The following is a 114,557-nucleotide window of genomic DNA, read 5'->3' as shown; positions in this document are numbered from 1 at the left end:
ACATTGCTCTTATACTGGGAAACTCGCCACATTTCGTCATTGGTCTATACGGCGCTCTTCGCTTAGGATTAAGGGTCATTCCGATCAATCCGATTTATACGCCTGATGAAATCGGGTACATATTGCGTAACGGGGATGTGAAGGCAGTCATCACATTGGATCTCATGGTCCCTCTTATGGGGAAACTCGAGTCACTCCTTCAGACCGTTGATCACGTCATCCTCTGTGAATCAGGGGACGAGAGGGCAAAAGGGGTGGACCTCGAACGGATCGGTTTGTTGAATCCAAAAATGAAATCGTTTACAAGTGTGATCTCCTTGGGAGGAACGAACTTTGAAGGGGTAGAGGCTGAAGAAGATGATACAGCCATCATTCTTTATACATCCGGAACAACGGGAAGGCCGAAAGGAGCCATGCTTACACATAAGAATGTGTATTCAAATGCATGGGATGTCGGAACGTACCTGCAGATGAGTGAAGAAGATCGTGTCATCACGGCCCTTCCCATGTTCCATGTGTTCTGTCTTACAGTGGCACTCAATGCCCCGCTTATGATGGGTGCGACCATCCTCATCGCCCCGAAGTTCAGCCCAAAGGGGATCTACGGATTATCCAGGCTGCATAAACCGACTGTTTTTGCCGGTGTACCGACCATGTATAATTTCCTCTACCAGTACCCTGATGGAGATCCCGATGATCTCAGTTCTCTCAGGCTCTGTATATCCGGGGGAGCTTCCATGCCTGTGGCCCTCTTGAAAAACTTCGAGCAGAAGTTCAATGTCATGATTTCAGAAGGATACGGTTTATCCGAGGCCTCACCGGTGACCTGTTTCAATCCACTTGATCGTCCAAGAAAGCCCGGTTCGATCGGAACATCGATCATGAGCATCAAGAATAAAGTCGTCAATGAACTCGGAGAAGAGGTCTCTCCGGGGCAAGTGGGGGAATTGATTGTAAACGGCCCGAACGTGATGAAGGGTTATTATAACATGGAGGAAGAAACCCAAGCAGCCATCAGGGACGGTTGGCTTTACACCGGTGACCTGGCCCGCATGGATGAAGAGGGGTATTTCTATATCGTGGATCGGAAAAAAGAGCTGATCATCGTCGGTGGATTCAATGTGTATCCAAGGGAAATAGAAGAAGTGCTGTATGATCACCCGGAGATCGTGGAAGCGGCCGTCATCGGGGTCCCGCATCCCGAGAAAGGGGAAGCCGTGAGCTGTTACATCGTGAGGAAAAATGCGTCTCTGTCGGAAGAAGAGGTGATGGCGTATTGTCGTGAGCGATTGGCAAAATACAAACTGCCTTCCTCCATCGAATTTCTCGAGGAACTGCCAAAGAATACGACCGGCAAAATTCTGAGGAGGGCGTTGAAAGCACAGGTGCTGAATTCCTGATTTAGAGGTTTTTTTTGAAACATGTCGAATATACCTAGAGACATGTGGAAAGGGGGAGTGAAGGATGGAATACATTCTGTTGGAACAAAGGGATCACGTGGCGGTGGTGACGATCAACCGTCCGGATGCCATGAACGCCTTTCATTATGATTCCCTGCATGAATTGCAGCAAATCGTGGAATCTCTCAGGCTGAATCCTGATGTACGGGCGGTGATCTTCACTGGTAGCGGGGAGAAAGCATTCAGTGTAGGGGCCGACCTGAAAGAACGCAAGACCCTTACGGATCAGCAGGTGGTCCGGAACGTATACAAGATCGGAGAAGTATTCAATGAAGTGGCCATGCTGCCGCAGCCGACCATTGCAGCCATGAATGGATATGCATTCGGCGGGGGGATGGAACTTGCACTGGCATGTGATTTCCGCCTTGCGGTGGAGGGCACGTCCATGGGGCTGACCGAAACGAGTCTTGCCATCATACCGGGAGCGGGTGGCACCCAGCGTCTTCCAAGATTGATCGGGGAATCGAAAGCGCTGGAACTGATCCTTACTGCGAAGCGGCTGACTTCCGAGGAAGCGCTTGATGTGGGGTTGGTGAACCGTGTTATCGCTAAAGACCGCTTCATGGAAGAGGTATATGACTTTATTGACCCTATGCTGAATAATGGCCCTATCGCTGTGCAACAGGCAAAATATGCTGTGAAATCCGGTATGAACGTCGACCTTCAGACAGGGCTCCAGATTGAACGAAAGGCTTATGAACGACTGATCCCAACAGAAGATCGTGTGGAAGCACTGTTGGCCTTCAGCCAAAAACGCAAGGCGGAGTTCAAAGGGAAATAATGACGTTGCACATGGAAAAGGACTCGAGGGGACGAGTCCTTTTTTCATGAGGTGGTAAAGAGAGCGCGCAGCCCCTTATAAATAAGGAATAAAGAGGACAACAAGATGGTGATGATACCGATGATGTCTGTCACTGGTGAAATCCCTTCAAGGAACGTTCCGCTAAGCGGGAGCTTCAATAGCGCAAAACCGGCGAGGATGCTGGCGAGCATCAGTGGGATGAATCGATCCATAATAGTACCTCCTTTCGATGATAACACTATATGTAAGCGTTATTATTTTTGGCTGAGTGATAGTACCAGATGCAGATTTATATCAGTTTTCTGACAGTCGTGCTATAGTGTTTGGAACATATCCTGAAAGGGGAATCAGTATGTCTCATGAATGGAAAACGCTCATCGCTTCATTAGAACAGATTACCGTCACCTCGACGGATGACAATGAACCGGTGACCATCCGTGGTAACTATGAAGGGTTCACCTGCGTGGGAATCGGGACGGACGCTGCCGTATTCCGCTCCCCTGATGATCCGGAGGTTGCCTTCAAAGTGTATGCATCCACCAAAGCAGATAAAGCCGAGGCGGAAGCCCGGGTCTATGAAGCGCTTGGAGAGTCATCTTATTTTCCCCGCTGTTATGGGACCTATGGGAATATTCTCGTACTGAGTTTTGAATCGGGCATTACGCTATTCGATTGCGTCCTGCAGGGAGTCCATATTCCGAAGCGCGTAGTCGACGAAGTGGAAGAGGCGAGGGAGTATGTAAGGAGCGTCGGTCTTAACCCGAGGGACATCCACTTGAAGAATATCCTTTTGCAAGATGGCAGGGCAAAGATCGTCGATGTTTCAGAGTACATTCTGGAGGGCAATGATTATCGATGGGAGCATCTTAAGAAGGGATACGACGAATTTTATTCGCTGATCGACGGGAGAGCAATCCCCTTCTGGGTCGTTGAAACGGTCCGCAAGTGGTACCATCAATGGGTAAACAGGCCATCTACCATAGAAGACTTCATGGCCATGCTGTCCAAGTTCATTCCCTTTAATAAGCAATAGTCGGATCTTTCCTTCTGGGAAGGTCTTTTTTTATTGTTTCTATCGCTTCCTTGGGACTCCGACCTGCTGCAGGGGGAATAGTTCGTCTGGAAATGGGTAAAAGGAGAAGGGCGGATTTTTGACAAGTCGCCCAGAATCGATTAAAATCCAACCATTACAATAAGAAAAGGAGGATTAAAATGACGAAAGTTGTTCAACCAGTATCAGAGCAGAAAGGTCCGGTCCAAGAAGGGAAGGAGTTGAATCCGCCTCAAATTCCATTGGTGGTCGCAGGCAGCATCGTATCTGCCATACTGGTCATCTATCTCGCTTTCACCCAAGATGTCAGCCAGGTCGTGCTTCTGATTCTCGGTCTCTTATTAGGATTCACCCTATTTCATGCACGCTTTGGCTTCACATCTGCGTTCCGTCGGGTGATGTCGGTGGGGAACGGTCAGGCACTCAGGGCCCACATGCTCATGCTTGCCATCGCGGTCACACTCTTCGCCCCGATCCTTGCTACCGGGTTCACATTTTTCGGCGGACAGGCGACCGGGTATGTCTCTCCTGTAGGAGTGAGTCTCCTCGTCGGTGCCTTCGTGTTCGGAATCGGGATGCAACTGGGGGGCGGATGTGCTTCCGGAACCCTATATGCCGTAGGGGGAGGCCGTTCCGTTATGTTCATCACGCTTCTATTCTTTATTGTCGGTTCGACCGTGGGGGCTTATCATCTTCCTTTCTGGACAGAAGAGATGCCTTCATTCAAGCCGTTCTCCTTGGCCACCTCTACGGGTCTTGGTTACACAGGTGCCTGGATTGTATCCCTCATCTTCTTTGCCCTGGTGGCATGGGTGACGCTGAGGGTCGAGAAGGTGAAGAATCCTCCCCGCATGGCAGCCTTGCCTACTGCAAAAGGATGGAAACGGGTTGTGCGCGGTTCTTGGCCGCTTATGGCTGCGGCTGTCGTCCTCGCTGTACTCAATGCGCTGACGCTCATGACGCGCGGAACCCCTTGGGGAATTACTTCTGCATTTGCCCTGTGGGGTTCAAAAGCGGCATCATCCATGGGGATCGATGTGGCAAGCTGGGGCTACTGGACGGGTGAGAATGCAAGCGCCCTTCAGGCTTCCATCTTCAGTGATTCCACCACCGTGTTGAACTTCGGTGTGATCCTTGGGGCATTCCTCGCCTCGGCTGCAGGTGGTCTTTTCCGTTTCAATAAGATTACGGGCGGGAACGCCATGGCCTCCGTCATCGGCGGGCTGATGATGGGCTATGGTGCCCGTCTTGCCTTTGGATGCAATATCGGTGCGTATTTCGGCGGGATCGCTTCATTCAGCCTTCACGGGTATGTATGGGGGATTGTAGCCCTTTCCGGAACATTCCTTGCCCTCTATCTGAGGCCGATATTCGGATTGTCCGTACCGAAGCCTAAAGATACCTTCTGCTAAACATGCTAAAAAGAGATTGTGACAAAAGTGTCTTAGTCATAGTAAAACCCGAATTCATCTTCTTAAGATGAATTCGGGTTTTTCATTTGATTCGTGACCATTACGATTTCATTGTTGCCCAGCGGTTGATTGGAGTGCAAGACGAAGACTCCTGCGGGAAGAGTAGCTGATGTGAGACGGCTTGCCGATGAGGCTCACGGGCTACCCGCGGAAAGCGAAGTCTTGCACGGAAATTATGAGCGGTATAATGAGCCTACACTGATCGTGTTCGTCATGAAGTGGTACCTATTTGTTTTGTCCCAGTCTCTTTTTCATGAGAGTTCACCATAGTAGATGACCATATGACACTCGGCATCGTCTGAAGAGGGGTTGAGGTATTCATGTGCAACATCAGCTTCAAACCGGATCGATTCTCCTTCAGAGAGGGAGTAGGAGGCATCCCCGATCTTTAAGAAGAATGTACCTTTCAGTACGGTTAAATATTCTTCGACTCCCCGTGGGTGCCCGTCGTTACGGTAATCACAGCCGGGTTTCATCACAATGCGGTAGCTTTCCCATTTTTTAGTTGGATCGAATGGGAAGATCGGTATGACCACATACTTTCCCTCATCTTCGAGAACAGGCTCTACATCTTTGTAATCGATGATGGCAACATCGGCAGCAGGTGCTTCAAGGAGGGAAGAGAATGATACTTTCAGACCGTTCGCGATTTTCCAAAGGGTCGCAACTGTCGGATTGGAATCATCCCTCTCGATCTGACCGATCATGGCTTTGCTCACCCCTGTCCTTTCGGCAACCTGGTCAAGACTGAGTCCTCTTTCTTTTCTGATTTTCCTGATATTGTCTCCGATCTTCATCGGCATCTCATTCATCCACTACACCCCTTGTGCAATATAACGTCTATATGTATACTATAATGAATTATTAGAATATTTTCATTGTACGATAGTTTATATGATAAAGGAAGTGTATGTGTGGAAGCTACCTACTCTGTAAAAAAAACCTCTGATTTTCGTTTGGGACTGCAGGCGGGCTTAAGCATAGCAATCGGTTATATGCCCGTCGCCCTCACGTTCGGGCTCCTGGCAAGGACAACGGGCTTGACGTTTGCAGAGACGGTACTCATGAGCCTCTTTGTCTACGCGGGTGCTGCGCAGTATATTTCACTGAGTCTCATTGCTGTGGGGACCGGCGTCATGGAAATCGTCCTCACCACGCTGATCGTGAATATCCGCCATTTCCTCATGTCCGCTTCACTGACTGAGAGATTGGAAGAACATCAACTTTATAAAAAGCTGATGACGGCCTTCGGTGTGACAGATGAAACGTTTTCTGTCATCTCGACTCAGACAGGGAAGATCCGGACCGCTTTTGCAGCCGGCGTGATGGTCATCTCGTATGGAAGCTGGGTGGTATTTTCCGGAGTCGGCCATCTCATGGGTGATATCATGCCCGGCTTCCTCCAAGTAAGCATGTCCATTGCCCTTTATGCCATGTTTGTTGGACTTCTCGTTCCATCCATGAAAAAGAGTGTGAAGGTCACGTATCTTGCAGCGGTTGCGGCAGCCGTGAACAGTCTGCTCATCTTTTACACCGATCTGTCTGGAGGCTGGTCCATCGTTGCTTCGACCCTGGTCTCATCCCTAATGGTTGAATGGGTTTGGCATATGAAGAGGAGGAATCCACGTGGATAAAATGATGCTCTTGATGATTGTAGGTATGGCCTTTGTTACCTACGTTCCGAGAATGCTTCCATTTGTGATGTTTTCCGGGAAGGAGCTGCACCCATTTGTGAAGGGGGTACTCAATAATGTTCCTTATGCCGTCTTAGGGGCCCTCATTTTCCCGAGTATCTTCCTGATCAAAGAAGGAGACGTGCTGTTCGGCGTCGTCGGAGCCGTAGCCGCCTTTGCCCTCGCGTTTTGCGGAGCCAATGTCATCATGGTCGTACTTGGTGCCATCGCGATTTTATCAGCCTATACCTTCTTGGTTTGATCATGGAATGGATAAAATGAAAGGAGTGGTTCATAATGAGTGATAGATGTTGCATGGACAGGAGGCAGATCCGGCAGCTTTTACTGGTTTGCGCTGCTCATTGCTCTGTACTTCCGGGTTCTAAATGAGTGGACAGGATATTACATATAGTAGTGAGGGTTGAGAAGGGAGGAAGTTGTTTGGCGAAGAAGTGGGCGTTTCGTGCGATACTTGCTTATGCGCTATTGGGCTTGATTTTATATGCTTATCTATTCTATATTGCCGGTTCTGGTGTACCTGAGAGCTTCAAGGGGAGCAGCGCCGATCCTTCAACGTTTATGAATGCCAAGGAGATTCTCCTCAGTGAGGATTTTTCCAAGATCAAGAATTTGCTTTTCTTTTTATCCACTCCGTATGAATGGCTCCTGTATTTTTTGATCATGATACTGGGCGTTTCCCGTACGTTTGAGAAGTGGGCAAAAGGAACGGTGAAGAACGGATTCCTGCAGACGGCCATTTATCTGTTTTGGTTATCGATCACGACGTTCATCGCAATCTTTCCGTTCCAGTACATCTCCTATCAAGTATCCAAGGCATACAATATTTCCACTCAGACGTTTTCGATGTGGATGAAGGACGAGACCATCGACTTTTGGGTGAATTACCTGTTGATGCTCATCATCGTTTCGGTTCTTTATGGACTGATGAAAAGGTTCAAACAGCGGTGGTGGCTTGCTGCATGGGCGCTATCGGTTCCGTTTACGATATTCATGATGTTCATCCAGCCGGTTCTCATCGATCCGCTTTATAACGAGTTTTACCCGTTAAAGAATAAGGAGCTTGAAGCGAAAATCCTTTCCCTGGCTGATCAGGCGGGGATTCCGGCCAATCACGTATTCGAGGTCGATATGTCAGAAAAGACGAATTCCCTCAATGCTTACGTGACCGGTGTGGGATCCAATTCCCGCATCGTGCTGTGGGATACGACGCTGGAGCAGCTGACCGATGACGAGATTTTATTCGTCATGGCTCATGAAATGGCCCACTATGTGGAGAAGCATATTTATATCGGGATCGGGATCTACCTGCTCTTGTCGTTCTTCGGTCTCTTCCTTGCATCGAAGCTCATGAGGGGAATCGTCGCCAACTACGGGGAGGAAATCAAGGTGGACCGTGTGGCAAGCCTGCGTTCCCTGCCTCTCTTCTTATTGATCACATCGGTGCTGCTGTTCGCCGTAAGCCCGTTCAGCAACTGGATATCCCGTTATCAGGAGACGAGAGCGGATCGATATGCCATTGAACTGACACAGGATAAAGAAGCGGCCATCACATCGTTCCAGAAGCTTTCCAAGGTCGGTTTATCTCAAGTCAATCCACCCCTTCTGGTCAAGATCTTCCGATATGGCCATCCTACCATGCTGGAGCGGCTGAACATGCTCGAGCAGTACAAAACGGATACAAAAGAAAAAGAAGATCCTGCGGAATCTTCTCCATGAGTCGTACAAATAGGACCCGGTGCGGGTCCTATTTGCGTTTATTGATCACCAGGTTTTTTGTCTTTTCCGTCACATAGGCAAATAATACATCTTTGTGATGGAGGTGTTCCCTCCGAAGGCGAGCATTGATCCATTCTGAATCCAACCCGAGGAGGCGGAGGTTATGGTGTTGCAGCCTTCCATCGACGATGACGGAGATGGGGAGGCCTTCGTCATCGATGCGGAGGTCCAGATGTTCAATCGTGACAGGCGTATTTTCCACCTTTGGTATGATGCTCACTTCGCCAATCGGCTCAAGTATGGCGTAATCGACGTCGGAAATCTTCGGGTATCCTTTAGCCCTCAGAATGGACGTAAGCTGGATGATCGAGATTTTCGACTTCTCCAGATTATCTTCGAGAATCGTGCCTTCTTTGATCAGCAGGGTGGGTTCCCCGAGGAAGAAGCGGTTCCCGAACTGACTCAATGTTAGGAACGAGAAAAGGATATGTAGGGAGACGAGGATGATCAGGGCCCAAAGCGTAGGGAAGAACGCTGTTGAAATCAACGGCTCTGAAGCAATGGTACCGACGATGATGATGGCCACCAGGTCATAGGGGGTCATTTGGACAATGGTGGACTTGCCCATGAGCCGCATGGCGGCGATGGTGATGAGATAAAGAATAAGCGTCTTGAAAAGGATGGTCATGGTATCACCCCGGGGCTCTTTTTCCTTAGGATGACCATTGGATGGAAGGAACATGCGGAACGGACATGAAAATGGCCGCCACCCGGTGGGGAAGCGGCCAAGCCATTCATCCATAATGGCAGGATAGTGAAGTCAATTCATCCGTCAATTTCATAAAGAGGGTTTCATCTTTGCAATCCAGGGCGGCATCGATGGCTTCCAGTAAGTCGGCTTTTCTTGTCGTAAGGATGCTTTCGTGTATGACCATATCAATATAGATGTCTAAGACGCTCTTTTCAGCATGCTTTTTCCTGGTCATCGCGGAAGCCTTCATCATATCAGTATAGGATTTTTTGTTTTCCATATACGATCACCCCTGAATTCTTTTTCTTAGTATATGGGCAAAGGGGTGAAAATTCAACCTGAAAATTAAATATTCTGATAATATTTAACGCGGAAAACGGTCACTCTTTTCAAATGACTGAATTTTTTAAAAATATTTAGGACAACTTAGTAAAAATGTGATAGTATTATGGGGAAAAATGTAAAAGGAGGCGGAGGAATGAGCACAAAATCCCGAATCATAGAAGAATATGAGGTGAATCCTCATACCATGGTCCTGAAACCGATCGAGTATGGGGCCAAGACGTTCACACAGATCATCGAAGTGAATGATGTTCTGATTTCACCGTTCAAGCCGCTCGAAATTCTGAAGAAAAGCTGTGAGTATTTCGGCTCTTCATACGAAGGACTGAAAGAAGGAACCAAGACATTGACTGGCATCGTCTATAAAGCTCCGATCATTGTGAATCCCCAGATGTCCCTTTTCTTCTTCCCTACAACATCTCCCGCCAAGCATGAATGCACATGGATATCCCATGCCTTTGTAAAGGAGTACGAGCCGCTGGAAGATGGTTCCACGAATGTTTACCTGCAAAACCAGCAAACTTGCATCGTGCCGATTTCGTACAGCTCCTTCAAGAATCAGATGAGGAAGACAGCGGAACTGCGCATTGCCTACTCACAGAGGATTTCAGAGATGGAAACCCGTTATGGGCTCGGTGCACCCGATCCGTCCCAGGTGAAGATGTTCTTTCTGGATCGGGATATTCCGAAACAGGATGCGTGATATTCAAGCTTCCTTCGTCGAATCCTTTCCAGGACTGAGGAAGCGCTGGAATAAGTAGTGGCGCAGGAGTTCTTCCACCCTGTTCCTCAGCCTCGGGTTGAAGTAATTATGGTGTTCTTCATACCCCTTGTACAAAAACATGTACATGGTGAATGCATCATCCGTCTGGATTTTCTCCACCTTCATCTTGTTATTCCTCATATACCTCCTCACACGGGCAAGCTCTGCCTGTATCGTTTTCATCGTTTCCTCGATCAGTTCCAGGTAGGGACGTTTCAGTTTGAACGGGCTGGAGGTCACGACCTGCATATCACGATTCAGGATCGTCAGGACCATGGGCAGGTAAATCGCCAGTTCCAGAATGTTTCGATCGTCTTCAGGGATCCTTGTCATGAGTGATGACTCCTTTGATTCATGCTTTCCAACCGGGGATCGCCGGGGAAGGCATGAGTCTTTTTGATTAGAACATGTGTTCGTATCTATTGTACGGTGTATGAAGATGCTTTTCAATACTAAGTTAATGTGTTTCTATTATGAAAGTTTTTTCAATGTTTTATCCATGGCCATGCTGGATGGTAGAATGATGAATATCCGTACCTTGGTGACAGGAGGGTACACACCATCATATCAAAGGAGTGATCATACGCTCATGGATCGACAAACCGTTTCCATCAATGATCTATACCATATCAAGGCCATTTCCTCCCCGCGGTTTTCCCCGGACGGAAAGGAGGCCGTTTTTCTTCAGACGGTGATGTGTGAAGAAAAGGATGCCTACTTCACCCGGCTTTTCCATTATGACGGGGAGGGTGACCGGCTTCGGCAGTGGACGTTTCAGGAAGAAAGGATTTCATCCCCTGCATGGTCGCCGTGTGGCAGGTATGTCGCCTTTCTGTCAGATCGCACAGGCGTCACGCAAATCTATAGGATGTCACGCAGCGGGGGAGAGCCTGAAAGGATGACGGATTGCTCGTCATCGGTCAAGCAGTTTCTTTGGTCTCCCTGCTCCACCAAAATCGCGTTCAGCATGAAGCTTGGGGCGGGGGCCGACCCGCAAGGAAAGATGGAAGAAGAGAAGCGTCTCCTGCCTTATGTCACCTCTACGATGAAATATAAAGGCGACGGGGAAGGGCTGCGGGATCACCGCCATTCTCAGCTTGTCATCATGGATCTGGTCACCGGGAAGGCTGAAAGAGTGAGTGATGATCATCATGATTATACTCTCCAGGACTGGTCCCCAGATGGCAAAGAACTTTTGGTGGCAGCCGACCTCAGTGATGATGCGGATTTTTCATTTCAGCATCATTTGTATACTTGGTCCATCGATACGGGCAGCAAGGAGAGGATTACCAGAAGGCGAGGACAGTACGGAGCCGCACGGTGGTCCCCCGATGGACGGCATATCGCATACATAGGGGATGAGAGGGAGTATGTCAACGCCACGCAGCCGAAACTGTGGATCCACAACGTGGAAGCCCGGAATGCATACTGCTTGAGCGAAGGACTCGATCTTCCCATCGGTGACTATATGAACAGTGATGCCGTCCAGGCGGTCCAGGTACCGGGGATCAAATGGTCTACAGATAATGAAAGTGTATATTTCTTGGCATCCGACTCGGGGAATACGGTTTTATACTATGGTCATATCGACGGCGCGATCTTCCCTGCCTATCTGGAAGCGGAACAGCATGTATATGATTTTGACTTCCATCCTCAAGGGCAGCGGATCATCATGGCGATGAGCACGCCTTCCAAACCGGGAGAGCTTTACCTGCTCCATGTTCCGACCGGGGCCATCAGGCAGCTGACTACAAGCAATGAAGAATGGATTGAAAGTCGGTCATTGGCCGAAACTGAATCCTTTTACTTTCAAGGGGCGAAGGGTGAGATGGTACAAGGATGGCTAATGAAACCTGCAGACACAGGCGGTGAAAGGAAAATTCCCCTTGTGGTGGAAATCCACGGAGGTCCCCACACCATGTATGGGAATACATTCTTCCATGAGCTACAGGTGCTCGCCGGAGACTATGCGGTCTTGTTCATCAATCCAAGGGGGAGTCATGGCTATGGTCAGGCATTTGCCGATGATGTGCGCGGTGACTATGGCAACGGAGATTACGAAGACATCATGAAAGCCGTCGATCACGTGCTGGAACACTTCAGCTTCCTGGACGAGAACCGGTTGGGTGTGACCGGCGGGAGCTACGGGGGATTCATGACGAATTGGATCATCGGTCATACAGATCGTTTCAAAGCTGCCGTCACCCAAAGGTCCATCAGTAATTGGGTCAGCTTTTATGGAGTGAGTGATATCGGCTATTCCTTCACGGAGTGGCAGATCGGTTCAGGTCTGGAGGATATGGAGAAACTTTGGAGGCACTCGCCCCTTGCGTTTGTGAGAGAGATGGCTACCCCCCTTCTCATCATGCATAGTGAAGAAGACCTGAGATGCCCTATCGAACAGGCGGAACAACTGTACATCGCTTTGAAGCGCGAGAAGAAAGAAGCAAAGTTCGTCCGCTTCCCTCAATCAGATCATAACCTGTCCAGGAATGGTACGCCGTCACTCAGGGTTCACAGATTGAAAGAGATGACGCAGTGGTTCAAGGAACATCTGTAAGGGAAAGGGCCGCGGAGGGAGAGTGTGATCCCGAAGCGGTTTTTTTCTGGAATCCTGCCCTTTCAGGGGGGACGGATTGAAAAGGGGAGGTTTAAAGCGGCCCTTGCGAGGTTAAGGATGTATAATACAAACTGCGATATGGAAAATGAAACATGATATGATATGATGAAGAAAATATCACGAAATGAGTCTTTTTTTCATGGTCGTTTAAGGGGAAACATATACTATGGATATCCAAGCGTTCAAAGATTGGTTCACACTTGAAAACATTATGGACCTCATTCAGCAATATCGGTCATTCGGACCCGTTCCGGGAATCCTTCTACCAATGCTTGAAGCCTTCCTTCCTTTTTTGCCGCTGTTTGTATTCGTCCTAGCGAATGCGAATGCGTTCGGTTTGTGGTTCGGATTCCTGTTTTCATGGATAGGGGCTTCTGCAGGGGCTTTGTTGGTCTTTATGCTGGTAAGAAGATACGGGGAAGCAAGGTTCTTCCGTTTCTTAAAGAAGAATAAACAGGCATCCCGTCTGACCCATTGGGTGGACAGGCACGGCTTCGGTCCTTTATTCATCCTGCTCTGCTTCCCGTTTACACCCTCGGCCCTCGTAAACGTCGTGGCTGGGCTCTCCCGTATCAGTATTGCTCAATATATGCTGGCCGTTATCACGGGAAAAATGGTGATGATTTTCACCATTAGCTTTATCGGTTATGATATTGTATCATTAGTGAAACAGCCGATCCGTACCGTCATCGTGGGAGCGATCATCTTCCTCCTTTGGTTTGTCGGCAAGCGCATAGAGGCTCATCTCAATAAAAAGCTTGAAATGGACCAGCGAAACGAACGCAAGAAGCAGGAGGAATCACATTGAAAGAACAGATAAAGAAAGAGGGCCTGGAATGGATCAAGGCACTTGCGATCGGATTGATCATCTTCATCGTCATCCGCACGTTCCTCTTTTCGAATTATGTAGTGGACGGCGAATCCATGATGCCCACCCTTCAAGACGGCAATAAGCTCGTCGTGAATAAAATCGGATATCAGATCGGGGATCTTCACCGCTTTGACGTCCTCGTATTCCATGCCAATGAAAAAGAAGACTATGTAAAGCGCGTCATCGGGCTGCCGGGCGACACGGTCACCTATAAAAATGATAAACTTTATATAAACGGAAAATATTACGAAGAGCCATATCTGGATACGTATAAAGCAGAAAATTCTGGCGGGAAGCTTACTGGTGATTTCACCCTCGAAGAATTGACAGGGGATAAGAAAGTGCCAAAGGGTAAACTCTTCGTCCTTGGAGACAATCGCCGAGGCAGCGAGGACAGCCGATATTTCGGATTCATCGACCGAGAGCAGGTAGTGGGGAAAGTGAATCTCCGGTACTGGCCATTGAATGAGTGGGACGTACAATTTAAAAACTGATCCTGAAGGAACTACCCGTACAAAACATTGAAGCACCGAGCAAGGCATCCCTGCCTTGCTTGGTGCTTTTTATCATGTCCCGGGTCGAGGGGCAACACCGGGATGAGCCGAATGGAGCATTTTCCTGGAAATGATCAAAAAATCGATCTCCACGGCCCCGTTATCCTGTACGCTAAAGGTAGACCATACCTGGGAGGGAAGAGTAGTGAAACAATACATGCGGATTACAGCGGTGCTGATCATGGCGGTCCTTTTGACGGCATGTGGGCAAGTGGCAGGCGATCAACCTGCAGGAAAGGAAGATGTTTCTCATCTTCAGATTGCAAAAAGAAACGCTTCCACACCGCTGACAGTAGAGGCTGCCCTTGAGCGCCAAGACGGTTCACTTGCTGAAGTAGCGGGATTTGTCACGGGTCAGCCTGTATCTGATTCGGAAGTGCTGACAGCCGGTTTCACGAATGACTATGCCCTTGCCCTTGCGGATGAACCGGGAGAAGCAGATCCGGAGAAGATGCTGTTTGTCCAGATCCCTTCTTCCAAAAGGCTTGAAGATGGCCTGAAGACGAATCCTGGCATAATCGGTAAGAAACGAGTGATCACCGGGAAACTGACCAGTTACTTCTCCCACCCTGGAATAAAGGGAGTCACCTCCATTTCGCCGGGGGAGGAGGACGAGCCTTCGACAGATCCCGGAGGCTACTACTCAAGTGCTGAAGGGTTGAGCGGTGAAGCACTGAAATCGGCTCTTCACGACATCATCGATGATCACAGGGAGCTGTCTTATAGCGAGCTATGGGACGCGATGGCCAAAACGGATGAGGACCCCGATCATCCCGGTAATGTCATTCTGCTTTATACGGGGAGATCCCAGGCAAAGGAGTTGCACGGGGGAGATGTGGATGATTGGAACAGGGAGCATGTGTGGGCAAAGTCCCACGGGAATTTCGGAACGGCAAGAGGGCCGGGGACCGATCTACACCACCTGAGACCGGCCGATGTCACGGTCAATTCTTCCAGGGGGAATCTCGATTTCGATAACGGCGGTTCACCGCATGATGAAGCGGCTGGGAATTTTTCCGATGAAGACTCATGGGAACCGCGGGACGAGGTGAAAGGCGACGTGGCACGGATGCTCTTCTATATGGCCGTCCGCTATGAAGGGGATGCCGGGGAATTGGATCTTGAACTGAATGACCGCGTGAATAATGGAAAGGCACCGAACCACGGGCGGCTGTCGGTCCTGCTGGACTGGCATGAATCGGATCCCGTCGATGACCGTGAAAGGCGGAGGAACGAAATCATCTATGAGGAGTATCAGGGTAATCGGAACCCCTTTATCGATCATCCAGAATGGGCAGATCAAATATGGTGAAAAGGACAGTCCGGGGCATCTTCCCGGACTGTTTTGCTTTCTGTTGGAAATCAGGCGGATTAGCATATTTTATAGACAATCTATATTATAATGAACCTATCCAAAAAAACATGTTACTTACCGGATAGACTAAGAGGATAACGGGAAAGGAGTGAGGGAGATGACGGTAAGATTCATTCTTGGACGCTCTGGAACAGGGAAGACGCATCGTATATTGCGAGAAATAAAAGAGGAACTGAGGGAACGTCCGCAAGGGACCCCGATCCTTTATATCGTACCCGACCAGATGTCCTTCATATCGGAATACGAGCTTGTGAACACACCGGGGCTGAACGGTATGATCCGTGCACAGGTATTCAGTTTTACACGTCTCGCGTGGAAGATCCTCCAGGAGACGGGGGGCATGACCCGCTATCATTTATCGGACGTCGGCCTGAATATGATGATCAGGAAAATCATCGAAGAGAATAAAGGAGAATTGAGCATTTTCCGGAAGTCGTCTGAAAAACCCGGTTTCATCGGGCATGTGGAAACGATGCTCACAGAGTTCAAACGCTATTGCATCGAACCGGGCGACCTTGCCGCCTTCAAGGAAAACGGCATGGGGAAAAAGGTGCTCAGGGATAAACTTGCGGATCTTGAGCTGATTTATGAAGAATTTCAGTCTGCCCTGGCAGGGAAATACCTCGATTCGGAAGATTATTTTCAGCTGCTTTCCGATCAGATCCAGCATTCCGATCTCCTGCAGGATGCAGTCATCTACATAGATGGTTTCCATAGTTTCACCCCACAGGAATACAGGATCATCCAGCAGCTCATCCAGCGCACCCGCAAAGTGACCATCGCCCTGACGGCGGATGCCGGGGAAGTGAGACTCCCTGAGAACGAACTCAGCCTCTTCCGGATGACAAGTGAAACATATGGGATCATCCGGGAAGCCTGTATCGAGGCCGCTATACCGGTGGAAGAAGAAGTGATGGAGACGCCGATCCGCTATCAGAGCGGACCCCTCGCCCATCTGGAACAGCACTATGAGACAAGGCCGGTCATCTCTTCCGAAGCAGAAGGCAATCGGATTGAATTTATGGAAGCATCGAATCGCCGGGCGGAGATAGAGGGGGTTGCACGGAAAATCCGGGAGCTTGCCCGTGGAAGGGATCACCGGTATAAGGATATCGCCGTCCTGGTCAGAAACGGGGCGGACTACAGGGACAAAATCGAAACGATCTTCCAAGACCATGATATCCCGTACTTCCTTGATCAAAAACGGACGATGCTCAATCATCCCCTGATCGAACTGATCCGCTCCACTCTTGAAATCATCTCTTCCAATTGGAGGTATGAACCCGTATTTCGGGCTGTGAAGACCGATTTACTATTCCCCCTTCACGAGGAACCGGGGGAGCTCAGGGAGAAAATGGATCGACTTGAAAATTACGTCCTGGCCCATGGGGTGAAGGGAGACCGATGGGTGAAGAAGGACCGGTGGAAGTATCTTCGATTCAGGGGGCTTGAACACGTGGATTCTCCCCAGACCGACCAGGAAAAAGAAATTGAGCATGAAATCAACGAGCTTCGACTCTTTATCTCAGCACCAATCATCCGGTTGTCAAAACGGTTGAAAAAGCAGAAGACGGGGCAGGAATACTGCGAAACGCTCTTCGCCTATCTCGAGGAACTTGATATTCCTGCGAAGCTCGAGCGGAAGCGGGTGGAAGCGGAAGAGAACGGCGATCTGGTGGCTGCAAGGGAGCATGACCAGGCATGGGCCGCTGTCATGGACCTCCTCGATCAATACGTGGAGATCCTGGGTGGGGAAAAGACGAGCGTGAAGGCATTCGCCTCGATCCTCGATACGGGCATGGAAGCGATGAAGTTTTCCCTCGTACCGCCTGCCATCGATCAGGTCATCATTGCAGACCTTGAGAAATCAAGGCTCGCCCATATCAAAACTGCGTTCGTCATCGGCGTGAACGAAGGGGTACTCCCTGCCAAAGTGACCGAAGACGGTATCCTGTCGGATGAAGACAGGGAAACCCTGCAAATCGGAGGAGTGAAAGTTGGCCCAAGGAGCAGGACGAAGCTCCTGGATGAAGAGTTTGTAGCCTATAAAGCGTTCACGACACCGGGTGAACGATTGATCATTTCCTATCCGATAGCCGATGAGGAGGGGAAGGCTCTCCTGCCATCCCCCCTCATCAAGAGGCTCAAGGAACTGTTCCCGACAGCAGGACATTCCCTTGTCGTCAATGATCCAGCTGAGCTAGACGAACGTGGTCAGCTTGACTATGTCAGCCATCCCGGGGTTTCCATTGCCCATTTGACGACACAGCTTCAGCAGAAGAAGCGGGGATACCCGGTCTTTGATTTTTGGTGGGATGTATACGACTACTACGTCACATCCGATCAATGGAAGTGGCATGCCGGCCATGTCCTCTCGAGCTTGTTCCACCGCAATGAATCGGCCGTCTTGACCGATGAGTCGAGCAAGGACCTGTACGGGGAACATATCCTGGCCAGCGTCTCAAGGATGGAAATGTTCCACGGCTGTCCGTTCTCCCATTTTGCAAGTCACGGCTTGAAGCTGAGGGAGCGGGAGTTATTCAGACTCGAAGCACCAGACATAGGGGAGATGTTCCACTCTGCCCTCAAATGGATTTCGGAAGAAGTGGAGCGTGCCGGCCTGAGCTGGGCATCCCTCTCCAGAAATCAGTGCTTAAGACTGGCCAAGGAGGCAGTGGCGATGCTTGCGCCGAAGCTGCAGCACCAGATTCTCCTCAGTTCCAACCGCTACCACTATATTGCACAGAAGCTTGAACAGATCATCGGGCGGGCGAATTTGATCCTCAGCGAACATGCGAAGGCCAGTGGTTTCGTACCCGTCGGCGTCGAACTTGGCTTTGGACCGAAAGCGACGCTTCCCCCGTTCCAATTCAAACTGCGCAACGGTACGCAAATGGAGCTTCAGGGAAGGATCGACCGGGTGGACAAAGCAGAGGACCAGAATGGCGTATACCTCCGCATCGTCGATTACAAATCGAGCGCGAGGGACCTGGACATGACCGAGGTGTACTACGGGCTTGCCCTTCAGATGCTCACCTACCTGGATATCGTATTGAGCAATTCCAAGCAATTCGTAGGAAAAGAAGCGAAACCTGCGGGGGTCCTCTATTTCCACGTGCACAATCCCCTGATCAACAGCAAAAAGCTCCTTACCCTTGATCAAATTGAACAGGAGATTTTCAAAAGCTTCAAGATGAAAGGACTGGTGCTGGGGGACAGCGATGTGATCCGCCTGATGGACCAGACGTTGGATACCGGGAATTCAGACATCATTTCCGCGGGGATCAAAAAGGACGGCTCCCTGTCATCGAGATCGAAGGCGGCGTCGGGAGAAGACTTCCAGTACATGCGCCATCATGTAAGGAAAATGTATGAATCATCGGGAAATCGGATCGTCTCAGGTGAAACGGGCATCTCGCCATATAAACTGAAGGACCGGACACCATGTCAGTTCTGTTCTTACAAACCCGTCTGCCAGTTCGATCAGTCCCTTGAGGAAAATGAATACAGGGTACTGCCCGAGGCAAAGCCGGAAGACATCATGGCGAAGATAAGAGAGGAGGCTGATCAATGAGCAGTCATCATATACCTGTAAAACCAGACGAAGCAACGTGGACGGATGATCAGTGGAAGGCCATCTGGGCAAAAGGACAGGATGTCCTTGTGGCGGCCGCGGCCGGATCGGGAAAAACGGCGGTACTCGTGGAGCGTATCATTCAGCGTATCCTATCCGCACAAGACGGATTGGATGTGGATGAACTGCTGGTCGTCACCTTCACGAATGCTTCCGCGGCCGAGATGAGGCACAGGATCGGTCAGGCCCTTGAAAAAGCCATTGACTCTGATCCCCATTCCACCCATTTGAGGAAGCAACTGAGCTTATTGAACAAAGCATCGATTTCCACCCTCCACTCATTCTGCCTCGAAGTGATCCGCAAATATTATTATTTGATCGATATCGATCCCGGCTTCAGGATTGCCGATGCGACCGAGGGAGATCTTATGAGGGATGAAGTGGTGGAAGAGCTATTTGAGGAAGAGTACGGGAAGGAAGGGAATACCCCGTTCTATACACTGGTCGATACGTTTACGAGTGACCGGAGCGATAAAGCCCTGCAGGATATGATCCTCAAGCTTTATGATTTTTCACGTTCCCATCCCGCCCCGTCCCTGTGGCTGAACGGACTTGGTGAAATGTATGGCGTAGAAGGGGTCGGGAGTATCGATGAACTCCCGATTGCCGACCATCTCCACAGGGATATTTCCCTCCAGCTTGAAGGAGCAAAAGATTTATTTCTGCAGGCATTGAACATGAGCCGAATGCCTGGAGGTCCCGCCCCCCGGGCGGAAAATTTCCTCGACGACCTGGGTGTCGTCGAGATGCTTCAGCTCAAGCAGAAGGAGTCATGGGAGGCCCTTTACGACGGGATTCAATCCCTCCATTTCACCAAACTGAAACCATGCCGGGGAGATGACTTCAATAAAGATCTCGTCGAGCAGGCAAAGGCCCTTCGCGATCAAGGAAAGAAAATGGTGGAAAAGATCCAGGAAGATTTCTTCTCCCGCCGGCCGGATTCGTTTTTGAGAGACATGGGCGAAATGCAGGCCGTCATCGTCACGTTGGCGGAACTCGTCTCTCAATTCGCAGTACGCTTCAAAGCGGCTAAAGAAGAAAAAGGCCTCGTTGATTTTGCCGATCTCGAACATTTCTGCCTTGATATCCTCAGGGAGCCCGGAAGTACGGAATTGATTCCTTCTGCGGCAGCGATGGAGTATAAGGAGAAGTTCAAAGAGGTGCTCATCGATGAGTATCAGGATACCAATATGGTACAGGAGTCCATTTTGAGGCTCATCACCGAAGAGGATGAAGGGAAGGGCAACCGGTTCATGGTAGGGGATGTGAAGCAGTCGATCTACCGTTTCCGTCTGGCTGAGCCGAACCTTTTCCTAGATAAATACAACCGGTTCGGCAGTGGCGGAACAGGCATGAAAATCGACCTTTCCAAAAACTTCAGGAGCCGAAAGGAAGTCCTGGACGGCACCAATTTCCTGTTCAAGCAGATCATGGGCATGAATATCGGGGAAATGGAGTATAACCGCGAAGCAGAACTGGTTCCGGGTGCACCTTATCCGGCGGATCGACCGTATCCCGTGGAGCTTGCACTCATACAACAGGAGGCGGGCGGCGGTGATGATCCCCTTGACGGGGAGGATATCGAAAAGTCCGTGCTGGAAGCGAGATTCATGGCGAAGAAAGTCAAAGAGCTCATCGAAGGCCGGGCGCTCATACATGATGCCAAGAGCGGTACGGATCGTCCGATTGAATACCGGGATATCGTCATTCTTCTCCGTTCGATGCCCTGGGCGCCGGAAATCATGGAAGAATTCAAGCGACACGGGATTCCGATTTACGCCAATCTGTCCACCGGGTATTTCGATGCCGTCGAAGTGGCCATCATGCTATCGCTTCTAAAAGTGATCGATAACCCATATCAGGACATCCCCCTGGCTTCCGTCCTCCGATCACCGGTGGTCGGTCTCGATGAAGAGGGCCTTGCGAGGATCCGGATCCATTCTAAAGCCGGTACGTACTATGAAGCATTGAAATCCTTTGCGAAAAAGAGGCCTCAGGGAGAACGGGATGAACAGGTGTATGAAAAAGTCCGCGTATTCTTGTATCATTTGGAACTATGGCGTACAAAAGCGAGACAGGGGTCAGTAACGGAACTGATCTGGCAGCTCTACAGGGATACACGATTCTATGATTATGTAGGCGGAATGGCTGGCGGCAAACAGCGCCAGGCGAATCTGCGCGCTTTATATGACCGTGCAAGGCAGTACGAAGAAACATCGTTCCGGGGACTGTTCCGATTCCTTCGATTCATCGATCGCATGAGGGAGAGAGGGGATGATCTCGGGGTCGCCCGGGCATTGAGCGAGCAGGAAGACGTCGTCAGGTTGATGACGATCCATTCCAGTAAAGGCCTTGAATTCCCGGTTGTTTTCGTTGCAGGGACCACGAGGCAATTCAACCTTATGGACCTGAACGCTTCCTACCTCCTTGATAAGGATCTCGGGCTGGCGGCGAAATATACCGATCCGGTAAAGCGGATCAGCTACCCGTCCCTTCCACAGCTTGCCTTTAAACGAAAGAAGAAGCTCGAGGCGATTTCTGAAGAAATGAGGGTCCTGTATGTGGCCCTCACACGGGCAAAGGAGAAGCTGTATCTCGTCGGGACTGTCAAGAACATTGATAAAACCCTGGATAACTGGAAGCGCGGGGGCACGACGGAAGGGTGGCTGCTTTCCGACCATGAACGTTCAAAAGCCCTTTCGTATCTCGACTGGATCGGGCCTGCGGTGCTGCGCCACAGGGACGGAGATCCACTGAGGGAAGAAGTGCTTGCAGGGACGAATGAAATTGCCGATCATCCTTCCTCTTGGAAGATCAGCACATTCCAGGCAGCAGAGCTTATGGAAGAATCAAGTGATGATCAAGGGGAATCACAGGACTGGATGGACACTGTCAAGGCCTCTGAAGAGATGGGGATGGATTCACCTTTCAAAGAGGAAGTGCTCCACCGCCTTTCCTGGGCGTATCCTCATGAGAGGGCAACAAGCCTAAGGTCCAAGCAATCCGTTTCCGAACTTAAGCGGATGGTGGAAATCAAGGATGAAGCGGCAAGCAATGACATCCTGAGAAGACATCAGAAGCCGGTATATGAACGTCCGAAATTCATGCAGTCTAAGGACCTCTCCCCGGCAGAAAAAGGTACTGCCATGCATGCTGTCATGCAGCATCTTCCCCTCGGTGGAGCGGCACCCGGCGAAGCTGAAATACGCAGTCTGCTGGGAGACCTTCTCAAACGGGAGATCATGACGGAAGAACAGATTGCTTCCATCGACACCTCCCGCATCGAACAATTCTTCCACACTCCTGTCGGAAGCCGGTTATTGAAGGCAAATGAAATCCAACGGGAAATTCCGTTCAGCATGAGTGTCCCCCTGAGGGATATCGCCCTCGATGGGGAAGGCGCACCGGAAGAAACGGTCCTTGTACAGGGAGTGATCGACTGTGTGTTCCGGGATGAGGCAGGACTTATCCTTCTTGATTATAAGACGGATGGAATCCACGATCGATACGAGAATGGATTCAAGGAAGCAAGGCCGGTCCTGGAAGAGCGGTACAGGGTCCAAATCGAACTGTATACACGTGCCCTTGAATCCATCTGGAGGGAGCCTGTGAAACAGAAATTCCTCTACTTCTTCGATGGCGGGCATGTCCTCGAAATCTGACGGGCACCCTACGCGTAGGGAGGAGGGATAGCGATGGCCGAGGACCAAACATGCGAACTCTGCGGCAGGCCGGATGTGGAGACGACCACCCATCATCTTACGCCAAAAGAGGTGGGGGGGACCTTTCTCCCGACGGCGGAACTTTGCATCCCCTGTCATAAACAAATCCATTCCCTCTATACGAATGAGGAGCTGGGTATCCGTCTGAATTCCATCGAAACCTTGCGACAGGACCCGAAGATATCGGCATTCATCAGATGGATCAGGAAGCAGCCATCTTCCAAACTCGTCAGAACGCGGAAAAGCAGGGAACGGCGGAAAAAAAGATGAACACAAAAAGCCAAAGGCCCGTGAAGGGGCTTTTGGCTTTTTAATTGTTGCCGGCAATGGGCTGGTCGACTACATTGCAGTCAAAAGTCGTTGTGGCACTGAATACATTGTAGGTGAGCTGGAACGGACCGGTATTGAATCCTCCGGAGCCACCATAGGTTTTAGAGGCGTTTTTGGGTGAAATGATCCCCGTGTCTCCGAATTGGACATTCCCCCCGCCGATATTCAGGATCGAGACGGGGCCGACTAATGCTGGCATATCTACCATCTCCTGTCGCTAGTAAGGCTATCATCATTAGCCTATGTGATTGTATGAAAATTGTTAATTGGGCCCTTCGATTTCTTCTGTCTGCCCCGATCCTCCTTGGGTATCTTCCAGCTGCCGAATGTGTTTTACCCTGGCATCCATGGATACAAGGGAAACATTCCCTACATGGACGATGGAGGAGAAAGCCGTTGCTTTTACAAATAAGCGGTTAACCTTGATGGGACACAGGCTCAGCCGTGAGACCTTTACTCTTGGATCAATGGGGGCTTTTTGAATGGGGGACTGGAACACCCGATAATCGTAGCTCCCTTCGCTGGACAGGAAGAATTCCTGCTCGCGCTGGACAGCGTATGCCCACGAGACGGAATCGATGTTCCGTGTATCCCCGAGTTGATAAAAAGAGCTGAATGCCAGGGTGATGCCTTCGAGTTGGTTCACGATGGAATAACGCATGGTTAACCTTTCGGGGTCAGCGGTACAAAAGGTCCGATGATCAGGGATTCGGCAGGAGTGTCGAAGGCTGAGGTGAGCTGGATGATATCAGCGTCGCCGATCAGCACGAGGGAAGAGCTGGCAACCCCTGCAATATCGATGTTTCCAACGGATAATTCCCTATTGATTACCTGGAGGTTCATGTTGATTCATCCCTTCCATATTGTTTGGCATTTGAGACATGAAGGTGTACAGTGCGGTCTGGATATCCTGTTTGATCCGGGATAGCACTTTGGCTTCCCATTCTTCTTTCGTATGGCGGCCCTCCATGTAGGGGATCGTTTCAAGATAGAACTCGATCCTTCCCGGCATTTGATTCAGGAGGTCCTGTTGGATCATCTCATGATACTGGGGGTCCAATGAACGTTGGAATTGCATTTCATTATCCTGTATCAAGACGGGAAGTTCTTCTTTTATATACCTTCCGACTGCTTCAGCAAGCCTTGCCTTATAGGGCCCGAGATCCTGCATGGACTTGACGTTGACGTTTTGCTCCACCGCAAGATCCTCGATGGTTTCTTTCAGTGAGTTCGGGTTCAGCCCGATATTCAATGTGCCGTCAAGGGACTCCACCTTGAGCTGATCGAATTTATATTCAATCTTCTCCACGTTGATTGATGGAGAGTCCCTCATGTTCTGGAGTTCAGCGGAGAGATCATTCATCCTTTTTTCTAACGCGGCAATCTTTGAATGGAGATTTTCAATATATTGATAGAGTTGTTGTGGGGTCATATAGTAATTATTCATGGTACCACCTCTTTCAGTGCCGCGTGATTTCCTTACGATTCGCCTGGGGGTTGAAGAGGGACGAAGGGAGGAACGGATTGTGATTGTCCTCCCGTCCCCCCGTTCTTTTGTGCCTGTGGAGCAGGTTCAGTGAATCCGCCTGTATTATAAAGGTAATCGTTTGTGGCGATTTGTCCGCACGTCCCGATCTGAAGCACCGAGGAGTTTGACATTCCGCCGATTTTGATGAATTGGATTTGGATGGACTGCTGCACATAATAATTCATCTCGCCACTTCCTTATACGTTTAGGATAATCCCTTGATCCATCGTGTCGTCATCCACCGTGTACGTCAAGGAGCTTTCGTTATAGACGGATATTCCGCGTCCGGTGATGAAGGATCCAGCTCCTGCAAAGGTCTTGGCCGTTGAAATGGGGCTGATATTGAATACGTCACCTATATGGAAAACACCGCTCGAACCAATGCTGATCACTTGGGCGAAGCCTACGATCGCGGGCATAAAATACTCACACCTTTATTTATCAATAATTAGTACCAATGTATGTGAGAATTTTGCAAAAGTGACAATCGCCTAATCGGCCGTTTCGATGTACACTAGAGTAGAAGAGATTAAGAAAGGGGGACGATTCATGGCCGTATTATCGCCTGTGAGTCAATCGGAAAGAATAATCAGCCTTGATGTGATAAGAGGTTTTTCACTTCTCGGGATCTTGATCATCAACATGATTTCGTTTCATTCGCCATTTCTGTATATGGACCCGTATTCCTGGTGGAAAACGCCTGGTGATACAGCGTTGTATCCCTGGATCGATATCTTTGTCCAAGCCAGTTTTTATCCGCTGTTCGCCATGCTGTTCGGATACGGCCTGGGTATACAAAAGATCCGGGCCGATGTAAAAGGGACATCCTTTTATATGTTCGGGATCCGGAGGCTGTTGATTTTACTAATCATCGGCTGCCTGCACGCCTTTTTCATCTGGTCGGGTGACATCCTCATCAACTATGCGGTATTTGGGCTGATGCTCCTCTTGTTCATGAACTTGCCTGGAAAATGGCTAATGCTGTTGGGAGGCGCCATGCTGCTCCTGCCTCAGGTGTTTTTCAGCTCTTTGCTCGTATTGATGACATTCGTCGATCCTGAAGGCGTAAGCTTTTACTCGGATATTGCATCGCTTCAGAACTCGGTGGCTGCTTATGGAAACGGGTCATTCAGCGACATCATGAGTCAGCGTTTTTCTGACTGGTATGCTGTGAACGGTCCGGGGAATTTTATCTTCCTTGCCCTGTCGATCCTGCCCATGATGTTGCTCGGAGCAGGGGCGAGCAAACTGAGATTATTGGAGAAAGTCGCCATACATAAGAAAGCCTGGCTATGGATCGGGATCTCTACATTGGTGATCGGGACTGCCGTCAAATCACTGCCGTTTCTGATCGAGGCCAACACGGCCTATGGCTATATCCAGGATTTCCTGGGAGGTCCGTTCTTATCAGTATCTTATGCAATAATACTCTCATTATTATTGCAGAACCAAAAAATCTTGAAGTGGAGCAAGCCTATCGCTTCGATGGGGAAGATGTCGATGACCAACTACCTGCTTCAATCGATCATCGGAACCCTTATCTTCTATTCTTATGGACTCGGACTCTACGGGGAAGTCACGCTGACGACAGGGACTCTCCTCGCAATCGGGATCTATATCGTCCAGGTCATCTTCTCAGAGATCTGGCTCACGTATTTCAAGTACGGACCAGTAGAGAAAGTGTGGCGGTCACTGAGCTACGGGAAGCGGAATCTGTCTCCTGACAGGTACCACCAAACCAAGGGGGAGTAAACGATGAAATTAGTCAGTTTTGCGGAAAATGACCGCGTATCGTATGGGATCTGGACTGAAAACGGGGTAGTGGATGTATTCGCTGCCAGCACTGAGCTCGGAGAAGGACATGCGCTGCCGATGGATGTGAGGAGTGGAATCGTGGAAGGGGACGGGTTCCTGGAAAGGATTGAGGAAGCATGGGGTGCCATGGATGAGGAAGCCCGGGAAAGGCACACCTATGGTTCCGATGCCATCCGTCTTCTCCCGCCCCTCACATCACTCGGGAAAAATATCATGTGCGTCGGTAAAAACTACCGTGATCATGCGATCGAGATGGGGTCGGAGGATGCACCTGAAAACATCATGATCTTCACCAAAGCACCAACCACCCTGGCTGCTCCAGGGGAAGAGCTCCCTGTCCATGCTGAGCTTACGGAACAGCTTGATTATGAAGGAGAACTTGCCGTTGTCATCGGACAGGGCGGATGTGGCATTCCTGTGGAAAACGCCATGGACCATGTCTTTGGCTACACGATCCTCAATGACATCACGGCAAGGGACCTGCAGAAAAAGCACGGTCAATTTTTCCTTGGCAAAAGCCTCGATGCTACTTGTCCGATGGGCCCATATCTTGTGACGAAGAATGAAATTGATAACCCTCACGATCTGTCCATCACCACAAAGGTCAATGGGGAAGTCAGACAGTCCTCGAACACGAAGAACATGATGTTCAAGATCAGCGATATCATTTCGATCCTGTCAAAAGGGATGACCCTCGAGCCGGGTGATGTGATTGCGACGGGTACCCCGGCAGGAGTAGGGAAAGGCTTCAACCCTCCTAAATTCCTCAAGGGTGGCGATCTGGTTGAAATTGAAGTGGAATCAGTAGGAAAATTGACAAATCGGTTACAGTCCTAGATAAAATTTTGGAATGGTGGCGGACTATGGTAATATTATGAGCGTAAATATACTCTTTTTTAGGAGGGTTCACATGTTTTATAGAACGGATGCTCATATTACTACGTGGGTAGTCGCCATTATCCTATTCTTTGTCGCACTAGCGTTGCATCGAGCAGGTAATGCCAAAGCGATGAAGATTGTACATATGATCCTGCGATTATTCTACATCCTGATCATTGTGACAGGAGCATTATTATTCTGGAAGAACCAAGGATTCGATCCTGCACTTTATGGAGTTAAAGGGTTGGTCGGCATTTGGGTGATTGCCATGTTCGAAATCATCCTCGTGCGCTTGAATAAAGGGAAGAGTACGAAAGTGGCTGCAATCCTTCTTGTCATCTCTTTATTGGCCGTCCTTTATCTTGGATTCAAGTTGCCACTCGGAATTAACTTCCTGGCATAATACAAAAAAGCCGGTGCACTCGTTTGAGTGCACCGGCTTTTTTATGGTCTTGGATGTGCGATATTTGACGGTCAGAACAAGCCGCAGCCTATCGTTACTTCACAATATTCTCTATTACAATCCTTTTGCCGGTGCTGAGGGTGAATTCGAAGCGGTCGCGCTGCTTTTTGTAGTAAGTGAAGTGGTGTTGTACCGCGCAGATTTCGTCCCCGTTGTCGAAGGTTATGAAGTTCACGCCCTGTTTGATTTTCTGGTTTCCGAGGAATACCAGATGGTTGTGACAAAAAATACAGTCATAAATGGAATAGTTCAGATTATTCAAAGTGGTGATGAACTGGTTGAATGCGTCATCGGATATTTCCTCCATCAGGTTTTCGAGGGAGAATAAGATGCTTTTCTTGATCAAGATCCGGTCCCCGTTCTCGATTCTGATCTTCTCATATGGGGTTGCAAGGATACCGTCCTCAAGCAGGACCCCCGTGATCCATTCTTCATCCCTGTACAGTCTGAGTTCCTGATGAAGATAAAAATCCAGTTCCGATTCCTCTTCGGCATCTATCTCAAAGAAATACCATATATCATCTTCTAAGAGCACGGTCCCTTCGGAATATGCCCGCTTTTGGGATTTTAAGATGTTTGATCGATAAATATTGCTCAAATGAATATCCCTCCTTAACTACATTACTTATCATTATTATCATATTTCATTCATATAAAATTGATTGAGTCAATTAACCATTTCCCTTTAGAAGCATAAGATAATCTACATGTCGAAGAGCTGTTTTCTACGAAAGTGAGGATGATGACCATGTGCGGGATCACAGGATGGGTACATTTCGAGCGAAATCTGACAGGTGAACGAGGGATTGTAAGGGAGATGGCGGAAACGTTATCAAAGAGAGGACCCGATGAGAATAATTTGTGGGGCGGTGAACATGTCCTGTTCGGTCATAAGAGGCTGATCGTGGTCGATCCGGAAGGCGGACGGCAGCCCATGTCCATCCAGCATGAAGGGAAATCCTATACAATTTGCTACAACGGTGAGCTATATAACACGGAAGATCTCAGGGATGTATTGAGGGGAAAGGGATATACTTTCCGGGGACATTCGGATACAGAAGTCCTCCTCACATCCTATATCGAATGGAAGGAAGAGTGCGTTGATCACTTGAACGGAATCTTTGCCTTTGCCGTCTGGGATGAACAGGAAGGGCGGGTTTTCCTTGCCCGTGACCGACTCGGCGTCAAACCCCTGTTTTATACCGAGAAAGACGGTGGTCTCTTATTTGCTTCGGAAATCAAAGCGTTGCTGGCCCACCCTGATATCGAACCTGAGATCGATCTTCAGGGGTTGAAGGAAGTGTTGGGACTCGGGCCATCGAGGACCCCGGGGCATGGGGTTTTCAGAGGGGTACAGGAACTGCGCCCTGCATTCGCCATGAGCTTCGGTCCTGAAGGTGTGAAGAAGTGGAGATACTGGAATGTGAAAAGTGAGAAGCACACAGATTCCTTCGAAGAGACTGTTGAAAAAGTGAGATTCCTCGTGATGGATGCGATCAAAAGGCAGCTTGTATCGGATGTGCCCCTGTGCACATTTTTATCAGGGGGTCTTGATTCCAGTGCCATCACGGCGGTGGCTGCCAATTGCTACAGGGATGAAGGGAAGGGGCAGCTCCATACGTACTCCATCGATTACGAAGGGAATGATGAACACTTCAAGGCCAATGATTTCCAGCCCAATGCCGATGCGTACTGGATTGATCAAATGACCCAAGAATTCGGAACGGTTCATCACAGCTGCGTCATCGATCAGGAAAAGCTGAAGGACTATCTCACGCAGGCAGTCCTCGTGAGGGATCTGCCTGGCATGGCCGATGTCGATTCGTCCCTTTTATGGTTCTGTGAGGAAATCAAACAGGACTTCACGGTCGGTTTATCGGGAGAATGCGCGGATGAGATTTTCGGGGGGTACCCATGGTTCCATCGGAGTGATGATTTCAATCGCAGAGGATTCCCGTGGATGCGCTCAACGGAAGAAAGGCAGGGTTTGCTGAAAGAAGAATGGAGAAACAAGCTCAATCTTGAAGAATACGTCCTGGCCAGGTACGAGGATACGGTAGAAGAGACTCCTTTGCTTGAAGGGGAATCGGATGAAGAGGCGAAAAGGAGGCAGATGTTCTATCTGAATCAGCTATGGTTCATGACGACCCTCCTGGACCGGAAGGATCGCATGAGCATGGGGGCTAGCCTCGAGGTCAGGGTGCCTTTTGCCGATCACCGCCTTGTAGAGTATGCGTGGAATATCCCTTGGGAGATGAAACACCACGAAGGAAGGGAAAAAGGCCTTCTTAGAAAAGCACTTGAGGGCATCCTCCCTGATGAGGTACTTTACCGTAAAAAGAGCCCTTACCCGAAAACACATCATCCTAAGTATACAGAACTTGTACGTGAATGGCTCTCAGAGATCCTGGAAGATGAAACGAGTGTCCTTCATACCTTATTCGAAGAAGAAAAGCTGAAGGATATCGTCCAATCCGGCGGTGCTGCATTCCAGACCCCTTGGTACGGTCAGCTCATGACAGGGCCGCAGCTTCTTGCCCACCTGGCACAGATCCATGTCTGGTTCAAAACCTACAATATTAAAATCGTTTCCTGAACCTACCGCACCCCGGACAAATGCCCGGGGTGTTTTTTATGGAGAAACCCTGTTCCAGCAGGTGTGATGGCGCTCAACTGGAGGCTTCGTGATTAAAATGAACTTTTGCTCATACTAATCATTAAATAGCAAAAAAGAGGGTAAACTAAGAGGGATGCTTCATATGACTATTTTTACATATGGCAAAAAAGAAATTTGTTAGTAAAATAGAGTGTTAATCTTTGTGCCCATGAAAGAAGCATTGTATACTTAATTTATAATCAATGTTCAGGTATTGTATAAACTTTGTACAAGGAGGAAGAGAAGATGTCCAAAAATGTGATTGTCATCGGAGCGGGACCTGGAGGTTTGGCTTCTGCCATGCTTCTGGCCAGTAAAGGATATGAAGTCGATGTATACGAAAAGAACTCCTTTGTTGGCGGTCGTAACGGTGCCATCAAACAAGACGGATATACATTTGATATCGGGCCGACGTTCCTAGGCATGCCGGAGATTGCGGAGGAACTTTTTGAAGCGGCAGGGAAAAACCTTCATGATTATGTGGATCTGAAGGAGCTGCCCATGATGTACGAACTGAAATTCAAAGATAAAGATGTGAAAATGTACAGGGACCCAGAACAATTGAAAAAGGAAATCGAGCGACATTTTCCTGGGAACGGAAAAGGGTACGAGCGATTCATGAATGATACACGCAAGAAGATGGACCGCTTGAAACCCATCCTTCAGAGCCCGATGGACCAATACTATCAATATATCAGCTGGAAAGTCTTGCGGGCCCTGCCTCAGCTTTCCCTCGGTAAGTCACTCTACAGTGTGCTGAGTGATTACTTCACCGATCACGAACTGAGACTTTCATTTACCTTTCAGTCCAAATATTTGGGTATGTCACCTTGGGAATGTCCCGGGGCTTTCTCCATCCTTTCTTTCATGGAACACGAGTACGGTGTATTTCATCCCATCGGCGGGGTGAATCAACTTTCAGAAGCGATGGCGAAAGTCGTAAGAGAGAACGGAGGAAAGATCCATCTCTCGACGGGGATCAAAAAGCTCTGGCTTGACGGGAAAAACGTCAAGGGGGTCATCCTGGAAAATGGGGAGAGGGTATCAGCCGATGAAGTGGTCATTAACGGTGACTTCGCCCACGTGATGACGAATTTGGTGGATGACGGTGTGCTGAAGAAGTACAGCAAAGAAAAGCTTTCAAAGAAAAAATATTCCTGCTCCACCTTCATGATCTACCTAGGACTCGATAAAAAATATGACCTGCCTCATCATACGATCCTTTTCGCCGATGATTACAAAAAAAACGTAGAAGAGATCACGAAAACGATGGAGTTGTCAGAAGATCCCTCCATCTATATTCAGAATGCGTCCGTGACGGATCCCACCCTCGCCCCGGAAGGCCACTCGACGCTTTATGTCCTGGCCCCGGTACCGAATAATATGAGTGAAATCGATTGGGCAGATAACCAGGAAGACTTCAAGGAGCTCGTGATTCGTTCTCTGGAGGAGAGAGCCGGCCTCGAGGATATCCGGAGTCATATCCGGTTCGAGAAGGTGCTGGATCCCCATCAATGGGAGACCGACTTTAACATCTACAAAGGAGCAACCTTCAATCTTGGTCATCAGCTTACCCAAATGATGGCCCTCAGACCTCATAATAAATTCGAGGAGCTTGATCACTGCTGGCTTGTCGGTGGGGGGACCCATCCGGGCAGCGGTCTGCCGACGATACTCGAATCGGCCCGGATCACCACGTCCATCATGATGAAGGAAGACGCATCCAGGACTTCGGCTGCTCACAGGGAAATGGAGGAAGCACTATGAAGGTCGCTGTAGCAGGCTCGGGAATCGGCGGGTTGATTACAGGATTGCTCCTTGCGAAGAATGGTCACAGTGTGACGATCTTTGAAAAAGAAAAGGACATTGGAGGCAGACTTGCGTTTGTCACCAAGGGGGACTATAAGATCGATAAAGGCCCGACGATCGTACTGCTGCCCGACATGTTGATGTCCATTCTTGCCGATGCGGGTGTGAATACAGAAGAAATCGAGCTCATACGCTGCGATCCCCTCTATGGGATTCACTTCCCCGACGGGCAGACCTACAGGAAATTTGCGGATCTTGAAACGCAGATGGATGAAATACGTCGGGAGTTCCCCGGGGATGAGGAAGGTTTCAAGAGATTCATGGCTGATATGGATGAACGGTTTGCCATCGGGGAACCACAATTCCTCCAGTCCTCTTTCCTTGGTATAAAAGACTATATGAATCCAAAGACGATCAGCTCCCTCATAAAGCTCAAAGCCTACCGAACAGTCATGTCGAACCTGAGAACATACTTTTCCCATGAGCGGTTACAGATGTCATATGGATTGCAATCCCTCTATATTGGAGGGAATCCTTATTCCACTCCCGCCATCTACAGTCTTGTGTCCTTCAGTGAACATAAGCACGGAATCTACTATATTAAAGGCGGGTATGCGAGTATACTTGAACCGGTCAGAAAGGCATGCGAGAGACTCGGGGTGGAGATCAAAACCTCGTGTCCGGTCGAGAAAATCCTTGTAAAGGATGGCAAGGCGAAGGGGATCCGGTCAGATGAGGGAGACTTTCTGGCCGATGCTGTCATAGTGAACGGTGATTTTCCCGGTACCCATTCCCTCATGGAACGTCCATCCGATAAAAAATATAAGCCTTCTTCCGGATGCGTCCTGTTTTATATGGGAGTCAAAGGTACCTACCCTGATAAAGACCTACACCAGTTTTACCTCAATGAACATTTTTCGAAAAATATGAAGGAGATCTTCGAGAAAGGGAAAGTGCCCTCAGAACCCTCATTTTACGTCTTCAATCCATCCATCGTGGACGAATCCCTTGCACCCGAGGGGAACAGTGTCCTCTACGTTCTGGTCCCTGTTCCCGCATCTGAAAAGATTGATTGGGAGGACGCTTCTGGATATCTTTCGTCCTATATTTTAGATACAATGGAAGAGAGCGGATTCGACGATTTGAGGGAGCGGCTGAATTGGATGGAAACAAGGACGCCTGATCAGGCCAGGCAGGAAGGGCTGTATGCAGGAGGAAGTTTTGGCATAGCCCCTGCTCTTGGACAATCCGGTCCTTTCCGTCCACAGGTGCAGCCGTTTCCGGAGAAGAATGTGTTTGCTGTCGGAGCATCAACCCATCCCGGTGGGGGTGTGCCCATTGTCATGCAAGGGGCAAAACTGGTTGAACAGGCCGTACAGAGATATTTTGAAGAGGAATTAGAAAGGAAGGATGTGACCATGGATGAACAGGATTTCGGCAGCATACGATCACTGTGAATCGGTGATCAAACATCATTCAAAAACATTTTTCAGGGCATTTTCCCTCCTGCCGAAGAATCAGCGCAGAGCGGTGTGGGCGGTATACGCTTTTTGCCGTAAAGCGGACGATATCGTGGATGAGGGCAGTCCTCCTGAAGTATTGGATCGATTCGAGAGAGAATTTGAGTCCTTTCTTGAAGGGACTTTTGAAGAGCAACCGATTTGGATTGCCCTCGATGATGTCTTCAAGCGCTTCAATATGGACCGGGAAGCGTTCCGGGATATGATCAAAGGACAGCGCATGGACCTTGCCGGCAGGAGATATATGAAGATGGATGATGTGTTGGATTATTCCTACCATGTAGCGAGCACGGTCGGACTCATGCTCCTTCCGATCCTTGCGCCAGGCAAGGAAAGAGAACTGCGTGAAGACGGGATTTATCTAGGTTATGCCCTGCAACTGACGAATATCTTGAGGGATGTCGGTGAAGATCTGGACAGGGGCAGGCTCTATCTTCCTCAGGATCTTCTGGTAAAGCACGAGTGCTCGGTGGAAGATCTGCGTGAAGGGCGGACTACAGAAGCGTTCCGTCTCGTCTGGGAAGAAATGGCCGGTATGGCGGAACACTATTACAGTCTATCCATGAGGACGATCGGCCTTTATCCGATCTACTCCAGGGCTCCTGTAAAGGGCGCGGCCCTTCTGTATAAGGAAATCCTTAATGAAATACGTAAGAATGGTTATGATGTCTTCTCAAAAAAGAACTTTGTATCTGGTGATGAAAAGGAAAAAATCATCTCGACGATATCATAAAAAGAGCTTCCTGTCGCATGCTTTCAGACAGGAAGCTCTCTTTTTGGGTTAAAAAAGAACTGCCCCGAAGGACAGTCCATTTCATTATACGCTGCTACGCTGCTTGAGGGAGTCTTCTGCCGATGGAGTGCCGATCGAATTCAACCGCTCGACAAGATCGCTGCCGAATGGGCTTGAAGCGATATCTGGCTCAAGAAATGTATCTTTCAATTCGTATGCGTTAGAACCGTGTTCTGCAAAATCCAAGCCTGAAAGCTCTTCTTCCTGAGACACGCGGATACTTGAAACTCTTGTCACGATAAACAGGAAACCGCCTACGGTGACAGCTGTCCAGGCGATGACGGCAAGTACGCCCAAGGATTGAACCCCTAGGAGGGAAGCGCCACCTCCGTAGAACAATCCGTTTTGAACATCGAATAATCCAACGGCGAGCGTACCCCAGATTCCGCAAATCCCATGGACTGCAATGGCACCGACCGGATCATCAATTTTGAGGAACGAATCCAACAGAGTGACACCTTCAACCAGGATCACTCCGGCAATCAGACCGATGATGATGGCACCGGTCAGGGAGACATTTGCTGTACCTGCCGTAATGCCGACTAGACCACCGAGTGCACCATTGAGCGTCAGGGAAGGGTCGATCCGATTATAACGGAAAAGTGTGTACAAGGCTGAAGATATGATGGCAGCAGATGCTGAGAACAAGGTCGTGCCGATGACCATGGGTACAAGAGAAGGATCAGCAGCAAGGGTGCTGCCCCCGTTGAATCCGAACCACCCAAACCAAAGGATGAAGACTCCGAGTGCACCAATCGGGATGTTATGTCCTGGAATGACGTTGACCTTTCCGTTCTGATACTTGCCGGTCCTTGCGCCGAGGAATAGGACGGTAATCAGTGCCCCTATTGCTCCAGTCAAATGCACGACAGTGGAACCAGCGAAGTCAACGAATCCCAGTTCAGAAATCCAACCTCCACCCCATACCCAGTGCCCGACTACCGGATAAATCAGGGCGGTCATGGCAACGGTGAGGACCATATAGCTTTTGAGCTTCATGCGTTCTGCTACTGCACCTGAAATGATGGTGGCACAGGTCGCGGCGAAAACGGATTGGAAAACGAAGAATCCGATGTCTTCACGACCTGATAAAAGGAAACCATCACTTCCGAATAATCCACCGATATCTTTTCCGAACATGATCCCAAAGCCCACGAAGAAATAAATCAACGATCCTATGGCGACGGTCAAGACGTTTTTCATAAGAATGTTCAATGTGTTCTTTGCCCGTGTGAACCCGGACTCTACCATTGCGAATCCGGCATGCATGAAGAATACAAGAATCGTTGCGATCATGACCCAGGTTGAATCAAGTGAAGCCTGAACCGACTCGGCTGTAGGAGCTGCAGCGAATGCTTGACTCCCGATAAAGAAGGATAATAGAAGCAGAATAGATATTTTTTTAATCATTGTAACCCCTCCAATAATGTTTTTTTACAGAACAGCTTGCTTTCCTCTTTCTCCAGAGCGGATACGGATGACTTCTTCAACAGGATAAATGAAGATCTTTCCGTCTCCGACTGTGTTGGTGCTGCAGTATTCCACAATGAGATCGACAATATCTTCTACTTGTTCATCATCAACAACCATTTCAACTTTGATCCGGGGGACCAGCTTGATTTCGAATTTGTTGCCCCTGAATATCCCCTGTTTCCCTTTTTGCTTGCCGCAGCCGGCTGCTTCCGATACGGTCAATCCACTGAATCCCCTTGTGCTGAGTGCTTCACGTAAATTGATGAATGCCTCCGCTCGAATGATGGCTTCCACTTTTTTCATTTTTTCGCCTCCTGAAATTTGATGTTAGTTTTTATGACATGAATAAGTTATATGAACTATCATATTCAGAAAATATAAAAAGTTCAAGTGTTAATTTCGTATGTAAGCGGTTAAATGTAAAAAAACTTCACATAAATTTTTCGGCATCAAAAAACCTCCCCTTTTTAAAAGGGAGGTTTTGGGTTAAACGGCCTTTTCATTCCGTACAAATCCTTTGTGAATCCACGTTCTGGCACGCCATCGCCTCAGCATGAGGAGCCCCCTGAGCCATTCGTCCGCAATGAAGGAGATCCAGACCCCGACGAGTCCGAGCTCCAATGTGATGCCGAGAACATAAGAGAGGGGTACTCCGACCCCCCACATTGAAGCGATGCCGAGGTAGACAGGGTACTTAACATCACCTGCTGCCCTCAATGCATTGATGACCACGAGATTGAAGCTTCTCCCGGGTTCCAATAAGAGGGTGAGATAAATGAGAACTTTCGCCGATGAGATGATCTCCGGATTGGAAGTGAAGATTCCCAATAATGGTTCTGCTGCGATCGAGACAACTCCTGCCATACACAGTGATATGACAATGGCGATCTTGAGACTTTTTAGGCATCGTGCGTAGGCGTTCTCGTATTCCCTGGCACCAATCATATGGCCGATCATGATCTGTGTACCTTGACTGATGGCCACGCTGAAAAGAAAAATGAACATCATCAGGTTCTGTGCGTATACTTTGGTGGTCAATGCATAGGTTCCGATACTCACGATGAAGTAGGTGATCACCATCTGAGAGCCGTTGTATGACAGTTGTTCACCGGCTGATGGAATCCCGATCTTCAGCAGATTCTTCATATGACGGACAGGGATGTGCCCCAGCTTGTTCAACGGCAGGGCTGAAGGGATGCGCTTCTTGATGACAATGATGCTTACGACAAGGCCGATGAAGCGGGAGGCGATGGTGGAGATCGCCACGCCTTCCACTCCAAGGACCGGTAAGCCGAATGGGCCGAATATGAATAGATAATTTCCTGCTACATTCAGGATGTTCATGCCGATGGTGATGTACATAGCGTCTTTTGTATATCCGTAACTCCTTAGGATTGCCCCCGCCGTCATGATGAGGGCCTGGATGAAGATGAATCCTCCGACGATCCTGAGGTATCCGGATGCTTCTTCCATCAGTTCCCGGGGAAGCCCCATGATATCCAGGATGCCTTTGCCGGTAAACAAAAGGATGGCACTCAATAGCACTCCGAATGCAAGGTTCGTGACAAGGGAGACGAGGGCGACTTCACCGGATATGGCATGCTCTTTGGCTCCGAGGTGCTGGGCCACCAGGATCGCCGTGCCGGTTGCGATGAAACCGAACATCACGATGATGAGGGAGAGGATCTGATTCGATACCCCGACGGCTGCAACGGAACGATCTGAATATTGACTGAGCATGAGGGTATCGGCATTCCCCATGAGCATATGAAGAAGGATTTCAATGAAGATCGGCCACGTGAGGGCAAACAAGGTCATTCGTTTTTTTGTGTCCATACTGACTCCTTACATAGAGATACCTTAAAACTTGATGATGGCGAAACCGTATGCTTCAAGCGTTAATTCGATGCTTTCCGCTTCTGCGGTGAACTCTTCCCCGGTAAGTATGTTCATGAGGGGGACGCCTTTCAATTCGAATGGAATCGTGAATTCCAAGTCGGTGTCGGAACAATTCAATACCACGAGGATCGTCCTGTCACCGTCCGATTTCGTAAAGGCCACATGGCGGTCCTCTCCGGCAGCCGGAAGGAAGCTGAAAACCCCCTCATTCCTCAGGAGATCGTATTCCTGGCGGAGATAGGTGAGTTTTTGTACATGTCCATGAAGGTCGAGGTCTTGCTGTCCTTCGTCCCATGGGAAGCATTTGCGGCATCCCGGATCCTGTCCGCCCGTAAGTCCGATCTCATCCCCATAATAGATACATGGGGTTCCGGGGGAGGTGAGCATGAAGGTATACAGCAACTTCAGCTTCCTGACATCTTCCCTGCATTCCGTTAAAATCCGCGGGGTGTCATGGCTTCCCACGAGGTTGAAGTTGACCTCGGTCACAGTCTGGGGATACATATTCATGACGGTGGTCATGTTCTCAACGAAGGTTTCAGGAGAAATGGCTTCGTGGGCAAACAGCTTCAGAATGTTTGTGGTGAAGGGATAATTCATCACCGCGTCGAATTGATCGCCCCTCAGCCATGCCATGGAATCATGCCATATTTCTCCGAGGATATATAGGTCAGGCTTGATGGATTTCACGGCATGGCGGAAGTCTCTCCAGAACTGGTGGTCCACTTCGTTGGCAACATCCAGCCGCCAGCCGTCGATATCAAATTCCTCCACCCAGTGACGCCCGACGTTCAACAGATATTCCTTGACATCCGGGTGTTCCGTATTCAGCTTCGGCATCGATGCCTCAAAGGCGAAGGTATCATAATTGGGAGGGTTCGACTCGGGGTTCACCGGGAAATCGTGCAAATGGAACCAATCCTTATAAGGAGATTCTTCACCCTTTTCCAGTACATCTTGAAATGGACCGAAATGATAGCCGCTATGATTGAACACTGCATCGAGCATGACCTTGATACCACGCTCATGACAGGCATCTATGAGTTCCTTCAAGGTCTCTTCCGACCCGAAGTGGGGATCGATCTCCATATAATCGGTTGTATCATATTTGTGGTTAGAAGGCGCTTTAAAGATCGGGGTGAAATAGATGCCGTTGATCCCCAACTCCTTTAAATAGTCTATGTGGTCGATGACGCCCTGAAGGTCGCCTCCGAAAAAATGATCGGGGGCCGGTTCTTCTGCATTCCATTCCAACGTGCCGTCGGGATCGATGGAATGATCCCCATTGGCAAAGCGCTCGGGGAAGATTTGATACCAAACTGTATCCTTCACCCATTCCGGTGCGCTGAACACATCAATGGCATTAAGGAAAGGGAAGCAGAAATAGTCGCCGATTTCAGAGGAGGGTCCATCACTGAACCCTTTTTCTCCATAGAAAATGTTTTCCTCGCCGTCCGAAAGGAGAAAACCATATCGAAGCCGTTTGAAGGATGGGGTGACGGTGGCCTGCCAGTAATCAAAGAGTTGATCACTGCCGGCAAGAGTCATGTCACGGTCGGTATATTGCCATTCTCCATCGCTCCAATCGTAGGGGTCACCGTGCAAAAGACGGATGGAGTGGATGTCGCCCCGTTTCGTCCGGATACGGATGTGCAGGTCTGTTTCAGTGCAAGCGTATGCATATTGATCTCTTGGTTGGTGAAAAATGGCTTCAAGGAACATGGCTTTTCCTCCTTTTATGAATTCCACTAAAGAGTATTCCAATTATAGGAGGTTGTCAATTATGTAATGATATAGAAAAGTTTTTAATAAAAAGGTATTGTCAAATGGGCGTTACTTAGTATAATGAAAGTAGATTGTGCAATCGCTTTCACAATAAAAATGTAAACGTTATCTTATATCGGGTGATCGTAAATCATTTATGGAAATCCGATAGGGGAAGCCCGGGGACCATACATAGATTCCAGGGGAATATTCCTGTTTTTGTGCAAGCGGTTGTCCACATTCGGAAATTGACAAACCATTAGGAGGGGTCAGGGTGAAGAAAGTCGTTTCGTTATTCATGGTCTTGATGCTGGTAGCAGGGGTATTGGCTGCATGCGGTCCGAACAGAGAAGAAGGAGCATCCGGAGACGGAGGCAAGAAAGCGGAAGATAAGGATAAGCCTGAAAAATTGGTAATCTGGGAAGATGAGAAGAAATCCGGATGGCTGGATGAAGTCGGTAAGAAGTTCACGGAAGAAACAGGAATCGAGCTTGAGGTGAAGGAAGTCGAAATGGCTTCTAAAATGAAAGAGCAGCTGCGTCTCGATGGACCAGCAGGTACGGGTCCTGATGTCGTGACATTCCCACATGATCAAATCGGGGAACTTGCCCTTGCCGGCCATATTGCGCCACTTGAAGTGTCTGATGACGTCAAGAAGCGTTTCACAGAGTCTTCCATCCTTGCAGAAAGCTATGATGGTAAGCTTTATGGCCTGCCTAAATCGTCTGAAACACCAGTATTCATTTACAACAAAGAGTTGATGAAAGAAGCACCTGCATCAATGGATGATGTGTATTCGTTCGCAAAAGATTTCACGAAAGATGGCAACTATGGATTCCTTGCACTATGGGATAACTTCTACTTTGCCCACGCACCGATGGGTGGATACGGTGGCTATGTGTTCGCTGAAAATGACGGAGCCCTTGATCCGAAAGATCTTGGACTGAATAACGATGGAGCAGTAGAAGGAACGGAATATATTCAGAAATGGTACAAAGAAGGGTTATTCCCTAAAGGGATCATCGGTGAAAACGGTGGATCCGCCATGGACGGATTGTTCAACGAAGGAAAAGTGGCATCTGTCATGAACGGACCATGGTCCTTCCAGGGGTATAAGGATGCGGGGATCGATATCGGTGTAACAGCGATGCCGAAGCTTCCGAACGGTGAGCCGATGAAAACGTTCATGGGTGTTAAAGGATGGCATGTATCCGGCTATTCCAAGAACAAAGAATGGGCACAGAAATTCGTAGAGTTCATCACAGAAGATGAGAATGCAAAATATCGTTTTGAACAAACACAGGAAGTACCGACAAATGAAGGCTTGATCAATGATTCTGCGATTGCTGAAAATGAAGGCGCTAAAGCTGTTGCCGAGCAGTCCAAATACGCTGTACCGATGCCGAATATCCCTGAAATGGGTGAAGTCTGGGATCCGATGGCCAAATCACTGCAAACAGTCGTGACCGGCAAGCAGGAGCCTAAAGCGGCCATGGATGCTGCGGTCAAGCAAATCGAGGATAACATCAAAGCCAACCATTCTAATTAAAGAGAGTGGCGGCACCTGTCTGCAGGTGCCGCCATCCTTTTCAAGAGCTTTCTAAGCAAATAGCCGCCGGTTTAGAAAGCTCTTGAAGCATAAAGATAAAAGGGGGAGTTCAGGATGGATCAATCCAATCCTACTACTAAACATAGAAAAACGGCACTGGCCCTATCTCTCATTCCCGGCCTTGGCCAGCTCTACCATCGTCAATTCCTGAAGGGGGTCTTCTTCCTCATCATGACCCTTTCCTTCATCCTGGTGTTCAAGGATCTCATATCCTTAGGGCTCTGGGGCATCACGACCCTGGGCACCGATGTTTCCTACGGAGACCATTCCATCTTCCTCATGGTATATGGCATTTTGGCCATCATTGTCATCTTATTCGGAATCGCATTCTATCTGTATAACCTGAGGGACGCTTATAAGAACGGAATCAAAAGGGACAATGGAGAGAAGATCGCAACGATCCGCGAACAGTATCGGAACCTTGTGGATAATGGATTTCCGTACCTTATCATGTCACCGGGGTTCCTGCTTCTGATCTTCGTGGTCATTTTCCCGATCATCTTTGTCATCCTGCTGGCATTCACGAACTATGATCTTTATCACTCTCCGCCTGCAAAACTCGTAGATTGGGTGGGTATCCAGAACTTCGTCGATATCTTCAAGATCGATATCTGGCGTGAAACCTTTGTGACGGTCCTTGCGTGGACGCTGGTCTGGACCCTTGGCGCCACGACCCTGCAAGTGGCTCTTGGAATCTTCCTGGCCATCATCGTGAATCAAAAAGATCTGAAAGGGAAAGCCATCATCCGTACGGTTCTCATCCTGCCGTGGGCCATCCCGGCATTCGTCTCCATCCTCGTCTTCGCCGGGATGTTCAACGAATCATTCGGTGCCATCAACCGTGATATCCTCGGCTTCTTCGGGATTGAAGGACTCCCATGGATGACAGAGCCGCTATTCTCACGGATTGCCCTGATCATGATCCAGATGTGGCTTGGTTTCCCGTTCATCTTTGCCATGACGACGGGAGTACTCCAGTCGATCCCGGATGAATTGTATGAAGCTGCGACCGTGGACGGTGCTTCTGCCGTACAGAAGTTCAAGAATATCACACTGCCGCTTGTCCTGTTTGCAACGGCGCCGATCATCATCACGCAGTACACATTCAACTTCAACAATTTCAACGTCATTTATCTGTTCAACGGAGGCGGTCCGGCACTGACAGGGCAAAATGCCGGCGGTACCGACATCCTGATTTCATGGATCTATCGATTGACCATGACATCTGCGCAGTATTCGAAGGCAGCAGCCATCACGCTGCTCCTGTCCATCATCGTCATCACAGTGGCCATCTGGCAGTTCAAGAAGACGAAATCATTCCAGGAAGAGGATATGATGTAAAATGAAAAAACAAAAAATCATCCGGTTGACCCTATCGTACCTTGTCATTGGCATCATGTTCGCGGTGATTCTCTATCCTGTCGCATGGATCATCGGTTCCTCGTTCAATCCCGGGCAGAGCTTGTCCGGTTCGAGCATCATCCCTAAGAATGCGACCCTTGCCCATTATAAAGAGCTTTTCAATCTGGAAGAAAGCAACTATATGCTCTGGTATTGGAATTCCTTGAAGGTGAGTCTCTCGACCATGGCCCTGACCGTGTGCCTTGTGAGTTTGACGGCCTATGCCTTTTCCCGCTACCGCTTCGTCGGACGGAAAAATGGCCTGATGGCTTTCCTCGTCCTGCAGATGATTCCGAACTTTGCAGCCCTGATTGCCATTTTCGTCCTGGCGCTTTTGACAGGACTCCTTGACAGCCATCTCGGACTTATCCTCGTTTACGTCGGAGGACAGATCCCGATGAACACGTGGCTGATGAAAGGGTATCTCGATACCATCCCGAAGGAGCTCGACGAATCGGCAAAGATCGATGGAGCAGGACATCTCAGGATCTTCCTGCAGATCGTCATGCCCCTTGCAAAACCGATCATCGCCGTCGTGGCCCTGTTTTCGTTCATCTCTCCGTTCGCAGACTTTATCATCGCAAGCATCCTGCTTCGTTCAGAGAAGATGTATACGCTTCCTGTGGCACTATATGATATGGTCGCGAAGCAATTCGGGGCGGAATTCACGACCTTTGCAGCAGGCTCCGTACTGATTGCTGTTCCAATTGCCCTACTTTTCCTTTTCTTCCAGAAATACTTCGTTTCAGGATTGACGGCAGGGGGCACGAAAGGATAATCTTATAGGCGTTACTAACATTTGGAGGAGGAGCGGAGATGAAAAGAAGAGTGTTATCTCTCATTTTAGTCCCGTTTCTTCTTTTTTACGCCCATCCGGTAGGTGCAGCTGAAAAAGAAGAGCGAATGTGGCAGGATGAATCGATTTACTTTTTGATGGTGGACCGGTTCAACAATGGGGATTCAAGCAATGACAAAAATGTGGACGCCAATGACCCGCTGAGTTATCAAGGGGGAGATTTCCAGGGGATCATCGATCGCTTGGATTACATTCAGGAGATGGGCTTCACAGCCATCTGGCTCACCCCGATTTTTGAGAATCAGCCTGGGGGTTACCATGGATATTGGACCACCGACTATTATAAGACAGAAGAGCATTTCGGCTCGATCGAGACGTTTAAAAAGCTTGTGGAAGAAGCGCATAAACGCGATATGAAGATCATCCTCGATTTTGTCGTGAACCATGTCGGACCGGAGCATCCGTGGGTAACGGATCCTGCCAAAGCAGACTGGTTCCATGAAAAGCAGACGATGAATTTCGAAGATGAAGAAAGCGTTAAAAATGCATGGTTATATGACCTGCCCGATTTGAATACAGAGAATCAGGAAGTGAAGGAATACCTGATCGATGCCGCTAAATGGTGGATCAAGGAAACCGATATCGATGGGTATCGCCTCGATACCGTAAAGCACGTACCGAAGGATTTTTGGGAGGACTTCACGAAAGAAGTGAAGGCGGAGAAGGATGATTTTTACCTTTTAGGCGAAATTTTTGACACGGATCCTGAAAAGATAGCAGAGTACAATGGCGTGGGGATCGACGGATTCGTCAATGTACCGCAGGCGGAAGAAATGCGGCAGGTATTCAAGAAACCCGATACATCCATGGACCGCCTTTTCAATTTCTGGGGATACAATCAGACCTTTTATGAGAACCCTTACTTGATGGGTACCTTCATTGATAATCACGATATGAAACGGTTCACGCGATTGATGGTGGAAGAGAAGGAGTTCCCGGGGACGAGGTGGAAGCTCGCACTTACCTATATGTATACAACGCCTGGCATCCCGATCCTTTACTATGGTTCTGAAATTGCCGTCGATGGGGGAGAAGATCCTGATAACCGGAGGCTGATGAATTTCCGGGCCGATAAAGAACTCATCGATTACATCACCCGCCTTGGGGAGCTGCGGAAGACCGAACCCGCCCTCACAAGGGGAGAGATTGAAAACGTATACGAAAATGACGGTATGGGGATCTACAAGAGGACCTATAAAGATCAGACCCTGCTGATCGCGATCAATAATACGACGGAAACACAAACGATCGATCTGACGGAAGACCAGTTGGAAGCAGATCAAGAGCTGAAGAGTCTTCTTACAACGGATCTTGTCAGGAGCGATGGTGACGGAACCTATAAAATCGTCCTTGACCGTGAGGAATCGGAAATTTATGAGCTCAAGAGTAAATCCGGGCTCAATATCCCGTTCCTGGTCGCCCTTGGAATCGTTTACGTATTATTCATGGTATTCCTATATGTAGTGAAAAAACGGGGTAAAAAGATAAAGCATCAGAAAGAATAGAGGTGGAATACATGGCGATTACCATAAAGGATGTGGCAAGGCTTGCGGACGTCGCTCCTTCGACGGTTTCCCGCGTCATTGCCAATAATCCAAGAATCAGTGAAAAGACGAAGAAGAAGGTGAGGGAAGCCATGACCGAGCTCGGATATCACCCTAACTTCATCGCCAGAAGCCTCGCCAATCAATCGACACAGGTCCTGGGTCTGGTCATGCCCGGGTCCACGAGCACATTCTCACAAAATCCATTCTTCCCGACCGTATTGAGGGGACTCAGTGAAGGCGCACATAAGGAACAATACGCCCTGCAGATGTCCACGGGTCAGACAGAAGAGGAAATTTACGAAGGTATTGTACAGATGGTCCAGGGAGGAAGGGTGGACGGGATCGTCCTTCTATACTCCCGGGTGGAAGACCGGGTGATGAACTATCTGAGGGAAAGGGATTTTCCTTTTGTGATGATCGGGAAGCCTTACAAATATGCCGAAGAAATCACCCATGTGGACAATGACAATTTCCGGGCGACAAAAGAAGTGACTGAGTATCTGTTGAATCTCGGTCATACGTGCATTGGATTCATCGGTGGAGATCTGAATCTGGTAGTGACGGTCGAGCGTCTATTGGGCTATGAGAAAGCGCTGGGTGAGGTCGGGCTTGAGCTTCATGATGACTACATCATCCATGAGGAATTCCTTCTGGAAGGCGGCCGCGAAGCGATCAATGAGCTGATGCAGCTCGATGAACCACCTACGGCCCTGGTGGTGGCAGACGATCTGATGGCCCTAGGGGTACTCAATACCCTGGATGAGATGGGGATCTCGGTGCCGGATGATATCTCCATCGTCAGCTTCAACAACGTCTTGCTGGCGGAGATGTCCCGTCCACCCCTGACCTCGGTCGATATCAACATCTTCAAGCTTGGGAATGAGGCAGCGAAGAATTTGATTCAGAAGATCAAAGATCCCCTGGAGCCGGTGAAGCGGATCATCGTTCCTCATTGCATAGTCGAAAGGCAATCGTGCGCGCGTAAGAGATGAAGGCGGGCAAGCAAAAAGGCATTCCGATCGGAATGCCTTTTTGCTTTGGTTCTGTCATCCGTTCACGATCATGCCGCCATTGACATGAATCATTTGACCTGAAACGTAGGTGGAGTCAGAGCTGGCGAGGTATACGTAAGCCGGGGCAAGCTCGAATGGTTGTCCCGCTCTTCCCATCGGTGTATTGCCACCGAATTGTGAAACCTTTTCCGAGGTGAAGGTGGAGGGGATCAGCGGCGTCCAGATCGGCCCCGGAGCCACACCATTCACCCTGATACCTTTTGAAGCGATATTGTCGGCAAGGGAACGGGTGAAACTGACAATGGCCCCCTTGGTGGCCGAATAATCGATCAGATCCTTACTGCCTTTATACGCGGTGATGGATGCCGTATTGATGATGGAAGCCCCCTCTTTCAAGTGGGGAAGTGCAGCGCGGGTCACATAGAACATGGAGAAGATATTGGTCCTGAATGTGCGCTCCAGCTGTTCATCATCGATCTCTTCAAGCCCCGCTTGTGGATGCTGTTCAGCAGCATTGTTCACGAGAACGTCCAGTTTGCCGAAGCGGGAGATCGTCTTTTCCACAAGCTCTTTGCAGAAATGGGAATCCCCGATATCACCCGGGATGAGCTCACAGCTGACGCCTTCCGCTTCTACGAGCTCTTTCGTTTTTTGTGCGTCTTCATGTTCATCCAGATACGAAATGACCACATCGGCTCCTTCACGTGCGAAATACCACGCAACTGAACGTCCGATTCCACTGTCTCCTCCAGTGATAAGGGCTACTTCCCCTTCCAGTTTGCCACTGCCTTTGTAGTTTTGATCGGTATGGATCGGCTGTGGGTTCATTTCATCGATTGTACCGGGCTGGTGATCCTGATGCTGAGGGGGGAATTGCTGATTTTTTTGTTGGGACAATGAAAACACTCCTTCTTGATATTTAGTAACATGGAATAGTGTTTACCCAACCTTTGGAAATCATAACGTCTACTGTACAGATTTTTCACTTGCAAGATTCCGGTCGATCCATTTCAGCCTCAGCCTTATAGCCGACCATGTTCAACAGTCCTTTTGGTGAAGAAAATGGTGGGGCGTAGCACGTTTCGATTTCCTGAAGTCCTGTGATGGTGATGCCCCCGTATATGGCGGTAGCGAGGATGTCGATTTGTTTATCGGTTTTTTCTTCGCCGATGACGCTCCCACCGTAGATTTTACCGCTGCCGGGATCGAAGTGGACACGTATGTATAGATCCTTTGCTCCGGGGTAGTAGGCGGCATGGGATTTCCCTTTATGGACAATGGTCTTGAACCGGTAGCCCTTCTTTTTCAATTCCTTTTCCCCTAGACCTGTGGAAGCGACGTGGAGATCAAAAACTTTCGCGATGGCCGTTCCGAGCATCCCGTGGAATGGCACGGAATCCCCTGTGATATGTCTCGCGATGACATAAGCCTGACGATGGGCGGGCCATGCGAGGGGCACCTGCTTAGGGGCGTGATCGATGAAATCGATGGACTCGACGGCGTCCCCGACACAGTAGATGGAAGGGTCGTCGGTTTGCATGAATTCATTCGCCTTGACTCCCCCCGATTCACCTAGAGATAGCCCGGCCTGTTCTGCGAGGGAGTTGTTCGGTTTGATCCCGACTGCAAGGAGCAGGCAATCTGCCTGGATGATCTTACCGCTATCGAGTTTAAGCTGATCAGGTCCCGCCACTTCTTGCAGCCCATCGTCAAGAAAAACATCGACTCTGTTTTCCTCGAGGTGCTTCTGGACGATTTCAGCCGCTTCAGGGTCAATGATATGGATGAGCTGGGGAGAGCGCTCCACCACTGCTACGTTCATGCCTAGTCCTGAAAGGTTTTCCGCCATCTCCACCCCGATGTAGCCTCCGCCGATGATGGCGCAGGAAGTCGGCTTTTCTGTGGTAAGGTATTGCTTCATTCGGTCCATGTCCGCTACCGTCCGCAGATGGAAGGCAGGGATCTGCTCTAGGCCCGGAATATCAGGGAGGATGGAGGAGGCACCGGTGGCAAGAACCAGTGCGTCATAGGTCTCTTCATAATCCTCATTGGTGGAATGATTGCGAATATGTAAGGTTTTATGGTCCCGGTCGATCTTCAATGCCTCATGCTTCATCCTGACATCCAGCCCTTTTTTGGTTTGAAGGGATTCAGGAGTGGCGGCGAACAGGCTTTCACGGTCCTTGATCACATCCCCGAGATAATAGGGCATCCCGCAGGCGCCGTAAGAGAGGTGGTCGGTTCTTTCAAGGACGATGATTTCCATTGTTTCATCCAGCTTCCTGAGCTGGGATGCCGTGGTGGCACCGCCTCCGACTGCACCGATGATGATCACTTTTTTCGTCATGTTCTACCTCCTAAAATAAAAAGTCCGATGGGTTTATGATACCCATCGGACAGAGAGAAGAAACGGGGGATCAGCGGAAGTTCACAAACTGGACGTCGATGGAGAGGTCGGCTCCCCTGACGGCTGCCATGATCTTCTGCAGATCATCCTTGCTTTTCCCCGTAACCCGGACCTGGTCATCCTGCACCTGGCTTTTGACCTTCACGCCGGATTGCTTGATGAGCAGATTGATTTTTTTTGCATTTTCCTTATCGATTCCCTGTACCAGCTTGGCACGCTGACGCACGGTACCACCGGAAGCACCTTCAAGCTTGCTGTAGTCGAGATTCTTGACAGGCACATTGCGCTTGATCAGCTTTACAAGCAGGACATCTTTCAGTTGGTTCATCTTGAACTCATCATCCGAAATCAGGACGAGCTCCTCCCCGTCAAGTGTGATATCGCTTTTGCTCCCTTTGAAATCATAGCGTGTCTTGACTTCCTTCAGTGCAATTTGAATCGCATTGCTTACCTCAGACATATCAACCTGTGAAACGATATCAAATGAATTTTCTTTTGCCATATGTAAATCCCTCCGTATATGCATGATTCTTTTTCTCTTATTAAAATACCACCTGGGCCGGTATAAAGTACAGGATATTCCCCTTATGGGATGGATTTCTTGAATGATCGGCAACAAAAAAGCCGCCTTAGAATAAGGCGGCAGCTGATCAAAGATGATCGGTTTTTTTGGAAAATTGATGTTTACCTGCTTCTCTGTTCTTTTCTTTCAGCTTGTTCTTTTTTTGAAGCAGGGCGTTATTGTCCCTGGCTTTCTTCTCGTTATCTGATGTATGTGACATGATAAACCCTCCTTTCCCTTAGTATGGGCAGGGTGGGGAGGAATATGTCTGATCAGTTCAAGAAATAGATGGCGAGGGTTCCGGTGCCTGTATGAGAACCCACGGCACATCCAATAATATTGATGGTAACGTCCTTAGGAGAGAAACGCTCTTCAATCATCGCTTTCATCTCTAGGGCAAGCTCTTCATCATCTCCATGTGAAATGCCGATTGTCTGTTGGGAAAGGTTGTTTCCGCGTTCTTCCATCAGATCGAGGATGCGCTTCAGGAGCTTCTTCTTCCCGCGATGTTTTTCAAGTGGCACGAGTTTACCATCTTCCACATGAAGAAGGGGCTTAATATTCAACAGCCCTCCAAGGAATGCAGAAGCTTTTGATACACGACCGCCCTTGGCGAGATATTCCAAGTCTTCGACGGTGAACAAATGCTCCATATGCTCCACATGGTAGCGTGCCGTTTCCAGGATTTCATCCTTGGTGCCGCCGGCATGGAGTACTTCAGCAGTCTTGATGACCGACAGTCCGTATCCAAGGGATGCGCTCTTGGAATCGATGATGGTCAAATCAAGATCAGGATACTCTTCCTTCACCTGATCCCTGATCATCACCGCTGTCTGATAGGTCCCTGACAGTTGGGAGGAGAAGGCGATGTAGACACCTGCATCTCCTGATTTGGCCAACTCTGTGAACGTCCTCAGGAACACATCGGGTGAAACCTGGGAGGTCTTCGGAACATGACCTTCGCGGATTTTATCAAATACTTCCTTGGGCTGGATCGTGACAAGGTCCTCGTAATCATGTCCGTCAATATGTACCTGCAGTGGAAGCAGTTCTATGTTGGGTTGGTCGAAGAAAGTTACCGGCAGGTCGCTGGCACTATCAGCAAAAAGTTTTACGTTCATATCTATCACCTTTTTTCGTTATATAGGTTTAGTCTAGCTATTTTTCAGTAAAAGCACAATCCATAGTTATTCAAATTCCTGTACATAAGGATCATGTGCAAGGGGTTTAGCTATGATATAGTGTGGAACATAAGGAACAATGACACTTGCCGAAGGAGTTCGATTCATGAAGAAAATGCACGTTACCCTGGAAGCGAAGAAGTTTTTTGTTGTATTGGTAGGGGCAGTCCTCGGGGCTGTCGCCATGAACTTCTTCCTGATTCCTGCTAATGTATATGCAAGTGGATTCACTGGTATGGCTCAATTATTATCCAGCCTCCTGAAGGAATTCACACCGTTTCACCTGTCTACAGGTATTTTATTATTCATACTGAACATACCCGTCACCATCTTGGGATGGATGAAGGTGGGTAGGTCCTTTACGATCTACAGCTTCGTCTCGGTTTTCCTCACTTCATTCTTCCTTGAAGTCATCCCTGTGGTGGAGCTTTCACCCGATATCCTTCTCAATGCCGTATTCGGAGGGGTCATTGCAGCAGTTGGGGTCGGTCTCACCCTGAAATACGGTGCTTCGACCGGAGGGATGGATATCATCGCCATGATCCTTTCCAGGTTGAAGGACAGACCGGTCGGAACCTATTTCTTCATTATGAATTCAATCATCATCGTTTCTGCGGGCTTTTTGTATGGATGGGAAAAATCTCTTTATACGCTGGTGACGCTTTATGTGACGACCAGGGTCATCGACGCCATCCATACGCGGCATGAAAAGCTTACCGCTATGATCATCACGAAAAGGACACAGGAACTGAAGGACGCCATCCATGCGAAGCTTGTGAGGGGGATTACGACGGTACCGGCCAAAGGGGCATTTTCCGGGGAAGATAAAGAAATGCTCATCATCGTCATTTCCAGATATGAGCTGTATGAACTGGAGCATACCATCAAGGAAGTCGATCCCCAGGCTTTTACGAATATCGTCCAGACGACGGGGGTATTCGGTTTTTTCAGGAAAGACTAAACAAAAGGGCAGCCGTTCAACGGCTGCCCTTTGCATTTCTTACGATAAGCGGTTCAACTCATCCTGCATGGAGTGAAGCTGCTTTTTCTCCTCGTTATTCGAGTTTGCAAATGCGGAGGAGAGGGCATTTTTCGCTTTCTGTATCGCCTGTGGATCCGTTTGAGAGCCACAGGCTTCCTCTACTGCGGTCCGGGCCTGTCGGAAAAGTGGATTTGCCATGTTACAGACCTCCGTCGTAAGGAGTATTGGAAAGCTTCCTTGCTTCTGCCTCGGCATAAGTCAAATGGTATGGAATGCGTTCATCATGTTTGGAGACCGCATTTTTTCCTTGCTGTACAAAACGCTTGGATTTGTTCCTTCCCATCCTAACCACCCCTTATCGAAGTTGGAGCACCCTTCGGATGCTCCTGATTAGTATGGCTGAAATCCGGCGAATTACGTGAGCAAGTATTACCCTCCATTGCCAGGATTACAATCCAAGATGCCTTTCGAGGAATCTTCCTATCCCATCGTCTTGATTACTTTCCGTGATATGATTGGCAAGGTCTTTAAGGGGATCAATGGCGTTCCCCATGGCCACACCCGTTCCTGCATATTGGATCATTTCAAGATCATTATCTTCGTCTCCGAAAGCGATGATGCGGTCTTGTGGAATCTGTAGGCTTGAGGCTACCTTTTCGATGCCGACTGCTTTATTCAGGCCGGTTTTGACGATTTCGATGATGTGCCAAGGGGCGGCCCAGCGGCGGTGATCGATCAGTTCCGCATGGACGTCATCAAGGTGGGATCGAATCTCGGGAACATCGTGTTCGTCAGCATGGATCAGCATGGAAGTGGGGTGGTCTTTCAATACCTGACGTATATCACCGGTAGAGATGGATGGATTCCCCATCATGAATACATCGATGATTTTTTCATCATGATAGTGAAGGTACACATCATCCTTCACTTCCGCGACGATATTCTGGAATTTGAAGCCATGACAGGCATCAATGATCTGCTTGGCTGTTTCAAGGTCCATCGGCTCATGATGGACCCCCCAGGAAGGGTCCTCCGGGTGATGGACGAATGCCCCGTTAAAGTTGACAATCGGAGTCGTGAGTCCCATCTGCTTATAGTAAAGCTCACTCGCGCGGAATGGCCTGCCTGTGGCGATCATCACCTCATGCCCATTTTTCCTGGCTTTATTGAGGGTCTCCAACGTGCGTACGGATATTTTCTTTTCATCGGTAAGCAAGGTTCCGTCCAGGTCAAGGACGATAAGATGTTTTTCTTTCATATTCACTAATCCCCCATCTATATGTTCTCTAGTTGTAGTGTACGCATAAGGCAGCATACTTGTCCACTGCACGGAAGGCCAAATAATATACATGCCCCTTCCACTAGGATATCATAGGAAGGAAGCCATACCCGGAAGGAGCGGACGATTGTGATCATCGTAGAGAATAATGCCATTGAAGAAATCCCTTTTCTTCATCTGGTCAAAGAAGAATACCGTAATGAAGCGTTGCCGACATGTTTTTTCGTACATGGATTCACCAGTGCGAAGGAGCATAATCTGCACTATGCATATTATTTAGCCGAGAAAGGGTTCAGAGTGATCCTGCCCGACTGTCTGGAGCACGGGGAGAGGGGGACCGGCAAGACGGAATATGAGCTGGGCAAAAGATTCTGGAACATCGTCATTCACACGATCAGGGAATTGAACACCCTCAAGGAGGCCTTTGCCCGGGATGGGCTCATTGATGGGGAGAGGATCGGTCTTGCCGGAACGAGCATGGGAGGAATCGTGACCCTGGGTGCCTTAACTCAATATGAATGGATCAACAGTGCCGTATCCCTCATGGGAAATCCCTCCTATGTGAAGCTTGCGCAGGCCCAGCTTGGCCAGCTCGAAAAAATGGGTTATGACAATCCTTTCACCGAAAAGCAGGTTGAAGAGATCCTTTCTGAGCTGGCTAGATTCGACCTCAGTCTGCAACCGGAAAAGCTGAACGGCCGTCCACTCATGTTCTGGCACGGGAAAAATGATAAAGTGGTACCGTTCCAACTTACATATGAAGCGTATACGGAACTCCTCCCTTTCTATGAAGGACGAGAGGATCGACTGGTCTTCCTTGAAGATCAGAAGGCCGATCACAAAGTCAGCCGCGACGGTGTCCTGAAGCTCGTGGACTGGTTTGAGGACCACCTGATGGCGTAAGCTTTTGTCATATGGGACAGAATTTGTTAAGATGAGTTAAGAATACGGACAGATAGGAGTGATTGTGTGGATCAAGATCTGAAAGACAATATGATGGGCGCCCTTGAACAAGTGGTGGACCCTGAACTTGGAATAGACATCGTCAATCTCGGATTGGTATATGACGTGGAGCTGGATGAAGAAGGAACGGCCACCGTTACGATGACTCTGACCTCCATGGGATGCCCCCTTGCAGGGACCATCGTGGATCAGGTTAAAACAGCACTGCGTGATATCCCGGAAGTAAAGGATACCGAAGTGAATATCGTATGGAACCCACCTTGGAGCAAAGACAATATGTCACGCTACGCCAAGATTGCATTGGGAATCCGTTAAACGTCCCATAAGAAAAGGGCCTGCACATAGCAGGCCCTTTTCTAGTTGATTTGACAAACGCATTGGGGGCATTGATCGCAATCAATCGTTTCTTTCAGTCGATCCAGTTTATGAATGGTGATGAAGCCTTTGTTCATGGTAATCACACCGTTATCCTTGAGGTCGTGCAGCATCCTGTTCACCACTTCTCTCGAGGCACCGCAGAAATCGGCGAGATCCTGATTGGTGAGGCTGATACCGATGAGGATACCGTCTTCCCGGCGATCTCCGTACGTATTGCTCAAACGGATCAAGGTGGAATAAAGGGCGCCTTTTTTTCCATGAAGAAGGAGATCACGGAATCTTGACTGGTCTTTCCGCTGCTGAAGCTGTGACCACATCATCCATTCCCGGTTCCTCACCCTATCGTCCACAAGCGCTGCTTCGAAGTCGGTGATGGGGAGTGAGAGGAGGAAACAGCGATCCATCGCCCTGGCGCTGACCGAACAGGAAGAATCCCCGCAGAACAAATCAATTTCTCCTACAACATCCCCTGCTCCAACAATACGAAGGGCCAGTTCACGTCCGCCGGGTGTAGATCTCGTCACCTTGATATGTCCTTCCCTGATGAAGAACAAGTGGCCTGGGGCTTTTCCTTCAAGAAACAGGTAGCTTCCTTTGGATATTTCATATGGAAGGCCTTCCTGTATGAACATCGCTTTGATCGAATCAGGTATATGTTCCACATCCTCACACCATTCCGTTCAGATAGTTACAGGATATTCCTTTTTGTAAATTATAGAAGGGAAAAGAGTGTCACGCCGCCGCCTACAACGAAGCAGTAGATGGCGAACACTTTCAGGTTGCCTCTTGCCATGATGCCCATGAACCATCTTAATGCATAGTAGGAGGCAATGAGTGAGGCCAGGAATGCAACGATATACGGTACGGCCAGCTCCCCTAAGTTAGGGTCGTTGATCAGGTCTTTGATGCCGAGCAGCATGACACCGAACGATACAGGTATGTATAAAAGGAAGGAGAATCGCAGTGCTGTTTCGGGCTTCATGCCCCGTCCCATGGCAGCGACGATGGTGGCACCTGAACGACTGATACCCGGGATCAGTGCGACTGCCTGTGCAAGTCCGACGATGATGGCATCCTTCACATTAAGGTCCCCGTCATTTTTTCTTCCGCGCAGGTTACGGATAAGCCAAAGGGCGATACCCGTAATGATCAGGGTGATTCCCACTGTGATGATCCGATCAGAAACGAGTGCCTCAATATCATCACCGAACAGGACACCGATGACACCAGCAGGGATCGTCCCGACGATTAAATACAGGATGAATTTGAAGTCGCGGGTATTTTCAGGGGACTTCGTCTTGAAGTATCCGAGCCCGTTAGCAATCAGCCTGTAGATATCTTGGCGGTAAATGATGAGCACTGCCAGGAGCGAGGCTGTGTTGACGAGTATTTCAAACGTTAATGAAGTGGTCTTGATATTAAAGAAATGTTGAATAATTTGAAGATGTCCACTGGATGAGATCGGGATCGGTTCAGTCAGCCCTTGAATGAGCCCGAGTACCAGGTACTTCAGTATCAGAATAATATCCATTTACTTTCCTCCAAGCAAAAAAATTCACACTTATTCATTTAACACCATTGGGCAAAAGACTGTAAAGGGAATTTCCAGAATCGAAAAGAGATTGACATATTTCTGACAGGTATGAATGCCCCCTGTATGTTGAAAAATAGAAGCGAAGCACATGCTTCACAAAAGGAGGGGTCATTATGGGACAGCGCAGACACTTCAAAGGTGGAGAAAAAGCACCCAATAATGGGATATACATTGAGATCGGTGAAACCGGTAGTACCGTCAATCACCCGAAGCAGGCTAAACTGAAAGCCGGGGATCGTTTCCCTGAGACGACAAACGACGATCGCCACTGGACGTATGCCAGGAAGCCGTAATGATAGGGGATGGGGCATCTGCTCCATCCTTTTTTGTGCAATCACGGGCTTTTATTTTCCAATAGGGAAGGAACGAGCTATAATAAAGAAAAGGTCAAGAATGGTCAAGGAGGAGTGAGTATATGAATTTTGATCAATTCACCGTTGCGATCCAGGAAGGGCTCGTGGCGGCAGGAGAACTGGCAAAGGAAAAAAAGCATACAGACATCCTGGTGATTCATGTGTGGGATCGTCTGCTGGAAGGCCCGGACAGCTTTTTAGCCTCTCTCTATGCCAGGTTGGACCTCGACAGTTCCGGGCTGAAAGAGTTTATACAGTCCAGGATCGACCAGATCCCCGAAGTGCAGGGAGAGAATATTCCCTATGGACAATACTTTGCAGGTGATATTCGTCGTCTCCTTGATGATGCCAACCATCTAAAGGATAAATGGGGGGATGAATACATATCGACGGAACATCTTGCTGTCGGGATCTACCGACAGCAAGATCATCCCATTACGCGTTTTTTACTTTCAAAAGGAATCGATCAGCAATCGATCCAAGATCAAGTAGAATCCATCAGGGGAGGGGACAAGGTGAAAGATCAACATGCTGAGATGAAATACGAGGCCCTTAAGAAGTATGGCAGGGATCTTGTGGAAGAGGTGCGATCCGGAAAGCTCGATCCCGTTATCGGACGAGATGGTGAAATCCGTCATGTCATCCGGATCCTATCGCGGAAAACCAAGAATAATCCCGTTCTCATCGGGGAGCCCGGTGTCGGGAAGACAGCCATTGTAGAAGGACTTGCTCAGCGGATCGTCCGTAAAGACGTTCCGGAGGGATTGAAGGATAAGACCATCTTTGAACTGGACCTGAGCTCACTCGTAGCAGGGGCGAAGTTCAGGGGAGAATTCGAAGAGCGATTGAAGGCGGTACTGAAAGATGTGAAAAAAAGTGAGGGAAGGATCATCCTCTTCATCGATGAGCTGCATACGATTGTCGGTGCAGGCAAAACCGAAGGCGCAATGGATGCGGGAAATATCCTTAAGCCCATGCTTGCCAGGGGAGAACTTCACTGTATCGGCGCGACGACGCTCAATGAACATCGTACGTATATTGAAAAAGACCCTGCCCTTGAACGACGCTTTCAGCAAGTGCTTGTAGAAGAACCGACCGTGGAAGATACGATTTCGATCCTCCGTGGACTGAAGGATCGCTTTGAAATCCACCATGGTGTCAATATACATGACCGGGCCATCGTAGCGGCTTCGATGCTGTCTGACCGCTACATCACCGATCGTTTCCTTCCGGATAAGGCCATCGATCTTATTGATGAAGCCTGTGCCATGATCCGAACCGAGATCGATTCGATGCCTACAGAGCTCGATGAAGTCACCAGGAAGGTGATGCAACTTGAAATCGAAGAAGCGGCTCTGGTGAAAGAAAAGGATGCGGCTTCCCTGGGAAGGCTTGACTCGATCAGGGGGGACCTTGCCAGCCTGAAGGAAAAGCTGAACGGCATGAAGATGAAGTGGGAGCAGGAGAAAGCAAGTATCGCCATCGTCCAGGAAAAACGTGAGGAGCTTGAAAAACTGCGCCGGTCCCTAGAGGATGCGGAAAATCAATATGATTTGAACAAAGCAGCGGAGCTCAGGCATGGGAAGATCCCTGAAGTTGAAAAAGAGCTTGCCGGTCTCGAGGCAAAAGCGCTGAAGGAAGAAGAGGGACGTTTGCTGAGAGAAGAAGTCACGGAAGAAGAGATTGCAGGCATTGTGGCCAGGTGGACGGGAATCCCCGTAACGAAATTGGTGGAGGGTGAAAGGGAAAAGCTCCTGAAACTCGATAGCATCCTTCATGAGCGGGTCATCGGTCAGGATGAGGCGGTCGGTCTGGTGACAGATGCCGTTATCCGGGCAAGGGCAGGAATCAAGGATCCCAATCGTCCCATCGGATCATTCATCTTCCTCGGTCCTACAGGTGTAGGAAAGACCGAGCTCGCTAAAACCCTTGCCCAGACCCTGTTCGATAGTGAAGATCACATGATCCGCATTGATATGTCAGAGTACATGGAGAAGCACGCAGTCTCAAGGCTGGTCGGGGCTCCTCCCGGGTATGTAGGCTATGAAGAAGGAGGACAGCTAACAGAAGCCATCCGCCGGAAGCCATACTCGGTGGTCCTCCTCGACGAAATCGAAAAAGCGCATCCTGAAGTGTTCAATATCCTCCTTCAGATGCTCGATGATGGAAGGATCACCGATTCTGCCGGAAGAACCGTCGACTGCAAGAACACCGTGATCATCATGACCTCAAATATCGGCTCAACCCACCTGCTTGAACGCAATCACGGGGAAGAAGAGATCAGTGAAGATACGAAGGAGCTTGTCATGGGGCAGCTAAGGGCTTCATTCCGACCGGAATTTCTGAACAGGGTGGATGATATCATCTTATTCAAACCCCTAAGCATCAACAATGTGAAAGGCATCATCGATAAGCTCTTCAAGGAGCTGCAAGAGAGGGTAACAGAACAGGGGCTTTCATTGGAGATCACGGATGATGCCAAGTCCTTCATTGCCGAATCGGCCTATGATCCCGTGTACGGAGCACGCCCATTGAAACGCTTTTTGCAAAAAGAGATTGAAACAAAACTTGCCAGGGCCATCATTGCAGGCGAGGTCACAGGAGAAGTGATGGTTGAGAAAGGGGAGCAGGGTCTGACGATCACGTAAGGATGGTTGAAAAAAGTCCTATTTAATCATGACCAATATCAGTATAAGTTTTTAATACCGCTAATGATTTCCATGCAAGACTTCGCTTTCCGCGGGTAGCCCGTGAGCCTCCTCGGCATGCCTGCGGGGTCTCACATTAGCTACTCTCCCGAAGGAGTCTTCGTCTTGCATTCCAATCAACCGCTGGAAACAATGACATTTGAATTTCGTAAAACAAATTAAAAACCCGAACTCCTTTGCCTAGTGGTATGCAAAGGAATTCGGGTTTTACTATGACTAAAACACTTATGTCCCAGCCTCTTTATATTATTCATTCTGAGCGAGCATCATCTTTGTACGTAAGGACAATGAATTTATAGTCCGAACTATTACTTTTGGGAACCTCTTTAGATGATCGTAGATTAATCGTTTTTAATATTTCTTCATTGATATGCTCCCACTCTTCCAAAGTGAGGTTCACGATTTGTTCACTATACTTAGCATTTGAATGGATTGGGGGAGGATCTGAAGATAAATCTTCCTTCAATAAATTGATTCCTTGATTCATATTGAATAATGCTTTTGTTAAAAGTTTTTCATGATATTCCATGGCCACTTCTCCTTCGAATGTCATGGATGCATCACGAAGGTGGCTTGATGTGTAGTACTTCTCAATGATATTACCGACAAGTTTTTCTTTTTCAATCGTCATTAACCCAAGGTTTACTAATTTTTGGATGTGGTAGTATAGCCTCGACTGCTTTTCATTTAATTCTTTGGCGATTTCTTTCACTGTTTTGCTTTTATGTTTGACTGTATCAATGATTGCCTCCAGTTTTGGATCAAACAATGCTTTGGCAACGTCAGGGTTCACCATCATACTTCACCTCCGTCTCATCATATCAAATAAACCGGGGCAGAGGAAAAGTTCCTGCAGTAACGCTAACAAAGACAGAAAAATAATAAGAATAAATGGAAAAAACTGAATTTCTTATTTACAAATATTTTTTATCGTTTAAAATTATTTTAACGTATAAAAAATATTAAAGGGTGATTCAGTTGATATCTTTGTTAAGGAATACGTCCTATCGTCGTTTATGGTTCTCTCAAGTGGTGTCTTTGCTTGGTGATGGGATTACCCGTTTATTGGTCTTGTATCTGGCATCAAAATTGACCTCAAATCCTATGATCTTCAGTTTTATCCTCATTGCCGGTTACTTACCGGGCATGTTGGGGGGAGCCTTCGTCGGTCCGATTGTGGATAGGTATGATAAAAGGATGATTATGGTCTGCTCTGATTTGTACAGACTGGTCATCGTGCTCCTGATGATAACGGCACAGACCTCTTTATCCTGGCTGGTGGTGCTGATTTTTTTGCAAGGGGTAGGGAACCTGTTTTTTGAACCAGCTAAAACGGCCCTTATCCCGAGCTTGATAAAAAAAGAGTCCATACCTGACGCGGTGGCATTTTCACAATCTACATTCATGGTGATGGCAATCATTGCACCTTCCATAGGGGGGATTCTGTTACTGAGCAAGGAATATTCCCTCATATTTCTACTGGATGCAGCTACATTTATGCTTTCGGGGCTCATCCTCTTATTCTTAAAGTCGAGAAGAGGAGAATCGGCAGAGGAAGAAATGGTGACCAAAGACACATACAGGGAGTCTCTGAAGCAAGGGGTAAACATCATCAGAAACAATCCGTTTTTAATCGGACTTCTCTTTTTGATCACCATTGGTATATTTGTAATGGGAGTGATTAATGCAAATATTTATGCCATTACACTAAACATATATAGGTTGAATGAAGTTCAATTCGGGACACTGGAATCACTCGAAGGGATCTTTGGGGTAGCAGGTTCACTTGCAGTCCCTTTCATAATGAAAAAGTGCAGGAACAATACGCTGCTTATGCTTACGTTTGGATTTTTGGGGATTATGGCGCTATTGACGATTCCTGTTTATGAGGCTCATAGGATCCTTCCATTCTTACCGCTGTATATCTGGATGTGTATGACATCATTTTGCAGTCCCTTTCTCAATGTCCCGCTCAATAGCATGCTCATGCAAAGAGTGCCTGATAAGGTATTGGGGAGGATATCAGGAATCATGGGCACAATGATAAATTTCAGTATACTATCCGGACTGCTACTAGGCGGGTGGGCGGCCGCTGCCATTGGTCCGATATGGACGGTTACATTGGCTGGATTCCTACTGCTCGTCATCAGTATTACTTTTCCATTCACGAAATTTTACGGCGAGTTGGTTGCACCGACCGCTCAAGTCGAAAGTACGGAGGGATCGCCAGCACTCTGAAAATAAAAAAAGCCTGTAGGCGGTCGTCTGAAATTCAGACCCGGTCTACAAGCTTTTTTTTAATGATCCTCAACAGGTTCGTTAGGAAGGATCAATGTTACGATATAAGCAAGGATCGTGACGGCGACGGATAAGATCAACCCTTGCATGAAATCGAATTTTCCGCCACTCATGTTTGCTACAACATAAGTCAGCATCTCGGTCAGTGCAAATGCCCAGAAGAACATCCAGAAAAATCTCACGGTTACACCCCGTTTCTATATGATTGGCTGAAGCAGCCTATGTAAACATTCATAATCTCCTCTATACTACCACAGCTTGGGCTTTTAATAAATGGCGAAAATGTGAAATGTAACCCCTGTCATTTTATGCTCTTCATCACGAATTCCCTTAATTATGGGCTAATCCCCTTTCCGATACAGGACCCCGGCATACACTATAGTACCTTGGAAAAAGGAGAATTTCAGATGTATCAACGATTGTTTCAAGTAGAGCAAGAGTGGTGCATGATTCATTATCCCGAACGACCGAACGGTTTTGCAGTGATGATCATTGGTGATTACGGTCAAGATGTAGATGAGAAAAGCAGTTTCTGGTCTCAGCATGAGTTCCGTAAGAAATGGGTCCGCGATATGACGGATAAAGGGTATATCGTTTTTTACAGCAATCTGTACGGAGCCAATTGGGGAAGCAAAAAGGCAGTCCGTCTTGCACATCGCCTCTATCAATATGTGAAAAGGACGGAAATCATCAACCCCCGTATCCATATCCTGATCGAAGGAATGGGCGGGCTAGTCCTGAAAAACCTTTATCCCCTGATGAAGGAGGATGTGAGGAGCATCGTGATGCTGTCGCCATGCATATCCCTGCTGAACCATCTTCAACAGGAGAAGGAGCAGAAGTTCTTCCACAAAAAGCTCATTCGGGAAATCAGACATGCTTTCAATATCACGGAAGATCAGTGGCCGTCATTCCTTGGAAGTTTAACTGAAGCAGACGTGTTCCAGACAATCCCGATGCCGATCTACATTGTGCAACCTACCAGCCTGAATCGTTATAAAAATCAGGTCACACTCATACTAGATATATATAGGGACCGGTTGGAAAACGGTCTGATGGTCGATTTGTTTTATGTCCTTCCTGAGAAACGGATCTCCCTGGGAAGGAAATTCACATCTTATTTTGCGAAGCACGAAAGCGAACTTTAGCTGATGGGAGTGAAGAAAGTGAATCATGCATATGTGTATCCGGCCCAGGGATTTCTGGGCTTTGAATTATGTACGGCGCTGCTCGAGGAAGGGTGGGAAGTAACAGCACTTGATTCTGGCAGGGAGATGGGTGATCATTGGATGGAAATCGGCCGGAATGCCAATCTCCACTGGACGTCTTATGCTGAATGGGATCGAGTGGTTCCTTCCGGAAGTCATGTGTATCTGCCCTATTATGATCAGGAAGACCTTATAAAGGGAAAAGAAGGCGAGACCTTGATGGGAAAGGCAGCATACACCATCAGGGTTTTCAGCCATTTTCAAGATCCTCCCTCGCAAAATCCAGGCGGTGCCGATATATATATTCCCACCTTGATCGGTCCGCGGCAGCCCGAGTCGTATCTTTTTGCCAGACTACTAAAGGATGTTCATGAAGACGAACCGGTACAAGATGATCCGACCGGCGTGATCTACGTGAAGGATGCCGCCAGGAAGATCGTCTCACTCGCAGGGGGAAAGGGAAAGGCCGTTCTTCATTTGAAGGGGGAAGCGGGGTGGTCGGAGGCCAGGTCCCTCCTGACGGAAGCCGGAATTCCACAAATGGAAGCACCGAAGATCATCAGGGGCAAGGAAGTATCTGTCACGGCTTCTAAAAATCTTGAAGGCATCTTTGATGAGCAATTAAAGGAAGCCGGGATAAAAAAAGGAAAAAATAGCTTCCCTTATTCGGAGCGGTAAAGGTAAAATAAATCCGTTGCACTTATTTTTACGAGTTCCGAAGAATCAAAGGAGTTGCTGTACTTGATCATGAAATTTTTTCACTTGTCGATGATCCTGTTGCTCATCGGGGGCTGCTCTGCCGGTAACCGGTCAGGAGAGATGGATAATGCCGGTCTGCTTGTACCGGAAACGATCGATGACGGCGTTTGGGGAACCAAGGGCTATCAAGGTCTTTTAGGCATCCAGAAAGAGTTCGATGTGAAGGTTTATTATAAAGAAGGCATGAAGAACGATGCATCGGTCCGTCAAGCCATAGATGACTTTGAAAAGGAAGACGTCAATCTTGTTTTCGGACATGGGAGTGAGTATTCTTCCATATTCAATGAGGTGGCATCAGAGCATAAAGACATGCATCTGGTGAGCTTCAACGGGGACGCCACGCAGAAAAATACTACCAGCCTGACTTTCAAAGGCTACGCTATGGGCTTCTTTGGAGGGATGACGGCGGCTTCCCAGACCAAGACGGATCGACTCGGCATCATTGCCGCCTTTTCCTGGCAGCCGGAAGTACAGGGGTTCATTGATGGAGCCAGATACCAAAACAGTGAAGCAGAGGTTCTGGTCGATTATACAGGTCACTGGGATCATGCCGAGGTTGCCCTCGAAAGGCTCGACGGACTCCTCGACCAGGACGTGGACGTTGTATATCCTGCTGGGGACGGGTATAATGTGGCTGTAATTGAAAAGCTCAAGGAATCAGGCCGGTATGCGATCGGGTATGTGAGCGACCAATCAGACCTTGGGGAATCAACGGTGCTGACGAGTACGGTCCAGCATGCCGACAAATTGTATGAATTGATTGCCGGGAAATATACAGCCGGTGAGCTTGAGTCGGGTAATCTTGAATTCGACTTCCAGGACGGGGTCATCTCCATGGGAGAATTCAGCCCTGTAATCCCTGATGGATTCAAGAGCGAAATGAACCAGCATATCAAAGCATATGTCGATACCGGGAAACTACCGAACGGAAAGGAGCCGCCACTATGAACGAAGACAAAACGATGGAATTTTTGCAGATCGCGATGAAGTATCTTCCGGAAGCACAGGAACAGCTCGAAAAATCAGGAATCCAGCTCAGTCCAGATATGATTCAACCGTTCCTGTCCATGTTCACCAACGTCATGAACGAAGCGTATGAACTAGGGAAGCAGGACGCGTCGAAGTAATGTACATAGAACAGGAGGAATGATTCACCCCGCCTGATCAACAAGAAACCCAAGAGACGACATAAAGTCCCTCTTGGGTTTTTTCGGCGTGTGGAGAATGAGGTTCTCCCCGGTGAACCCCGCAAGCTTGATTCGAGGGTTGACGCTTTCTTTGAAGCTCTTCTACTTAGAAGGACCTTACCCATTTAAGTATTGGGGTTATGATTCCCCCACTCCGAAGAGAACGTACCGTGATTAGTAGTACCCGATCATTCATGCACGGTGAAAACCAAATGGAACCCCGGATGATAATCGAAAAGCAAGGCAAAAAGAATTGCAGAAAAGGGAAAAGTCCGTTAAAATTAGTACCAAGTCATAATAATTGATAATAAAGCAAAGATAAACAGGGGGATGCCGATATGAATACTGGAATCATTGGAATAGGGCGCTATCTGCCTGAGAAGATATTGACCAATGCCGATTTGGAAAAAATGGTGGATACATCGGACGAATGGATCCGCACACGAACAGGGATTGAAGAGCGACGTGTGGCAGGGGATGATATCGATACATCGGATATGGCCTATGAAGCTGCGAAAAAAGCCATCGGGGATGCAGGCATCTCACCTGAGGATATCGACCTGATCCTTGTGGCAACCGTCACGCCTGATCAGCCTTTCCCTTCCGTCGGATGCCTCCTCCAGGAGCGACTCGGCGCCAAGAAAGCAGCAGCGATGGATATCAGTGCTGCATGCGCAGGCTTCATGTATGGTATGATTACCGCAAAACAATTCATCGACAATGGAGCCTATAAGCACATCCTTGTTGTCGGCGTGGAGAAGCTGTCGAAAATTACAGATTGGGATGACCGCAATACTGCCGTCCTGTTCGGTGATGGGGCCGGTGCCGCTGTCATGGGTCCTGTACCTGATGGCAAAGGGATCCTCGCTTTCGAGCTGGGTTCTGATGGAACCGGGGCAAAGCACCTCTATCAGGATGAGCACATCATCATGAATGGTCGCGAAGTATTCAAGTTCGCTGTACGGCAGATGGGTGAATCCTCCATCAACGTCATTAATAAAGCCGGGCTTGATAAAGAGGACGTCGATTTCCTCATTCCTCACCAGGCGAATATCCGCATCATGGAAGCTGCAAGACAGCGTTTGGAGCTGCCTGTTGAGAAGATGTCCAAGACCGTGAATAAATATGGAAACACATCTGCCGCATCCATTCCGATTTCACTCATCGAGGATCTTGAAGCCGGAAGGGTGAAAGAAGATGACGTCGTCGTCATGGTGGGCTTCGGTGGGGGCTTGACCTGGGGTGCGATCGTCATGCGCTGGGGAAAATAATCGATAGAGAACTATCTTCTACTACTTATACGATAAAGGAGACCGAACAATGGATATGAAACGTGTTGTAGTAACAGGATTGGGTACCGTCAATCCGTTAGGAAATGATGTAGATACGACGTGGGCGAATGCCCTTGCAGGAAAATCAGGGATCGGACCACTGACAAGGCTGAATGCTGATGAGTATCCTGCCAAGGTGGCGGCCGAACTGAAAGATTTCAATATTGAAGACTTCGGGATCGAAAAGAAGGAAGCACGGAAGATGGACCGTTTCACTCACTACGCCATCGCTGCTTCCCTTATGGCTGTAAAAGACGCCAAACTTGAAATCACCGAGGAAAATGCCAATCGTGTCGGTACATGGATCGGTTCCGGAATCGGCGGGATGGAAACATTTGAAACCCAGTATGAAACCTTCCTGAAGCGCGGATACCGCAGGGTGAGCCCGTTCTTCGTTCCGATGATGATCCCGGATATGGCTGCCGGCCAGGTATCAATCCTCCTAGGAGCAAAAGGATTCAATTCCTGTACCGTAACGGCTTGTGCAACAGGTACAAATTCCATCGGAGATGCATTCAAGGTCATCCAGCGCGGTGACGCGGATGTCATGATCACGGGTGGAGCGGAAGCACCGATCACGAAAATGTCCGTAGCAGGCTTCTGCGCCAACACAGCCCTTTCGACCAATCCGGATCCGCAAACGGCTTCAAGACCATTCGATTCTGAACGTGATGGCTTCGTCATCGGAGAAGGAGCGGGGATCGTCATCCTTGAAGAACTCGAACACGCTTTGAAACGCGGAGCGACAATCTACGCTGAAATCGTCGGCTACGGTTGCACGGGCGATGCACATCACATCACGGCGCCTGCACCAGGCGGTGAAGGTGGGGCGCGTGCCATGAAGATGGCGCTTGATGATGCCGGTGTGACGCCAGAGCAGATGGATTACATCAACGCCCACGGTACGAGTACCGCCTATAATGACAAGTATGAAACCATGGCCGTCAAGGAAGTATTCGGTGATCATGCCAATCGCCTGGCCATGAGCTCGACGAAATCCATGACCGGTCACCTTCTCGGTGCAGCGGGCGGTGTGGAAGCGATCTTCACGGTTCTAGCCATGAAGGATGGGAAGCTTCCACCGACGATCAATCTTCAAAATCCAGATCCTGACTGCGACCTGGACTATGTAGCCAATGAAGCACGTGAGCAGGAAGTCAATGTTGCCATGAGCAATTCACTGGGCTTCGGTGGTCATAATGCCACGCTCGTGTTCAAAAAATATGTGAAGTAACCAAGTGCCTGCCGATCTTTTCGGCGGGCTTTTTTTCTATCTTTCCTGAAGGTTGCATATATATGAACCAAATCAGCAGGAAAGAGTGATATGAATGTCCGTGGTTCCTACAGATGAATGGCTGCAGAAAAGCTTCGATGATCCTGTCGATATGCTTGGAAGGACGAAACGGGGCAAGGGGGAAGGTGAAGCCTTCTATGCTTATCTCAGGAAGCAAGGCATGTATCTGCCCACCCGGCAAATGAAAGAACGATTTAATGAACTGAAAGATGCGGGATTATGGGGGAAGGTATCTTCTTTTGAGAAAAGATATAAAAGAAAGTGGAAGGGACCGGATGTGCCTATCTATCTATTCCCCATTGAGTCAAGGGCTGGACTTTTCAGGTCGTCGACAAAGAAATCCGGGGTATGTTTCCCTGATGAAATCTTTCTTTTCCTCCAAACGCTCGAAAACGAAAAAGAATACGAATCGCTATTTGTGCATGAGTACCATCATTGCACCAGGATGAAAAGGCTTGGTAAAAAAGAAGAAGAGTATACGCTCCTTGATTCCATCATATTTGAAGGCCTTGCAGAGAATGCCGTGAGAGAATATTGCGGCGTTGATTACGTGGCACCTTGGACAAGGAAATACAGTGAAGGGGATTTGTCCGGGTGGTACGCGGAGTGGATCAAACCGAGCTTGGATCTGACAAGGAAGGATGCTCTTCACGATGAACTTCTTCATGGGAAAGGGAAGTACCCTGATCTTCTTGGATATGCCGCAGGCTATCAGATCGTCCGGGCCTTTTTAGAGAAGAATGGGCTGAATAACGTGAAAGCCATGGGACTCCCATCATCTGCATTCTTGAAGTAGACATTGTATGAAGAGGGATAAATCAGAAGAAATGAAGAATAAATGCATCTCCTATTGACCATACTGATTGACAACCAAACAATGTAGTAAAGCGAGGGGTCAATCATGTTATATCTTCATGATGTATGGGTCAATTGGTTCGAAGGGGAAGAAAACGGATATAATATCTGCCATTTTCACGAATGGAGAAAAGAGGACGTCATCGAGCTGCTGGATCAAGTTCCTCTATTGAAAGTCGGCAAAGAGTTGTATCATTACATCGAGAATGATTTATCAGAATTACCTCGGCAGATGCTGGATGATGTGTATCAAAAAGCGTATCTCAGAAAGAACCATGAACGCATCCAGCAGGATTATTGCTTCGTGGTCACCGATGGCACGGCGATTCTGGCGGTCGATACGATCGGCTATACCGTCCCGATCAGGAAGAGCCGGCTGATTCCCCGTCAGGAACAGTTGGTATATGAAATGGTGGAGAGTCAAGAGGAGCTTCAATATGAGTTCAAACCCGATCAAAAGCGGGAGGAAGCATACCACATCCTTTCCCCGAACCCGTTCATGATGAGCGGGCTGACACGGAAGGAAAGGCAGTTGAAGCAACTTCTTTTCATGGCGCTCGATCAACTTCGCACCTCGGAGAACACTGCTGAAGTGAGATATTGGTATACCGAGTGGGCCCCAGAACAGTACAGGACGATCCAGGAGCTCGATTTCCATGAAGCATGGCAGATGCTTTATGAAGATACAAAATACGGATGGTCCGATAAACATCTTTCACTCTGCGAAAATCTGATCAAAGGGCAACCATTCTTTGAAAAGCTGTGGGAAGTGGAGAATCGTCCGAAAGTAAATTGAACAAAAAGAACCTTGAGCCCATGCTCAAGGTTCTTTTCATTATCGCTTTTTCCGTTCTTTTCTTCCAAGGCCCATGGCCTTTTCCATTTTCTTTAGCATCTTCCCGGCCGTACGATTCGCTTTTTCAGCTCCGCGGTCGAGGATGTCGTCAAGCTCCTCTGAATCAATGAGCTCGTAATAGCGGTCTTGAATCGGCTTGATGGCATCAACGACCACTTTGGCAAGATCGCCCTTGAAATCACCGTAGCCTTTTCCATCATATCGCTCTTCAAGTTCGGCAATCGGCGTGCCTTCAAGAATCGAATAGATGGATAGAAGATTCGAAACCCCGGGTTTTTCCTCCCGGTCGAATCGCACGATCCCATCGGAATCCGTCACAGCGCTCTTGATTTTCTTTTCAATCACCTTTGGATCATCCAGCAGTGTAATGAACGCTTTTTTGTTTTCGTCGGATTTGCTCATTTTCTTCTGTGGATCTTGAAGGGACATCACGCGTGCGCCTACCTTCGGGATGCGCACCTCGGGAACCGTGAAGATATCGTTGTATTTCTTGTTGAAACGCTCCGCAAGGTTCCGGGCAAGCTCTAGATGCTGTTTCTGGTCCTCACCGACAGGGACTAGATCGGTACCATAGAGCAGAATATCAGCTGCCATGAGGGGAGGGTAGGTAAGGAGACCGGCCGATACAGCTTCTTTTCCGTGGGATTTATCCTTGAACTGAGTCATGCGCTCAAGTTCCCCGATATAGGTTACGCACTGCAGGATCCACCCTGCCTGTGCGTGCGCGGGCACCTCCGACTGAATGAACAGCGTGGCTTTCTCGGGATCGATCCCGCAAGCAATGTATAGGGCAGCAAGGCTGCGGATGTTTTTGCGCAGTTCCGCTTTATCCTGTGCAACGGTGATTGCATGCTGGTCCACCACGCAGAAATAGCAATCATACTCTTCCTGAAGCTCCGTGAATTGCTTCATAGCCCCGATATAATTTCCCAGCGTGATTGTTCCGCTCGGCTGAATGCCGCTAAAAATCGTTTTCATCTTCATTCCTCCTATAGTACAGTTCCAGTATCATCATGACCATCCGGCCAAAAAGAAAACCCACCCGTCCAAAAAAAAATAGGGACGAATGGGTTGTTTCCGCGGTGCCACCCTAAGTTACTCAGGAATTGAGTCAGCTTAGTCCATGCCATGCATGGTCCCCGGTTAACGGAAGGGGTCCGTCCCCGGCTACTGCTTTCACCAGGGAAGCTCGAAAGTCCATTCCCCCGCAAGCGGATGCCTGCTTTCAGCGGACGCAGGCTCTCTGGGAACCGGCAGGCGGGGTACTACTCTTTGTCAAAGCCTGTTTCATATATGCAAAAGCCATTATATGAAAAATAAGAGGCGAAATCAAGTATAGAGAGAGTATGAAAGGATCAGGGAGACGGCAAGGGAGAGGATCCCGATATAAAAAAGAGGTGCCGTCAGACGGAATGGTTCTCTCACTGCATACACCTCGTGTATTTCTTTCCGCTCCTCCATCTCATCGAACTGCGCCACGTATTCATCTTTTTTCGATCTTGACCTGAAACGTCTGAACGCATACAGGATCCCGTTCAAGAATCCGTTCTGAAAAACAAACATCAGGGCAGCAACGGATGCATAAGAAATTCCGACGATGAATAAAGTGTCAATGAGGGAAAGGAGCAGATCCGATCCGTTCATATAGCGGACAAGATAAACCGCTGCGAGGTAGAGCAAGGTGATCAGCGGCAGGACGCGTAAACGTTTCATCATGTTGCACCTTCACTTCCGAAATAGTTTCAAGCCTTCCCTCCGGTAGAAAGGGGAGGCATGCTGTCTTCTTATAGAAGTATACCCGAAGCGTTCAGGGTTTGAAAAGGAAGCAAGAGCACGAATTCACAGTTTTTTATATCTATCCGCCTTCCTAGATAATTATAATGAGGAATGGAGAACGCTTTCTTCCGATAAAGAAGGAAAAACAGGAGGAAAATCGCTGGTTTAATTGGTTGATTGTAACATTTGTAATGGGACAAACAACCCTTATTTTGTGTATAGAACCCTTATATAGCAAGGTTTTAACACCTTATTACCTAGTAAACTGATTATTTAGCAAAAAAACTGTTAAATTCGTATTGCAAAAATATCTCTATCATGTATAATAAGTAACAAATCTTCTGAAAATTAGAAGATAAATAAATATGAGAAGTATGAGGAGGTCAATTTCAAGATGAAGAAAAAGTTTTCTTTATTACTGGTTCTTCTTCTAGCTGTGAGTACTTTCTTGGCTGCCTGTGGCGGAGACAAGAAGACTGACGGCAAAAAAGAAGGGGCAGCTGGGGGATCTGATACGAAAGACGAGCAAGTATTGAATCTTGCCGAAGCTTCCGAAATCCCGTCAATGGATTCAGCTCTTGCAACGGATGCAGTATCATTCAACGTTATGAACCAGGTGTATGAAGGTCTTTACCGCCTTGGTGAAAACGATGAGGCTGAGCTGGGTATCGCTGCTGAAGAGCCTGAAGTAAGTGAAGACGGTAAAAAGTATACATTCAAGCTACGTGATGCAAAATGGTCTAACGGTGACCCTGTCACTGCACAAGACTTCGTATACGGATGGCAACGTGTTCTAAATCCAGACACAGCAGCTGAGTATGCGTACATCATGTCTGATGTTAAAAATGCTTCTAAAGTAAACGAAGGTAAAGCAAAACCTGAAGAGCTTGGAATCAAAGCACTTGATGAAAAGACTCTTGAAATCGAATTGGAAACAGAAGTTCCTTACTTCAAAGCATTGCTTTCTTTCGCAACATTCTACCCGCAAAACCAAAAGTTCATTGAAGAACAAGGCGACAAATACGGTCTAGAAGCTGATACAGCAGTATACAACGGACCTTTCACACTTTCTGAGTGGAAGCATGAACAAAGCTTCAAACTTACGAAAAACAAAGATTATTGGGATGCTGACACTGTTAAACTTGACGAAGTTAACTTCAACATCGTAAAAGATACAACTACGGCAGTTAACCTTTATGAAACAAACAAAATCGACAGGGTTGGCCTAAGCGCTGAGTTTGTTGACAAATACAAAAATGATGAAAACTTCAAAACGCGTGGAGAAGCATCTGTATTCTTCCTTCGTCTGAATCAAGACTCTAAAAACTCTGAGATTCTGAAAAATGAAAATGCACGTAAAGCATTCGACTCAGCATACGACAAGCAAGGTATGGTAGACGTTCTATTGAACAACGGATCTGTACCAGCTTACTACCTCGTTCCTAAAGATTTCGTTACAGGTCCAGACGGTAAAGAATACCGTGAAACTGCCGGAGAAGCATTTGGTGGCTTCGATGTAGAGAAAGCAAAAGACTACTGGGCTAAAGCCAAGAAAGAAACTGGCATCGACAATGTAGAGCTTGAGCTATTGAACTATGACAGTGAAGCTTCTGCGAAAATCGGTGAGTACTTCAAAGAGCAACTTGAGTCAAACCTTGACGGATTGACTGTTAAGATCAAAGCTCAACCATTCAAGCAAAAGCTTGATCTGGAATCAAAAGGTGACTATGACTTCTCCTTCGCAGGATGGGGCCCGGATTATCCAGATCCGATGACGTTCCTGGATATGTTCGTAACAGACGGTGCACATAACCAAATGGGTTACTCTAACCCTGAATTTGACAAATTGATCGAGCAAGCTAAGACTGAGCTTTCTTCTGATCCAGAAGCTCGCTGGCAAGCAATGGTTGATGCTGAAAAGATCCTCTTCGATGATCAAGCAATCAGCCCGATCTACCAACGAGGTGTTTCTTACCTTGAGCGTCCATACGTGAAAAACGTGTTGGATCACTCTTTTGGGGCTGACTACTCTTACAAGTGGGCTTCTATCGAGAACTAAAACGCTCTAAGTTGAACCTTCTGAAGGAGAGTGTATGCATAGGCATACGCTCTCCTTTTCCAGTGATAAGCGACAATTTTCGCAATTTAAAAAATAAATTGAAAATTTGTCGATTATCGCTATAATGGAGAAGTAGTATAAACATAGAAAAGGGGGGCTAAGCATGGTCAAATATACTATCAAGCGTATTGTTTATATGATCATCACTTTGCTTATTATTGCAACCGCCACATTCTTCTTGATGAAGCTCCTTCCAGGGACTCCACTCACAAATCAAGAGAGACTGTCTCCGCAACAACAACAAATCATCCTAGATAAATACGGACTCAATGATCCACTGCCGGTTCAGTACGTCACCTATATGACGAACCTGGTACAGGGGGACTTGGGTTTGTCATTCCAATATGACAATCGCCCGGTGTCTCAAATGATCGCTGACCGTATAGGACCTTCCGCACTACTTGGTTTCCAAGCAATGGTATTAGGTACAATCGTCGGTTTGATTATAGGGATCATTGCGGCTATCAGACAGAACACCTGGGTTGACTATGGCTCTACATTCCTGGCCGTTCTGGGTATTTCAATTCCTTCTTTCGTATTTGCAGCGCTTCTTCAATACTATGTGGGAGTGAAATGGGAACTGCTTCCGGTAGCGTTATGGGGAGAGTATAAAAACACCATCCTTCCGACCCTCGCTTTGACAGTAGGGGTAGTCGCAACGATCGCCCGTTATATGAGAACTGAAATGATCGAAATCCTTAACACAGATTATATTTTGTTGGCTAAAGCAAAAGGGACAACAAACACAAATGTCATCGTGAAGCACGGCGTCCGGAATGCCATGATTCCAATCATTACGATCCTTGGGCCTATGACTGTCGGTATCATGACAGGAACAATGGTTATTGAACAGATTTTTGCTGTGCCCGGATTAGGGGAGCAATTCGTCCGTTCAATCAATACAAATGATTATACGGTCATCATGGGTGTGACATTATTCTATAGTGTTCTTCTTGTTGCCGTCATTTTCTTGGTGGATATCCTTTATGGAATTATTGATCCACGTATTCGTCTAGTTGGAGGGAAGAAATAATGGAACCAAACAAAAAAAATCAAGAGCAGCTATCAAAAGACCTCTTCCAACGACAAAAAGCAACAAGTGCACAAGCTGAAAAAATTGAACGACCAAGTTTGAACTTCTATCAGGATGCATGGATCCGCCTGCGCAAGAGCAAAGGGACCATCATCGGCTTGATCATTACACTTATTATCGTGTTCTTTGCGTTTGTTGGACCTATGATGAATGATCATAAGTTCTCTGATCAGAATATCCGTCATGCCAAACTTCCTCCGAAAATCGAAGCACTGTCTGGAATCAGCTGGCTTCCGTTTGACGGAAAGGACCATGAAGGATTTGATGTCTATGAAGCGCGTCAAGTCAAAGAGAACTATTGGTTCGGAACAGACGATTTGGGCCGTGACCTATGGACGCGTGTGTGGAAAGGGACTCAAGTTTCCCTTTACATCGGGATCCTTGCGGCCGTCATCGACTTCTTGATCGGAATTTCCTACGGTGGAATCTCGGGATACTATGGTGGAAGAGTCGATGATATCATGCAGCGGATCATCGAAGTCCTTGTGGGTATACCAAACTTGATTGTTATTATTCTCTTTATCCTGGTGTTTGAACCGGGGATATTCTCGATCACCATGGCGATGGTACTGACAGGATGGACGAGTATGGCCCGGATTGTCCGTGGACAGATCCTGCAGCTTAAAAACCAGGAATTCGTATTGGCATCCCGTACATTGGGAGCACCGAATAATCGTTTGATTTTCAAACATCTTCTACCGAACGTGATGGGGCCGGTAATTATCACCACGATGTTCACGGTTCCAGGTGCCATCTATACCGAAGCGTTCCTTAGCTTTATCGGGCTCGGTATAGCACCGCCGAATGCATCACTCGGATCATTGGTTAATGACGGGTACAGATCCATTCAATCCTACCCGCATATGATGCTGATTCCATCAGCGGTCATCTCATTGATCATCCTGAGCTTCAACCTCATGGCCGATGGGCTAAGGGATGCTCTTGATCCAAAACTGCGTAAGTAAGAAAAAGGGGGATATATAATATGGAAAAAGTGTTGGAAGTCAAAAATCTGCACGTCTCCTTTAATACTCATGCTGGAGAAGTGAAAGCCGTTCGCGGTGTGGATTTACACTTAGATAAAGGTGAAACATTGGCGATCGTTGGGGAATCAGGGTCAGGTAAGTCTGTTACGACGAAAGCCCTGATGCGTCTGATCCCGAACCCGCCTGGATTCATCAAGCACGGAGAAATGATGTTCGAAGGAAAAGACCTTGCTAAAATACCTGAGAAGGAAATGCAAAAGATCCGCGGGAAGGATATTTCGATGATCTTCCAGGATCCAATGACTTCCCTGAATCCGACTATGACAATCGGAAAGCAAATCATGGAGCCGCTATTGAAACACCAGAATATGAGCAAACCGGATGCTAAGAAACGAGCCATCGAACTTCTCAAGCTCGTCGGACTGCCGAGTCCGGACACCCGTTTCAAACAGTATCCCCATCAGTTCTCCGGCGGTCAGCGTCAGCGTGTGGTCATCGCGATTGCCCTTGCTTGTAATCCGAAAATCCTGATTGCCGACGAACCGACGACGGCCCTTGATGTAACGATTCAGGCACAGATCCTTGAACTGATGAAAGATCTTCAAAATAAAATCGATACGTCCATCATCTTCATCACCCATGACCTTGGTGTGGTGGCAAATGTAGCAGATCGCGTAGCCGTTATGTATGGCGGACAAATCGTCGAAACGGGAACCGTAGATGAAATCTTCTACGATCCGCGTCATCCGTATACATGGGGACTGATCAGCTCCATGCCGACGACCGACACAGACGGTGAACAGCACCTCAGTGCGATTCCCGGGACGCCTCCGGATCTGTTGAATCCACCTAAGGGGGATGCATTTGCACTAAGGAGCGATTACGCCATGAAGATCGATTTTGAACAGGAACCACCGTACTATCAGGTTTCTGATACACATTATGTGAAATCATGGTTGTTGCATCCGAATGCTCCGAAAGTTGAGCCTCCAGAGGCAGTGAAAGTAAGGTATCGCAGAATGCCTTCCAACTTTGCAGAGCCTGTACTTGTTGAGGGGGTACGCGTATAATGGCTGAAAAATTATTGGAAATCAAAAACCTGAAACAATATTTCAATCCTGGCAAATCAAATATGGTCAAAGCCGTCGATGATATCAGCTTTGATATTTATAAAGGGGAAACGCTCGGCCTTGTTGGGGAATCAGGCTGCGGGAAATCGACTACCGGACGGACCATCATCCGCCTTTATGATGCAACAGACGGTCAAGTGCTCTTTAACGGTGATGATGTACACGGGAAAAAATCCCGTTCGCAGTTGAAGAACTTCAACCGCAAAATGCAGATGATCTTCCAGGATCCATACGCAAGTTTGAATCCGCGTATGAAAGTCGCGGACATCATTGCAGAAGGAATCGATATCCACGGGCTTGCTTCAAATAAACAAGATCGCATGAAGAGGGTGCATGACCTTCTTGAAACAGTCGGACTTAACAAAGAGCATGCCGGCCGCTATCCTCATGAATTCTCAGGGGGTCAGCGTCAGCGTATCGGGATCGCCCGTGCCTTGGCTGTAGAACCTGATTTCATCATTGCCGATGAGCCGATCTCGGCACTGGATGTATCCATCCAGGCACAGGTCGTGAACCTTATGCAGGAGCTTCAAAAAGAAAAGGGACTTACGTACCTGTTCATCGCCCATGATCTTTCTATGGTTAAATACATCAGTGACAGGATCGGGGTCATGTACTACGGTAAACTCGTAGAATTGGCACCAAGTGATGCCCTCTACAACAACCCGTTGCACCCGTACACCCAGTCACTCCTGTCAGCTATTCCACTACCGGATCCTGATTATGAGCGCAACCGTAGAAGGAAAGAATATAATACAGCTGTCCATAACTATACAGCTGATGACAAACTTGAAATGCGCGAAGTCGCACCGGGACATTTCGTCTACTGTTCCGAAAAAGAATTCGTTCAGTATCAAGCTCAATACAAGCATTAAAAAGAAGACTCCCAGAAATGGGGGTCTTTTTTGCCCGAATGACCATTCTCTCATGAATTGAATGAGATCTATCATGATTTTTCACTGTCAGCATCATACGGATTTTCATCCTCATGGTTTCTAACCATCCTATGTATGTGAAAATCATAGAAACAGAATTCAGGTAGCAATTCCACACCTTTCGGAAATTTCGACATTATCTGTCCATTTTCCCTTTTCTTTCAAGTTCATTCATTGTTAGAATAGATAGAGGAGATACATATTTTACTAGACGAATAGAGGAGAGATTCGCTTTGAAGTGGAAAAAATGGGCTGCCGCTGCAGCAGGGATCGCGGTATTGTGTGCGCTTCCTTTTCAGGTGGCAGATGCAGAAGGAACTGGAAAAGAAGCTGGAACGCATCAAGTAAGGGCGATGGCCATGAAGGAAAAGGATGGGAGCGTGTCTCCCCGCTTTAAGTACGATTCCGGCTTGAACTTTGAGTATCCGGATGCCGTCCGCGGTATTTATGTTACGGGGCATTCAGCGGGTGGTTCGAAATTCGGACAGCTGACGAAGCTGATCGAAGAGACAGACCTTAATGCAATGGTCGTGGATATCAAAGATGATAACGGGAATCTGACGTATGTACCGGCTAAGTCATCACCCTATCACGATATTGGCCAACCTTTCATTAAAGACCCCAAACAGGTGTTGAAGACGATGGAAGAGAAGGAGATTTATCCGATCGCAAGGGTAGTGGTCTTCAAGGATACGGTCCTGGCCAACAAAAAACCTGAACTTTCATTCGTAGACGGGAATGATGTATGGAAAAACGGTCGCGGGGAATCATTCGTCAATCCCTTCATGAAGGAAGTATGGGATTACAATGTAGGTATTGCCATCGAAGCGGCGAAGATGGGATTCAAGGAAATCCAGTTTGATTATGTCCGATTCCCTGAAGGATTTGAAAATCGGGACGATGAGTTGAAGTATGACGGCGGTACATACACAAGTGAAGACTCCGATAACGTTCAAAAGCGCGTGCATGCCGTTACGGACTTTGTCGAATACGCCCATAAACAGCTTGAGCCGTATGATGTTGAAGTATCGGTCGATATTTTCGGCTACAGTGCCACATTGCCTGAAGCTCCGGGAATCGGTCAGAATTTCTCCAAGATTTCAGAAAATGTCGATGTGATTTCATCCATGATCTACCCGAGTCACTGGACGTCTTATTTTGGCATCGACAAACCTGATCTCGAGCCGTACAAACTTGTTGCTGAATATTCCAAGCTTGAAAATAAAAAACTCGGTGAGCTGAAGAATCCCCCTACTTCACGTCCGTGGCTGCAGGACTTTACGGCTTCATGGCTCGGTTCGGGGAATTATAAAGCGTATGGAAAAGCAGAAGTGGAGGCACAGATCAAAGCACTCAATGATAATGGAATCAACGAGTTCCTGCTATGGGATGCAGGCAACTCCTACACACGGGGTGTGGACTACACGCCTTGATCAATGAACGGTGCGGTCTTCCGGTTTAATGGATGGGCCGTACCGTTTTCTTCTATAGAAATGAAAGCCGCGATCATCACTTTCCGCGGGAAGGACATTTGACAAAGCCCCACATACTGCTATCATGATAAGTAGAGTGTCTGCGAAATCCCCCTTTTTCACCTTACAGCGTGAAAACCCCTCTCTCAAATCTGACATATATTTTACCATTTAGAGAAATCTAGTACTGCAAAACATTTTCAGAAGGAGTAGGTCCATGCATTGGTATGAGAAGTTAAATCAATATTTTCCTGTAGAAGAAATGAAATCTCGCGAGCATATGGAAACGCTTTTAAAAGAAAGAAGCGATATCTATCACAAAGATGAAGGAGAGTATCATGTCCTTATGTATGCAGAACTCGATGAGTTCATCTTCATCGATTATCTGTTCGTCTCCAAGGATGCCAGGGGTCAAGGTCTTGGCAGCAAACTGCTCGAAAAGCTGAAAGAGAGGAACAAACCGATCCTCTTGGAGGTAGAGCCTGTGGATTATGACGATACCGATACCGAAAAGCGCCTTAAGTTTTATAAACGGGAAGGGTTCAAACATGCCGTGACCATCGGGTATGCAAGAAGGTCCCTCGCAACAAATGAAGTGAATCCCATGGAGATCCTTTACTGGGCACCACAGGATGAGCCTGAAGAACTGATTTATGAATCCATGAAAAAAACATACGAACTGATCCATACTTATAAGGATGAAACATTTTACGGTGAATCCTATGAGTCGGTCGACGATGTGCTGACGCTGGATGAGGATCGTGACGGAGATGTATTGAAAAAACTGTGATACCCGGACCTTATTGCGATTCGCAATAAGGTTTTCTAAATGAAAATGAACTCATATGTTTAACAGTGAGTAGAAGGGGTATATCTTCAGTAGATGGATATGATCATACTGTGTTAAACAAATGTATAAGAAAATTGACAAATTGGTTAAAAGTATATTCAACAAAACATTATTCATGTATAATACGTTATAGAGATTGCTTATTTAAACTAATTTTAATTAAACCGTATATGTTTAAATAATACTCTACTTTATCTTTTCAAAAAAATCTTGAGGGAGTGTGAATGATTCGTGGTAACATTATTCACTTCACCTAGTTGTACATCTTGTCGTAAGGCAAAAGCTTGGTTAGAAGAACATGAGATTCCATATACAGAGCGCAACGTTTTCTCTGAACCATTGAGCATCGATGAAATCAAAGAAATCCTTCGCATGACTGAGGATGGTACGGATGAAATCATCTCGACTCGTTCTAAGACATTCCAAAAGCTGAACGTCGACCTGGAGACCCTTCCTCTACAAGAGTTGTTCGAACTGATCCAACAGAATCCGGGTCTCTTGAGACGCCCGATCATCCTGGACGAAAAGCGCCTGCAAGTGGGCTACAATGAAGATGAAATCAGACGTTTTCTTCCTAGGAAAGTTCGTACATTCCAACTCATGGAAGCTCAGCGCATGGTTAACTAACTCATATCCGCCCCGGTCAAATGGCCGGGTACCTTTTCTAAAAAAAGGGGGCCAGCTAACGAAGGTACGTTGCGTATCCTTTTCAGCTGGTCCCCTTTCACATTGGACGAGTTTTATCACTTGAATTTTCTGCAAATATCCGCTAAACTGGCAAAAACACTTGTTAATCAGCAGGATATGTGAAGTAAAATGGGTGCTAAATGTATTCCCATTTCAGTGGAATCAACATAAAATAGAAGTACAAGGTACAAACTAACCTAACTGTTTCTTCTATCTTCACCAGCAATCGAGCTGCAAGGCTCGGAGGGTGCAGTCCCTTCACTAACTTCATGCAAGAAGGGAGAGGTGTCAAATGGAAATCGAACGCATTAACGAAAATACAGTCAAGTTTTATATATCTTATGGGGATATCGAAGATCGCGGTTTTGACAGGGAAGAAATCTGGTATAACCGTGAGAGGAGCGAGGAGCTATTCTGGGAGATGATGGATGAAGTCCATCAGGAAGAAGACTTCGGAATCGAAGGACCTCTCTGGATCCAGGTTCAGGCACTCGATAAAGGCCTTGAAATCCTCGTGACCCGTGCTCAGGTCTCCAAGGATGGTCAACGTTTTGAACTGCCGATCCCTGAAGAAAAGCTGAAGGATCTGCCGGTTGATGAACGGATCGAAGAACTGCTCGATCAGCATTTCCAAATCAAGCAGGATCCCGAAGGAGAAGGGGACGCATCACTCGACTTCACTCTAACGTTCCGTGATTTCGAAGATGCCATCTCGCTTGCCCACCGGATGAAAGACCAACCGCTGGAGCAAATGGCCACAAAGCTATTGGCTTATGAGAATAAATATTACCTGTACATCAAGTTTTCCGAAGAACATTTTACGGAAGAGGAAATGGAGAATACCCTCAGCATGCTTCTCGAATATGCCGATGAATCACGGATGACGGTCCATCGCCTTGAGGAATATGGCACAGTGGTCATGGCTGAAGATGTATTCGGTACGATACGTACACATTTTGCATAATGCCCAATACCGGTTTCTGATGAAATCGGTATTTCTTTATTTTAAGAATCCATCCTGAAAGGTGTTCACGAGTATGAAAAATACGGTACGTGTACTCTTATTCCTCCTGGTGCTTGTGATCAGTTACCTGCTCTACTTTGATCAGTATTTACACGGTATAGTCAAATATGTCAGCTTGTTGTTCACCTTCTCCGTCATCTTGATCGGATTTTTGATCTTCTTTGAAAACCGTCACCCGACACAGACGTTGACATGGCTTGTGGTCCTTGGCGCATTCCCGTTCCTAGGCTTCATCTTTTATCTGTTGTTCGGCAGGAACTTCCGAAAGGAACGGATGTTCAAGAAAAAATACATATTGGATAAACAAACCTATCTGCGCTACGAACCCGGTCCGTTGGAAATGGATCGAGATCTGTTTCAGGACAAGTATTTTCGTCTTGCCAGGCGAATCGGGAATAGCTCGATCTCTTTTTCTTCATCGACGAAGGTGCTGACCAATGGTGATGAAACGTTCCGGGAGATTTTGGACTGGCTGAAGACGGCGAAGCATCATATCCATCTTGAATACTATATTGTCCGTCATGATGACATCGGCTCTCAGATCAAGGAGGTCCTCATCCAAAAAGCCAGCGAAGGGGTGAAGATCCGCTTCTTATATGACGCTGTGGGCTCATGGCAGCTATCCAGGAAATATATCACCGAATTGAAGGAAGCGGGAGTCGAGATGGTTCCATTCGGCCCGGTTAAAATACCCATCCTGAACAATAAGTTCAATTTCCGCAATCATCGCAAAATCATTGTCATCGATGGTTCCATCGGCTTTGTCGGCGGGTTGAATATAGGGGATGAGTATCTCGGGAAGAACCCATCCTTTGGATTTTGGAGGGATACCCACCTTATGGTCAAAGGGGATGCCGTCAGGACCTTGCAGCTTATCTTCCTCCAGGACTGGTACTATATGACGAGTGACGATTTCATCACGCCGGGCTATCTGACTCCAGATCCTGGCGAGGGGGATGGAGGCGTGCAGATGATTGCAGGGGGACCTGACAATGAAGTCAGCGTGCTGAAAAACCTGTTTTTCTCTATGATCACATCTGCTCAAAAGAGTGTGTGGGTTGCGTCACCCTATTTCATACCGGATGAAGATATTTTCTCAGCCCTGAAGATTGCCGCCCTCAGTGGAGTGGACGTGAGGCTCCTTGTACCCCATAAGCCTGATAAAAGAATTGTCTTCCATGCTTCCCGTTCCTACTTCCCCGACCTTCTTGAAGCAGGCGTCAGGATCTATGAATATCAAAAGGGTTTCATGCACAGCAAAATCATCATCGTGGATGGAGAGCTTGCATCGATCGGCACGTCCAACATGGACATGAGGAGCTTCCATTTGAATTTTGAGGTCAACGCCTTCCTATACAAAACGGAAAGCACCCTTGATCTTATGACTGAATATGAGCATGATCTGGAGCATGCCGAAGAGCTGTCACTTGATACATTCCAAAAGCGTCACCTCGGCTACCGGTTCCTTGAATCGACATCTCGTCTGCTATCGCCGTTACTATGAACTTTCCCGGAAAATCCGGGGAAGTTTTTTTTGTGGGAAGAAAGGAGATCGGAGTGTGTTCGTAGAATGAGTGGGGAGGAGGTGTTCCATGCTGACTGCTCATGTCAACAACCGTTTATTCACCGCGTTCCATCATTCGAGAGAAGAACTCTTGAAGCTTCGTTCATCCGCCCCCGCCATCACTTGTCCCCACTGTTGTAAACCATTGCTCCTCAAGGTCGGGAGCAAGACCATCCCCCATTTTGCCCACCAAATCAAACAGGACTGCCCCGCCACCCAAAAAGGCGAATCCACTCTTCACCACTCCGGAAAGAAAATCCTCTACGATCGGTTCCACAGCCTGTTCAAAGATGTGAAAGTTGAGTACTTCTTAAAGGAAATCAATCAGATTGCCGATGTGTTCATCACTTCGGGGACCGCAAGAATAGCAGTCGAGGTCCAGTGCTCGACCCTCTCTGCAGCAGAACTGAAGAAGCGGACAGAGGGGTACCGGTCTCTCGGCATCCAAGTGATCTGGCTGCTAACGGAAGGAGCCCCCAGACCGAGCGGGGCACTCAGGCTTTCTTCGTTCCAGCAAGCTTTCCTGCGCCATGCAGAACCCCTTGGCTTATTCCTTCTTCTTTTCCTCCCTGATCAACTGGAATTTCATCTCTACCAAAATCTCATCCCCCTTTCTGCGAATACCTTCCATGCTTCCAGGCCTCACAAGATTCCCGTAAGTACATTCACCATACCCATGACCATCGGACAAGCACCTGTAAGGACGTTTCCCTACGGGGTTTGGGACCGCTCAAGGACTAGTTGGATCCAACGCATCCTCAGGTACCCAACCGAGCAAGCTTTTAAGCGGCAAGTATACCAATCAGGGGATATTCTATTGTACCTCCCGCAATGGGTAGGTCTATCCCCTCACCACCGGATCGAAACGCATCCTGTCATCTGGCAGTATTACCTTTGGAGTGATACGTTGAAGAAAGGGGACACAGGACTCGACACGATCATTTCTGCCCTGGCTGTGAGGGTAGAGAGCGGTGACGTGAGGGTCAGGGACCTTCCCCTTGTGGACCAAGATGGCTGTCCTTTAGAGGAAGCCGTCAACTGGTACTTATCCTTACTAGAGAAGCTGGGAATCGTCACAGTGGAAGAAGGAATGTGCAGACTTCTTCAAGAGTGGGAATGCCCGGAGACGTTCGATCTCTATATGCGTCACCGTACGGATTTTTCAGCACGATTAGGCATATAGTATAGTGAGACCGATTAGTTGCAGGAATACGTTTGTTGAGAGAGAATAGTACTATTAAGGAAAAATTGCAAAAAATGAGGATGGAGGATCACTATGTCTAATGAAACAGCTGTAAAACGCCTGCCCAACCGCAGCGAGGTAAAGCAGGAGCTAACATGGAGGCTCGAAGATATCTTCCCGAGTGACGAAGCCTGGGAGAAGGAATACAAAGAGATCCAGGAGCTCTCAAGCAGGGCAGGGGAGTTCAAAGGGACGCTCGGCAACGGAGCAGATGAACTATATGCCGCTTTTGCCTTCCAGGATGAGATCCTTGAGCGGATGGGGAAGGTTTATACATACTCACATATGCGCTATGACCAGGATACCACCAACTCCCATTATCAAGGGATGGACGATCGGGCGAAAAGCCTTTATACAAAACTCGGAAGCGCATTTGCCTATCTGGTTCCGGAGGTTCTTTCTGTCGATGAGGAAAAGATTGCATCGTTCCTTGAAGAAAAACCTGAATTGAAGGTTTATGCCCATGCCCTTGAAGAGATCAACCTTCAACGTCCCCATATTCTGAATGAGAAGGAAGAGTCCCTCCTGGCTCAGGCCTCCGAAGTGTTCAGTTCATCGAGCAACACATTCGGAATGCTGAATAATGCCGATCTTGAGTTCCCCAGTATAAAAGACGAAAACGGGGAAGTGACGGAAATCACTCACGGGCGTTTCATCCGTTTCATGGAGAGCAGCAATCGTTCAGTCAGGAAAGAAGCGTTTGAAAAAGTCTATGAGACGTACGGAAAGTTCCGCAACACATTCGCTTCAACCCTGAGCGGCACCGTGAAGAAAGATAATTTCTCTGCAAAGGTTCGGAACTACGATTCAGCACGTCATGCAGCCCTTTCAAACAACAATATCCCTGAACAGGTTTATGATAACCTGGTCGAGACCGTCAACAATAATCTGCACCTCCTCCAGCGATACGTGAAGCTGCGCAAAAAGGTCCTTGAGCTCGACGAAGTCCATATGTATGACCTGTACACTCCGCTTGTGAAGGAAGTCAAAATGGAAGTCGGGTATGATGAAGCCAAAAAGATGATTCTTGATGGACTCAAGCCCCTTGGTGAAGAATATGCAAATGTCCTGAAGGAAGGTTTTGAAAACCGCTGGGTGGATGTTGTGGAGAACAAAGGGAAGAGGAGCGGAGCCTATTCATCGGGTGCATACGGGACGAATCCGTATATCCTGATGAACTGGCAGGATAATGTCAATAATCTATTCACCCTTGCCCATGAGTTCGGGCACAGTGTCCACAGCTATTACACCAGAAGTGCCCAGCCATATACGTATGGGAATTATTCCATCTTCGTGGCTGAGGTGGCATCGACGTGCAATGAAGCACTCCTGAATGACTATTTGTTGAAAACGATCGACGATGAGAAAAAGCGTCTGTATCTCTTGAACCATTATCTTGAAGGATTCAGGGGCACGGTCTTCCGTCAGACCATGTTTGCCGAGTTCGAGCATCATATCCATAAAAAAGCCCAGGAAGGCGTTGCTTTGACGTCGGAATACCTGACGAAGGAATATTATGAGCTGAACAAAAAGTATTTCGGAGATGAAATCGTCATCGATGAGGAGATCGGGCTTGAGTGGGCCAGGATTCCTCACTTCTATTACAATTACTACGTTTATCAGTACGCCACAGGCTTCTCGGCTGCCACAGCCCTCAGTCATCAGATCCTCGAAGAAGGCGGGCCGGCTGTCGAACGGTATATCGAGTTCCTGAAAGCAGGAAGTTCCGATTATCCGATCGAAGTGCTCAAAAAGGCAGGAGTCGATATGACGACTTCCTCGCCAGTTGAGGAAGCATGCAAGGTCTTTGAAGAAAAGCTCAATGAAATGGAAACCCTTCTCGAGAAACTCCAATAGGTAATTAAGAAGACGCCCGCTTGGTTAAGCGGGCGTCTTTGAATCCAGGCAGAATCATCGTTGAAAACCTTTGAACCGATGGCGTGTGAAAAGGGAATGGATGAAGATCAGCACGCATACGAACAGGATCGGGGAAGTGACATAAAGCGGGATCAGTTTCATGAGACCGAATAGATTGAGGATGAAGCTGATTCCGATCAGTATGAGGAGGATCAACTGTTTCACCATGAGAGCGTCTCCTTTGGCAGCCGTTTTCTACTATGTATATGTGCCGGTACCGCTTCTCATTCATTGGAATATGACAATATTGTGAAATACCATACAAACTCTTGTCATGCCGAGCCAGCTCATGGTATATTATCAGTGTGAAGTTGATCACAAGCAAACATATACCCCTTTGTTTGACCGTGAAAAATTTCTCCCATCCCCTTTGTTCGTATTTGAAAAGCCGATGTTGGCGACAACATCGGCTTTTCCATTTGTTCAATTATTATTATATCGGGATAATTAACTACCCGATATACCTCCAGAATGTCCCGTGCTTTGCAGGGATTTTTTTCACCTTCTGCTGAAGGGCCCACTTTTTCATTTCTTTCTCCACTTCTTCAACCGATAAATCGTATACAACGGCAATTTCCATCGTCCCGACCAGGCGGTAATGCTTCATGAAAACATCAAGTGAGGGAAGCGTCTGTTTTTCAGGTTTCTCTGCAAGCATTTCTTCAATGATGTGTACGTAAACGTCATACGGATACATACCTGCGATTTTCAAACCTTCGTCTTCGATGTTCTCATTGAAGAATACAAGGGTAGGGATTTCTTCGACTTCCATCTCGGATGTGATCTTAACATCACACTTAAAAGCTTTCGCTGCAGAATCGGAGTGGATATCGTTCATGAATTCATTTAAGTCCAGCTTGGCAGCCTTGGCGCATTCCTTTAATACATCGATGGAGGATACGTCCCTTTTCTCCAGGAATAATCGTTCCTGAAGGCAACGAAGGAAGCGGATGCCCTGGTGTTTACCCTGAAGCTCGGCTGCCTTGATGGCAAACGATACGACATAGGGTGAATCAATGGGATTTTCTTTCCATAGGCTCCCGTCGCAAGACATTCCGGACCTGCTGGCCGTCTTATCCCAGTGCTGGGCGAGATCCGCCTGTTTCCTTCTTGTCGCGATATTCAGGGAGGAAAGCTGCCCGCTCAGGATGTAGCGGATGCGGAAGTATTGACCGTATTCGATATGAAGCTTTTTCATGATGGGTTCCAAGGCCCAGCATTCCGGACAAAGAGGGTCGACAAACATATAGATCTCCAGGGGCTTCTTATCGGCGCTGCATCCTTTCAGTGGATGCCAGTTCACGCTAGTCAATGTCACTCTGCTCCCGTTCATCGGTATTCACCATATGGTGGGCGGTGAGCGCAAGGCGATGGAAGAAATCGTCGCGTACAGGACCCTCTAACTGTACGTCGTCCATGGCTTCATGCATGCAGCCGAGCCATGCCTTCGCACGTGACTCGGTAATCGGGAAAGGAAGATGTCTCGCACGGAGCATCGGATGCCCGTGTTCTTCCGTATAGACCGGTGGCCCCCCCAGATATTGTGTCAGGAATTGTTTTTGTTTGCGTGCTGTTTCGGTCAAATCATCCGGGAACAGGTTGGACAGCTCCGGATGTCGGGCTACTCTATGATAAAACGCTTCTACGAGCATGGAGAGTTTCTTTTCGCCGATTAGATTATAGGGCAGGTTAGGTTTCTCGACCATAAGAATGACTCCTTTTTTACTAAGTTTGTAAGTTCATTCTAGCAAGCCTGCCGTGTTAGTACAAACAAATCGGCTTGCCCTCCAACCATAGTGTGACCGCAATGGGGGAAACGTATGAAAGGGGGAGCCCGTGAAATAAAAAGAAGCCTGCCTTGAGGGCCGGCTCATGCGTAATAAGAATCCATGATCTTTCTCACATAGTTCTGGGTTTCCTGAAATGGGGGAACGCCACTGTACTTATCTACATTACCCGGTCCTGCATTGTAAGCGGCAAGGGCAAGCTTCATGTCCCCATCGTATTTCACCAGCATCTGCTTCAGGTACTTCGCGCCGGCAAAGACGTTCTGTTCAGGGTCATAGATGTCAGTGACCCCGAGGCCGCGGGCGGTTCCAGGCATGAGCTGCATTAATCCTGCGGCACCTGCGTGACTGGTGGCTTCAGGGTTGTAACCAGACTCCTGCTTCACGACGGAGTGGACCAACTTAGCTGGTATCCCGTAGCGTTCGGCTGCCCTGCTGATGATGGAGTCGAAGCCTGTCCCAGGTGCCTGGTTTACATCACGTTCCTGTGAATGGGGAAGCGACAGGGAATTTGGCGTCTGCGGCATGGCATCGAGGAGGTTCTGTACACTTCCCAATGTGTCGTTGCCGGTTGTCTGAAGTGCCGAGTCGAGCATGGTTTGGAACAAATTCGTGCCTTCACTTGATGATGAGGCGATGGAACCGAGGTTTCCCAGTGCTTGAAGCTCCATCATCGCTTTAACTTGTTGGATGTTCATGTATCGGATCTCCTTGCTCTGATTAGTGTGCGTATATAGTTAGTATCGGAAAGATTCCTCTACTGTGAAGATTTTTCCTGTTGCTTTTTCTTCAATTCTTCATAAAAGCGCCTGACTTTGTTCTTGGTCGGGCGAACCGGAATCTGGAATGTCTCAAGAAGCTCGAGGAAGATGGCTTCTCCTTCAATCCTGCCTGCTGCTTCATACTCCAGTTCATAGTCTTCTTTGTCCAGATACTCGCTCTGGTCCAGCACCAGGAGCCCGCCTTTGAAGTGTTGCTCGGAACGCTTTGTATGCAGCGTACCGAAGTGTTGCAGGGCGGCTGGGTCGATATTCAGCCCGAGGATGGTATCCCGTACTTCACCCTCAGGGAATTTTCTGTTCTTAAGTAGAGAAGCGGCTTCCTCTTCACTTAGGGGCTGGTTGGTTTCGAGAAGGTCTTCGCCGTGGGGGGTCTTCAGGGTCAGCGTATGATGTCCGGACTTGGACCGGATCCTAAGGGCTGATCGGGTTTCCTTCAGTTTGAAATCTTCGGTATCGAAGTAGTGGTTGGTCTGGAGCAGAAAATCCGCTTCTTTCACATTGAACGCAGAAGAGAGCTTCGCAAACTCGTCGGTTGTTAGGATGTTTTTGAATTCGATTTCGATTTCTTTTGGCATGAGGGTCTTCCTTTCTACTGTCGGTCATTGCTTCATTATCTCATTGACGAATAGGGAACTTCAATGTTTAGATGAATTCATGAAATGTGGTAGAATAATACTGATTGTTTTATGGAAGGAATGAGAGTTGAATGAGGAAAGTAATCCAGTTTCACAAGACAAGCGTTGAAAACGGTGTCCTGATCCTGCACACAGAACAGGACGATCTCCTGTCAGGAATCCAGGCCGCCGGTCAGATCATAGCAGATTCTGATCGATTCGCTTTTGTATACCTCGCAGAAAACGAGGAGGAGTATGTGTATTTGTACCTGGAAGAACCGATGTGGCAGGATCTGAAGAGCGCACTGGAAAAAGGCATGCCGGTCATGGCACGCGGAACGGAACGCACCCTCGAGCTTCATCAGTTCCAGGAAGAACTTCAGTACCTGGTCGAGAATATCCAGGGGAACGGAAACTACGGTGATGAAATGGTCGCAAAGGTGGAAGCGGTATTTTTCCACTGATCAATTGAGCACTGTTCAATAAGGCACTAACAGCCGACCTTACCAGGAGGTGATGGAATGAACCATTGGGAACAGTTTTTAGCTCCGTATAAACAGGCGGTTGACGAATTGAAGGTAAAGCTGAAAGGGATGCGGGGAGAGTATGAAAAATACAGCATCCATTCGCCCATTGAGTTTGTCACGGGCAGGGTGAAGCCGATTGCCAGCATCCTGGATAAAGCGAACAAAAAAGGAATCAAGCTCTCTGCAATCCAGCAGGAGATGCAGGATATTGCCGGACTGAGGATGATGTGCCAGTTCGTTGAAGATATCCATGTGGTAGTGGAGAAGCTCCGTGCAAGGAAGGACTTTACCATCATCGAGGAACGTGACTACGTGACCCATAAAAAGCCGAGCGGCTACCGCTCCTATCACATCGTCATCGATTACCCGGTGCAGACCATTCACGGGGAAGTGAATATCCTGGCGGAAATCCAGATCAGGACCCTGTCCATGAACTTCTGGGCAACAATCGAGCACTCATTGAACTATAAGTATAGCGGCCAGATCCCGGAAGAAATCAGACATAGGCTGCAAGGTGCTGCAGAAGCTGCTTTCCGCCTTGATGAAGAGATGAGCCTCATCAGGGAAGAGATACAGGAAGCACAGGTCATTTTTACGAACAAAACGGAAAAGGACCAGCGAGGGAGACCCAGCGGGACTTGAAAGGGGTATGAGTATGAAGTTCGCGATCACGTCAAAAGGTGATTCCAAATCCAATACGTTGATGCATAAAATGAGAACCTATCTTCAAGATTTCAATCTTACATATGATGAAGACCAACCCGACATCGTCATCTCCGTCGGTGGTGACGGCACCCTCCTCTACGCCTTTCACCGCTATCGTTCGAGACTTGATAAGACGGCTTTCGTCGGTGTGCATACCGGACACTTGGGCTTTTACGCCGATTGGGTGCCTGAGGAGATCGAAAAGCTTGTCATCGCCATTGCAAAGACTCCGTATCAAGTGATTGAGTACCCTCTACTCGAGACGATCATCCGCTATCAGCACGGTGGGAAGGAAACGAGGTATCTTGCCCTCAATGAATCCACCGTCAAAAGTGTCGAAGGGACTCTTGTCATGGATGTAGAAATCCGCGGTCAGCACTTTGAACGCTTTCGCGGGGACGGGCTGTGCCTTTCCACGCCTTCCGGAAGTACGGCCTACAACAAAGCCCTTGGCGGCGCCATCATCCATCCGTCTATCCCTGCGATTCAGTTCGCTGAAATGGCGTCCATCAACAATCGCGTCTTCAGGACGATCGGTTCGCCGCTCATCCTCCCGGCCCATCATACATGCATGCTGAAGCCGGTCAACGGACCAGACTTTCTCGTCACGATCGATCACTTATCCCTGCTTCACAAAGATGTGAAGAGCATTCAGTATCGCGTGGCCGATGAGAAGATCCGGTTTGCGCGCTTCAGGCCGTTCCCGTTCTGGAAACGGGTGCATGACTCCTTTGTGTCGGACTGACGGATCAAGATCATGAAACGATATGAAATGAGCTGGGTCATCGGGGAGGAGGACGAGGGGCGGCTCATGAAAGATTTCCTGAAGGATCATGAAATTTCCAAGCGCACCTTGACGGCGGTCAAATTCGAAGGCGGAGAGCTTAGCGTCAATGGAAGGCGGGAGGATGTGCGTTTTCGCTTACACACAGGTGACTGCCTCCGCGTCATCTTCCCGGTTGAAGACAGCTCCATCCTCCCGGAGCCCGTCCCATTGGAAGTCCTGTATGAAGATGATGACGTTCTCGTGGTTCACAAACCTTCGGGAATGAAGACCATCCCTTCGACCGATCAAGCAGGTGGAACATTGGCGAATGCGATCAGGTTCCATTACATGACCACTGGCGTCGCATCCACTGTCCATATCGTCACAAGGCTTGATAAAGATACTTCGGGGATCGTGCTGGTGGCAAAGCACCGACATATTCACCATCTCTTCACGCTGAGTCAGAAGCAGGGGAACGTTAGCAGGGAGTATGAAGCCATTGCTCACGGGGTGTTTACAGATACAGAAGGGGTCATCGAAGCTCCCATCGGAAGGAAAGAGACCAGCATCATCGAACGGATGGTCCGCGAAGACGGCCGCCATGCCAAAACCCGATACCGGGTTGAGAAGCAGTACGGAGCCTATGCCTATTTGAGACTGCAGCTCGAGACCGGGAGGACCCATCAGATCAGGGTGCATCTATCCCATATCGGGCACCCTCTGGAAGGGGACGATCTTTACGGCGGCGCGCTTGATCGTATAAAGAGGCAGGCACTCCATTGCAGCCGCCTTACCTTTTTTCATCCGGTGAAACAACGCGAGCTGACCTTTCACTGTCCGCTGCCTCAAGATATGAGTCGGTTGGTGGATCAAGGTTCATAATAAGAGCGAGAGCCCCGTGGCCCTCGCTCTTTTTTAGTAACATGTGAATTTTGTCGGGATCGATGGCATCGTGGAAGGCACACTGACCGTCTCGAGTTCCGGGTAGCGGAACGCGGTGAGGCGTCCACCAAAGACCGCACCGGTGTCGATATTGACTGTGCGATGGATCATTCTTGGCTCTGGGACGGGTGTATGACCATAAACAATCCAGGCATCACCATGATAGTCCTTGGCCCAGTCCCTCCTGACGGGAGTCCCGTCGGGATTCCGTTCCCCGGTGATGTCCCCGTACAGAACGAAGGTCCTGATTTTTTTATTTTTCCTCCCGATCCATTCCTCCTTCATCCCTGCGTGGGTAAGGATCAGTCTCCCTCCATCGAGCACATCGTAGAGAGGGGCGTCTTCGTACAAGGCCAGGAATTTCTTCTTGATCGCTTCCTGCTTCGAAGGTGAGGAGGATGCCCACTCTGCGACCGTTGTCTCCAGCCCATGCCGTATCTGAACGTCATGACCGAGGAAATAGCGGTACAATTTATCGCAGTGGTTCCCGGGTACATACCTTGCTTTGCCCTGTGAGCAGAGAGCAGCCACAAGGTCGATGGTGTCGAGTGATCGCGGCCCCCTGTCGGTAAGGTCCCCGATGAAGGCGAGCTGTCGTTCCGGATGAACAGGGATTTCGCCTGCCCAAGTGTATCCAAGTTTTTCAATCAGTGTTGTCAATTCCTCATAGCACCCGTGTATATCCCCGATGATATCCAGTTTCATGTCAGTCAGCTCCTTTTTGCTTTTCTTTTTATTGAAATTATGCCATATTAATGGTTCAGTGTTTCACATATACGATCGGACCGCAGGATTTCAAGAAAAAGGATGTCATTTTGAAGGCGACAAGAACTGAAGGATTTGCTAGTATTAATACGATAAAGATACATGTGATAGGAAGAAGGTGTGTTCAATGACTGATATCACACAAGATCAGGAAAGAGACAAAGACAAACAAAATGATAGGGAAATGTTCGATGAAGAACTTCTGATCAGGGCGCTTGAAGAGGAGAATATGGATCTCTTCCGTTCGGAGTTCATTGAACTGCACTCGTATGATCAGGCGACATTCTTTGCACGGGTGGAGGAGGGATTGAGGGCCCGCCTCTATCACTACCTATCCCCTGAGGAAATGGCAGAGCTATTCGAAAGTCTTGATATCGAAGAAGAAGATTATCAGGATATCCTTGCCGAAATGAATCCTTCTTATGCAGCTGAAATGCTCTCCCATATGTATACGGATGATGCGGTCGATGTATTGAACGAGCTGGATAAGGAACAGGTGGTCAGCTATTTGACCATCATGGATGATGAATCGGCGAAAGAAATCAAAGAACTCCTGCACTATGAAGAATACACCGCCGGTAGTATCATGACCACGGAATTCGTAGCCATCAGCAAAAATCAGACGGTGCGGTCAGCCATGTATATCTTGAAGAACGAAGCGCCGAACGCGGAGACCATCTACTATATCTATGTCATTGACGACGATAAAAAGCTCGTAGGGGTCATTTCCCTCCGTGACCTTATCATCAGTCACGATGATGTGATGATCTCAGAAATCATGAGCGAACGTGTCATGTCTGTAGGCGTCAGTGAAGACCAAGAGGCAGTTGCAAGACAAATGAAGGATTACGACTTCCTTGCCCTGCCCGTTGTGGATTTCCAGCAACATCTCCTCGGGATCATCACTGTCGATGACATCATGGATGTTATGGAAGAAGAGGCATCCGATGACTACTCCAAGCTCGCCGGGATCTCTGATCTGGATTCCATCGACCAGAATCCATTCAGTGCAGCTAAGAAAAGGCTGCCGTGGCTCATTGCCCTTTTGTTCCTCGGAATGTTTACCGCAAGCCTCATCAGCCGGTTCGAGGACACCCTTGCCGTCGTACCGGTCCTTGCCATCTTCATTCCGGTCATTTCAGGCATGTCCGGTAACACGGGCACCCAGGCCCTGGCCGTCGCGGTTCGCGGTATTGCAACGGGAGATATTGAAAAAGAAAGCAGATGGTCCCTTATCATGCGTGAAGCAGGGACCGGTCTGATCACGGGTACCACATGCGGTGTCGGTATCAGCATCATCGTGTACGTGTGGAAGGGTGAGTTCTTCCTCGGACTGGTCATCGGGGTATCCCTGCTCATCTCCCTATTCGTAGCGACGCTTGCCGGGATCCTTGTCCCGCTCGTGATGCATAAGCTCAAAGTTGATCCTGCGGTTGCGTCGGGGCCGTTCATCACTACGATTAATGATATCATTTCGATTTTGATTTACTTCGGCCTCGCCACCATCTTCATGAGCTACCTACTATAAATATAGATAAGGGGGAGAATTAGAATGGAACAACATGCATCTGTTACGTCCTTGGTCATCGTGATCCTGGTGGCGTTTTTGACACCCATCCTGCTCCATAAGTTCAAACTCAACTTCATCCCCGTGGTCATCGCAGAGATCATCGTCGGATTGATCATCGGTAAAAGCGGATTTGATATTGTCCATCAGGACATGTGGCTTGAGACGCTTTCGACCTTGGGATTCATTTTCCTTATGTTCCTCAGTGGACTGGAAATTGATTTTACCGCTTTCTCAGGCGGCAAGAAGAAAAAGGCTTTACTGCCGAACGGGAAGGAAGAGCCGAACAGGCTGAGGGTAGCCATGATCATATTCCTGGGTATCTTTGCGGTCTCCCTTGGACTCTCCTATCTCTTCGTTTGGTTCGGTTTGATCAATAATGCGTTCCTCATGACCCTCATCATCTCGACCATCTCTTTGGGAGTGGTGGTACCGACGTTGAAAGAGGCCCATATCATGAAGACCGCAATCGGTCAGATCATCCTCCTGGTAGCGGTCATCGCCGATCTTGTGACGATGATCCTACTTGCCGTATTCGTCTCCCTATACGGGGACGGCCAGGGAAGCATGTGGCTCCTTCTCATCCTCTTCGGTGTAGGGATCCTGCTGTACTTCCTTGCAAAACGACTTAAAAATAATCCGTTCATCAGGAGTCTATCGACAGGTACCGTCCAAATCGGTACCCGGGCGGTATTCACGCTCATCATCGTCCTGGTGGCCATTTCTGAAACCGTCGGGGCAGAGAATATCCTCGGAGCGTTCCTGGCTGGAGTACTTGTTTCACTCCTAGCACCCAACCAGGAAATGGTCCATAAGCTTGACTCTTTCGGCTACGGGTTCCTCATTCCGATCTTCTTCGTGATGATCGGGGTCGAACTGGACCTCTGGACGCTGCTGAGCGACAAGAAAATGCTCCTGTTGATTCCGCTGCTGTTACTTGCTTTCTTTATCTCGAAAGTGGTGCCGGTGTACTTCCTGAAGTATTGGTATGACACGAAGACGACTCTTGCTTCTGCATTCCTTCTGACCTCGACCCTTTCCCTGGTGATCGCGGCAGCGAAGATTGCAGAGCGAATTGAGATCATCACTCCCCAGATGAGTGGAACATTGATCCTTGTCGCCGTCATTGCCTGCATCATCACGCCGATCTTCTTCAAGAAGCTATTCCCGAAGGAAAATGCCGCAGAGAAGAAGCTGAAGGTTTCATTCCTTGGTGCCAACCAGCTGACGATGCCGGTATCAAGGGAACTCCAATCTTCCCTGTATGAACCGGTCCTTTATCATACTAGGCAGGACAAATCGGAACAGACGATCGCAGACTCGCTGTTCACCATCAATGAAATCGAGAATTATGATTCTTCGACCATTGAAGCGCTGGGGATATTTGAATCGGATATCCTCGTCATCTCCACCGGAGATGAAGCCCTCAATGCCTCATTAGCCGTTGAAGCGAAAGGAAAAGGGGTGGACAGGGTAATCGTCCGGGCCGAGAGTGCAGATCTTCATGAAGATCTGAGGGAAAAGGAAATCGAGGTCTATTCCGTCTTCCTGTCCACGAAGGCACTTCTCCGGGCTCTGATCGAATCACCGTCCGTACTCAATATCCTTACCAATCAGGAAACGTCGCTATACGAAATCCGGATGCTGAATCATCAGTTCGAGGGCATGTCCCTCAGACAGTTCCCGTTCACCGGTGATGTGATTTTTGTCAGGATATTCCGCGGCAAGGATTCCATCGTTCCCCATGGCGATACAGAGCTTCATATGAATGATCGCCTGATCGTCACCGGATCGAAAGAATATGTGGATGAATTGAAAAGAGAATTGGAATTCTGTGAAGACTGCTGAACACATTGGAACTTCCCATGCTATATGCTGGGAAGTTCTTTTTTTATCTCATTAGACAATGGATATCACTATGTTTAGAATGAACGTATAACCAATAGGAGGTGTTCTCATGTGGAGAGAGAATGTGAAGACCATACGAAGTGAATTGATTGACAGCTTTCATGACGCAGGAGAGGATAAACTGAATGAAAAGCCTGCGAAAGGGGAGTGGAGCATTGCGCAAGTCGTCCTTCATCTGGCCGGGGCAGAAACGCGTTTCATGGAGCTGGCACTGCGCTCCGCCACTGAACACAGGGAGAAGGGAGAAAAGGTCGACCTTACAGTATTCGATGATCCCGCACATAAAATGATTGCTCCCATCGATCCGCCGGACGAGCACAAGACCTTTGACGAACTTCTCTCGGCCCTCCATGCCTCGAGGCAGCTGACGGAACGCCTGGAATTATCCTACACACCAGAAGAGCTTGAGGAGAAAACAATGGACCACCACCGCTTCGGCATCATGCCCATTGAGCAGGTATTCGAACTGCTGGGCAGACACGAGAAACGGCACATCCGTCAGATCCAACGTATCAAGGACATCACCCGAACCTGAAAGATTCCCGGCTGTCAGGGGGACCGGGGACATGAAGGGTTCCCCCTAGAATAGATGAAGATGCAAAGGCCAGATGGCCCAGCAGATAAACAATCGCGAACAAGGCTTTTCATTTTTAAGAATATCATGTAGAATTAGTATCAGGTACTAATAACATGTATTAAACAGGAGGATATTCAATGACTCTTTCATTAAAGGGAAAAACATACGTCGTCATGGGAGTGGCGAATAAACGCAGCATCGCCTGGGGAATCGCCCGCTCACTTCACCAGTCGGGAGCACGCTTGATCTTTACATACGCCGGTGAACGCTTTGAAAAAGGAGTAAGGGACCTGGCTTCCACACTCGAAGGCGGGGAAGATTCACTGATCCTCCCTTGTGATGTGACAAGTGATGAAGATATCGACAAATGCTTCGCAACCATCAAGGAAGAAGTCGGAGTCATCCATGGCCTCGCTCACTGCATCGCATTCGCTAATAAGGAGGAGCTTGCCGGTGATTATATGAATACGACCCGCGACGGTTTCCTTCTCGCACACAATATCAGCTCCTACTCATTGACTGCTGTCAGCAAGGCGGCAAAGGGGATCATGACCGAAGGCGGTAGCATCGTGGCCATGACCTACCTTGGAGGAGAAAGGGTCATGCAGAACTACAATGTCATGGGAGTGGCGAAAGCTTCCCTCGAGGCAAGCGTACGCTATCTTGCAAGCGACCTTGGTAAAGATGGAATCCGCGTCAACTCCATTTCTGCCGGTCCGATCCGCACCCTGTCTGCTAAAGGGGTGGGTGACTTCAACAGTATCCTGAGAGAAATTGAAGAGCGTGCACCTTTACGCCGCAACACGACTCAGGAAGAAGTAGGGGATGCGGCTGTATTCCTCTTCAGCGACTACTCAAGAGGAATCACCGGAGAAAATCTCCATGTAGATTCAGGTTATCACGTACTAGGATAATTTCAGATATGATAAAAGAACCTTCATCCCGGCGGAATCCGCCCGGATGAAGGTTCTTTCTTTGCATTCTGCCGTGAAGAAACACATGGGAGGGGTGTGCATACATATAAAAGTAGAACACAAGGAGGGATGAGTGTGAGGAAAGAAAAGAAGCCTCTGTTATATATCCAGCAGCCCCGCATGATCGATGTACGCAGCAATATGCAGAATACGTATAAAGGGTCGGCCAAGAGGGCCGAAACCAGGCCGAAACCCGTTGAACAAGTGAAGAAAGAGGAAGTGGAAGTGGAAGCTGTCATAGAGGAACCGGCGGTGCTAACGACGGAATCCTATTTCCGGCCGCTGAAGCCATTCAGGGAAATGGACCTTGAAGGGAAAATCAGCTATCTGGAAGCGAGCATCATGGGGAGGGCTCCGTTTCCATGTACATTTCAGACGGACACTGTTTCCTACAGAGGGGTACTCCGATCATCGGATACCAACACACTGACCATTAAGACCTTCCAAGGGGAAGACGTGGTGTTGGAAAAAAGAACAGTTAAAAACATTCAGATCATCGGATTGAAATAAAAAGAGCCAGGCGGTCACCCGACTGGCTCCTTACCTGTCAATCAGTCACAAACTCCGTCCACTCTTACATCATCGATGCATTGGATGGCACAGAAGCAATCTAGATCAACTGTAATGCAATCCCCTGTCAGCTCATAGTAATAGTTATTGTGAAGACCCATCATTTCATCTTCGGAATCAACATCTGCTCCGGAAGCATGAACCTTTTTCAATACTTGAAGGGTGGCACAACAGTCGTCGAATACGTTTTTGACACGGAAGTATGGTGTTTTCCAGCAGTGGTGTTTAGGATGCACCTTGAAAAGGTCTCCTTTTTTGTTGTAGAGTTTGAAAACACGCGTGTTTGGTGCATTTCCGACAGGACTGATCAAAGACCCAAGCGGCTCAAGAAAGCAGTCGTTCTTACAATCGAAGCAATCTTGATCAGCTGCATCTTGGATATCTTTAATGGCGCGTACGGCTAGACAAACGCATCCTTTACTGGCACCGTGAATATCATCTTTTCTTTTTCCGCAACCCATAAGAAAATTTCCTCCTTAAATTGTTTTCATTACACTACTAACATATTGACAGAACGGGTTTTGGGTCACGGACAAAAGCCCCTTTTGGGGAAAATAGGCAGAATCGAATGAAGGAGTGGGCGCTTTTTGAAGCTAACTGTTCTGGAATTGATCATCATGGGTCTGGCCGTATTCCGGCTTACCCACCTCATTGTATTTGATAAGATCACCGAATTCATCAGAAGTCCCTTTTTCAACGAGATTACAGAGGCGGATGAAAATGGCTTGGAGGAAGTCTATCTGGTTCCCAAAGAGGGGGGAATCAGAGGGTTTATCGGAGAGTTGTTATCATGCTACTGGTGTACCGGCATATGGATGGCGTTTTTCTGCTACGGGGGATTCATCTTTTATCCTGTCGTATTCCAGCCGTTTCTCGCGATCATGGCGGTGGCGGGGATCGGAGCCATTCTTGAATCAGCCATTCAAAATTGGAAATCACGGTAGGGATTAGGGAAACAGTGGAAACAAGCAATGCATCATGCGCATATAATGGGAGTGGGAATGAACGAAAGGAGGATGGGGAAGTGAAGAAAATCCCTATACAGGTACCGCTCACCACCAATTCCACTCCGAAGAAAAAAGGCTGCGGGTGTGGATCGAAAATCAAGAAGAACTAGGACTGCTCAATTGGGCAGTCTTTTTCTATTCATAAAAAATCGCTTTTCAGCAAAAAATACAGGGTGAGAACGAACCATACGGAGGGCAGTTTATATGACTCGAATGATCATTAGCATCCTTTTCATCCTCCTGCTTACTGGATGCAAGAGCATGGAAGATGGGGAAGACAGTAAGAATGCATTGATGAAGCGCACCGATCTATCTCCGATTGAACTGGTGGATAACCCGGAAACAGACAGCTTCGGCCATGCCATCAAAGAGGAGCTGGCGAAGAAAAAGGAATTGTACGACGTCGCCGTGATTCAGGGGAAAGAAAAGACCCTGGTCGTCTATAAAGTGAAGCACCTGCAGCGGTTCCATATGAAGAGGATCGAGCATGACATGGAAGCGTATCTTGAAGACAAGTATCCAGATGAGGATTTCATTCTTTCGAGCGATTATAAAATTTTCCTTGAAACGGTAAGGTTGAAAGAAAGAATAAAGAATAATGACATCGGAAATGAAGAGGCAGAGAAGCACTTCAATGACATCATCACTCTTCAGAAAGAAAAAACGTAGGAGGGGTAGGAAGTGGCTAAAACACCGAAAACGCCTGAGCAAAAGCAGTATGAAGCCATCGAGAAGAAGTATGAAACAAAGCGTCCTTTAATGAAGAACGTGCTGAAAGCATTTTTTGTCGGAGGAATTATTTGTGTCATCGGACAGGCATTCACTTATATGTACATCTATTTTTTTAACTTTACGGAACAGACCGCTGGCAATCCAACCGTCGCCACTATGGTCTTCCTAGCCATGCTGTTGACCGGTTTCGGCCTGTATGATCATCTTGGTCAATTTGCAGGAGCCGGGAGCGCCGTGCCCGTCACCGGATTCGGCAATTCGGTGATTTCCGCCGCGATCGAGCATAAAACCGAGGGGTACGTCCTCGGGGTAGGGGGAAATATGTTCAAGCTTGCCGGCTCGGTCATCGTATTCGGGGTTTTCTCTGCATTCGTCGTGGCACTCATCAAGACAATCCTCATCCAGTTAGGGGTGATCTAATGTTAAAAGGTTCACAGTCATGGGTGTTTCCACTCCAACCGAAAATCCTTTCGACAGGTGTCGTGGGAGGTCCATTTGAAAAGAAAGGCCGGCTCAGCGCCGATTTCGATCGTTTCTATGATGATGTGAGGATGGGGACGGATACGTATGAAAAAGCAAACCGGACTATGATTGAAGATGCTGTATCCATCGCTCTTGAAAAGAAATCCATAACAAAAAATGACGTTCAGTTCTTCCTGACGGGCGATCTCATCAATCAGATCACACCGTCGAGTTTTGCGGCAAGGACGATCGGACTTCCGTATTTCGGATTATTCGGAGCATGCTCCACTTCCATGGAAGGGCTTGCCCTTTCTGCTCTCATGGTCAATTACCATGGGGCACACCACGTCATCACCGGTGCCTCAAGCCATAATTCAGCGACGGAAAGGCAGTTCAGGTACCCGACGGAATACGGCGGCCAAAAGCCTCCAACGGCCCAATGGACTGTGACGGGAGCAGGGTATGCACTTCTCGGCAATGAAGCCTCCGGAGGAGCACCGGGACCGAGGGTAACATCCGCTACAATCGGTAAGGTCATCGACATGGGTTTATCCGATCCCTTCAACATGGGCGGAGCGATGGCGCCGGCTGCAGTGGATACCATCACGGCGCACTTCAGAGACCTGGAGCGGGATCCATCCTATTACGACCTGATTGTCACCGGAGATTTGGCGAAGATCGGACGGCTTACAGCCCTTGATCTTCTTCAGCAGAAAGGACTCGGGATCCAGGACGATCGGTTCCAGGATTGTGGACTCCTCATCTATGATGAGAATCAACCGGTTCAGGCAGGGGCAAGCGGTCCCGGCTGTTCTGCCACCGTCCTGTACGGCCATCTCCTCAATCAGATGAGACAAGGAACGTATAAAAAGATCCTCGTGATTGCGACGGGCGCTCTTCTTTCTCCGCTCACCTTCCAGCAAGGGGAGACGATCCCCTGCATTGCTCATGCTGTATCGATTGAATATTCATAAGAAAGGGGAGTATTTATGCTAGCCATGTTTTTTTGGGCCTTCGTTGTCGGTGGACTCATATGTGTTGTCGGACAGCTGCTGCTCGATGTGGTGAAATTCCCGCCGGCATATGCCATGAGTTTTCTGGTGGTGGTGGGTTCCGTGCTTTCGGGCTTGGGTCTTTACGAGCCTCTCATTGATTTTGCGGGAGCGGGAGCCACGATCCCTATCATGAGCTTTGGGAATTCCCTGGTGAATGGGGCCATGCAAGAGTCGCAGGAGCATGGGATCATCGGGGTGCTGACAGGGATGTTCGAAGTCACATCCTCCGGTATATCAGCGGCCATTGTATTCGGATTCCTTGGTGCCCTCCTGTTCAATCCTAAAGGCTGAAGATGAAGCGATCAGATGGACACCATCTGATCGCTTCATTTCGTTCTGAGCTTCACCCAATTTCAACTCAGCCCAACCATAGGTCTTGTCCGATACATATGTTAATAAGGATTATAGGGCAAAGTGAGGTGATATTTGCATGTACGGATATGGAGGATACGGATGCGGCTACAATTACGGCTGTGGAACCGGCGGATATGGTTCTACATTTGTATTGATTGTCGTGTTGTTCATTCTTTTGATCATCGTCGGAGCCAGTTTCTGCTAGAAAGGAGTAGAAGGGCAGTATCCTTGAGTGTATAGGGATCCTGTCTTTTTTGTGGTTTCTTTCTGATCCGAGGAACGCTCCTGGGTTTTTTACATATGATGCTTATAGTTAAAGGAGGCGTGAGTTTATGAATAACAATTTTTTTAAGAACCTCGAGAAGAAGACCGGTGTGGATATGAATGAAGTGTTTGAACTGGCAAACTCCTTGCAGAATGCAAATTTCAAGGATGAGGCAACCGTGCGCAGCGTCATCAAAAGGGTTTCTAAAATTGCCAATAAGCCTGTGAACAAAGAAATGGAAGATAAAATCGTCAAATCCATTGTAAATGATGGGAAGCAACTTGATTTTGGAACCATCTCCAATATGTTGAACAAAGGAAATAAAAAATAAGCATCCCATGAGGGATACCGATGTCGGTCGGTAACATGCATTCGGGAGGCTTGTATCACAGCCTCCTATTTTTGTGGAAGGATTACTGTCACCCAGTACCGGGTATCATACATAAATAAAGGAGGAAGGATCCGATGGGATATATTGCACCGATTCCACACTTTCAGTATAAGCAATATCAAGAAAGGGAGCTGAATGTCACGGAGAAGCCTTATCACTATATCCCGGTCCACGCCATCACCGCCCTGTCAAGAGGGGCAGGAAGAGAGTCAAGGGAAGTGACGGATCATTATAACGGGAAGGAAAAGAAACAGATTCCTGAAAAGATCATTGCGAGGCTGACAGGAAAAGGGATCAATTTTCACGAATATGTCTAAATGGCCATAAGTCCCACTAAATACTGGGGCTCGGTCTGACATTATAGTGGGAGCTGAAGACAGTGGAATTCATATCATTGCACAAAAACACCTACGGCTTCTCGGGTGCTGTGAATATCGGCTACTCTGTGAAGGCGGGGAAGGGATTGCTGATCGATACCGGTTTGGATGACTCAGCCGCTAACAAGGTTCTGCGTATGCTCGACGAAAAAGGCCTTCCCCTCGATTATTGCATCATCACTCATGCCCACACGGATCATTACGGTGGAGCCGATCGGATCAGGGAAAAGAAGGAAGTGACGATTCTCGCGCCCCGTTTGGAAAAAGCCATCATGGAAAATCCTGTTCTTGAGCCCATTTATTTATTTAACGGGGCTTTTCCTCCTGCGTCCCTGCGGAATAAGTTTCTCGAGGCCAAGGCCATCACAGTCGATGAAGAAATCGAGGAGGGCCCCCTGAAGATTGGGCCGTTCGATTTGGAAATCTTGAGTCTACCGGGCCACTCCTATGGGCAGATCGGCGTGATAGTAGAAGAAGTCCTCTTTGCTACCGATGCATACTTTGGCACAGAGGCACTTAAGAAGCATATCGTTCCGTTCATCACAGATGCCGACACTGCCCTGGCTACTCTCCACTACATACTGGAACGATCTTGTCAGGGCGCCATTCCCGGCCACGGGATCTATGAAGAAGATTTCAGGAAGACGGTACAGGAAAACATCGCCCTTCATCATCGGCATATGGAGGCATTGGAAAAACAGATTGAAGGGAAACAGAGGTGCTCCTTCGAAGAAATCGTTAAGGAGTATTTAAACATGGTAGGGGTATCATCACGGCAGCTCGGTCAGTTCCTTTTGTATCGTACAAGCATAACGGCCTATCTGATCTCCCTCGAAAGAAGGGGACGGATCACCATGACGGTTCGTCAGAACGAACTCGTCGTGACCCTTCATTCGTAGCCCTGCACCAATAGGGGTTCATTTTCGGTCCATTCAGCTAAAAGCACGTCCTTTGGTGAGGAGAATCCTTGCCTGCTGATCTCAGTCTGAAGCCAGCGGTCATCTTCCCCCACGATCTTCAAGTTATCATAGACGATTTCTCCATCCATGATCAGAGACATGGGCAGGGTTGCTTTCTTCAGCGGAAGGGAAAGGTCCTGACGCTGGACTTGATCGTAGAGAGGCTTCTTGATGACACTAAGGGTGCCATTGGATTCAAGTAGCGCGTACTCGCACTCCTTTACGGAAAAAATATCCTTTGCCCGTAACAGATGCTGCAGCTGATTCAAATCCAAATGATTCTTCTTCAGTACTGTATAATTGATGATTCCCTTATTGATGACGATAGCGGGTGTCCCTTCCATCAGGTGGCGGAATTTGCGGGACTTCTGGGTAAAGAATTCAGTCACGAAAATCAGGGCACCCCAAATGAGGATGGCAGTCAATACTTGAAATACCGAGATTTTATCATCATAAAGGGAGTTACCGACAAGCTCTCCAAGGATCAGGGCCGAGATGAAATCAAATGCTGAAATCTGTGTAATCTGGGTTTTGCCCAGTACTTTGGTAAGGATGAGAAGTGCGAAATAACCGACAATCAATTCCACGGCGATGGATGTGTACTCCAATGGGATTTCCCCTTTCAACAGGCTACTCCCCATTATGGACGGATGACCTTCAGTCTATACGATTATGCCGCGAAACAAATCAGACACAAAAAAGCGCTGGATTCATGATCCTGCGCTTTTTTGCGTTCATAATGATTTTTCCATCGTACGGTGGGGAATCCCCGCGTCGAGGAATTCTTCTGAAACGATCTCGTACCCTAACTTCTCATAAAATGGAATGGCTTGACTCTGTGCGTTGAGCTTCAGGACAGGAAGGGACATCTCCCTGGCATAATCCTCAATGGCCCTCATGATTTCCCGGCCGGCGCCGCGTCCCCTAAGAGAGGAGAGGATGCAGATGCGTTCCGCTTTTCCTTTGCCATCCATCACCCTGAAGCGGCCGGCGCCTACAGGATGATCCTCGTCATAAAGAAGGAAATGGGTGGACTCCTCTTCATATTGGTCGATTTCATCTTCGGCAGGAACATTCTGTTCCTCTACGAAAACGGATTTTCTGATGGAAAATACTTCTTGAAGTTGTTCTTCTGTTGAGACGATTTTAGTGTGCAATTTACTGATTTTCCTTTCCGAGTCGGAATGTTTCATACACGGTCCACGAACCATTCTCCAGCTGATAGAGGAGATGGAACCGGTCGATGGTTTCCTCATGATCGATGCCAAGCATGGATAGGGAGCCATAAATGTCGGAGTGCTCATCGTTACTCAGCTTCTGGGCCACGGTGATATGCGGTACAAAAGAGTACTCCGGCTCATCTCCCATGAATTCCCGGTGGTGCATGGCATCATGAAGTGCCTGGAGTTCAGGGTTCGGATCCACTTTGAAATAGATCACGTTATTAACGGGCTGGAATGAGCTCACTTTATACGCCTTCAGCGTAAAGGGATCATGTTCTTTTGCGATATGGGAAAGCTTACCGGCGATATCCTTGATATGCTCATCATCGGCGCTGAATACATTTTTCAGCGTCAAATGAGGCGGAATCAATGCATAATGAGGGTCATAGCGCTTTCGGTAAGAATTTGCGATATCTTGAAGTTTTTTAGATGGGAAAATGACGATGCCATAATTCATTTTCGTTCAATCCTCCTTAGAAACATATGTGCGTATGAGTAGTATAGCAAATTTTTAAAAAATTTAACATAGGGCGAACGGAGCGACCGCCCATTACTTATGGAACATGAACGTCAAGGCCCTGCGCAGATCAGGCTGCCAGTATTTCCATGTATGATCCCCGTCGAACTCATCGTAGAACGTGGTGTACCCTTTCTGGGAGAATACGTGATTCAATTCACGATTCGGAGTCAGAAAATCCTTGATCTGACCGTCTGTGGTCTTTACTTCGGTTTCGCCCTTGCCGATTACATGGTAAATATCCAGAAGATGAGGGGAAGGGAATGACCCTACGGCTTCGAGAACGGTTTCATTGACAAGCGGTGATTGAAGGATTACTTTCCCGAACGTATGCGGGTACTTAAGCGCCGTCATCAATGAAACAGTAGCCCCCAGTGAATCGCCGATGAGCGCGCGCCCTTTCCCCATTTGGTAAGTGGGATACATTTCATCGAGCTTGGGGGTCAATTCATGGGCGAGGAATCGGATATAGTCGGCATTCTCTTCTCCGGCAGGGTGATACTTGCGGCTCCGATCCTGTACATTCTTATACGGGACGCCCACGATGATCGTGTTCTCGATCTCCCCGTTGCCTACTAGTTCATCGGCCAGCCGTGGGATCCTTCCCAGCTGGAAATAGTCCTTTCCATCCTGGGTGATCAGAATGGAATATTTATATAGGGGAGAGTATGAAGCCGGAAGATAAACCAGCATCTTGATCTCCTCGTTCAGTGCTTCGCTGTATAGAACCAGTTCTTCCACGGTCCCTCTAGCAGTCGTCATTCTACACACATCCTTTATCTCTGTTAACGGTTACAAGTGGATTGTATCACAAACTGCAGAGAAAAGCTTTTAAGAGAGAGTCCGGTCGTTTATTCTGAAAAATGGTATAATTCAGATAAATAGAAAGGGGAGAATAAGAATTGACAAAAGTATCTGTACCATCAAATGAAGTAACAAAAGCAGCCCATAGAAAATTAGAGGAAAGGGGAGTGACGTTGGCGGATATCGCCGATATCGTTTATCAAATGCAATTCCCGTACAACAATTCCCTTACAATGGAAGATTGTCTCGAGAGCGTCAGGAAGGTCCTGTTAAAAAGGGAGATTCAGCACGCCATCCTTGTGGGAGTCGAACTCGATCAGCTTGCGGAGCGGAAGATGCTGTCTGAACCCCTTCAGTCCATCGTTGCCTCCGACGAAGGTCTTTTCGGTGTCGATGAAACGATTGCCCTTGGAGCGGCCCTCGGATATGGAAGTATCGCGGTGACGACTTTCGGCCATTTGGATAAGAATAAGATCGGCATCATTCAGAAGCTGGATACGAAGGAAGGAGGATCTGTGCATACATTCCTCGACGATATCGTGGCAAGCATTGCTGCGAATGCCTCATCCAGGCTTGCCCACCGTTTAAGGGATCTCGAAGAGGGCAGGCCGCTTGAAGAAAGGCTGGAAGTGGAGGGGGAGGAACTGATTGGGTAGCTTTCTGCTATATAACAGAGGGTGAGGGGGAATGAGGGATATATCATGACCAGAGATGGGGTTTTAATCCATTTTTAAGTGTAAAGGAGTTTGTAAACGTTTCTAACAATTATTATACGATTTTTTTCTTGAGAACTATCCGGAAAGTCCTAGATAATGGTAGAAAGTGACTGTTTTGTAACCGTATTCACTAGTCGTAATTTATAGAACATTATCAAAATATAAAATTTTTATCACAATTGTGTTACATTTTGTGTTACAATAATTTCCGTTAATAGAAAATAATTAGGGGGGATTTCCTTGAAAAAACGCAGTTTAATGTTGAGTACTGCTATTCTGCTGCTTGTTTCTCTCGTTCTGGCCGCATGCGGCGGTGGTTCCGGAGATGATTCCAAAGGAGCAGACGGAAAAAAGAAAACGGACTTCATCGGTATCGCAACCGGTGGTACCGGGGGTACATACTATCCTTTAGGTGGAACGTTCGCGAAGATCATCCAGGATGAGACAGGCATCAAGTCTTCTGCTTCAACGTCGGGTGCATCTGCTGAGAACATGGCTTCAATCAAAGATGGCAAAACGGAGATCGCATTCACTCAGACGGACATCGCTTCTTATGCCTCTGAAGGAACACAGATGTTCAAAGACAATAAAGTAGAGAATGCCCGCGGGATTGCAACACTCTATCCTGAAACCATCCAAATCGTCACAACAAAGAAATCCGGAATCAAATCGGTTGAAGATCTTAAAGGGAAGGTCGTATCAGTCGGTGAAGCCGGATCCGGTACACTCCTTAATGCAGAGCAGATCCTTGAGGTTCATGGGATGAAGCTTGATGATCTTGAAGCCCGTAATCTTTCATTCGATGATTCAACAACAGGTATCCAGGATGGCACGATCGACGCCGCCTTCATCACTTCCGGAACACCTACAGGTGCAGTAGAGGGGCTTGCAGCGACTCAGGATATCACCATCGTTCCTGTCTCTACTGATAAAGCAAAAGAATTGATCGAGAAATATCCTTATTATGCAGAGGATAAGATCCCTTCAGGAACATACAGCAAGGTCGATGAAGAAATCCCGACCGTCGCTGTACTTGCCATGCTCGTTACGAGTGCAGATATTCCTGAAGATGTCATCTATGATGTAACGAAGGCGATCTTTGAAAACACGGATGATATCAAACACGCAAAAGGAAAATTGATTTCTGCTGAAAACGGCCTCAAAGGAATGGGGATTGAATTACATCCTGGAGCCAAGAAATATTTTGATGAAAAAGGCATTTCAGAAGAATAAAAGTCTTTTAAAACGTTTGAAAGGGATAGACCTGACTCTCGGGTCTATTCCTTTGTTTTGATGTAAGAGGTGAGAACGAATGAAGAAATTCATCGTGATCGGAGTGCTCCTGTTATTGACAATGGCGATATTTGTGCCGTTTCAGGAAAGGTTGTCGGTGGAATGCCTGTCGAAAGAGGAAAAGACGTTGTTTGTGAAGCTTCCCGAGGACCTGACGTTCTCGATTGAATATACGCATTCGATCCATCTATCCGAGGTACAGGAATTTTACAAGATAAGCGGGAATGAAATCACTCAACACGCCCTGCTTTACGAAGATACGTCAATTGGTATGCCTTCGGATGCAGTGGGGGACGAGGTGTTCAGTCGGACGGAAGACGGTAAGTATCTGATCTCGAATATGGAGCGTTCGTTTCCCTACATCGATCTTCAGATTGGAAGAGTGGTGGCCAATCATCGATTGGAAATAGGGAAGTCTGAGTATGAACTATCAGGATTTTTCGGTAAGGGTGAGTTCGTTCGTTTTCAGTGGAAGAGGGCTTCACTATTTGCACAATGGAAAGGAGTGACTGTTGATGGAAAAAGATGAAAAATTCGAAACGTTGACAGAGGAACAACAGCGGGAGCTGCTTGAAAAATACGATCCCGAATCTTCTACTCGAAAGCTGGAGAGCGGATTCTTCAAATGGGTCATTTTTTACGGATTATTGGCATTTTCATTATTTCAGTTAGTGGCATCGATCTTCCAATTCATTCCACGACAGCTATTATTATCGATCCATCTTGGATTTGCGCTATCATTGGTCTTTTTGCTGTTCCCGGCGAGGAAGAAGAATCTGAAGAAAAAGAAAGTGGCTTGGTATGATGTGATCTTATCGGTCATTTCCATCGGAATCGGCGCGTATTGGCCGCTGATGCAGGATGATATCGTCAGCCGTGTCGGTATGATGACATCCCTTGATTTCTACGTTGGGTTTGCGGCCATGATCCTTGTATTGGAAGCCACAAGGCGTGCTGTCGGTCTTCCTATTACGATCATTGCCACATTGTTCATCCTTTATATGTACTATGGCAGACTCATGCCTGGATTCCTTGCTCACAGGGGATTCGATTGGGATGATATCGTCAAGACGATGTTCTTTACAAGTGAAGGGATTTTGGGAACTCCTTTGTATGTGTCGGCCACGTTCATATTCCTATTCCTGCTATTCGGGGCCTTCCTTGTGAAGACGGGGGTCGGGCAATATTTCAACGATCTGGCAGTAGCCATTGCCGGTAAAAGGATCGGTGGACCTGCAAAAGTGGCGATCTTCTCGAGTGCATTGCAGGGAACCATCAGTGGAAGCTCGGTTGCGAATGTCGTCACATCCGGTTCCTTCACGATACCAATGATGAAAAAGCTCGGCTACCGTAAAGAGTTTGCCGGAGGTGTAGAGGCTGCCGCTTCTACTGGAGGGCAGCTCATGCCTCCTGTCATGGGTGCCGCTGCCTTCCTAATGGTAGAGTTTATCGGTGGGATTTCCTACTGGGATATCGCCAAAGCAGCGGCGATCCCGGCAGTCCTGTACTTTACGGGGATTTGGATCATGACCCACTTCGAAGCGAAACGCGTCGGTTTACGGGGATTATCTGATGAAGAAATGCCGGATAAGAAAGAAGTATTCAAACAGATCTACCTCTTGCTACCGATCCTTACGGTCATCATTCTGCTAGTAAGCGGGATGAGCGTCATGAGAGCGGCTCTTTGGTCCATCGTGGCGACAGTCGTGATCAGCGGGATCAGGAAAGCGACGAGGATCGGATTCAGAGATGCCATCGATGCGTTGGTAGATGGGGCAAGGACCGCGCTATCCGTTGCCGTGGCAACCGCATGTGCCGGCATGATTGTCGGGGTGGTCACGAAGACCGGACTCGGGCTGACAATGGCCAACGGTCTGGTTGATCTGGCGGCAGACTTGACCAATACCACTCAAGGGAAATTGATCCTGACGCTTGTCTTTACCATGATTGCTTCCTTGATACTCGGGATGGGCTCACCGACGACAGCGAACTATGTCATCACGTCCACAATCGCTGCCCCGGCCATCATCCTTTTGGGCGCACCTGAATTATCCGCCCATCTCTTTGTTTTCTATTTCGGAATCGTGGCGGATATTACACCTCCTGTTGCACTGGCTGCCTTTGCCGCGGCAGGGGTGTCGGGAGGGGAACCGATCAAAACGGGGGTCAATGCGGCGAAGCTTGCCATAGCCGCCTTCATCATTCCATATATGTTCGTCCTCTCTCCTGAACTCCTGATGATCGATACAACGATCCCTGAATTGCTTTGGGTCGTATTCACGGCCATTACCGGTATGATTGCCATTGGTGCAGGTATCATCGGCTATTGGTTCAGACGGATGTATGCGATTGAACGCCTGTTCGCCGTTGCAGCAGGGCTTATGCTCATTTATCCGGAAGGAATGTCGGATATGATCGGATTGATCACGTTCATCGTCCTCATCGGTCTGCAGTTCTTCGTAAAGCGCGAAGACAAAGTGTTGAAAGCTACAGCTTGAGAAAAGAAAGACCGGGTGTCTGCGCCCGGTCTTTTTACCATTTACCCGGATCTTTCTTTTTTGGGAGTGGACTCGAGGGAGACGGCCAGGATGCCGTCTGTCTTGAATGTACGGGGAGCTTTTCTGAGATAACAATACGCTTCAACCGTATGTTCTGTGAAGTGGTGGACGAGGATCTTTCTTTTGGTAAAGCATTCACCGTCGAAATAGATGATATCGATTTTGATTCCTTCATTCAGGGAACGGGCTATCAATTTCATGGCGTGAGACCTCCTTCATCCTAACAGCCTACGCGCAGAATGCGGCTTTTATTCAGGGAGTGGACCTGATAAGTAAGAAGAAAAATTATTTTCGCAAAACATGTTGACTTTTAGCGAAAATCTTATATAATTTAATTTGTACCTTACATAAGCGACCTGTTAGCTCAGTGGGAGAGCACTTCCTTGACAGGGAAGGGGTCGGGGGTTCAAGTCCCTCACAGGTCATCGCCAAGAACGTTTCCCTTCGGAAGCGTTCTTTTTATGTTGAAAATAACCAAAAATAAAATAAAGGTCTGACTTCTATCGGATTGGCTTGATTAATGAGCGCATACCTGTTATTCTATAGAAGAATTATTTTTGTTCGGTATGTAAGGGAAGAACAAGATTTGCTTTTCGCCTGATATCGCAAGAATAGTAATAATTTGTGCACAAGCACGTAGGAGGCAACAATTATGGAAAACGGTAAAGTGAAATGGTTCAACGCAGAAAAAGGTTTCGGTTTCATCGAAGTTGAAGGTGGAGACGACGTTTTCGTACACTTCTCAGCGATCCAAGGCGAAGGTTTCAAATCTCTTGACGAAGGTCAAGAAGTATCTTTCGACATCGAGCAAGGTGCTCGCGGACCACAAGCAGCTAACGTTGTAAAACTTTAATTTTACATTCCAGGAACAGGCTCCCTCGGGGCCTGTTCTTTTTTTGTGCCATCTTCATCTCTGCTTCCCTTATAAGTTCAATTGGCAGAATAGTTAAAATCCGATTTCAATTTCTCCTATTTACAGGTAATATGGGGTTATGAACAGGGAGAAAGGATTGATTGCTGTGAGAGAAGTTGTCATTGTCGAAGGAGTACGCACGGCTGTCGGGAAGAAGAATGGAGCCCTTGCCGGAACACGGCCTGATGATCTTGCCGGCTATCTGTTGAGGGGATTAATGGAGAAGTCGGGTGTTTCACCTGGGCTTGTAGAGGATGTGATTATGGGGTGTGTGACCCAGTCAGGAGAGCAGGCAGGGGATATTGCAAGGGTGGCTGCCCTTATAGCCGGTTTTCCCGTTGAAGTGCCCGGGGTCACGATCGATCGGCAGTGCGGTTCGAGCCAGCAGGCGGTCCACTTTGCTTCACAGGCCATCCTTTCAGGCGATATGGATGTCGTCATCGCCGGGGGTGTGGAAAGCATGAGCCGTACACCCATTGGATCGAATTTTGCCGGTGCCGGGCTGAGTGATGAGCTGAAAGAACGACATGAGATGATTCATCAGGGGATATCGGCAGAGCGCATTGCAGAAGTGTATGGCTTATCGCGGAATGAACTCGATCGGTTTGCCTTAGCCAGTCATAAGAAAGCTGTTTTGGCCAGGGAGAGTGGTTACTTCCAGGAGGAGATCCACGCCATAGGGGTAGATGGAGGAGAGTTCCTTGAGGATGAAGGGCCCCGGCCGGATACATCCTTGGAGGCGCTGGGAGGGCTTCGTCCGGTGTTCAGGGAAGGTGGCATCATTACGGCAGGGAATTCGTCGCAAATCAGTGATGGAGCAGCAGCCCTCCTCCTTATGAGCAGGGATAAGGCCGTATCACTCGGATTAAAGCCCAGATTCAAGGTCCATACGAGAGTCGTGGTCGGTTCAGACCCGACGCTCATGCTCACAGGGCCGATCCCTGCTACAAAGAAGGTATTGGAGAAGTCAGGTATCCCACTTTCCGAAATCGACGTATTCGAAGTGAATGAAGCCTTTGCACCCGTAGTGCTGGCGTGGCAGAGGGAGATCGGGGCGGACCCTGCCAAAGTCAATCCGAATGGAGGAGCCATTGCCTTGGGGCATCCCCTTGGGGCAAGCGGGGCCAGAATCATGGTGGGCATGATGCATGAGCTTGAACGTACTGGGGGGCGATACGGCCTCCAGACGATGTGTGAGGGTCACGGAATGGCAAATGCAACAATCATCGAAAGAATATGAAAGAACCCGGTCCTCAAAAAGGGCCGGGTTCTTTCATGCTCGGCTCATGATCTTGATGTAATCATGAATGAATGCTTCATAATCGATGGAGAGATAAATGTTCGGTGAGTGAAGCCCAGGTTTTGAATCCGGGCGGAAATCTGCATTCGATTGCCCCCTGAATGGTCCTGCTGTTTCAACCCCGACGTCCCTTTCAAGAAAGCGGCCGTATGACGGATTCATCATGAGGGAAGCAGCGACGAGATCATGGATCGGTGGGCCGGGCAATCCGGGTATCTTTTCTTTGTAGGCGTGATCATAGAATGTGTGGACGTCTTTAAGAATCGAGGTGAGACCCGTATCGGACCCTTGAGCGGATGTGATCATATCGATATGTGAGGATGTGACGATTGCCCGATTGGTCACGTTGAGGGGGAAGAGGCTGATGCGCGGTACGGTTGAAAGGATGGCATGACTGGCGACTGGATCGCCGTGAAAATTAGCTTCGGCGGTTTCCGTCACATTACCCGGTACAAGAAAAGCGCCACCCATGATATAGAACCCGGATACTTGATCGATGAACCCCTCGTCAAGAATGATGGCGACGGCGAGGGAGGTACTCCTTCCAAGGTCCAGGATGTGCACATTGTCATAGGCACGGGCGATCTTAAAGATCTCGCTGAACTCTTGAAAGCTTCCTTTGAATGTGCCCGGAGGAGTGATGGGGCCGAGTCCATCCGGTCCGTGGATCTCAGGATAATAAACAGGTGTTTTCCCCGTACACGAACGGGTGGCACCCATGATGACGGGGATTTCTTTTTGACCTGCAAGGTCAAGGATGTAAGCGATATTATTCGCGGCTTTATCACGTGCTGTATTTCCGTATCCCGATACGATCCCGATCACCTGTATGTCAGGGTGCATCAGGGTATACATGATGGCCAGGGTATCATCGATGCCCGGGTCGGCAAAGATCAATACATTCTTCACACTTCTTCACCTCCTTCCCTCACTATATGAGATAGAAAAGGAAGGTTATGCCATTCCTCAGATCTTCTTCACTGAGATGGCGTCCCTCATTTTTTGGAGTGACCTTGAGGACTGATCTTTCCGCTTCATCATAATGGTCACATAAAGGGCGTCTACGATGCTCAGCTGACCGATACGGGAAGCGAGTGCTTCTGATCGGTAATCGGTTTCTTGGGATGATGTGAACAGAGGGACGTCGACACCGAGACTCATAGGGGACTTGGCAAAGTGGGTGATGGCAATCGTCGGGACACCGTTGCCCTTGGCTACCTCCAATACCTCGAGTAGATCCTTATTCGCCCCTGAATGGGAGATGAAAAAGATGAGGTCTTCACTGGTAAGCTGGGATGCTGATATCAGCTGCATGTGGGAGTCATTGTATGCAGTGGTCGTCATGCCTGTACGCAGGAACTTATGATGAGCATCCATAGCAACGAATCCTGATCCTCCGGTTCCATAAAATTCGATCCTGCGTGCTTTCAGCATCATCGCAACCGCCGATGTAAATGATTCCTCATCCATGATGGCGATGGAGTCTTCCAGCGTGCGGATATTGGAGCGGAACACCTTTTGTGCAATGATTTTTTCGCTATCCCCCTCTTCAATTGTCTCATGTATGTCATCAAGAGGGGTCACGATTTCGGCCGCCAGGGAAATCTTCATGGCCTGATAGCCTTTGAAACCGATGCGTTTGCAGAACCTGAAGACGGTGGCATCAGCTACGGACAGATCTTCTGCGAGCTGACTGATCGTAGAATGGATAATTTTTTCCGGGTCAGCAATAATAGTATTGGCGATTTTCTTTTCTTTTTCGCTAAATTGAGAATAGTGGGACCGGATGCGTGGTAAACAATGTTGAGGTGTGTCAGTTTGTCGCAATGTGGGGCCTCCTTGTAAGAGATGGTGGATGAAAATTATTTTAACCTATTGTACAATAGAAAAAAATATTATTTCAAATTTAGTATCGAGAAAATTTATTTCGTATTATACTATGGATGATGAAATGATGTTTATACAATCGAAAGG

General features: G+C 48.2%; 121 protein-coding genes, 1 tRNA gene and 1 other annotated feature (1 of these 123 cut by a window edge). Of the genes, 78 read left to right on the top strand and 44 right to left on the bottom strand.

Going from position 1 to position 114,557, the window contains the following annotated elements; genetic code table 11:
- Both ACNA6I_RS09045 and ACNA6I_RS09040 read left to right on the top strand, forming a co-directional pair.
- Positions 1–1,400 carry the 3' portion of a fatty acid--CoA ligase family protein gene (locus ACNA6I_RS09045; protein WP_416313184.1) on the top strand. The gene continues 157 nt to the left of window position 1, outside the view, so 1,400 of the gene's 1,557 nt are visible here — the last part of the coding sequence; its start codon lies off the left edge, out of view; its stop codon occupies positions 1,398–1,400.
- Between the two features lie 64 nt (positions 1,401–1,464).
- Entirely contained in the window at positions 1,465–2,241 is a 777-nt protein-coding gene (locus tag ACNA6I_RS09040) for an enoyl-CoA hydratase-related protein (RefSeq protein ID WP_370295937.1), read from the top strand.
- Between the two features lie 44 nt (positions 2,242–2,285).
- Here the strand turns inward: ACNA6I_RS09040 and ACNA6I_RS09035 are convergent, their stop codons facing one another.
- Entirely contained in the window at positions 2,286–2,474 is a 189-nt protein-coding gene (locus ACNA6I_RS09035) for a hypothetical protein (protein WP_159129540.1), read from the bottom strand.
- Between the two features lie 140 nt (positions 2,475–2,614).
- Between ACNA6I_RS09035 and ACNA6I_RS09030 the strand changes: the two genes are divergently transcribed.
- Together ACNA6I_RS09030 and ACNA6I_RS09025 are read left to right on the top strand one after the other, a co-directional pair.
- Entirely contained in the window at positions 2,615–3,295 is a 681-nt protein-coding gene (locus ACNA6I_RS09030; RefSeq protein WP_416313183.1) for a serine/threonine protein kinase, read from the top strand.
- 179 nt (positions 3,296–3,474) lie between these two features.
- Positions 3,475–4,725, top strand: a complete 1,251-nt coding sequence (locus tag ACNA6I_RS09025; protein ID WP_416313182.1) for a YeeE/YedE family protein — start codon at positions 3,475–3,477, stop codon at positions 4,723–4,725.
- A 311-nt stretch (positions 4,726–5,036) separates the two neighbouring features.
- On the opposite strand, the gene ACNA6I_RS09020 is transcribed toward ACNA6I_RS09025, so the two are convergent.
- Complete coding sequence (locus ACNA6I_RS09020; RefSeq protein ID WP_252266366.1) at positions 5,037–5,597, bottom strand: helix-turn-helix domain-containing protein; 561 nt, start codon at positions 5,595–5,597, stop codon at positions 5,037–5,039.
- A 102-nt stretch (positions 5,598–5,699) separates the two neighbouring features.
- Between ACNA6I_RS09020 and ACNA6I_RS09015 the strand changes: the two genes are divergently transcribed.
- From ACNA6I_RS09015 to ACNA6I_RS09005, 3 genes are all read left to right on the top strand, one after another.
- Positions 5,700–6,419, top strand: coding sequence for an AzlC family ABC transporter permease (locus tag ACNA6I_RS09015; protein WP_048015456.1), 720 nt, complete (start codon positions 5,700–5,702; stop codon positions 6,417–6,419).
- 1 nt (position 6,420) lies between these two features.
- Positions 6,421–6,720: an AzlD domain-containing protein gene (locus tag ACNA6I_RS09010; RefSeq protein WP_416313229.1), complete on the top strand. Its 300-nt coding sequence runs from the start codon at positions 6,421–6,423 to the stop codon at positions 6,718–6,720.
- A gap of 179 nt (positions 6,721–6,899) precedes the next feature.
- A complete protein-coding gene (locus ACNA6I_RS09005) occupies positions 6,900–8,195 on the top strand; it encodes a M48 family metallopeptidase (protein ID WP_048004380.1) in 1,296 nt (431 codons plus the stop codon).
- A gap of 28 nt (positions 8,196–8,223) precedes the next feature.
- Here ACNA6I_RS09005 and ACNA6I_RS09000 read toward each other — a convergent pair whose 3' ends face one another.
- Positions 8,224–8,997, bottom strand: coding sequence for a DUF421 domain-containing protein (locus ACNA6I_RS09000; RefSeq protein WP_231593197.1), 774 nt, complete (start codon positions 8,995–8,997; stop codon positions 8,224–8,226).
- Positions 8,990–9,226, bottom strand: coding sequence for an IDEAL domain-containing protein (locus ACNA6I_RS08995; protein WP_048004379.1), 237 nt, complete (start codon positions 9,224–9,226; stop codon positions 8,990–8,992). Before ACNA6I_RS08995 ends, ACNA6I_RS09000 begins: the two co-directional genes overlap by 8 nt.
- A 198-nt stretch (positions 9,227–9,424) precedes the next feature.
- Here ACNA6I_RS08995 and ACNA6I_RS08990 point away from each other — a divergent pair, with 198 nt between their 5' ends.
- Positions 9,425–9,991 carry a competence protein ComK gene (locus ACNA6I_RS08990; protein ID WP_048004378.1) on the top strand — a complete coding sequence of 189 codons (567 nt, stop codon included), beginning with the start codon at positions 9,425–9,427 and terminating at the stop codon, positions 9,989–9,991.
- Between the two features lie 3 nt (positions 9,992–9,994).
- On the opposite strand, the gene ACNA6I_RS08985 is transcribed toward ACNA6I_RS08990, so the two are convergent.
- Entirely contained in the window at positions 9,995–10,384 is a 390-nt protein-coding gene (locus tag ACNA6I_RS08985; RefSeq protein ID WP_048004377.1) for a hypothetical protein, read from the bottom strand.
- 256 nt (positions 10,385–10,640) lie between these two features.
- On the opposite strand from ACNA6I_RS08985, the gene ACNA6I_RS08980 reads away from it, so the two are divergent.
- The 7 genes from ACNA6I_RS08980 (at position 10,641) to ACNA6I_RS08950 (ending at position 23,097) form a co-directional block, all read left to right on the top strand.
- A complete protein-coding gene (locus ACNA6I_RS08980) occupies positions 10,641–12,611 on the top strand; it encodes a S9 family peptidase (protein WP_063191428.1) in 1,971 nt (656 codons plus the stop codon).
- A 226-nt stretch (positions 12,612–12,837) separates the two neighbouring features.
- The gene (locus ACNA6I_RS08975) at positions 12,838–13,479 is read left to right on the top strand and encodes a TVP38/TMEM64 family protein (protein ID WP_048004376.1); all 642 of its coding nucleotides are present in this window, start codon (positions 12,838–12,840) and stop codon (positions 13,477–13,479) included.
- On the top strand, positions 13,476–14,036 hold the full coding sequence (gene lepB, locus ACNA6I_RS08970) for a signal peptidase I (protein WP_048004375.1): 561 nt from the start codon (positions 13,476–13,478) through the stop codon (positions 14,034–14,036). The genes ACNA6I_RS08975 and lepB overlap by 4 nt, the downstream gene beginning before the upstream one ends.
- A 217-nt stretch (positions 14,037–14,253) precedes the next feature.
- Positions 14,254–15,408, top strand: a complete 1,155-nt coding sequence (locus ACNA6I_RS08965) for an endonuclease (RefSeq protein WP_063191427.1) — start codon at positions 14,254–14,256, stop codon at positions 15,406–15,408.
- A 160-nt stretch (positions 15,409–15,568) separates the two neighbouring features.
- On the top strand, positions 15,569–19,045 hold the full coding sequence (gene addB, locus ACNA6I_RS08960; protein ID WP_416313181.1) for a helicase-exonuclease AddAB subunit AddB: 3,477 nt from the start codon (positions 15,569–15,571) through the stop codon (positions 19,043–19,045).
- The gene (addA, locus tag ACNA6I_RS08955; protein WP_416313180.1) at positions 19,042–22,767 is read left to right on the top strand and encodes a helicase-exonuclease AddAB subunit AddA; all 3,726 of its coding nucleotides are present in this window, start codon (positions 19,042–19,044) and stop codon (positions 22,765–22,767) included. Before addB ends, addA begins: the two co-directional genes overlap by 4 nt.
- A 33-nt stretch (positions 22,768–22,800) precedes the next feature.
- Complete coding sequence (locus tag ACNA6I_RS08950) at positions 22,801–23,097, top strand: hypothetical protein (RefSeq protein WP_048012943.1); 297 nt, start codon at positions 22,801–22,803, stop codon at positions 23,095–23,097.
- A 40-nt stretch (positions 23,098–23,137) separates the two neighbouring features.
- Here ACNA6I_RS08950 and ACNA6I_RS08945 read toward each other — a convergent pair whose 3' ends face one another.
- The 6 genes from ACNA6I_RS08945 to ACNA6I_RS08920 all read right to left on the bottom strand — a co-directional run bounded on the left by ACNA6I_RS08945 (position 23,138) and on the right by ACNA6I_RS08920 (position 25,104).
- Positions 23,138–23,356, bottom strand: coding sequence for a spore germination protein (locus ACNA6I_RS08945; RefSeq protein ID WP_048004371.1), 219 nt, complete (start codon positions 23,354–23,356; stop codon positions 23,138–23,140).
- A gap of 63 nt (positions 23,357–23,419) precedes the next feature.
- Positions 23,420–23,803: a spore germination protein GerPE gene (locus ACNA6I_RS08940; protein ID WP_159129548.1), complete on the bottom strand. Its 384-nt coding sequence runs from the start codon at positions 23,801–23,803 to the stop codon at positions 23,420–23,422.
- 17 nt (positions 23,804–23,820) lie between these two features.
- On the bottom strand, positions 23,821–24,000 hold the full coding sequence (locus ACNA6I_RS08935; RefSeq protein ID WP_048004369.1) for a hypothetical protein: 180 nt from the start codon (positions 23,998–24,000) through the stop codon (positions 23,821–23,823).
- Positions 23,978–24,604, bottom strand: coding sequence for a spore germination protein GerPC (gene gerPC / locus ACNA6I_RS08930; RefSeq protein WP_048004368.1), 627 nt, complete (start codon positions 24,602–24,604; stop codon positions 23,978–23,980). The genes ACNA6I_RS08935 and gerPC overlap by 23 nt, the downstream gene beginning before the upstream one ends.
- A gap of 32 nt (positions 24,605–24,636) precedes the next feature.
- Entirely contained in the window at positions 24,637–24,870 is a 234-nt protein-coding gene (locus ACNA6I_RS08925; protein ID WP_048004367.1) for a spore germination protein GerPB, read from the bottom strand.
- Between the two features lie 12 nt (positions 24,871–24,882).
- Positions 24,883–25,104: a spore germination protein gene (locus tag ACNA6I_RS08920; RefSeq protein ID WP_048004366.1), complete on the bottom strand. Its 222-nt coding sequence runs from the start codon at positions 25,102–25,104 to the stop codon at positions 24,883–24,885.
- Positions 25,105–25,234: 130 nt separating this feature from the next.
- Between ACNA6I_RS08920 and ACNA6I_RS08915 the strand changes: the two genes are divergently transcribed.
- The 3 genes from ACNA6I_RS08915 to ACNA6I_RS08905 all read left to right on the top strand — a co-directional run bounded on the left by ACNA6I_RS08915 (position 25,235) and on the right by ACNA6I_RS08905 (position 27,782).
- Positions 25,235–26,437 (top strand): DUF418 domain-containing protein, encoded by a 1,203-nt coding sequence (locus tag ACNA6I_RS08915; RefSeq protein ID WP_048004365.1) that lies wholly within the window; start codon positions 25,235–25,237, stop codon positions 26,435–26,437.
- Between the two features lie 3 nt (positions 26,438–26,440).
- Positions 26,441–27,337: a fumarylacetoacetate hydrolase family protein gene (locus tag ACNA6I_RS08910; RefSeq protein ID WP_416313179.1), complete on the top strand. Its 897-nt coding sequence runs from the start codon at positions 26,441–26,443 to the stop codon at positions 27,335–27,337.
- 73 nt (positions 27,338–27,410) lie between these two features.
- Positions 27,411–27,782 carry a YisL family protein gene (locus ACNA6I_RS08905; protein WP_063191401.1) on the top strand — a complete coding sequence of 124 codons (372 nt, stop codon included), beginning with the start codon at positions 27,411–27,413 and terminating at the stop codon, positions 27,780–27,782.
- Between the two features lie 94 nt (positions 27,783–27,876).
- Here the strand turns inward: ACNA6I_RS08905 and ACNA6I_RS08900 are convergent, their stop codons facing one another.
- The gene (locus ACNA6I_RS08900; RefSeq protein ID WP_063191400.1) at positions 27,877–28,440 is read right to left on the bottom strand and encodes a DUF2777 family protein; all 564 of its coding nucleotides are present in this window, start codon (positions 28,438–28,440) and stop codon (positions 27,877–27,879) included.
- A 150-nt stretch (positions 28,441–28,590) separates the two neighbouring features.
- On the opposite strand from ACNA6I_RS08900, the gene asnB reads away from it, so the two are divergent.
- From asnB to ACNA6I_RS08880, 4 genes are all read left to right on the top strand, one after another.
- On the top strand, positions 28,591–30,438 hold the full coding sequence (gene asnB, locus ACNA6I_RS08895; protein ID WP_063191399.1) for an asparagine synthase (glutamine-hydrolyzing): 1,848 nt from the start codon (positions 28,591–28,593) through the stop codon (positions 30,436–30,438).
- 306 nt (positions 30,439–30,744) lie between these two features.
- Positions 30,745–32,265 (top strand): phytoene desaturase family protein, encoded by a 1,521-nt coding sequence (locus ACNA6I_RS08890; RefSeq protein ID WP_416313178.1) that lies wholly within the window; start codon positions 30,745–30,747, stop codon positions 32,263–32,265.
- Complete coding sequence (locus ACNA6I_RS08885; RefSeq protein ID WP_063191397.1) at positions 32,262–33,764, top strand: phytoene desaturase family protein; 1,503 nt, start codon at positions 32,262–32,264, stop codon at positions 33,762–33,764. The genes ACNA6I_RS08890 and ACNA6I_RS08885 overlap by 4 nt, the downstream gene beginning before the upstream one ends.
- Complete coding sequence (locus ACNA6I_RS08880; RefSeq protein WP_416313177.1) at positions 33,730–34,560, top strand: phytoene/squalene synthase family protein; 831 nt, start codon at positions 33,730–33,732, stop codon at positions 34,558–34,560. Before ACNA6I_RS08885 ends, ACNA6I_RS08880 begins: the two co-directional genes overlap by 35 nt.
- 84 nt (positions 34,561–34,644) lie before the next feature.
- On the opposite strand, the gene ACNA6I_RS08875 is transcribed toward ACNA6I_RS08880, so the two are convergent.
- The 4 genes from ACNA6I_RS08875 to ACNA6I_RS08860 all read right to left on the bottom strand — a co-directional run bounded on the left by ACNA6I_RS08875 (position 34,645) and on the right by ACNA6I_RS08860 (position 39,714).
- Positions 34,645–36,030, bottom strand: coding sequence for an ammonium transporter (locus tag ACNA6I_RS08875; protein WP_048012949.1), 1,386 nt, complete (start codon positions 36,028–36,030; stop codon positions 34,645–34,647).
- Between the two features lie 24 nt (positions 36,031–36,054).
- On the bottom strand, positions 36,055–36,396 hold the full coding sequence (locus ACNA6I_RS08870) for a P-II family nitrogen regulator (RefSeq protein ID WP_048004356.1): 342 nt from the start codon (positions 36,394–36,396) through the stop codon (positions 36,055–36,057).
- Positions 36,397–36,579: 183 nt separating this feature from the next.
- The gene (locus tag ACNA6I_RS08865; RefSeq protein ID WP_416313176.1) at positions 36,580–37,929 is read right to left on the bottom strand and encodes an MATE family efflux transporter; all 1,350 of its coding nucleotides are present in this window, start codon (positions 37,927–37,929) and stop codon (positions 36,580–36,582) included.
- A 24-nt stretch (positions 37,930–37,953) separates the two neighbouring features.
- The gene (locus ACNA6I_RS08860) at positions 37,954–39,714 is read right to left on the bottom strand and encodes an alpha-glycosidase (protein ID WP_416313175.1); all 1,761 of its coding nucleotides are present in this window, start codon (positions 39,712–39,714) and stop codon (positions 37,954–37,956) included.
- Between the two features lie 316 nt (positions 39,715–40,030).
- On the opposite strand from ACNA6I_RS08860, the gene ACNA6I_RS08855 reads away from it, so the two are divergent.
- From ACNA6I_RS08855 to ACNA6I_RS08835, 5 genes are all read left to right on the top strand, one after another.
- The gene (locus tag ACNA6I_RS08855) at positions 40,031–41,305 is read left to right on the top strand and encodes an extracellular solute-binding protein (protein ID WP_048004353.1); all 1,275 of its coding nucleotides are present in this window, start codon (positions 40,031–40,033) and stop codon (positions 41,303–41,305) included.
- Between the two features lie 114 nt (positions 41,306–41,419).
- Positions 41,420–42,706, top strand: coding sequence for a carbohydrate ABC transporter permease (locus ACNA6I_RS08850; protein ID WP_048015464.1), 1,287 nt, complete (start codon positions 41,420–41,422; stop codon positions 42,704–42,706).
- A gap of 1 nt (position 42,707) precedes the next feature.
- Positions 42,708–43,544, top strand: coding sequence for a sugar ABC transporter permease (locus ACNA6I_RS08845; RefSeq protein WP_048004351.1), 837 nt, complete (start codon positions 42,708–42,710; stop codon positions 43,542–43,544).
- A 38-nt stretch (positions 43,545–43,582) separates the two neighbouring features.
- Positions 43,583–45,127 carry an alpha-amylase family glycosyl hydrolase gene (locus ACNA6I_RS08840; protein WP_048004350.1) on the top strand — a complete coding sequence of 515 codons (1,545 nt, stop codon included), beginning with the start codon at positions 43,583–43,585 and terminating at the stop codon, positions 45,125–45,127.
- 11 nt (positions 45,128–45,138) lie between these two features.
- Positions 45,139–46,161: a LacI family DNA-binding transcriptional regulator gene (locus ACNA6I_RS08835; RefSeq protein WP_048015466.1), complete on the top strand. Its 1,023-nt coding sequence runs from the start codon at positions 45,139–45,141 to the stop codon at positions 46,159–46,161.
- Between the two features lie 54 nt (positions 46,162–46,215).
- Here the strand turns inward: ACNA6I_RS08835 and ACNA6I_RS08830 are convergent, their stop codons facing one another.
- The 5 genes from ACNA6I_RS08830 to ACNA6I_RS08810 all read right to left on the bottom strand — a co-directional run bounded on the left by ACNA6I_RS08830 (position 46,216) and on the right by ACNA6I_RS08810 (position 50,272).
- The gene (locus ACNA6I_RS08830) at positions 46,216–47,079 is read right to left on the bottom strand and encodes an SDR family oxidoreductase (protein ID WP_048004348.1); all 864 of its coding nucleotides are present in this window, start codon (positions 47,077–47,079) and stop codon (positions 46,216–46,218) included.
- A gap of 85 nt (positions 47,080–47,164) precedes the next feature.
- On the bottom strand, positions 47,165–48,529 hold the full coding sequence (locus ACNA6I_RS08825) for a CoA-disulfide reductase (RefSeq protein ID WP_252266382.1): 1,365 nt from the start codon (positions 48,527–48,529) through the stop codon (positions 47,165–47,167).
- Positions 48,530–48,599: 70 nt separating this feature from the next.
- A complete protein-coding gene (locus ACNA6I_RS08820) occupies positions 48,600–49,091 on the bottom strand; it encodes a YajQ family cyclic di-GMP-binding protein (protein ID WP_416313174.1) in 492 nt (163 codons plus the stop codon).
- A gap of 148 nt (positions 49,092–49,239) precedes the next feature.
- On the bottom strand, positions 49,240–49,371 hold the full coding sequence (locus ACNA6I_RS08815) for a DUF3941 domain-containing protein (protein ID WP_148794838.1): 132 nt from the start codon (positions 49,369–49,371) through the stop codon (positions 49,240–49,242).
- 52 nt (positions 49,372–49,423) lie between these two features.
- Positions 49,424–50,272: a DegV family protein gene (locus ACNA6I_RS08810; protein WP_416313173.1), complete on the bottom strand. Its 849-nt coding sequence runs from the start codon at positions 50,270–50,272 to the stop codon at positions 49,424–49,426.
- 175 nt (positions 50,273–50,447) lie between these two features.
- On the opposite strand from ACNA6I_RS08810, the gene ACNA6I_RS08805 reads away from it, so the two are divergent.
- Complete coding sequence (locus tag ACNA6I_RS08805) at positions 50,448–51,293, top strand: YitT family protein (protein WP_048004546.1); 846 nt, start codon at positions 50,448–50,450, stop codon at positions 51,291–51,293.
- 39 nt (positions 51,294–51,332) lie between these two features.
- Here ACNA6I_RS08805 and ACNA6I_RS08800 read toward each other — a convergent pair whose 3' ends face one another.
- The 3 genes from ACNA6I_RS08800 to ACNA6I_RS08790 form a co-directional block, all read right to left on the bottom strand.
- Complete coding sequence (locus ACNA6I_RS08800) at positions 51,333–51,512, bottom strand: DUF3813 domain-containing protein (RefSeq protein ID WP_159129555.1); 180 nt, start codon at positions 51,510–51,512, stop codon at positions 51,333–51,335.
- 1 nt (position 51,513) lies between these two features.
- Positions 51,514–51,657: a hypothetical protein gene (locus tag ACNA6I_RS08795; protein WP_162838955.1), complete on the bottom strand. Its 144-nt coding sequence runs from the start codon at positions 51,655–51,657 to the stop codon at positions 51,514–51,516.
- A gap of 105 nt (positions 51,658–51,762) precedes the next feature.
- Positions 51,763–52,572, bottom strand: a complete 810-nt coding sequence (locus tag ACNA6I_RS08790) for a Cof-type HAD-IIB family hydrolase (protein WP_048012960.1) — start codon at positions 52,570–52,572, stop codon at positions 51,763–51,765.
- A gap of 150 nt (positions 52,573–52,722) precedes the next feature.
- Here ACNA6I_RS08790 and ACNA6I_RS08785 point away from each other — a divergent pair, with 150 nt between their 5' ends.
- Positions 52,723–53,496 (top strand): prolyl oligopeptidase family serine peptidase, encoded by a 774-nt coding sequence (locus tag ACNA6I_RS08785; protein ID WP_048012961.1) that lies wholly within the window; start codon positions 52,723–52,725, stop codon positions 53,494–53,496.
- 66 nt (positions 53,497–53,562) lie between these two features.
- Positions 53,563–53,871, top strand: coding sequence for a metal-sulfur cluster assembly factor (locus ACNA6I_RS08780; protein WP_048004341.1), 309 nt, complete (start codon positions 53,563–53,565; stop codon positions 53,869–53,871).
- A 41-nt stretch (positions 53,872–53,912) separates the two neighbouring features.
- Here ACNA6I_RS08780 and ACNA6I_RS08775 read toward each other — a convergent pair whose 3' ends face one another.
- Together ACNA6I_RS08775 and ACNA6I_RS08770 are read right to left on the bottom strand one after the other, a co-directional pair.
- A complete protein-coding gene (locus tag ACNA6I_RS08775) occupies positions 53,913–54,596 on the bottom strand; it encodes a Crp/Fnr family transcriptional regulator (RefSeq protein ID WP_416313172.1) in 684 nt (227 codons plus the stop codon).
- A gap of 50 nt (positions 54,597–54,646) precedes the next feature.
- Complete coding sequence (locus tag ACNA6I_RS08770; RefSeq protein WP_048004340.1) at positions 54,647–55,465, bottom strand: undecaprenyl-diphosphate phosphatase; 819 nt, start codon at positions 55,463–55,465, stop codon at positions 54,647–54,649.
- 176 nt (positions 55,466–55,641) lie between these two features.
- On the opposite strand from ACNA6I_RS08770, the gene ACNA6I_RS08765 reads away from it, so the two are divergent.
- A complete protein-coding gene (locus ACNA6I_RS08765) occupies positions 55,642–55,821 on the top strand; it encodes a YjzC family protein (RefSeq protein WP_048004339.1) in 180 nt (59 codons plus the stop codon).
- A 122-nt stretch (positions 55,822–55,943) separates the two neighbouring features.
- Positions 55,944–58,529, top strand: a complete 2,586-nt coding sequence (gene clpB, locus ACNA6I_RS08760; protein WP_416313171.1) for an ATP-dependent chaperone ClpB — start codon at positions 55,944–55,946, stop codon at positions 58,527–58,529.
- A 310-nt stretch (positions 58,530–58,839) separates the two neighbouring features.
- Here the strand turns inward: clpB and ACNA6I_RS08755 are convergent, their stop codons facing one another.
- Complete coding sequence (locus tag ACNA6I_RS08755; RefSeq protein WP_148794842.1) at positions 58,840–59,388, bottom strand: winged helix-turn-helix domain-containing protein; 549 nt, start codon at positions 59,386–59,388, stop codon at positions 58,840–58,842.
- Positions 59,389–59,558: 170 nt separating this feature from the next.
- On the opposite strand from ACNA6I_RS08755, the gene ACNA6I_RS08750 reads away from it, so the two are divergent.
- A complete protein-coding gene (locus ACNA6I_RS08750; protein ID WP_416313170.1) occupies positions 59,559–60,827 on the top strand; it encodes an MFS transporter in 1,269 nt (422 codons plus the stop codon).
- Between the two features lie 59 nt (positions 60,828–60,886).
- On the opposite strand, the gene ACNA6I_RS08745 is transcribed toward ACNA6I_RS08750, so the two are convergent.
- Positions 60,887–61,069 (bottom strand): DUF2929 family protein, encoded by a 183-nt coding sequence (locus ACNA6I_RS08745; RefSeq protein ID WP_048004335.1) that lies wholly within the window; start codon positions 61,067–61,069, stop codon positions 60,887–60,889.
- A gap of 225 nt (positions 61,070–61,294) precedes the next feature.
- On the opposite strand from ACNA6I_RS08745, the gene ACNA6I_RS08740 reads away from it, so the two are divergent.
- The 8 genes from ACNA6I_RS08740 (at position 61,295) to ACNA6I_RS08705 (ending at position 68,317) form a co-directional block, all read left to right on the top strand.
- Complete coding sequence (locus ACNA6I_RS08740; protein ID WP_048012965.1) at positions 61,295–62,035, top strand: hypothetical protein; 741 nt, start codon at positions 61,295–61,297, stop codon at positions 62,033–62,035.
- A gap of 18 nt (positions 62,036–62,053) precedes the next feature.
- Entirely contained in the window at positions 62,054–62,773 is a 720-nt protein-coding gene (locus ACNA6I_RS08735) for a hypothetical protein (protein ID WP_048004333.1), read from the top strand.
- 63 nt (positions 62,774–62,836) lie between these two features.
- Positions 62,837–63,802: a BMP family ABC transporter substrate-binding protein gene (locus ACNA6I_RS08730; RefSeq protein ID WP_048004332.1), complete on the top strand. Its 966-nt coding sequence runs from the start codon at positions 62,837–62,839 to the stop codon at positions 63,800–63,802.
- Positions 63,799–63,981, top strand: coding sequence for a ComZ family protein (locus tag ACNA6I_RS08725; RefSeq protein ID WP_048004331.1), 183 nt, complete (start codon positions 63,799–63,801; stop codon positions 63,979–63,981). Before ACNA6I_RS08730 ends, ACNA6I_RS08725 begins: the two co-directional genes overlap by 4 nt.
- Positions 63,982–64,379: 398 nt before the next feature.
- Positions 64,380–65,312 (top strand): beta-ketoacyl-ACP synthase III, encoded by a 933-nt coding sequence (locus ACNA6I_RS08720; protein WP_048015480.1) that lies wholly within the window; start codon positions 64,380–64,382, stop codon positions 65,310–65,312.
- 49 nt (positions 65,313–65,361) lie between these two features.
- Positions 65,362–66,606: a beta-ketoacyl-ACP synthase II gene (fabF, locus tag ACNA6I_RS08715; RefSeq protein WP_048004329.1), complete on the top strand. Its 1,245-nt coding sequence runs from the start codon at positions 65,362–65,364 to the stop codon at positions 66,604–66,606.
- A 94-nt stretch (positions 66,607–66,700) separates the two neighbouring features.
- Entirely contained in the window at positions 66,701–67,462 is a 762-nt protein-coding gene (locus ACNA6I_RS08710) for a DUF2268 domain-containing protein (protein ID WP_416313169.1), read from the top strand.
- A 105-nt stretch (positions 67,463–67,567) separates the two neighbouring features.
- Positions 67,568–68,317, top strand: coding sequence for a YjbA family protein (locus tag ACNA6I_RS08705; RefSeq protein ID WP_048004327.1), 750 nt, complete (start codon positions 67,568–67,570; stop codon positions 68,315–68,317).
- Positions 68,318–68,356: 39 nt separating this feature from the next.
- Here ACNA6I_RS08705 and trpS read toward each other — a convergent pair whose 3' ends face one another.
- Positions 68,357–69,355 (bottom strand): tryptophan--tRNA ligase, encoded by a 999-nt coding sequence (gene trpS, locus ACNA6I_RS08700; protein WP_048015481.1) that lies wholly within the window; start codon positions 69,353–69,355, stop codon positions 68,357–68,359.
- A gap of 77 nt (positions 69,356–69,432) precedes the next feature.
- Positions 69,433–69,665 (bottom strand) — a binding site (T-box leader).
- A 41-nt stretch (positions 69,666–69,706) separates the two neighbouring features.
- Positions 69,707–70,093, bottom strand: a complete 387-nt coding sequence (locus ACNA6I_RS08695) for a DUF3899 domain-containing protein (protein ID WP_048004325.1) — start codon at positions 70,091–70,093, stop codon at positions 69,707–69,709.
- A 454-nt stretch (positions 70,094–70,547) separates the two neighbouring features.
- On the opposite strand from ACNA6I_RS08695, the gene ACNA6I_RS08690 reads away from it, so the two are divergent.
- From ACNA6I_RS08690 to pepF, 12 genes are all read left to right on the top strand, one after another.
- The gene (locus ACNA6I_RS08690) at positions 70,548–72,212 is read left to right on the top strand and encodes a peptide ABC transporter substrate-binding protein (protein ID WP_048012971.1); all 1,665 of its coding nucleotides are present in this window, start codon (positions 70,548–70,550) and stop codon (positions 72,210–72,212) included.
- Positions 72,213–72,375: 163 nt separating this feature from the next.
- Positions 72,376–73,305 carry an oligopeptide ABC transporter permease gene (gene opp3b / locus ACNA6I_RS08685; RefSeq protein ID WP_048004323.1) on the top strand — a complete coding sequence of 310 codons (930 nt, stop codon included), beginning with the start codon at positions 72,376–72,378 and terminating at the stop codon, positions 73,303–73,305.
- Complete coding sequence (gene opp3C, locus ACNA6I_RS08680) at positions 73,305–74,330, top strand: oligopeptide ABC transporter permease (protein ID WP_048012972.1); 1,026 nt, start codon at positions 73,305–73,307, stop codon at positions 74,328–74,330. The genes opp3b and opp3C overlap by 1 nt, the downstream gene beginning before the upstream one ends.
- Before the next feature lie 20 nt (positions 74,331–74,350).
- A complete protein-coding gene (locus tag ACNA6I_RS08675) occupies positions 74,351–75,421 on the top strand; it encodes an ABC transporter ATP-binding protein (RefSeq protein ID WP_048012973.1) in 1,071 nt (356 codons plus the stop codon).
- Positions 75,421–76,356 (top strand): ABC transporter ATP-binding protein, encoded by a 936-nt coding sequence (locus ACNA6I_RS08670; protein WP_048004320.1) that lies wholly within the window; start codon positions 75,421–75,423, stop codon positions 76,354–76,356. Before ACNA6I_RS08675 ends, ACNA6I_RS08670 begins: the two co-directional genes overlap by 1 nt.
- Positions 76,357–76,649: 293 nt before the next feature.
- Positions 76,650–77,849 (top strand): putative glycoside hydrolase, encoded by a 1,200-nt coding sequence (locus tag ACNA6I_RS08665; protein WP_416313168.1) that lies wholly within the window; start codon positions 76,650–76,652, stop codon positions 77,847–77,849.
- Positions 77,850–78,105: 256 nt separating this feature from the next.
- Positions 78,106–78,678, top strand: coding sequence for a GNAT family N-acetyltransferase (locus tag ACNA6I_RS08660; RefSeq protein ID WP_048004319.1), 573 nt, complete (start codon positions 78,106–78,108; stop codon positions 78,676–78,678).
- A 291-nt stretch (positions 78,679–78,969) separates the two neighbouring features.
- Entirely contained in the window at positions 78,970–79,365 is a 396-nt protein-coding gene (gene spxA, locus ACNA6I_RS08655) for a transcriptional regulator SpxA (protein ID WP_048004318.1), read from the top strand.
- A gap of 352 nt (positions 79,366–79,717) precedes the next feature.
- Positions 79,718–80,389 (top strand): adaptor protein MecA, encoded by a 672-nt coding sequence (gene mecA / locus ACNA6I_RS08650; RefSeq protein ID WP_048004317.1) that lies wholly within the window; start codon positions 79,718–79,720, stop codon positions 80,387–80,389.
- A 73-nt stretch (positions 80,390–80,462) separates the two neighbouring features.
- Positions 80,463–81,953 carry a cardiolipin synthase gene (gene cls, locus ACNA6I_RS08645; protein WP_048015482.1) on the top strand — a complete coding sequence of 497 codons (1,491 nt, stop codon included), beginning with the start codon at positions 80,463–80,465 and terminating at the stop codon, positions 81,951–81,953.
- 88 nt (positions 81,954–82,041) lie between these two features.
- A complete protein-coding gene (locus ACNA6I_RS08640) occupies positions 82,042–83,196 on the top strand; it encodes a competence protein CoiA (RefSeq protein WP_416313167.1) in 1,155 nt (384 codons plus the stop codon).
- 93 nt (positions 83,197–83,289) lie between these two features.
- Entirely contained in the window at positions 83,290–85,113 is a 1,824-nt protein-coding gene (gene pepF, locus ACNA6I_RS08635; protein ID WP_416313166.1) for an oligoendopeptidase F, read from the top strand.
- A 54-nt stretch (positions 85,114–85,167) separates the two neighbouring features.
- On the opposite strand, the gene ACNA6I_RS08630 is transcribed toward pepF, so the two are convergent.
- From ACNA6I_RS08630 to ACNA6I_RS08610, 5 genes are all read right to left on the bottom strand, one after another.
- Entirely contained in the window at positions 85,168–85,341 is a 174-nt protein-coding gene (locus tag ACNA6I_RS08630; protein ID WP_048004313.1) for a hypothetical protein, read from the bottom strand.
- A 283-nt stretch (positions 85,342–85,624) separates the two neighbouring features.
- Positions 85,625–86,506, bottom strand: a complete 882-nt coding sequence (locus ACNA6I_RS08625) for a ClpXP adapter SpxH family protein (protein ID WP_048004312.1) — start codon at positions 86,504–86,506, stop codon at positions 85,625–85,627.
- Positions 86,478–86,879 (bottom strand): globin, encoded by a 402-nt coding sequence (locus ACNA6I_RS08620; protein ID WP_148794855.1) that lies wholly within the window; start codon positions 86,877–86,879, stop codon positions 86,478–86,480. The genes ACNA6I_RS08625 and ACNA6I_RS08620 overlap by 29 nt, the downstream gene beginning before the upstream one ends.
- A gap of 164 nt (positions 86,880–87,043) precedes the next feature.
- Complete coding sequence (locus ACNA6I_RS08615; protein WP_148794857.1) at positions 87,044–87,658, bottom strand: lytic transglycosylase domain-containing protein; 615 nt, start codon at positions 87,656–87,658, stop codon at positions 87,044–87,046.
- A gap of 59 nt (positions 87,659–87,717) precedes the next feature.
- A complete protein-coding gene (locus ACNA6I_RS08610) occupies positions 87,718–88,317 on the bottom strand; it encodes a CYTH domain-containing protein (RefSeq protein WP_048004309.1) in 600 nt (199 codons plus the stop codon).
- A gap of 131 nt (positions 88,318–88,448) precedes the next feature.
- Between ACNA6I_RS08610 and ACNA6I_RS08605 the strand changes: the two genes are divergently transcribed.
- The 4 genes from ACNA6I_RS08605 to ACNA6I_RS08590 are packed head-to-tail and all read left to right on the top strand — an operon-like array spanning position 88,449 to position 91,236.
- Positions 88,449–88,820 (top strand): hypothetical protein, encoded by a 372-nt coding sequence (locus ACNA6I_RS08605; protein WP_048004308.1) that lies wholly within the window; start codon positions 88,449–88,451, stop codon positions 88,818–88,820.
- 57 nt (positions 88,821–88,877) lie between these two features.
- Positions 88,878–89,525, top strand: coding sequence for a GTP pyrophosphokinase (locus ACNA6I_RS08600; RefSeq protein ID WP_048015489.1), 648 nt, complete (start codon positions 88,878–88,880; stop codon positions 89,523–89,525).
- Positions 89,526–89,538: 13 nt separating this feature from the next.
- Complete coding sequence (locus tag ACNA6I_RS08595; RefSeq protein ID WP_048004306.1) at positions 89,539–90,333, top strand: NAD kinase; 795 nt, start codon at positions 89,539–89,541, stop codon at positions 90,331–90,333.
- Between the two features lie 12 nt (positions 90,334–90,345).
- Positions 90,346–91,236 carry an RluA family pseudouridine synthase gene (locus ACNA6I_RS08590; protein WP_416313165.1) on the top strand — a complete coding sequence of 297 codons (891 nt, stop codon included), beginning with the start codon at positions 90,346–90,348 and terminating at the stop codon, positions 91,234–91,236.
- Positions 91,237–91,269: 33 nt separating this feature from the next.
- On the opposite strand, the gene prpE is transcribed toward ACNA6I_RS08590, so the two are convergent.
- A complete protein-coding gene (gene prpE / locus ACNA6I_RS08585) occupies positions 91,270–92,001 on the bottom strand; it encodes a bis(5'-nucleosyl)-tetraphosphatase PrpE (RefSeq protein WP_416313164.1) in 732 nt (243 codons plus the stop codon).
- Between the two features lie 244 nt (positions 92,002–92,245).
- On the opposite strand from prpE, the gene mgtE reads away from it, so the two are divergent.
- From mgtE to ACNA6I_RS08560, 5 genes are all read left to right on the top strand, one after another.
- Positions 92,246–93,589 carry a magnesium transporter gene (gene mgtE / locus ACNA6I_RS08580; protein ID WP_048013149.1) on the top strand — a complete coding sequence of 448 codons (1,344 nt, stop codon included), beginning with the start codon at positions 92,246–92,248 and terminating at the stop codon, positions 93,587–93,589.
- A 24-nt stretch (positions 93,590–93,613) separates the two neighbouring features.
- Entirely contained in the window at positions 93,614–95,476 is a 1,863-nt protein-coding gene (locus tag ACNA6I_RS08575) for a monovalent cation:proton antiporter family protein (protein WP_048004303.1), read from the top strand.
- A 109-nt stretch (positions 95,477–95,585) separates the two neighbouring features.
- Positions 95,586–96,071: a DinB family protein gene (locus ACNA6I_RS08570; protein WP_048004302.1), complete on the top strand. Its 486-nt coding sequence runs from the start codon at positions 95,586–95,588 to the stop codon at positions 96,069–96,071.
- Positions 96,072–96,250: 179 nt separating this feature from the next.
- Positions 96,251–97,027 (top strand): enoyl-ACP reductase FabI, encoded by a 777-nt coding sequence (gene fabI / locus ACNA6I_RS08565; RefSeq protein WP_048004301.1) that lies wholly within the window; start codon positions 96,251–96,253, stop codon positions 97,025–97,027.
- A gap of 135 nt (positions 97,028–97,162) precedes the next feature.
- Positions 97,163–97,597 carry a CotO family spore coat protein gene (locus tag ACNA6I_RS08560; protein ID WP_048015492.1) on the top strand — a complete coding sequence of 145 codons (435 nt, stop codon included), beginning with the start codon at positions 97,163–97,165 and terminating at the stop codon, positions 97,595–97,597.
- A gap of 41 nt (positions 97,598–97,638) precedes the next feature.
- Here the strand turns inward: ACNA6I_RS08560 and ACNA6I_RS08555 are convergent, their stop codons facing one another.
- A complete protein-coding gene (locus ACNA6I_RS08555) occupies positions 97,639–98,118 on the bottom strand; it encodes a CotY/CotZ family spore coat protein (RefSeq protein ID WP_048004299.1) in 480 nt (159 codons plus the stop codon).
- 126 nt (positions 98,119–98,244) lie between these two features.
- Here ACNA6I_RS08555 and ACNA6I_RS08550 point away from each other — a divergent pair, with 126 nt between their 5' ends.
- From ACNA6I_RS08550 to ACNA6I_RS08510, 9 genes are all read left to right on the top strand, one after another.
- On the top strand, positions 98,245–98,601 hold the full coding sequence (locus tag ACNA6I_RS08550; protein ID WP_048004298.1) for a DUF1360 domain-containing protein: 357 nt from the start codon (positions 98,245–98,247) through the stop codon (positions 98,599–98,601).
- Positions 98,602–98,868: 267 nt separating this feature from the next.
- Positions 98,869–99,333: a sporulation protein gene (locus ACNA6I_RS08545; protein WP_048004297.1), complete on the top strand. Its 465-nt coding sequence runs from the start codon at positions 98,869–98,871 to the stop codon at positions 99,331–99,333.
- A 12-nt stretch (positions 99,334–99,345) separates the two neighbouring features.
- Positions 99,346–99,816 carry a stage V sporulation protein AC gene (gene spoVAC / locus ACNA6I_RS08540; RefSeq protein ID WP_048004296.1) on the top strand — a complete coding sequence of 157 codons (471 nt, stop codon included), beginning with the start codon at positions 99,346–99,348 and terminating at the stop codon, positions 99,814–99,816.
- The gene (gene spoVAD / locus ACNA6I_RS08535) at positions 99,816–100,832 is read left to right on the top strand and encodes a stage V sporulation protein AD (RefSeq protein ID WP_252266393.1); all 1,017 of its coding nucleotides are present in this window, start codon (positions 99,816–99,818) and stop codon (positions 100,830–100,832) included. The genes spoVAC and spoVAD overlap by 1 nt, the downstream gene beginning before the upstream one ends.
- A gap of 15 nt (positions 100,833–100,847) precedes the next feature.
- Positions 100,848–101,204, top strand: a complete 357-nt coding sequence (spoVAE, locus tag ACNA6I_RS08530; RefSeq protein ID WP_048012985.1) for a stage V sporulation protein AE — start codon at positions 100,848–100,850, stop codon at positions 101,202–101,204.
- A gap of 139 nt (positions 101,205–101,343) precedes the next feature.
- Entirely contained in the window at positions 101,344–101,472 is a 129-nt protein-coding gene (locus tag ACNA6I_RS08525; protein ID WP_079515832.1) for a YjcZ family sporulation protein, read from the top strand.
- 127 nt (positions 101,473–101,599) lie between these two features.
- Positions 101,600–101,863 carry a stage VI sporulation protein F gene (locus tag ACNA6I_RS08520; RefSeq protein ID WP_048004293.1) on the top strand — a complete coding sequence of 88 codons (264 nt, stop codon included), beginning with the start codon at positions 101,600–101,602 and terminating at the stop codon, positions 101,861–101,863.
- 134 nt (positions 101,864–101,997) lie between these two features.
- Complete coding sequence (locus tag ACNA6I_RS08515) at positions 101,998–102,240, top strand: hypothetical protein (protein ID WP_252266394.1); 243 nt, start codon at positions 101,998–102,000, stop codon at positions 102,238–102,240.
- A gap of 62 nt (positions 102,241–102,302) precedes the next feature.
- Complete coding sequence (locus ACNA6I_RS08510) at positions 102,303–103,199, top strand: MBL fold metallo-hydrolase (RefSeq protein ID WP_416313163.1); 897 nt, start codon at positions 102,303–102,305, stop codon at positions 103,197–103,199.
- On the opposite strand, the gene ACNA6I_RS08505 is transcribed toward ACNA6I_RS08510, so the two are convergent.
- The 4 genes from ACNA6I_RS08505 to ACNA6I_RS08490 form a co-directional block, all read right to left on the bottom strand.
- Positions 103,190–103,885: a DUF421 domain-containing protein gene (locus tag ACNA6I_RS08505; protein ID WP_252266396.1), complete on the bottom strand. Its 696-nt coding sequence runs from the start codon at positions 103,883–103,885 to the stop codon at positions 103,190–103,192. The two genes, ACNA6I_RS08510 and ACNA6I_RS08505, sit on opposite strands and share 10 nt — an antisense overlap.
- Before the next feature lie 108 nt (positions 103,886–103,993).
- Positions 103,994–104,416: a GNAT family N-acetyltransferase gene (locus ACNA6I_RS08500; RefSeq protein WP_156183357.1), complete on the bottom strand. Its 423-nt coding sequence runs from the start codon at positions 104,414–104,416 to the stop codon at positions 103,994–103,996.
- Position 104,417: 1 nt separating this feature from the next.
- Complete coding sequence (locus tag ACNA6I_RS08495; RefSeq protein ID WP_048004288.1) at positions 104,418–104,939, bottom strand: YjcG family protein; 522 nt, start codon at positions 104,937–104,939, stop codon at positions 104,418–104,420.
- A gap of 93 nt (positions 104,940–105,032) precedes the next feature.
- On the bottom strand, positions 105,033–105,761 hold the full coding sequence (locus ACNA6I_RS08490) for an alpha/beta hydrolase (protein WP_048004287.1): 729 nt from the start codon (positions 105,759–105,761) through the stop codon (positions 105,033–105,035).
- 140 nt (positions 105,762–105,901) lie between these two features.
- On the opposite strand from ACNA6I_RS08490, the gene ACNA6I_RS08485 reads away from it, so the two are divergent.
- The 4 genes from ACNA6I_RS08485 to ACNA6I_RS08470 all read left to right on the top strand — a co-directional run bounded on the left by ACNA6I_RS08485 (position 105,902) and on the right by ACNA6I_RS08470 (position 110,310).
- The gene (locus ACNA6I_RS08485) at positions 105,902–106,459 is read left to right on the top strand and encodes a phosphatidylglycerophosphatase A (protein ID WP_048004286.1); all 558 of its coding nucleotides are present in this window, start codon (positions 105,902–105,904) and stop codon (positions 106,457–106,459) included.
- 300 nt (positions 106,460–106,759) lie between these two features.
- Positions 106,760–107,752 carry a TAXI family TRAP transporter solute-binding subunit gene (locus tag ACNA6I_RS08480; RefSeq protein ID WP_048004285.1) on the top strand — a complete coding sequence of 331 codons (993 nt, stop codon included), beginning with the start codon at positions 106,760–106,762 and terminating at the stop codon, positions 107,750–107,752.
- 79 nt (positions 107,753–107,831) lie between these two features.
- A complete protein-coding gene (locus ACNA6I_RS08475) occupies positions 107,832–108,341 on the top strand; it encodes a DUF1850 domain-containing protein (RefSeq protein WP_048004284.1) in 510 nt (169 codons plus the stop codon).
- A complete protein-coding gene (locus ACNA6I_RS08470; protein ID WP_048004283.1) occupies positions 108,328–110,310 on the top strand; it encodes a TRAP transporter permease in 1,983 nt (660 codons plus the stop codon). Before ACNA6I_RS08475 ends, ACNA6I_RS08470 begins: the two co-directional genes overlap by 14 nt.
- Before the next feature lie 41 nt (positions 110,311–110,351).
- Here the strand turns inward: ACNA6I_RS08470 and ACNA6I_RS08465 are convergent, their stop codons facing one another.
- Positions 110,352–110,570: a hypothetical protein gene (locus ACNA6I_RS08465; RefSeq protein ID WP_048004282.1), complete on the bottom strand. Its 219-nt coding sequence runs from the start codon at positions 110,568–110,570 to the stop codon at positions 110,352–110,354.
- 153 nt (positions 110,571–110,723) lie between these two features.
- Between ACNA6I_RS08465 and ACNA6I_RS08460 the strand changes: the two genes are divergently transcribed.
- From ACNA6I_RS08460 to ACNA6I_RS08450, 3 genes are all read left to right on the top strand, one after another.
- Positions 110,724–110,795, top strand: a tRNA-Val gene (locus tag ACNA6I_RS08460).
- A gap of 227 nt (positions 110,796–111,022) precedes the next feature.
- Positions 111,023–111,223 carry a cold-shock protein CspD gene (gene cspD / locus ACNA6I_RS08455; RefSeq protein ID WP_048004281.1) on the top strand — a complete coding sequence of 67 codons (201 nt, stop codon included), beginning with the start codon at positions 111,023–111,025 and terminating at the stop codon, positions 111,221–111,223.
- 166 nt (positions 111,224–111,389) lie between these two features.
- Positions 111,390–112,523, top strand: coding sequence for a thiolase family protein (locus ACNA6I_RS08450; protein ID WP_048004542.1), 1,134 nt, complete (start codon positions 111,390–111,392; stop codon positions 112,521–112,523).
- 33 nt (positions 112,524–112,556) lie between these two features.
- Here the strand turns inward: ACNA6I_RS08450 and ACNA6I_RS08445 are convergent, their stop codons facing one another.
- The gene (locus ACNA6I_RS08445) at positions 112,557–113,492 is read right to left on the bottom strand and encodes a nucleoside hydrolase (RefSeq protein ID WP_252266398.1); all 936 of its coding nucleotides are present in this window, start codon (positions 113,490–113,492) and stop codon (positions 112,557–112,559) included.
- Positions 113,493–113,549: 57 nt separating this feature from the next.
- Entirely contained in the window at positions 113,550–114,410 is an 861-nt protein-coding gene (locus tag ACNA6I_RS08440) for a MurR/RpiR family transcriptional regulator (RefSeq protein WP_048004279.1), read from the bottom strand.
- Positions 114,411–114,557 lie beyond the last annotated feature (147 nt).

The organism is Rossellomorea sp. FS2, from assembly GCF_047915635.1.
Lineage (GTDB): Bacteria > Bacillota > Bacilli > Bacillales > Bacillaceae_B > Rossellomorea > Rossellomorea marisflavi_A.
Note: the sequence above shows the minus strand (reverse complement) of the source record. Positions and strands in the feature narration are given on the sequence as shown.

Bases quoted from the DNA above. Each gene is read 5' to 3' on its own strand.
- ACNA6I_RS08790 (WP_048012960.1), bottom strand. From the start codon at position 52,572: ATGAAAGAAAAACATCTTATCGTCCTTGACCTGGACGGAACCTTGCTT.
- ACNA6I_RS08575 (WP_048004303.1), top strand. From the start codon at position 93,614: ATGGAACAACATGCATCTGTTACGTCCTTGGTCATCGTGATCCTGGTG.
- ACNA6I_RS08795 (WP_162838955.1), bottom strand. From the start codon at position 51,657: ATGGGAAGGAACAAATCCAAGCGTTTTGTACAGCAAGGAAAAAATGCG.
- ACNA6I_RS08815 (WP_148794838.1), bottom strand. From the start codon at position 49,371: ATGTCACATACATCAGATAACGAGAAGAAAGCCAGGGACAATAACGCC.
- cspD (WP_048004281.1), top strand. From the start codon at position 111,023: ATGGAAAACGGTAAAGTGAAATGGTTCAACGCAGAAAAAGGTTTCGGT.
- ACNA6I_RS08740 (WP_048012965.1), top strand. From the start codon at position 61,295: ATGTATCAACGATTGTTTCAAGTAGAGCAAGAGTGGTGCATGATTCAT.
- ACNA6I_RS08835 (WP_048015466.1), top strand. From the start codon at position 45,139: ATGGCGATTACCATAAAGGATGTGGCAAGGCTTGCGGACGTCGCTCCT.
- ACNA6I_RS08675 (WP_048012973.1), top strand. From the start codon at position 74,351: ATGGAAAAAGTGTTGGAAGTCAAAAATCTGCACGTCTCCTTTAATACT.
- ACNA6I_RS08925 (WP_048004367.1), bottom strand. From the start codon at position 24,870: ATGAATTATTATGTGCAGCAGTCCATCCAAATCCAATTCATCAAAATC.
- ACNA6I_RS08980 (WP_063191428.1), top strand. From the start codon at position 10,641: ATGGATCGACAAACCGTTTCCATCAATGATCTATACCATATCAAGGCC.
- ACNA6I_RS08515 (WP_252266394.1), top strand. From the start codon at position 101,998: ATGGGATATATTGCACCGATTCCACACTTTCAGTATAAGCAATATCAA.
- ACNA6I_RS08890 (WP_416313178.1), top strand. From the start codon at position 30,745: ATGTCCAAAAATGTGATTGTCATCGGAGCGGGACCTGGAGGTTTGGCT.
- ACNA6I_RS08605 (WP_048004308.1), top strand. From the start codon at position 88,449: ATGAGGAAAGTAATCCAGTTTCACAAGACAAGCGTTGAAAACGGTGTC.
- ACNA6I_RS08885 (WP_063191397.1), top strand. From the start codon at position 32,262: ATGAAGGTCGCTGTAGCAGGCTCGGGAATCGGCGGGTTGATTACAGGA.
- mecA (WP_048004317.1), top strand. From the start codon at position 79,718: ATGGAAATCGAACGCATTAACGAAAATACAGTCAAGTTTTATATATCT.
- ACNA6I_RS08465 (WP_048004282.1), bottom strand. From the start codon at position 110,570: ATGAAATTGATAGCCCGTTCCCTGAATGAAGGAATCAAAATCGATATC.
- ACNA6I_RS09025 (WP_416313182.1), top strand. From the start codon at position 3,475: ATGACGAAAGTTGTTCAACCAGTATCAGAGCAGAAAGGTCCGGTCCAA.
- ACNA6I_RS08975 (WP_048004376.1), top strand. From the start codon at position 12,838: ATGGATATCCAAGCGTTCAAAGATTGGTTCACACTTGAAAACATTATG.
- ACNA6I_RS08910 (WP_416313179.1), top strand. From the start codon at position 26,441: ATGAAATTAGTCAGTTTTGCGGAAAATGACCGCGTATCGTATGGGATC.
- ACNA6I_RS08755 (WP_148794842.1), bottom strand. From the start codon at position 59,388: ATGATGGTGAACCCTGACGTTGCCAAAGCATTGTTTGATCCAAAACTG.
- ACNA6I_RS08840 (WP_048004350.1), top strand. From the start codon at position 43,583: ATGAAAAGAAGAGTGTTATCTCTCATTTTAGTCCCGTTTCTTCTTTTT.
- ACNA6I_RS08620 (WP_148794855.1), bottom strand. From the start codon at position 86,879: ATGGTCGAGAAACCTAACCTGCCCTATAATCTAATCGGCGAAAAGAAA.
- ACNA6I_RS08600 (WP_048015489.1), top strand. From the start codon at position 88,878: ATGAACCATTGGGAACAGTTTTTAGCTCCGTATAAACAGGCGGTTGAC.
- ACNA6I_RS08845 (WP_048004351.1), top strand. From the start codon at position 42,708: ATGAAAAAACAAAAAATCATCCGGTTGACCCTATCGTACCTTGTCATT.
- ACNA6I_RS08610 (WP_048004309.1), bottom strand. From the start codon at position 88,317: ATGCCAAAAGAAATCGAAATCGAATTCAAAAACATCCTAACAACCGAC.
- ACNA6I_RS08495 (WP_048004288.1), bottom strand. From the start codon at position 104,939: ATGAATTATGGCATCGTCATTTTCCCATCTAAAAAACTTCAAGATATC.
- gerPC (WP_048004368.1), bottom strand. From the start codon at position 24,604: ATGAATAATTACTATATGACCCCACAACAACTCTATCAATATATTGAA.
- ACNA6I_RS08690 (WP_048012971.1), top strand. From the start codon at position 70,548: ATGAAGAAAAAGTTTTCTTTATTACTGGTTCTTCTTCTAGCTGTGAGT.
- ACNA6I_RS08660 (WP_048004319.1), top strand. From the start codon at position 78,106: ATGCATTGGTATGAGAAGTTAAATCAATATTTTCCTGTAGAAGAAATG.
- ACNA6I_RS08525 (WP_079515832.1), top strand. From the start codon at position 101,344: ATGTACGGATATGGAGGATACGGATGCGGCTACAATTACGGCTGTGGA.
- ACNA6I_RS08865 (WP_416313176.1), bottom strand. From the start codon at position 37,929: ATGGACACAAAAAAACGAATGACCTTGTTTGCCCTCACGTGGCCGATC.
- ACNA6I_RS08810 (WP_416313173.1), bottom strand. From the start codon at position 50,272: ATGAACGTAAAACTTTTTGCTGATAGTGCCAGCGACCTGCCGGTAACT.
- ACNA6I_RS08935 (WP_048004369.1), bottom strand. From the start codon at position 24,000: ATGAACCTCCAGGTAATCAATAGGGAATTATCCGTTGGAAACATCGAT.
- ACNA6I_RS08545 (WP_048004297.1), top strand. From the start codon at position 98,869: ATGACTCGAATGATCATTAGCATCCTTTTCATCCTCCTGCTTACTGGA.
- ACNA6I_RS08570 (WP_048004302.1), top strand. From the start codon at position 95,586: ATGTGGAGAGAGAATGTGAAGACCATACGAAGTGAATTGATTGACAGC.
- ACNA6I_RS08990 (WP_048004378.1), top strand. From the start codon at position 9,425: ATGAGCACAAAATCCCGAATCATAGAAGAATATGAGGTGAATCCTCAT.
- ACNA6I_RS08770 (WP_048004340.1), bottom strand. From the start codon at position 55,465: ATGGATATTATTCTGATACTGAAGTACCTGGTACTCGGGCTCATTCAA.
- opp3b (WP_048004323.1), top strand. From the start codon at position 72,376: ATGGTCAAATATACTATCAAGCGTATTGTTTATATGATCATCACTTTG.
- ACNA6I_RS09010 (WP_416313229.1), top strand. From the start codon at position 6,421: ATGATGCTCTTGATGATTGTAGGTATGGCCTTTGTTACCTACGTTCCG.
- ACNA6I_RS08820 (WP_416313174.1), bottom strand. From the start codon at position 49,091: ATGGCAAAAGAAAATTCATTTGATATCGTTTCACAGGTTGATATGTCT.
- ACNA6I_RS08950 (WP_048012943.1), top strand. From the start codon at position 22,801: ATGGCCGAGGACCAAACATGCGAACTCTGCGGCAGGCCGGATGTGGAG.
- spoVAD (WP_252266393.1), top strand. From the start codon at position 99,816: ATGTTAAAAGGTTCACAGTCATGGGTGTTTCCACTCCAACCGAAAATC.
- ACNA6I_RS08965 (WP_063191427.1), top strand. From the start codon at position 14,254: ATGCGGATTACAGCGGTGCTGATCATGGCGGTCCTTTTGACGGCATGT.
- ACNA6I_RS08710 (WP_416313169.1), top strand. From the start codon at position 66,701: ATGTCCGTGGTTCCTACAGATGAATGGCTGCAGAAAAGCTTCGATGAT.
- ACNA6I_RS08825 (WP_252266382.1), bottom strand. From the start codon at position 48,529: ATGACGAAAAAAGTGATCATCATCGGTGCAGTCGGAGGCGGTGCCACC.
- ACNA6I_RS08985 (WP_048004377.1), bottom strand. From the start codon at position 10,384: ATGACAAGGATCCCTGAAGACGATCGAAACATTCTGGAACTGGCGATT.
- clpB (WP_416313171.1), top strand. From the start codon at position 55,944: ATGAATTTTGATCAATTCACCGTTGCGATCCAGGAAGGGCTCGTGGCG.
- prpE (WP_416313164.1), bottom strand. From the start codon at position 92,001: ATGAAACTGGATATCATCGGGGATATACACGGGTGCTATGAGGAATTG.
- ACNA6I_RS08920 (WP_048004366.1), bottom strand. From the start codon at position 25,104: ATGCCCGCGATCGTAGGCTTCGCCCAAGTGATCAGCATTGGTTCGAGC.
- ACNA6I_RS08720 (WP_048015480.1), top strand. From the start codon at position 64,380: ATGAATACTGGAATCATTGGAATAGGGCGCTATCTGCCTGAGAAGATA.
- ACNA6I_RS08640 (WP_416313167.1), top strand. From the start codon at position 82,042: ATGCTGACTGCTCATGTCAACAACCGTTTATTCACCGCGTTCCATCAT.
- ACNA6I_RS08725 (WP_048004331.1), top strand. From the start codon at position 63,799: ATGAACGAAGACAAAACGATGGAATTTTTGCAGATCGCGATGAAGTAT.
- ACNA6I_RS08880 (WP_416313177.1), top strand. From the start codon at position 33,730: ATGAACAGGATTTCGGCAGCATACGATCACTGTGAATCGGTGATCAAA.
- ACNA6I_RS08995 (WP_048004379.1), bottom strand. From the start codon at position 9,226: ATGGAAAACAAAAAATCCTATACTGATATGATGAAGGCTTCCGCGATG.
- pepF (WP_416313166.1), top strand. From the start codon at position 83,290: ATGTCTAATGAAACAGCTGTAAAACGCCTGCCCAACCGCAGCGAGGTA.
- ACNA6I_RS08875 (WP_048012949.1), bottom strand. From the start codon at position 36,030: ATGATTAAAAAAATATCTATTCTGCTTCTATTATCCTTCTTTATCGGG.
- ACNA6I_RS08765 (WP_048004339.1), top strand. From the start codon at position 55,642: ATGGGACAGCGCAGACACTTCAAAGGTGGAGAAAAAGCACCCAATAAT.
- ACNA6I_RS09030 (WP_416313183.1), top strand. From the start codon at position 2,615: ATGTCTCATGAATGGAAAACGCTCATCGCTTCATTAGAACAGATTACC.
- ACNA6I_RS08695 (WP_048004325.1), bottom strand. From the start codon at position 70,093: ATGATGAAACGTTTACGCGTCCTGCCGCTGATCACCTTGCTCTACCTC.
- ACNA6I_RS08595 (WP_048004306.1), top strand. From the start codon at position 89,539: ATGAAGTTCGCGATCACGTCAAAAGGTGATTCCAAATCCAATACGTTG.
- ACNA6I_RS08520 (WP_048004293.1), top strand. From the start codon at position 101,600: ATGAATAACAATTTTTTTAAGAACCTCGAGAAGAAGACCGGTGTGGAT.
- ACNA6I_RS08590 (WP_416313165.1), top strand. From the start codon at position 90,346: ATGAAACGATATGAAATGAGCTGGGTCATCGGGGAGGAGGACGAGGGG.
- fabF (WP_048004329.1), top strand. From the start codon at position 65,362: ATGGATATGAAACGTGTTGTAGTAACAGGATTGGGTACCGTCAATCCG.
- cls (WP_048015482.1), top strand. From the start codon at position 80,463: ATGAAAAATACGGTACGTGTACTCTTATTCCTCCTGGTGCTTGTGATC.
- fabI (WP_048004301.1), top strand. From the start codon at position 96,251: ATGACTCTTTCATTAAAGGGAAAAACATACGTCGTCATGGGAGTGGCG.
- ACNA6I_RS08870 (WP_048004356.1), bottom strand. From the start codon at position 36,396: ATGAAAAAAGTGGAAGCCATCATTCGAGCGGAGGCATTCATCAATTTA.
- ACNA6I_RS08475 (WP_048004284.1), top strand. From the start codon at position 107,832: ATGAAGAAATTCATCGTGATCGGAGTGCTCCTGTTATTGACAATGGCG.
- ACNA6I_RS08625 (WP_048004312.1), bottom strand. From the start codon at position 86,506: ATGAACGGGAGCAGAGTGACATTGACTAGCGTGAACTGGCATCCACTG.
- mgtE (WP_048013149.1), top strand. From the start codon at position 92,246: ATGTTCGATGAAGAACTTCTGATCAGGGCGCTTGAAGAGGAGAATATG.
- addA (WP_416313180.1), top strand. From the start codon at position 19,042: ATGAGCAGTCATCATATACCTGTAAAACCAGACGAAGCAACGTGGACG.
- opp3C (WP_048012972.1), top strand. From the start codon at position 73,305: ATGGAACCAAACAAAAAAAATCAAGAGCAGCTATCAAAAGACCTCTTC.
- ACNA6I_RS08805 (WP_048004546.1), top strand. From the start codon at position 50,448: ATGCACGTTACCCTGGAAGCGAAGAAGTTTTTTGTTGTATTGGTAGGG.
- ACNA6I_RS08945 (WP_048004371.1), bottom strand. From the start codon at position 23,356: ATGCCAGCATTAGTCGGCCCCGTCTCGATCCTGAATATCGGCGGGGGG.
- ACNA6I_RS09020 (WP_252266366.1), bottom strand. From the start codon at position 5,597: ATGAATGAGATGCCGATGAAGATCGGAGACAATATCAGGAAAATCAGA.
- ACNA6I_RS09000 (WP_231593197.1), bottom strand. From the start codon at position 8,997: ATGGATGAATGGCTTGGCCGCTTCCCCACCGGGTGGCGGCCATTTTCA.
- ACNA6I_RS08490 (WP_048004287.1), bottom strand. From the start codon at position 105,761: ATGACGACTGCTAGAGGGACCGTGGAAGAACTGGTTCTATACAGCGAA.
- ACNA6I_RS09035 (WP_159129540.1), bottom strand. From the start codon at position 2,474: ATGGATCGATTCATCCCACTGATGCTCGCCAGCATCCTCGCCGGTTTT.
- ACNA6I_RS08915 (WP_048004365.1), top strand. From the start codon at position 25,235: ATGGCCGTATTATCGCCTGTGAGTCAATCGGAAAGAATAATCAGCCTT.
- ACNA6I_RS08705 (WP_048004327.1), top strand. From the start codon at position 67,568: ATGTTATATCTTCATGATGTATGGGTCAATTGGTTCGAAGGGGAAGAA.
- ACNA6I_RS09040 (WP_370295937.1), top strand. From the start codon at position 1,465: ATGGAATACATTCTGTTGGAACAAAGGGATCACGTGGCGGTGGTGACG.
- ACNA6I_RS08860 (WP_416313175.1), bottom strand. From the start codon at position 39,714: ATGTTCCTTGAAGCCATTTTTCACCAACCAAGAGATCAATATGCATAC.
- asnB (WP_063191399.1), top strand. From the start codon at position 28,591: ATGTGCGGGATCACAGGATGGGTACATTTCGAGCGAAATCTGACAGGT.
- addB (WP_416313181.1), top strand. From the start codon at position 15,569: ATGACGGTAAGATTCATTCTTGGACGCTCTGGAACAGGGAAGACGCAT.
- ACNA6I_RS08630 (WP_048004313.1), bottom strand. From the start codon at position 85,341: ATGGTGAAACAGTTGATCCTCCTCATACTGATCGGAATCAGCTTCATC.
- trpS (WP_048015481.1), bottom strand. From the start codon at position 69,355: ATGAAAACGATTTTTAGCGGCATTCAGCCGAGCGGAACAATCACGCTG.
- ACNA6I_RS08850 (WP_048015464.1), top strand. From the start codon at position 41,420: ATGGATCAATCCAATCCTACTACTAAACATAGAAAAACGGCACTGGCC.
- ACNA6I_RS08470 (WP_048004283.1), top strand. From the start codon at position 108,328: ATGGAAAAAGATGAAAAATTCGAAACGTTGACAGAGGAACAACAGCGG.
- ACNA6I_RS08670 (WP_048004320.1), top strand. From the start codon at position 75,421: ATGGCTGAAAAATTATTGGAAATCAAAAACCTGAAACAATATTTCAAT.
- ACNA6I_RS08615 (WP_148794857.1), bottom strand. From the start codon at position 87,658: ATGAACATCCAACAAGTTAAAGCGATGATGGAGCTTCAAGCACTGGGA.
- ACNA6I_RS08555 (WP_048004299.1), bottom strand. From the start codon at position 98,118: ATGGGTTGCGGAAAAAGAAAAGATGATATTCACGGTGCCAGTAAAGGA.
- spoVAE (WP_048012985.1), top strand. From the start codon at position 100,848: ATGCTAGCCATGTTTTTTTGGGCCTTCGTTGTCGGTGGACTCATATGT.
- ACNA6I_RS08905 (WP_063191401.1), top strand. From the start codon at position 27,411: ATGTTTTATAGAACGGATGCTCATATTACTACGTGGGTAGTCGCCATT.
- ACNA6I_RS08800 (WP_159129555.1), bottom strand. From the start codon at position 51,512: ATGGCAAATCCACTTTTCCGACAGGCCCGGACCGCAGTAGAGGAAGCC.